Consider the following 89,676-nt stretch of genomic DNA (forward strand, 5'->3'; position numbering starts at 1 on the left):
TCCACGGGCGGCTGGAGCGTGCCCTGGGCCACCCGGTGTCGGACATCACCATCCTGGAGGGCTTCCTGGAGGACGGCGACACCCCGATCAGCGCGCTCGCGATGAGCGACCACGTGGGGCTGTCCTTCGAACCCGGCACCGAGGAGTTCGGGCTGCGGTCGCTGGCGGCCGGGACCGTGCTCGCCGACGGCGCGAACATCCCGTGGACCGGGGCGCTCGGCCACGTCGACAAGACCTTCGTGCCCCGGGTCTACAACACCTTCCTCACCCCGGCCTTCCAGCTCGCCCGGGCCAACGCGCTGATCGGCGCGGCCCGGGGCTCGCTGGACGCCGCCGCCCGGCACGCCCGCGAGCAGTGGTCGCAGGCGCCGCTGACCGAGGCAGCCGCCGCGGACGCGGCCCGGCACTTCGGCGCCCTGGCCTCCGCGCTGTGGGCGGTGGAGGCGTTCGCCGACGCCGTCGGCGCCGAGGCGGACGCCCTGCACGCCCGGCGCCGCACGGTGACCGAGGAGGAGCGCGGCCGGCACGCCGTCCGGGTCGCGGCGCTGGCCGCGCAGGCCGGCTCGGCCGCCGACGCGGTCACCGCCGGCGCGCTCGGGGCGGCCGGCCCCGGCGGCGCCGGGGCCGCGGCCGGGCCGGACCGCTACTGGCGGGACACCAGGGCGCGGCGGGTGCACGAGGACGACCCGGGGCGCGCCCGGGTGGTGGGGCGCCACCTCCTGCACGGCGAAGTCCCCCGCCCCACCTGGTACGCGTGACACCCCGAGTAAGGAGCACCCCCGCATGACCAGCAGTTCCCCGACCGTCCCGCTGTCCGTCCTCGACATATCGTCCATCGACTCCGCCGGCCGCGCCGCCGACACCCTGGTCGGCACCCGCCGGCTGGTGGCGGCCGCCGACGAACTGGGCTACACCCGGTTCTGGGTGGCCGAGCACCACAACTCGCGCGGGATCGCCGGCTCCGTCCCGGCCGTCCTGCTGGCCGCGCTCGGCGAGCGGACCAGCCGGATCCGGATCGGCGCGGGCGGGGTGATCCTGCCCAACCACCCGCCGTACGCCGTCGCGGAGTCCTTCCGGACGCTGGCCGCGCTGTTCCCCGGCCGGGTGGACCTGGGCATCGGCCGCTCGGGCGCGGACCCGCTGCTCTCCCACGCGCTGCGCCGGGCGCCCGACGAGGACTTCCCGGCGGCGCTGGAGGAACTGCTCGCCTTCGTCGACGGCGGCTTCCCGGACGGGCACGTCTACCAGCGGCTGGAGGCCCTGCCGGAGCCGCCGCGGCCGCCCCGGCCGTGGCTGCTGGGCGCCAGTGTGCGCAGCGCCGTGGACGCGGGCCGGCGCGGGCTGCCGTACGCGTTCGCCCACCACTTCTTCAACTCCCGCGGCACCGAGGAGGCGCTGCGGGCGTACCGGGAGAGCTTCCGGCCCTCGGCCCGGGCCGAACGGCCGCACACGATCGTCACCGCCTACACGGTGTGCGGGGAGACCTCGGAGCAGGCGCGCCGGCTGGCGGCGCCGGCGCTGTTCCCGGTGCTGCGGCTGAACGGCGCCTCGCCGCTCGCGCCGCTGCCCACCGTCGAGGAGGCGGCGGCGTACCCGTGGACGGAGGCCGAGCGGGCCGCCGCCGACGCACTGCTCAGCACCCAGGCGGTCGGTGACGCCAAGGAGGTCCGCCGGGCGCTGGCGGACCTGCTGGAGCGCACCGGCGCGGACGAGCTGATGGTGACCAGCAACGTCACCGACGTCGAGGAGAAGATCCGCTCGCTGGAACGCGTGCGGGAACTCGCCCCGGCGCTGCCCGTCCCCGCCGGGGTCAGCCCGTAACGGCCGGGCGGCGACGATGGGCGCGGGTGCCGAGGCTGTCGCGGATGCGGAGGCGGTGGGTGACCAGCCAGACCCGCTCGGGCTCCCCGGGCGGGCAGCGGTCCAGGGCGTGGTCGAGGCAGCTGACCGCGAGCGCGTCGTCGCCCGCGGCGAGCACTACCTGACGACCCGGCACGGCCACGCGGCACTCGCCGACTTCCTGTCCTGCGGCGAACCCCGCCTACCGCCCCAAGTCTTGGGAGCCCGACGTCACGACAGGCCCCGAAGTCACCAACCGTGTCCGGTGGCGGGCCGGGCGGGGCCCTTTGCGCTTTCTTGACTTGACGATCCGTCACCCAGCCGCTTATCTCTTTACCTATGGAACTAGATAAAGGTGCTGACCAGCCCTCTCCCATCGAGTTCCGCCTGGACCCGGCCTCCGGCGTCCCGACCTACCTGCAACTCGTGCAGCAGGTCGAACAGGCGCTGCGGATGGGCTGGTTGACCGAGGGGGACCGGCTGCCCCGGGTGCGCGAGGTGGTCGCCGGCCTGGCGATCAACCCCAACACCGTGCTCAAGGCGTACCGAGAGCTGGAGCACCGGGGCCTGGCCGCCGGTCGGCGCGGCCAGGGCACCTTCGTGCGCGGGCTGCCCGCCGGGGTGGTGCCACTGCGCGAACGGGCCGCGCTGCGGCGGGCGTTGCTGGACTGGATGCGCTCGGCGCAGGCCGCCGGGCTGGACGGAGGGGGGATGGTCGCGGTGTTCGAGGACGCGCTGCGCGACCTGCGCGAGGGCCGCAACGGGGTGGTGGCCTGATGGCGAGGGACACGGTGATCGACTGCGGCGGGATCGGCAAGCGCTACCGTCGCTCCTGGGCCCTGAAGGACTGCAACCTGGCGATCCCCGCCGGGCACGTGGTGGCGCTGGTCGGCCCCAACGGCGCAGGCAAGACCACCCTGCTCGGCCTCTTGGCCGGGCTCTCCCTGCCCACCGAGGGCGCGATGAACGTCCTCGGTGGCCAACTCCCCGGCTCCCCGCAGGCGTTGGACCGGATCGCCTTCGTCGCCCAGAACGCCGCACTCTACCCGGGCCTTCGCGTGGGCGACCTGCTCGCGATGGGCCGCCACCTCAACCGCCGCTGGGACGACGCCCGGGCGCGCACCCACATGGCGGACCTCGGCATCCCGATCGAGCGCAAGTACGGGCGCCTCTCCGGCGGCCAGCAGGCCCAGGTCTCGCTGGCCCTGGCCTTGGCCAAGCGCCCCGAACTCCTCCTGATGGACGAGCCGTTGGCTGCACTCGACCCGCTCGCCCGGCACGACTTCATGGCCGCGCTGCTCACGGCCGTCGCCGAGGACGGCCTCTCGGTGGTGTTCTCCTCGCACGCCGTCAGCGAGCTCGAACAGGCCTGTGACTACCTCGTCGTGCTCGGCGGCGGCCGGGTGCAGGTCGCGGGGGAGGTCGACGACCTGCTCGTCGGCCACCGGCTGCTCACCGGCCCGACCGCCGAGGCCGAGGAGGTGGCCGCCCGACTGCCCGTCGTGCGCGACCGCCGCGCCGGAGCGCAGTCCCACCTGCTGGTGCGCACCGGCGGCGCGGACGCCCCGGTCTCCGGATCATGGAGCCAACAGCGCGTCGGCCTGGAGGAGTTGGTGCTCGCCTACCTGCGCGAGCCCACTGCCTCCGCCCTCCCCGGCCCACGTGGGGCCGTCCCTACCGCCGAAGGAGCACTGCGCGCGTGAGCACGCTGACCGCGACTCCGGGCGTCTCCGCGCTCGGGGTGACCAAGGCCGCCGCCCTGCGGCATCGCACCGCCCTGCTGACCCTGTTCGGCGTCCTCTCCGCCCTCGGCGCCCTGCTGTGGGCGCACGGCTGGTACGTGCACGACGGCCTGGCGGCCACCGGGGCAGACACCTGCGACCCTGCGTCCGACGAGTGCGTCGCCATGTGGAAGGACTTCCTCCGGAAGTACGGCGCCGCGCTCCAGGTCGGCGACAGCATGCTCTACGTACTCGGCGGCGCGTTCGGCGCCTTCCTCGGGGGCCCGCTGCTGGCCAGGGAGTTCGAGCACGGCACCTTCCGCTTCGCCTGGACGCAGGGCGCCGGCCGCTTCCGCTGGACGGCCGGCGTGACGGCCGTCGCGGGCGCCGCGCTGGCGGCGGGGTCGCTGCTGCTCGCACTGGTGCTGACCTGGTGGAACGCGCCGCTCGCCAAGGAGAGCAGCCGCTTCGGGCGCGACCTCTTCGTCCAGGGGGCGCCGGTCATGGTGGCCCGCTCGCTGCTCGCCTTCGCCGTGGCCGTCCTCGCGGGCGCGGTGCTGCGCCGCACCGTCGTCGCGATCGGCATCGCCCTGGCGGTGTCGGTGGCGGTGCCGTTCGTGGCGGAGGCGGTGCGGTTCGACTACCTGCCGCCGATGGAACGCACCGTCCAGACTCTCAACCAGGTCACTACGGACCAGAGTTGGGTCTCCTCCGTCTGGTTCTCGGACGTGGCGGGCAACCGGTACACCTCGGACGAGTTCTATCGCAAGGTCGACACCTACGCCCAGGGTCGGGCGCTGTTGCGCGACGGCGCGTTCACCGCGCACGAGGTCTACCAACCGGCCGACCGCTACTGGCCGTTCCAGTACATCGAAGCCGGCTGGATGCTCCTGCTGGCCCTCCTCCTGGCCGCAGCGGCCCTGTGGTGGGTGCACCGCCGGGCGGTCTGACCCGGGGGGTTCGGAGCTCGCCTGGGGATCAGCCGTCAAACCCCCGGCATCCGTACAGCCGGACACTCCCGGCCTCCGTTCCGACCCTGCCGTCACCCTGGAGCGACTGACCGCCACCACCCGACGGGACGTCGCCCACCCCACGCCCGCGACGGATTGACACCCGAATCAAACCGCTACTAGCGTGGTTGCAGTTGGATGGGCGAGGCGGCCGTCGCAAAGGGGTCATCACCATGAGCATCAGCAGCAGGAGCGCCGTGGCGGTCCACGCGCTCACCATGCTGGGGCGCTGGGACCACTCACTGACCTCCGCGGAGATCGCGGAGAGCCTGGCCAGCAATCCGGTTCTGGTGCGGCGGCTCCTCGGCAGCCTGCGGGACGCCGGCCTGGTCTCGTCGACCGAGGGGCGCAACGGCGGCTGGTCGCTTGCCCGGCCCGCCCGCGAGATCACGCTCTACGACGCGTACGCGGCGGTGGAGACGGGGCCGATCCTGTCACGGCACCCGCATCCACCGAGCGCCGAGTGCGAGGTGGGGCGGAACATGCAGAAGCTGCTCGAGGCGGAATTCCAGGACGCGGAGCGGGCCATGAAGGAACGGCTCGGGCGGACGACGATCGCCCACCTCGTCCGGCAAGTACTGGCCAGTGAGCGCGAGCCGGCGCAACGCGCCACCAGCTGACCGATGGCGGAGGCACTGCCTCCGCCGTCCTTTTACCCTAACTGCAACCATCATGGTGGCAGAAAGTCACCCGGAGGGCGGCCTCGCATGACTTCCACGTCGACACCGACCGAACGGACCGGCTCGGGGAGGGGCTTACTCGCCGTCCTGATGCCGGCGATCCTCGCCACGGTCACCGCCAGCGACATGGTCAACCTGATGCTTCCGACGATCGGGTCCGAGTTCGGCGCCTCCGAGGCGGAACTCGCCTGGGTCGTCACCGGCTTCCTGCTGATGTTCTCCGTCGGGATCCCCCTGTACGGCCGCATCTCGGACCGGGTGGGCCTGCGCCGGCTCTTCGCGTTCGCGCTCCTCACCTACGCCCTCGGAAGCCTGATCTGCGCGCTCTCCCCGAACCTGGCCGCGCTCGTGGCCGGGCGGATCGTGACGGGCATCGGCGCGGCCGCGATCCCGGTGCTGTCGATCATCGCCGTCACGACGCTGCTGCCGCCGGAGCGGCGCGGTGTCGGGATCGGCGTCGTCTCGGCCGGTGCGGGCGTCGGCACCGCCGCCGGGCCGGCGCTGGGCGGCGGCATCGGGGAGGCACTCGGCTGGCCCGCGCTGTTCTGGAGCATGCTCGTGGTCTCGCTGCTGCTGCTGATCCCGGCCCTGCGGGTACTCCCGGACGAGGCTCCCCGGGGCTCGGGCCGGCTCGACCTCCCGGGCGGCGTCCTCCTCGGCCTCGGAGCCGGTCTCGTCCTGTTCGGCATGACCCGGGCGCAGGTCTCCGGCTTCACCGACCCGCTGTCCTGGGGCAGCCTGCTGGTCGCCGTCGCGGCGCTCGTGGTCTTCGGGGTACGCACCGTTCGGGTCGACCAGCCGTTCGTTCCGCCGTCGCTGTTCACCAACCGCGTCTACCGGACCGGCGTCCTCGTCGCGTTCCTGGCGATGGTCGTCAACCTCGGCGGTCTGGTGTTCGTCCCGCTGCTGCTCGTGGAGGTCGACGAACTCACCCCGGGCGAGGGCGCGTTGGTCATGATCCCGGCCGGCGTCGTGACCGCGCTCCTCTCGCCGTGGATCGGACGCCTCGCCGGCCGCGTCGACGCGCGGGTCCTGGTGCTCGTCGGGCTCGGCGTCATCGGGCTGTTCTCGCTGTTCCTCTCGTCCTTCGCCGGCGGCTCCTCGGTGGTCTTCGCCGGTGTCGGGATCCTTGGGCTGAGCATCGGCTTCATGCTCGTGATGACCACCGTCATCGGCTCCGCGGCGAGCGAACTGCCCCCCGAGCAGGTCGGGGTCGGCCTGGGGATCCTCCAGGGAGCCCAGTTCCTCGGGGCCGGTACCGGCCCGGCCGTGTTCGGTGTGCTGGTGTCCGCGAGGCGGCAGAGCGGCAGCGACGCCATCAACCCGCTCTTCTCCGGCCACCACGGCGCGGCCCACTCCGACGTCTTCCTGGCCATGGCCGCGGTCACCGTCCTCACGCTCGTCGTCGCGTCCCGGATGCGTCCCACCGCAGCGGCCGAGGCGGCTCCGGCGGTCGCGCCGGCGCGGGAAATGGACAGCCTCCGGTAGGAGCGCGACCCGCCCCGTCCAGGGCGCGCCGGATCCACCGCGTGCTGCTGGACGGGCTTGCGGGCCTCGCCGGTGCCGCGGTGTCCGCGCTCGTCACGGCCGGAGGTCGTCCGGGTGTCGCCGCCCGCCCGGGCGGGACGGTCGCGCCGGCCGGCGAATGCCGGAGGCGTTGCGGCGCGGGCGCTCGAAGGCGGGTTCGGCGATCACGACGGGTACGCCGGTGGGGACGCGGGCACCGGTGATGCGGGCGAGTTCCTCACCGCCGGCGAGGACCCTGGTGGTGACGGGGACGATGCCGGCCGAGGTCATCAGGCGGGCCGCCGCGCGGCGCTGGCTGGGCAGCACCAGCGTGACGACGGTGCCCGACGCGCCGGCGCGGGCGGTGCGTCCGCCGCGGTGCAGGTAGTCCTTGTGGTCGGTCGGCGGATCGAGGTTGACGACCAGGTCGAGGCCGTCGACGTGGATACCGCGCGCGGCGACGTTGGTGGCGATCAGCGCGGTCACCCCGCCGGTGCGGAACTGCTCCAGGGTGTGGGTGCGCTCCGGCTGGGACTTGCCCCCGTGCAGGGCGGCGGCCTTGACCCCCTGCGCGAGGAGAGCGTCGACCAGGCGGTCCGCTCCGTCCTTGGTGTCGATGAACATGATCACCCGGCCGTCGCGGGCGGCGATGTGGGCGATCGTGGCGCTCTTGTCGGCGTTGTGCACCTGCAGCACGTGGTGCTCCATGGTGCTGACCGCCGCCGCGGACGGGTCCACCGAGTGCGTGACCGGGTCCTTCAGGAAGCACCGCACCAGGCGGTCGACGTTGCGGTCCAGGGTGGCGGAGAACAGCATCGTCTGTCCACCGTCGGCGACCTGGTCGAGGATCTCGGTGACCTGCGGAAGGAAGCCCATGTCGGCCATCTGGTCGGCCTCGTCCAGGACGGTGACGCCGACCCGGTCCAGCCGGCAGTCACCGCGCTGGATCAGATCCTTGAGCCGGCCCGGGGTGGCCACCACGACCTCGGCGCCGCGGTTCAGCATCCACGCCTGGCGGCTGATCGACGTCCCGCCCACCACGGTGGCCGTCCGCAGGCGCACCGCATGGGCGTAGGGGGTGAGGGCTTCGGTGACCTGCTGGGCGAGTTCGCGGGTGGGAACCAGCACCAGGGCCAGCGGGCGACCCGGCTCGGCACGCCGGCCGGCGGTGCGGGCCAGCACGGCGAGGCCGAACGCGAGGGTCTTGCCGGAGCCGGTCCGGCCCCGGCCCAGCACGTCGCGGCCGGCCAGCGAGTTGGGCAGAGTCGCGGCCTGGATCGGGAACGGAGCGGTGACGCCCTTGCGGGCCAGCAGCGACAGGAGTGCCTTCGGCAGGTCCAGTTCGTCGAAGGCCTCGACGGGCGGCAGCGCGGGGGTCGTACTCACCGGCATCGCGAACTCGTCCGGGACGGAGGGGACCCGGGAAGGACCCCGGCCCTGGCCCCGGCCGCGGGACCGCCGGCCGTCGGCCGGGCCCGACGCGTGCGGGGCGGAACCGTCCCCGGAGCGGGGTTCGGTTCTCCGGTACGAGGAGCGACTGGAGCGGTTCATGCGGGAAGACCTTCCTTCGGGCGGCGCGTCACGAGGAAGGCTCTGCGGCACGGGGCCGGAGGAGACCGCAAGGGAACGGGCCGGAGACGCGGCGGGCGGAACGTGGACGGCGGACCCGTGGGACGCCTCGCCCGTGGGCGGAGCCTGCCGCGGAGGGCGGGCGTGGAGGGCCTTGGACCGCGAACCCTCACCGCGGGCGGTCGGACGTCGGCCCGAACGCGGCGGCGCGCGTCCCGCCCATCCGGTGACGGCCACCGACGGTCGGGGCCGGCGGCCCGACCGGGGGCGCTTCGACGGCGCCCGAAAACGCCGAGGGCCCGCACCGGGCAACATGTCTCGGTGCGGGCCCCTCGCTGCCGGGCGGGTGCCGGAGCAGCAGGAACTACAGCGGGCGGATGTTCTCGGCCTGCGGGCCCTTCTGGCCCTGCGTGACGTCGAACTCGACCTTCTGGCCCTCGAGCAGCTCACGGAAGCCGTTGGCGTTGATGTTCGAGTAGTGGGCGAAGACGTCCGGGCCGCCACCCTCCTGCTCGATGAAGCCGAAGCCCTTCTCCGAGTTGAACCACTTCACGGTGCCATTAGCCATTTAAAATCTCCTTCATGGGCTGTCCGAAACCCGCAGGGCGCGGACTTCGAGTCGCCGCGATGAGCACCCACCCGGGGAAAGAGCCGGGAAACAAAAATGCGCCTGCGAAACATCAGCAGGCGCACACAAAGTTCATGGGAACCACTACTGCAACTGATACCGACTGTAGCAGGCCGGGGCCCACAACGGGCGAACATTTCACCCCGGGTTTCGGAGGAGCCGACTCCGGGGCCGCCACGCCCCGCTGCCGATCCCGCCAACCCTCCAACGTCCCAGCTCACTTGAGGTGCCGATCGCGCGCCGCACGCCACCGGGCCCTCCCGGCAGGACGGGACATCCCACCGGAAATCTCCCCCGCGGACCCGGCCACGAGCGACACCGCGCGCCGTGGGGCGCACGGAGCGTGCCGTGGGCCACACGGATTTCGACGTCAACGACTTCCGGCGCTCCGGATGGTTCCGCCGCCGTGTTTTCCGACGACCGGCCGGAAAGCACGAAACGCGCAGCAGCCCGCCGCCCTCCGCCCACCAGCCCCTTCCAAGCGCGGCCTGAAGCACGGCCTGAAGCACGGCCTGAAGCACGGCGCAAGCGTCTCGCCCCTGGTGAGCGCGTCAACCACGACGGCCACGGCCGGGTCATCGGAACGGCTCCGACGGCGCCGCCTCACCAGGGCCGGCGGTGCAGGGCCATGTGGACGGTGTCCATGGCCTGGATCAGCGCGGCCCGGCTGGTCCCGGTGGGATGGAGCGCGCCGACCAGCAGGAAGCCGTGCATCACCCCCTGGTAGCGGGTCGATACCACCGGGACGCCGGCCGCGCGGAGCCGGGCGGCGTAGGCCTCGCCCTCGTCCCGCAGCACGTCGGCCTCCGCGGTGACCACGAGGGCCGGAGGAAGCCCCGCCAGCTGTTCCAGGGTGGCCCGCAGGGGCGCCGCGGTGGCCTCGGTCCGGCGGGACGCGTCGGGCAGGTAGTCGTCCCAGAAACGGCGCATGTGCGCGCGGTGCAGGAAGTACCCGGTCGCGAACCGGTGGTAGGAGGCGGTGTCGAAGTCCGCGTCCGTCACCGGGCAGAGCAGCACCTGGTGCAGCAGCCGCACGTCGCCGCGGTGGCGCGCGAGCAGCGTCACGGCCGCCACCAGGTTGGCGCCCGCGGAGTCGCCGACGGCGGCGATCCGGTCCCCCGCCAGCCCGATCGCGCGGCCGTGCTCGTGGATCCAGCGGGCCACCGCGTAGCACTGCTCGACGGCCACCGGATAGCGCGCCGCGGGCGCCCGGTCGTAGTCCACGTACACGACGGCGGCGTCCGCTCCGAGGGCGAAGTCCCGCACCATCCGGGCGTAGCAGGCGGCGTCGCCGAGCGACCAGCCCAGGCCCGGCAGGAGGAGTACCACCGGTGCCGGCTCGGAGGTGCCGGTGGGCCTGGTCACCTGGACGCGCACCCGACCGGTCGGTCCGCAGGGCAGGACGAGCCACTCCGTCTCGGTGCCGTACGGATCGTCCGGTTCCCGGTCGGCGTCCGGCTCGACGCTCGCGAGGCTGTCGAGGGCGAGGAAGGAGAGGTCCGGCAGTTCCGTCGCCGCCGCTCCGGCGCGGGCGTCCAGAAACTCCTGGAGCTCCCGGTCGAGCACCAGTCTTCGGGCCCGGTGGGGCGTGGGGTCGGACAACTCTTCTCTCCTGGCGTGATCGGAAAGGCGCTGCACGCGGCACGTGCCCCGGGTGTCCGCCCGGTCCACACCGAACGGAAGGTCACCCTCGGACGCCCCGAGCACGCGGCCCGACGCTACTGCCGGGAGTCGGCCCCAGTGGCCTGATCGTGCACGGATTCTATGCCGGGGCGAGCGGCCCGTCATCCGACGCCGGCCCGCAGCGCACCCCGGGGTCCGGGTTCCTCCTGCTCGGCGGACCGGACCGGGCCGCCCGTCCCGTGGCGCGATCGTGCACGATGGGGCAAGCCCCGGTGCACGGGGAGCACACGCGCGGGTCACGCGCGCGGGGTCAGCAGGGCCGACGGCCGTCGGCCGGTGCGGCGTAGGCCTGCCACTCCCGGGGCGAGATCCCGTAGGCGTCGCGGAAGGCCCGGCTGAAGTGGGAGTGGCTGACGAACCCCCACCGGTGCGCGACGGCGGCCACGCTGGTCGGCCGGCGGGACGGCCGCTCCAGTTCCCGGCGGCAGGCGTCCAGCCGGCGCTGCCGTACCCACTGGCCCACGGTCGTGCCGTCCTGCTGGAACAGCTTGTGCAGGTAGCGCACCGAGATGTGCTGCGACCGGGCGATCGACTCCGGCGCCAGGCCGGGATCGGCGAGGTTCTCCTCGATGTGGGCGCGGATCCGCGCCAGCAGGTGCGCCGAGCCGCTCGGATCCTCCGGGGCTTCCCGCTCCAGCAGCTCGGTGACCAGGACCGCGAGGATGTCGGAGGTGCTGCGCGCGAGGCAGTCGCCCGGCCGGGCCCGGTGCGCCGGCGCCCGGGTGGCGAGGGTCCGCAGGAGCTGCGAGGCGAGCGACCCGACCCCCTCGCTCCCCCGCGCCACCAGCCCGCCCGCCCGCCGGACGTCGTCGCGGCACACGCCCAGGTAGAAGCACGGGACGCGGTACCGGACCATCCGGCACCCGGCGTCCCACCGCAGGCCCGCCGGGTGCGGGGAGGTGCCGATCAACAGGTCCCCGGGGGCCAGCACGGTGCTGCTGCCGTGGCGCCGGACGAGGGCCGGACCGTCGACGTGCAGGACGACGTAGAGGCAGTCCTCGGGGTCGATGCCGGGAGGCGCGGAGAGGATGTCGATGCAGCCTTCGGCGTCCCGAGCGAGCCGCAGGTGCTCGTTCTCGGGGACGGGAGAGGGTCCCGACGGGATCACAGGGGGCTCCGATCGGTTCGTGGGGTGCGGGGTCGGGGGACGGCCGCTCACCGAACACCGTGATCAAGGTCGTCCCGGCGCCATTCATACAAGGACCGAAACAGGTCGACAAACGTTCAACAATCGCCGCTTCCGCAGCGCGAACCGGTCCGGACACGTCACCGCCAAGGGCGGCGCCCGCCCGTCGGACACGTCCGGGAACGCATGAAAGCGCGTACGGCGCAAGGGTCTTCGGCCCAGGGCGGCACGGCGACGGCAGCCGGGGCGGCCCGCCGGACCGGACAGGATCGACGGCAGGGCGCCCCCGTTCCGTCCCCTTCGGCCGCCGATCGGTGCGCGGACCGGCAGGTCGCGGTGCACCGCCGGAACATCGACCGCCGACGCACTTCCCGTGGCGCCCCGCAGGGGCCCGCGTCACCCTGGGGAATCGGCGGGTCGGCCCTGATCCAGGGCGACCTCCGCTTCGCCCCCGCCCTGACCACCACCGCCACCGACGGCGCCCCCGAGTGAGGGGCGGCTCGGACCGGCCCGGTCCGTTCCCGCACCTGGTAGGTTCACGCGGTGCGCGAGCCTTCGGTTCGTGCGGCAACACCGCGAAGGCACCCGCCGTACTGGTGCCCGCCGCAGGAGATCACCGGGCGGGAGATGCAGGCCGTCACCGGGGGTTCGCCCGGCGGCGGGGGTGGTGGCTGAAGCGGGCCGGCCCGGGTGAGCCCGGGGTCGCGCTACCTCAGGGTCGTGCCGGCGGGGAGGTCGAGCAGTGCGAGGTCGGCGCGCGAGGGCAGGCCCTCCCAGTCGCCGCGCGTAGCGACGGCGAACGCCCCGGTGGTGGCTGCCCGGGAGAGGCGGGCCTCGGCGTCGAGGCCGTCGAGCCGGCCGGAGAGGTAGCCGGCGACGAACGCGTCACCGGCTCCGACGACGTCCACCACGGGCACCCGGCGGGCGGGCACGCTGACCCGGCCGGCTGCCGTGGTGACGGTCGCGCCGTCGCCGCCCCTGGTGATCACGACGTCGCGGCGGCCCTCGGCGAGCAGCGCGGCAACGGCCTCCTCCTCGGGGAGCGAGGGGTCGTCGCAGACCAGGTGCAGTTCGTCGGCCGAGGCGACGAGTACGTCGGCGGACCGGGCGAGCGGCAGGAGGACCGAGCGGGCCCGGTCGGCGTCCCAGAGCCGAGCCCGGTAGTTGACGTCGAGGCAGATCGTCACGCCGAGTGCGCGGGCGTGGTGGGCGACGGCGGCGACGGTGTCGGCGGCGGTGGCGCTCAGCGCCGGGGTGATGCCGGTGAGGTGCAGCAGTCGCAGGCCGGGGGTGAGAGCGGGCAGGACGTCCTCGGCCCGGAGTGCGGACCCGGCCGAGTCACGGCGGTGGTAGGAGACCTGGACGAGGTCTCCGACGCGTTCCTCCCGCGCCATCAGTCCCGTGGGCCGGCCGTCCGGGTCGGTGCGGGCATGGCTGATGTCGACGTTCTCGGCGCGCAGGGTCCGCAGCACCAGGGCACCGAACTCGTCGTCGCCGACGCGGCCGACCCAGCCCACGCGGTGCCCGAGCCGGGTCAGGCCGATCGCCACATTGGACTCGGCGCCGGCCACGGAGAGCCGCATCGGGGCGCCGAGGCGGATCGGGCCGGTGGCGCGCAGGGCGGCCATGGTCTCGCCGAGGGTGACGACCTCGGGAAGCGTGGGGGTCATGCGGCCGCCGCCGTCCCGGCCAGGCGCTCGCGCCAGCGGGCGGCGCGGGCCCGCAGCGCGGTGAGGTCGCCGCCGTGTGCCGCGTCGCCGATCAGCGGTGAGCCGACGCCGACCGCGACCGCGCCGGCGGCGAGGAAGGCGCGGGCGAGGTCGGCGTCGATGCCGCCGACGGGGACGAAGGGCACCGTCGGGAACGGGGCGCGCAGCGCCTTCAGATAGCCCGGGCCGCCGAGCGAGGCGGGGAAGAGCTTGACCGCGAGGGCGCCGTGCTGCCGGGCGGTGATCACCTCGGACGGGGTCAGGGCGCCGATCAGCAGCGGGAGTTCACCGAGGTCGCCGGGGCGCAGGGCGCCACCGAGCCCGGGGGTGACGAGGAAGCCGGCGCCCGCGGCGGCGGCGCGGGCCGCGTCCTCGGCGGTGACGACGGTCCCGGCACCGAGTACGGCGTCGGCACCGAGCTCGTTCCGGGCCCGCTCGATCACCCACGCGGCGTCGTGCGTGGTCAGGGACACCTCGACGGCCGTGATGCCCTCCTGTGCGAGGGTGAGGACGGTGCGCAGCGCCGCTTCGCGGTCGGTGCCGCGCACGATGGCGAGGGTGCGGTGCGGTAAGGCGTCGAGATCCATGAGGTGAGGGCCTTCTCGGCTCGCGCGGGCGGTGGCGGTGATCCGCAGCTCCCGGCGCAGTGGGCCTGCACGGGTTCGACACCGATGCTGCGGTAGGGGGCGGGGAACCCGGCCGGGGTTGCGCCGGGCGGGGTGGGCCGGTGCCGGGTCGTCGGTCACCATTCCGCGAATGCTCCGTCCTCGTGGTGCCAGACGGGGTTGCGCCAGCGGTGACCGGTCTCGGCGGCGCGTCGTACCGCGTGCTCGTCGATGTCGATGCCCAGGCCCGGGCCGGTGGGGCGGGCGGCGTGGCCGTCGACGAAGCGGAACGGGGTGGGGTCGAGGAGGTGGTCGAGCAGGTCGTTGCCGCGGTTGTAGTGGATGCCGAGGCTCTGTTCCTGGATGAGGAAGTTCGGTGTGGCGAAGGCGATCTGGAGGCTGGCGGCGAGCGCGATCGGCCCGAGCGGGCAGTGCGGGGCCATCGCGACGTCGTACGTCTCGGCGAGGGCGGCGATGCGCCGCACCTCGGAGATCCCGCCGGCGTGTGAGAGGTCGGGCTGGGCGACGGCTATGCCGGAGGCCAGGACGTCGCGGAAGTCCCAGCGGGAGAAGAGCCGTTCGCCCACCGCGATCGGCACCGAGCTGGACTCGACCACGCGGCGCAGGTCGCGGGAGTGCTCCGGGAGGACGGGCTCCTCGACGAACAGCGGCTGGAGCGGTTCCAGCAGCGGGAGCAGTCTGCGGGACATGGCGGTGGACATCCGGCCGTGGAAGTCGACCGCCACGTCACGGTCGTCGCCGAGGACTTCGCGGACGGCGGCCACCCGGTCGACGACCTCCCGGGTGCGGGCCCGGGTGTCGATGTGCCGGAGCCGGCCGGACCCGTTCATCTTGACGGCCGTGAACCCGGCTTCGGCCTGGGCGCGGGCCTGCTCCGCGACATCGGCGGGGCTGTCGCCGCCGATCCAGGCGTAGACCCGCACGCGGTCGCGCACCGGGCCGCCGAGCAGCTGGTGGACGGGGACGCCGTGGACCTTTCCGGCGATGTCCCACAGCGCCTGGTCGATGCCGGCCACCGCACTGGAGAGCACCGGCCCGCCCCGGTAGAAGCCTCCCTTGGTGAGGACCTGCCAGTGGTGCTCGATCCGCAGCGGGTCCTGGCCGATCAGGTGGTCGGAGAGTTCGTGCACGGCGGCGCGGACGGTCCCGGCGCGCCCTTCGACCACGGGCTCCCCCCAGCCGGTGACGCCCTCGTCCGTCGCGACGCGCAGGAAGAGCCAGCGCGGCGGGACGAGGAACGTCTCCAGTGCCACGATCTTCATCCCGGGTCTCCCTGGCAGGTCGTGCGGAGGAGGTTGTGCAGGTCGTCCGTGGCCTGGGTCAGCAGCGCGGCCATGGCCCCGGCCGCGGCGCCGGGGTCCTGGGCGCGAACGGCCTCCAGGACCGCGCGGTGCGCGGGAAGGGGGTCGGCCCAGGTCTCGGCACCGTGCACGATCCGGTCGCGGACGCGCAGGCCCGCTTCGATGACCACGTCCATCCGGGTCAGCAACTCGTTGTGGGCGGCGGCCAGGAGGGTGCGGTGGAAGAGCAGGTCGGCCTCCACCAGGGCGTCGGCGTCACCGCCGGCCGCGGCCATCAGGTGCAGCGCTTCGGTGAGCCGGGCCAGGTCGTCGTCGTCGCGGCGCCGGGCGGCCAGTCGGGCAGCGGCCGGTTCGACGATGGAGCGGACCTCGGCCAGGTTGTCGAGGAAGCCCTCGTGCGGAACGCTCCGGCCCTGCCACCGCAGCAGGTCGCTGTCCAGCAGGCTCCAGTCGGAGCGCGGACGCACATAGGTGCCGCGCTTCTGCCGTGACTCGATCAGCCCTTTGGCGGCGAGGACGCGCAGGGCCTCGCGGACGACGGTCTTGCTGACGCCGAGTTCGTGCTCGATCCGCTCCGGGTACAACGAGGTCCCCTGCGGGTAGGTGCCGCGGACGATCCGCTCGCCGAGGATCTCGACGGCCTGTCCGTGCAGTCCGCGTGGCGGTCGGTTCACGTGCTCGCTCCCGTTCGCCGGTGTGCGGCCGCTCGGCCGAAGCCGGTCCTCCCCTTCATGCGGACGCCTTGACGACGGACCAGCCACCGTCCACCACGAGGGTCGTGCCGGTGATGTACGAGGCGTCGGAGGAGGCCAGGAAGGCCACGGCCGCGGCGACCTCCTCGGGTCGGCCGAAGCGCTTGGCGGCGGTCCCGGCGACGCTGGCAGCCCGGGCCCGCTCGTCGACGCGGTCCCAGGCCGCCGTCATGATCGGGCCGGGGAGCACGGTGTTCACCCGCACCTGCGGCCCGTACTCGACGGCGAGTTGACGTCCCATGGCACACAGGGCGCCCTTGGCCGCGGCGTACGCGGGGTGGCCCGGGATGCCGACGAGCGCGTGCACCGACGAGGTGAGCACCAGCGCGCCCTCGCTCGTGCGCAGCTGCCGCGCGAAGGCGCGCACGGCGAGCCAGGAGGCCTTGAGCGTGACGGAGAGCTGCCGGTCCCACTCCGCTTCGGTGAGCTCGTGAGCCGGCTTGACGGTCACGGTGAAGGCATTGCTGACCAGCACGTCCAGTCGCCCGTAGCGGTCCTGGACGTGTGCAGCCAGTGCGTCCCACACGGCGGCGGCGGACACGTCACCGTGCCGGTACTCGGCCCGGCCGCCCTCCCGGGCGATGGACTCGACCAGCGCCCGGCCGGCGTCGTCGTCGAGGTCGACGGCGACCACCGCGGCGCCCTCGGCGGCCAGCCGCCGGGCCGTCGCGGCGCCGATGCCGTTGGCGGCGCCGGTGACCAGGGCGACCCGGTCCTGGAATCTGCGGCCTGTCTGCTCGGGCATGGCCTCACCGTAGCCCTTGGCATTAATGATGGAAATATCTCGCGCAGGGCTCGGTGGCCGTGGGCTTCGACGACAGGATCCGACTCGGTCGGGCGGCACCCGCAACAAGCCGCGCATACTCCTGACGCACCCTCATGGAATCGAATATCATCGGACATCCGAGTCGCGGACGGGTGGGGAGCGGATCATGACCCAGATCGGATTGACCCAGGCCATCGAGCAGTTGAAGCTCGAACTCCAGCAGGCCATCGCGGCCAATAGGCCCGGGTCCCTCCAGTTCCCGGTGAAGGGCGTGGAGATCGAGCTGCAGGTCGGCATCACCAAGGAGGGCGGCGCGAACGGCGGCATCAAGCTTCACGTGCTGTCGCTCGGCGCCTCCGGCAAGTACGCGAAGGAGTCCGTCCAGACGATCAAGCTGTCGCTCGGCGCGCCGGTCACGGCGACCGGGGAACCCGTCAAGGTGTCCGAGCAGGCCAAGACGCTGCCCAAGTGAGCAGACGGCACACGTGAGCTCTCCGAGCTTTCAGCCGCTCTACGTCGAGACCGCGCAGTACGACGGCGAGTTCTGGATCCTGGGGTCCGGCTATCTGATCGGCGGCCCCTGGGTCCTGACGTGCAGCCACAACCTGACGTCCGGGGACGTCATGGTCCGCGGCTACGAGGCTTCCGACGAGTCCGGCTGGTCTCCTGACGCGGCGCCGAAGTACACCTGGCAGGCGTCCGTGGAGCTGTCCTGCGATCCGGACGTCATCGACCTGGCCCTGCTGAAGCTCAAGGACGGGCCGGCCGGGATCCCGCGCGCCCGCTTCGCGCGGCTACCGCGCAACCAGGTCGTCCGCAATGCCCGGAGCATAGGCTTCCCGCACTACGGGCAGACGCAGAACGACCAGGGCGAGCAGGTCAGGACCCGGGTGCACCTGTACGGGGACATTCCGACCGAGGACTCCAGGGACAGCGGTCTGCTGACGTTCAACGTGGAGAAGCCGCCGAGGTACCTCCCGGAGGGCTCGCGCTACAGCGGCATGTCCGGTGCCGCGGTCACCGTGGGCGGGCAGGTGGTCGGCGTGGTCCGCCAGGACGCCAAGCGTGATGCCTGGGCCCTCTCGATCGTGCCGCTCACCAGCCTGGGCGCGCTGGACTCGGAGACGCTGGGTCGTTGGCAGGAGATTCTGGGCGAGGAACTCGGCACCCTCACCACAACGGAGAGTCCGCCCGAGGACAGACCGGTGCCCGAATCCCGGGTCCCGCCGAACCGAGTGCCCCTCGCTCCGCCCGGCACGTCCGCGACAGTGCTCGTGGTGCCGGACTTCGCGGTCCTCACCCGTCCCGACAACGCCGAGGTCTTCGAGAGCATGCTCGCCGACCTGCTCAGGCTGCGGGACACCTACGGCTACCTCAAGCCCCAGGTGGTGCTGATACCCGGGGGGCTGGTGCACGAGCCGTCGACCGAGGCGTACCGCACGGGGAGCCTGGCGCTGAGCCGACTCCTGACGGCCCTCGAACTGACGCCGGACCAGCTCGTGGTGGCGCCGGGACCCAACGACGCCTGGTTCATGCCGGACGGGGAGAAACGCTGGGACGATCTGATCGGCATGCTCAACGGCCTCGGCGCCGTGCCCGCGCCCGACCGGCTCACCCGGGAGCGCCCGTGGGCCTGGCGGGAGTTCGCCGCGCAACGGATGGCCATTGCCGTGCTCAACTCCGGCATGTCCCAACGGGGTGAGCACCGGGCGCGGCTCGGCCGGCTCCAGCTCGACGACCTGGCCGCGCTCGCCCAGCGCCGGCGGGCGGAGGGCTGGCTCTGCGTGGGCCTGGTCCACGGCTCGCCCGCGCACCCCGAGACCGAACGCATCGCCGACTCGGACCTGTTCGGCGAGCTCCTCGGCCCCCACCTCCATCTGGTCGTGCACGGCAGCCCACGGCCCTATCCGCACCGCTTCGACCATCTGGGTTCCCTGCCGGTGATCGGCGCCAGCGGCTACTCCACCGGCGGCTACCAGATCCTGGACCTCGGGCCCAACCCCACCCTCTGGGCGAGGATGTACAACCCCAACCGCGAGGAGTGGACCGGCGACACCGATGTCGGCGTCGAACCGCACCAGTGGTCACGCCGGATCTGGTGAACCGGGTGTCGCCGGTCGCAGGTCTACTCCTCGTCGGGTTCCCGTGCGGCCGAGTACAGTCGGTTGAGGGCCCGTAGCCGGAAGTTGATCCCCAGGGTCCGGTCGGCGCTGACCTCGGCCAGCTCCTCCTGAACCGCGGCGGCCAGGCTGGGTTCCAGGGCCACCAGACGCAGGGCGATGTCGACCTGGGCCTCGCTGCGGGACGCGAACAGCCGGCTGACGGTCGCCGCCCCCGTCTTGTCGTTGCGCAGCTGGTCCCTCAGCAGGCCGAAGTTCTTCCGGTAGAGCAGATCGACCCGGTTCAGCAGTGCCGTGCGAAGACGTCCCCACCCGCTCTCCGGCCCGTCCTCGGGCTCCAGTGCCGCGGTCATGTCGATGAACTGCTGCCAGCGCAGCAGTTCATTGATCTTCTCGGTCGAGGAGGAGCTCCTTCCGCCGATCCCCCCGAAGGATTCGGTTTCGACGTCCTTGATCCGGGTGAGCGTACCGTCGGCGTAATAGCGCTCGATGCTGGAGAGCCGGTCCCGCGCGGCCTCGCCCAGTGGGACGGGGATGCGGGTATCCGGCCCGAACCGGTTCTGGAGGATCACGTCGACCGACAGCTCGCCGCGTGCGAGCCGGTCCCAGTCGAGGTTGACGGTCGGCTTGAGCGTCGTGCCGGTGAAGTCGGCGACGAGTGTGAGCGAGGCGCCCAGCTCCGACTCGATGCCCTGCTCCAGCTCCGCACCCACCTCCTCCTCGGTCACCGGCGCCGACGGCTCCGCCTCCGGCTGTCCCGCCGGTCGTTCGGGGACGGGAAACCGGTCTGCGCTCCGGTCATTCATCACCGTCCTCCTGGTTCTCCGGCGGCTGAACGGGCGGGCGGGGCCTGATCTTCATCGCGAAGTCCGTCTCGCGCAACTTCGGGACGATGACGAAGTCCTCGTCGTCGTGCCCGATCCGCCCGATTCCGGTCGCCGCTTCGAGGTACCTGTCGACCACGTTGTTCCACGTGTCGTCCAACTCCGTCGCCGAGACCTCCCGGCGCTCCGAGCGTGGGTGCGCCGACTGCACGATGTCAAGCACCAGTGTCTCAAGCGCCTCCTCCTCGAAGCCGGGGGGAACCGCGTGCCCCGACGCCGCCGGTTCCGCGATGTCTCTCGCGAACCTGTCGAGGGAGGCGCTGTCGGCCGACAGGTCGTTCTGGTCGAGGCTGTCACCGAGCCACAGCTTGACGTTCTGGTAGCGGCGGAAGTGGGATTGCGCGAACACGCCCTCACCACGCCACTGTTCACTCGCCCACTGCGACATCCAGGTCGGGCAGAACAGCGTCAGACGGCAGCTGCTCCTGCGTCGGCACTCCTCCACCCAGAGCTCGGCCGCATTCTCCAGCAGCGTTCGCCAGGAATCGTCGCCCTCGGCCGGCAACTCGCCGGTGTAGCAACCGATCACATGCTGCTCGACGGGTCCGGCGAGCTGAGCCGTCAGGGCGATCAGCAGTTCTCGGAGATGTCCGCCCTCCTTCCGCACGGTCATCCCGCCGCCCACGGCCAGCTCGCGATCCAGCCACTCCGCGGCGCTCCGACGCACCTGCTCGCTCTCCACACCCACGATCCTGATCTCGCGCTGTTCCTGGTGCCTGGCGAGATCGTCCAGCTCGGCCCGGGCCAGCATCGGCTGAACCGGGGAGCTGCGCGGGCGCCACAGGGCACCCGCGCCGCGGCCGTGGGTGGCGGCCACGGAGCCGAGCAGCGGCATCGAGGCCTGGTTGAAGGCGTCGGCGACCCTCTCGAACCAACCCCCGTTCGCCATGACGCGAACTTCCTCGTCTCCCTCGGCCTCCTCGTACTCGAAGAGCGGATTGGCCTGGAAGTCGTCGAAGACCGTGTGCCGTCCGATGCGGTGAACGGTGAGATCGTGCGTATCGGGGACCATCCAGTGCAGCGGCGCGTTCTTGCTGCACCATCCCCAGCAGTAGACGTCCCGGTAGTCCTTCAGGTACTCCTTGAGCTCCGTCTCCATGTCCGTGATCCGCGTCTTCAGCCTGCGAAGGTCCTCCGACTGCGATTTCTTCAGACTGTTCCAGTAGTCGGTGAGCAGCGCCGCGCCGATGTCGACGAAGAGCGGCCTCGACCTGCCGCCGCGACGGAAGGCCGAGCGGATGGACTCCCGCGAGTGGGTCTCCAACGAGATCTGCTCGAGGTCGTCCACACCGTTCTGCAGGGTACTGAACAGCCTCAGGCCGGGGTCACCCGCGATCACACAGCTCAGCCGGCCGGAATTGAGCAGGCCGGCGACAACTTCGATCGCCCTGAGATCGATGTTGCCGACGGGCGCGGTGATGCTCCTGGCGAAGTCCAGGGCATCGCTCACCAGGGCATTCCGGTTGGTCAAGCCGGCCACGGGGCCTGCGATATTGGCGTAGCTGTTGCCCGCCAGGGTCTCCGTCAACCCGAGGTGGTCGGGATGTCCGAGCAGCCGGGCGGTGCCGTCGAAACCCAGGACGAGCACACCACGGTGCGTCCTGTCGGTCAGCAGGTAGGCGATCAGCTCACTGATTCCGTCCACCGGTTCACCCGCCCAGCTGCCGGAGGAACGAGAGGTCCAGCGAGGGCTCCTCCGTCCAGGCGTCCAGGGGCACCACACCGTTCTGCCGCTCGGCGGACAGCGGATCGAGGTACGGCCCGTACCTGCGGTCCAGATCGGTGGCCATCGTGTCCTGGCCGATCCTCGTGAGCGCGGCCCGCGACTCCCGGACCCACTGCTGCAGGTGCATCCGGCCCTGCCCCTTCTTCTCCTCGTCGAGGGCGCGCATCAGCGCCTCCTGGCCGAGTACGGCGTCCGCGCCACCGTCCGAACCCACGAGCAGGTTGTCGACGGCCCGGGAGACGGACTTCTGGATATCGCCCGGCGTCAGGCCGTGCGAGTGCCGGGCCAGGGCCGCGACGTCGATGTCGGGCGAGCACAGCCGTTGGGCGACCCGGGCGAGGTGGATCCGGAAGATCTCCACCCGTGTGGACTCGTTCGGCAGTTCCACCGGGATCACCCGGTCGAAGCGGCGCAGCAGCGCGAGGTCCACCGACCACAGGCGGTTGGTGCAGCCGAAGAAGAGCAGCGCGGCGTTCTGCTCCTTGAGCCGGTCCACCTGCTGCAGGAAGTGGCCGGCGAACTCCTGGCGGAAGTCCTGGCTGATGGACTCCCGGTTCATGCCGAGCCCGTCGATCTCGTCGCAGAACAGCAGGGAGGGCTGCGCGTTCAGGGCCCGGTCGAACGCCTCGGCCAGTCTGGACTCGCTCTCGCCGACGTACTTGCCGTAGATCTCCTCCATGCGCAGGCGGAACAGCGGCAGCTCCCGTCCGTGCCGACGGCGGTACTCCCCGGCGAACGCGCGCACGACGTAGGTCTTGCCACAGCCGGAGGGACCGAAGAGCAGCAGGGAGCGGGTGGCCGGCTGGCCGAACTCGGCGAGCCGGCGTCGCGTCTCCCCCACATCGGGGTCGCCGAGGTAGACGTCGAAGATCTTGCGCAGCTCGGAGCTGAAGGAATCCGCTCCGTCGATGCCGCCCACGGTGTCGAAGGCCGGCTCCTGCGAGGCCGGGCCGACCGCGCCCGTGTCACGCGGTCGCGCGGCGGGGAGCGTGGCCGGGAGGCGGGGGTGGTCGGGTACGAGGCCGGCGAGCAGCTGGAGATCGGCCAGCGAGCGGGCCGAGTCGCCGGCGAGCTGCCACCGGTGGGACCTGGCCGCGAGGACCTCGGCGCGCAGGCCGTCGCGGACGACGGCGGGCAGCGTGGAGACCTCCAGCATCCGGTCGAGACGGTCGCAGAGGCCGGTGTCGGCCTCTTCCGTTCCCCGGCCCGACTCGACGTCACCGAGCAGGCCGTGCAGGGTTTCCGCCAACCGCCGGCGGACCTCCGTCTGCTGGGTGCTGCGGCCGAAGGCCATGAGGAGGTAACGGACCGCTTCCTCGGGCTCGCCCTGTCTGAGGGCGACCTCCGCGCGCAGCGCCGCGGCGTCGGAGGCGGCGCCGTTGATCTCCAGTGCCCGGTCCAGGTCCGCGGCCACCAGCTCCAGGACCTCCTCGTCCAGGTCCTCCGCGTCCTGCATGAACACGTAGGCCCGGGCGTAGTAGGGCTCCCACGCCGAACCGTCCTCGATGATCGCCTCGGTGAAGGACTGCATGGCCAGGACCGGGTCGCCCGAGTCGAGGGCCTCCAGACCTTCCTCGTACGCTTCGCTCGACTCGCTCATGCCGCTCCCCAACCCGCCGGCTCCGTGGGCCAGACGACGAACCTCGGGCCCTGTTCCCTGCCTTCGGACATCCTGAAGTGTGCTGCGCCGCCGAGTCCGGGCGGATCGGCGGACAGGCTGTGAAGTCGGGCTCCTGCCGCGATCTCCAGGAGCCCGACACGCTCGCGGGGAAGCGCGCCGACCAGCAGCTCGTCGAAGCCCCGGACCGCACCGAGCGCGGCGGCGGTCGGCTCGACGGCCGAGGCGACCAGAGCGTGCCGCCCCGGCCCGACCAGCGCTGCCGGCAGGTCCGCCTCCACCGCCGCGTCGATCAGCACGCAGACGCCGGGCGGGCTGCCGAACCGCCGTGCGTCGCCGCGCCTCCACAGCCGGGACGGCCGAGGGCGGTCGCCGCCGCTGGCGCTCCCCGCCGGGGACGACGGTTCGGGAGAGGGCGTGCGCTCCTCCGCGGCCTTGGCCGCTTCGATGATCTCCCTGTCCAGTGCTTCCTCGCGGCGCTTGAAGGCGAGCGGAGTGGACATGAAGTCCTCGTCCGCGCTGCTCGGGGACGGCGGGTCCGCGGGCCGGTCGGCGTCCGCCAGCAGGGTCTCGACGCAGAGGGCGAGCTGGAGCGTCGCGGTGAGCCGATCGCCCACCGGGACCTCCAGGCACGCCGCCATGCCCGCCCCCGGGAGCGGCCGGGGCGGAGTCGCCCAGGCCAAGGACAGGGCCCGGGCCACGGCGCGCACCGCGAGCTCCACCCGGTCGACCAGGAACACGGCGCGGCGCAGGTCCAGCGCCCTGTCGTAGCGCAGGCCGGCGGCCCTGTCGACGGCGGCGCACGCGAACTCGCGGACCTTCTCCGCCGAGTCCCTCCACACCGACCGGGTGCTGTCCTCCAGTGCCTCGACGACCGGCTCCAGGCAGGCCGCGGCGGCCGGATCCGGGCACGGCGGCAGACCGTCGGCCAGCACCGACCGGACTGTCGCACGCATCGCGGCGGACCGTGCGATCTCCCCGGCCCACGGCCGGTCGGCGCCGCGCCTGCCGGTCGTGTCCAGCCGGTGCCACCTGTCGTTGACGCCCGCTTCGACCGAGCGCTCGGGCCGCACCAGCAGGACCGTCCAGCCGGCCGCGGCCAGATGGGCTCCGACCCGGGCCAGTACCCGCCCCTCGAAGGGCGGCCCGAGGAGCAGGACCCTGCTGCCCTCCCCGACCCGCAGCACGGCCTGTCCACCGCCGTCGGTCATCCCGATCGGGATGTCGACCCGGGGCGCGGTCGACGAGGGCCGGGGCGTGCCGCCGCGGGCCGGTGGCCGGGCCGGTCGGAGGGGGCGGCCTCCGATCCGGTCCACGGTGCCGATCGCCACGCGCCGCGGGCGTCCGCCCAGGACCGGAGCTCGGGGATTCGGCGGGACGGGCATCCTGGGCGCCCGGAACCAGCCGCTCTCCCGGGCGGCCCAGGCCACCTGCCGCCGCAGGGCGTTGTGGTGCGTGCCCAGCGGGCCGCCGCCGAGATTCCCGAGGAAGTCGGGCACGAATCCGGCGGAGTCGTTCTCCAGGAGCCAGGCCACCAGCCGGAGCCCGCCGTCGAACACGGCGAACTCGCCGTCGGCGGACCGCGGGTCCAGGGTGATGTCCTTGAGGAATCCGAGCTCCCGCGCGCCCTCCGCGAGCACCTCCTCGTCCCGGCTCAGCTCCCGCTCGCTCCGCTCCGGGACCCGGTCGGTTCCCACGGCGAGGCGGAAGCACGCGTAGGCTCCCGGCCGGTCCCCCGCGCGCTGCAGACTGAGGCCGGCCAGGACGAGCAACTCCCGTCGGTGGGTGCTCCGTACCGCGATCCCGCGGGCGGCGATGTCCAGCAGCACCTGCTCGACCACGATCCGGGGCTCGCCGAGGTAGTGGAAGGCATGGGCCAGCCAGGTGGTGAACTCCCCCTCGGCCCGGGGCAGTCCCCAGGCGATCCGGGACAGCGGCAAGGTCCGGTTCTGCCAGGGCTCCAGCGGTGCGTCACCGAGGATCGCGTTCAGGCGCCTGAGGCCCGCATCGGCGTCCCGGGGGCCGATCGGCCAGGGCGGGGCCTGCCGCGGGGGCGGTTCGCCCTCCGCGCAGATGCGTGCCTCGAGCCGGACCAGCGCGGCGATGTCCTCCCACGCCACCGCTCCGTCCGTCCTGAGCTCACGGGCGTGCCGGGCGCACCTCAGTGCGAGCCCCGGCGACCCGCACGCGTACCAGGCGTCCGCGAGCGACCGCCACCACGCCAGATCCGTCCGGCGGTCGTCCGCCAACGCCCGCTCCAGCGTGGACAGGTGCGCGTCGAGGTCGGGGTGCGACGACGCCTCGCCCTGCGCGGACACGGCCGGCGCAGGCGGACCGGCCCAGCCCATGGTGCCGGCGAACGCCTCCGCGAGCCGGCCGAGGCGGGCCCCGGCCGGTTCCCCGGTGCGCGGGTCAGCCACGGTGGAGGACCCCTTCGGTCTGCAGGTAGACCTTTCCGGAGCCGTCCCCGCTGATCCCGGTGATGCGGTCGTCCTCGTCCTCGCACACGACGTGGTGGACCAGTTCGAGGGTGTGGAGATCGAAGAGGCACAGTTCGCGCCCTCCCCCGTCGTCGAACAGCACGTGCCACCCCAGACCGCTGACAGCGGCCTGGACGACCGGCTTCCCGTTCCAGGGCCGCGGGAGCTCGGCGGCGGCCGAGGGGGCCCAGCCGTCCTCCACCGCCTTCCAGGTCCGCAGCGTCCCCTCCTCGTTCGCGAGGAGCACGGGCGGCGCGAGCGGGCCTCCGAAGCCGTTGTCGCCGACGAAGACGCTCCCGGGGCCGGGCAGCGGCCCGGACGCGCGGGCGGCAAGGACGATCTTCCCCTCGGGCCCGGCGGTGCACTCGTACCGGTACCAGGTCGAGGCGGAGCGCAGCCAGAGCCCGTCCTCGACCGGCACGATCTGCTCCGGGGCGCCATCCGTGTCGGGCAGGTCGGCACCGTTCACCTCGAAGGTGAGGTCGCCCTTCCGCAGGGCGGCGGTGTCGATGACGGGGAACCGGATCAGGCCCGACCCGGTCAGCACCCAGACGTGGCCGTCCGGCGCGTGGGCGACACAGACCGGGGGCGCCTCGGCGCGCACCGAGAAGGTGTACAGCGAGGTCAGGTCCAGGCGTTGCAGCCTCTGCTTGTCCAGGGAGTAGGCGCAGTAGTCCGTGCCGCCGATCGAGATCAGGCCGCGCAGCCCGGACGCCCTGGCGAGCGGTGTCAGGACGTCCGACGGCCGCCTGAACCGGGCCAGTCGGCGCTCGAACTCCTCCAGGTCCGTGACGGCCCGCGGATCGGCGGACACCGCCTTCGCCGCGCGGACCAGGAACCGCACCGTCGCCAGGCCGGATTGCTCCGCCCGGTCCTCGGCGAGCTCGTGGAACAGGCGGGCGACCGCGCCGTCCGTCGGCATGCCGAGCAGGGGCAGCAGTTCCGCGAGCGCGGGCGGGCCGTCCTGCTGCTCCCGCAGTCCGCAGGAGGCCAGGTACCTCTTCTGCGCCGACGCCGGATCGCCTCCCGTGGCCACCGCGAGCTCGTAGTCGTTGATCTCGACGAGCTCTGCGCCGCGCATCCGCCAGAACCCGGCCGACCGGCCCCGCGAACCGATCGAGGCCACGCAGGAGACGTACCACGGTTCGGGGAAGTGGTCCTGGTGCAGACGGTGGTCCAGGTCCGACATGAAGGGGTCGCCGAAGGTGTGCGAGTGGTACCAGCCGACCACGTACTGGTCCGGCCGCTTCTCCAGCCGTTCGAAGATCGCCCGGATGGACCGCTGGTCGAACTCGAAGTGCGAGGCGCTGCTGTCCCGGCTCGGCATCGCGACGTAGTCGTCGACCTCGACCAGGTAGCGGTCGCCGGTGCGGTAATGACGCCCCACCAGGACGCCCCCGATCTCCTTGGTCGGGCTGGCACCGGCCTGCATGCGGATGCCGTTGAGCATCCGCTCGCGCACCACCAGGCGCAGGCCCGGGCCGGCCTCCAGGAACCGGTCCAGCGGCGGTGGACGGTCCTGCGGCAGCTCCCGCCGCACCGGTGAGATCGTGAAGCCCGTCTCGTCGACGCTCATCGGGCATCGGCCGCCTGGCCGGCCCGGGCCTGCCGGGTCATGACGAGCGTGTCGTGCGGCTGCACCCCGGCGCCGGCCAGCGTCTCGGTCTCGTTGAGGAAGCGGTCGCCCTCCCGCCACATCAGCCGGTAGGGCACTCGCCTGCCGTTGTCGTCCTGCTCCCGGAAGGGCATGCCGGGGGTGGCGATCAGCTTGACGATGATCGACTGGACGAGCACGGTGTCGGGCAGTTCGAGGTCCCACTGTTCGGTGACCATCGTGGTGGCGAGGACGACGGGGATCGGGTTCTGCGCGGTCATGGCTGGTACCTCACGGGGTGTCCGGTGAGTCCGGGAATCGGTTGGGGGTGATGTCGAAATCGAGGTCCGCATCGGCCAGGGACAGGGGCTGGGCCCAGGCCGGAGGCCGGTTCTCCCCGATCACCTCGTCGAGCTTCTTGCGCAGCGAGGGGTTGGTCGCGACCGCGGCGATCTCCGTCCCGGCCAACGTGCTGTAGCGGCAGACGGCGGTGAGGCAGAGCAGGAACTCCTCCAGGGACAGGCTTCCCGCCGGGATCTCGGCCTGCACCACGACGCAGTCGCCGATCAGCACGAACCGGGCGCGGTAGCTCAGCACGTTCCACTGCGAGACGAGTTGGAGGACGGACTCGCGTTGCGCGTGGTCGAGGCTCCGCTGGAGCAGCGCGCGCACGACGATCCAGTGCCGGCCGAGGACGACCTCGATGCCGACGGCGTAGAAGTAGGCCGGAACCGGGCAGCGGTAGGAGGTGACCACCTGGTTCGGGCCGGTCACCTTGTACGACCACTCGATGGCGTCGAAGTACCCGGAGATGGTGTCAGTCGTCGTCACGGTCCCCCGCCGCGTCCGGCCCGGCGCTGGCCCGGGCTGTGATCTCGAAGTCCAGGTCCCTGAGCGGCCGGGTGTCCACCGGGATGCCGGGATTCTCCTCGTCGAGCCTGACCACGAGCCAGAGGCTCGCCTCCACGTCCAGCGGATCGTAGATGTTGAAGGACTTGTACTGGATCAGATTGCAGATCTCCACGCAGAACTCGGCGACCGAGATCCCCGGGTACCAGATGTCCCCGGTGCAGATGTGCGGAGGTTTGAAGTTCGGGTGGAAGATCGGCGTGCGCCACACCACCGTCGGGGGGAACTTGGGAAAGCCCGCACCCAGGGTGATGTCGAACTCGTGCCGGTCGGTCTCGCCCACCCGGTCGTTCCACCGCATCAACCCGCGGCAGGTCAGGGTGACGCTGTACTGGGTCGGCGGCACACCCGTGCTGGTGAAGCTCAGCATCGAGCTGGAGGCGGCGAGGCTCTTCATCTCCTCGAACTCGCTCTGCAGCCGCCGGTCGCGCGGGCTCATCACCACGGCGAGCCTCCTTCCGGTGTGTCGGATCCCGCGGCTTCGGATCCCGCGGCGTCGGATCCCGCGGCGTCGGGCAGCGGTCCGCGGTCTCCCGACAGCTCGAACGTCACCACGGCACCCTCGGCCCGCAGTTCGATCCACGTCCACGGCGGAACGCCCATCTCCGCCGGCGACAGGTCGATCCACGGCTCGCCCCCCTCCACGTGCGCGGCGAACCGCGGGATCACATCCGCGTCGCAGTGCGGACAGACCGGCGGGCCGTCCGCCGCGTGGGCCCGCATCACCTGCTCGGAGCGCCCGCAGACCGGACACTCCCAGCCCAGCAGCAGCCGGGCCGGGAGCTGGAGCACGCCCTCCGGCAGCCGGGCGGACGCGCGGCAGTGTTCGAGCACCTTCCGCCAGCTGTCCCCGGCGCCGGGCCCGGCGGCCGCGTCCGGCGCGGCCGGCTCCCGGTGCAGGACGCAGTCGGGATCGATCGGCAGCGCATGGTTCCAGAACCGGCAGTTGGCCATGTCGAGCCGGAGCTCGCGGCCCAGCGCCAGTTGCTGGTCGTGCCGGTCCCGGTGCAGGTGCTTCAGCGCCTCCTGCACCATCAGCGCCGCGACGGCCGAGGTGAGCGTCGGCGTGGTCGGGACCCCGCCCTCGGCGAGCGCGCGCCGCTCGTACGCCAGGCAGGACTGACGGAGCGCCAGCTCCTCGACGTCGGCCGAGCTGAGGCCGCAGGCGAAGCAGGGCTGCGGTGCGTCGGCCGTGTCGGGGCCGAAGAGCTGGACCGTGCCCTCCCAGGTGGTGAGCCCGCCGTCGATCATGAGTCGGCCGGCCTGCCGGGCGAGCTGGCTCAGCGCGACCCGCCCGCCCAGGTTGTCCAGGCAGCCGAAGACCACGTCCGACCGCTGGACGAGCCCGGCCCCGAGCAGCAGCCGCAGGTCCCCGTCGAGCCCCAGGACCCGGCAGTCCGGATTGAGCCGCCGCGCGGCCGCGGCGAGGGCCGGAGCCTTGGGCCTGCCCACGTCGGCCTGCCCGAAGAACACCGATCGGCTCAGGTTGCTCTCCTCGACGGTGTCGAAGTCGACGACCACGACCTCCCCCCACCCGAGCATCACGAGGTTCTTGACCACCTCGTTGCCCAGGGCGCCCGCGCCGGCGACGACACAGCGCGCTCCGCGGACCCGGGCGGCGTCCCACCACTCGATCTGTTCCAACCGCTCATACCGGCCGGGCGCCACGCTCGGTCACCCCCTTGTCCGGCTCCGACGGGCTGTATGAACAACCGCGGGAATAGCAGCGGTCCCGATCAAGGAATTTCCAGCAGTCGTCGCAATACGCACCACCGCAGAGCGGGCACTGCACGACACCGCCTCCCGCGGTCAGCCGCGTCCGGCACTGCTGGCATTTCGAACCGACCAACCGTGAGCCCGCGGCGAGAACGACGCGCTGAACCTCGTGGAATGCGACGGTGTGACCCGCGAAATAGAGTTCGTCGCCGTGGTGCAGAATCGCGAGGAAGACCGGCTTCACGGATCCCCGGACGACCTCCAGCCGCACCGGGAGAACGACCGAGGCGCCGGACTCGGTCCGCCCCAGCCAGACCCCGGATTCCTGGGCCGTCGGCGGCTCGTTCTGCGTTTGCCGGAGCGAGTCGCTCCGAAGAAAAACATAATGCCCTCGATCGGGAAAAGGCACGACCCACTCACCGAAATCCAGACGTGGAATCGGAAGGGAGTCCCTGTCCATGCCGCCCCCTCACCCTCGGTGCCGGACGGGACCCGGTCAGGCTAGCACCCTGCCCCATGAAAATGACCAGGCACGGAGAAAATACGATCGCCTCGACAGGCATACCGGGACCCGTGCAACACCGCTGCCCCGGTGCGGGAATCGTTCTCCCGCACCGGGGCAGCGGTGTGCCCGCGGGCACGGTCAGGCGCGAGCGGCGCCGGCACCGGCTCTCTCGTCGAGGGGGATGATGCGGCTCTCGGCCGTACCGATGAGCGGGCTCTCGGAGTACACGTCAAGTTGCCCGGTCATGGGCCCGATCCCGATCCGGTGCACGGTGGTGATGCCGATGGTGCTCACCGTCGCGGTGTGCCCGTTCAGGTTGACCGACGGCACCAGCAGGGAGAACGACGTCGATCCGCGGTCGACACTCGTCTCGATCGTCACGCTCACCACCCGGCCGAGCGCGCTTTCGACCACGCTCACTTCGTCGCCCCGGAAGACGCGGGACCTCGTCGGGTCGGCGTACTCGAAGGAACTCAGGCCGCCCGCTCCGAGCGGCATCCAGACGATGTGGAGCGGGGCATGGTGCCCGTGGGAGGAGTGGAACTGGTAGTAGTCCGGCTCGGTCACGGCTTCTCCGTCTCGGTTGGCGATCCCCCCACCTGACGCCCCAGCCTCCGCCGGGTCCGCCGAAGGCCCCCCGAGGGCGCGCGCGCTTGGACCGAACGTGCGACACGGGCTCCTCCGAAGGCAGGCAGCGGGCCCCGTCCGCCGCTTGGGTTCCAGCGGCCGGTGCCTCAGGGCTGAGCGGTGTCGACAAGGGTGTCGAAGACCAGCCCGCTGGAGCCCTCGCCGCGGCCGACGCCGCGTCGGGCGCCGAGCCAGACGGAGACGCTGCCGTCGTACCAGCGGGTGCGGTGGTAGGCGAGGGCGAGCGTGGTTCCGGTCGGGGGCACCTCCTCCTCGTTGACGTAGTAGGGGTTTCCCGCGTCGATGCCCTCCCTGAGCAGACTCGTGTGCGGCCGGACCGGTTTGCCGTCGATCACGCTGGGCATGGCGGCGCGCTGCAAGCGGATGGCCCGGTCGCCGCCGGGGACGTGCACCGCGAGGAAGGGCACCCAGTTCTCGGGGACGACGCTCGTCGCCTGGTAGCCGATCGGCGCACGGGGCGCGTCGGCCGCCGGGGCGGGAACGAAGCGCCGGCGGTGCTGGAGGATCTGCGCCACGACCTCGCTGCCCCGGCGGCCCTCACCGGTGGGCAGCGGGACGGTCTTCTCCACGCCCCAGACCATGTTGGCGTTCTCGTCGCGGATCAGCGCGATCTCCTCCAGCGGCGCTCCCTCGGCCACCTTGGGCACGGTCGGGGGGAGGAAGAGGCTCAGGTCGGCGGGAACGTCGGCGGTGCCGATCGTGTCCAGGGTGTACATCGACCAGCGCTGCCAGTCCTCGTCCTGGCCCGCCCCCGCCGGGCTGATCCACTGCCGCTGCCCGAACACGTCGGTGACCGCCAGGCCCTGGATCGACGCGAGCACTCCGGCCGGGAGGTCGCAGGGCAGCTGGTACCAGTCGTTGCTGTAGACGAGCGCGAACTCGAGGAAGACGAGCTTCGCCAGGTCGGTGCTGTCCGGTTGGACGCCGGCGAAGTTGGTCCGGCCGTCCTCCACCGCCCACCAGCGGGGCAGCGGCATGCCCGAGTACCGGACCGGCGCCGGGAACACGGTTCGGTTGAGGGGCGCCGGCGGCGGAGTCGTCCCGCCGAGCGGCGCACCCGGGTCGACGGAGAACGCGTGCCAGTCCAGGTGGCCACCGGGGAACTCCTGCGCGGTCAGGACCTTCTCGGTGCCGGTCGGCGCGGCGGAGACCGAGAACCGGTGTTCGAGTCTGGTGGCGTCCCAGGTCGCGTCGCCGCCGGGCTGGTCGAACAGGTCGTCGAACCAGGCGACGAGACGGACACCCAGGCCGTCCAGTTGCGCACGCGCCGGCCCCGAGGCGGAGATGCCGTCCGAGGCCTTGCCGTTGTCCACCTTGATGTGCCGGTAGAGCGCGTACCCGTCCATCCGGCGGCCGGCGACCGCCTGCAGGGTGGACCAGACCTGAAGGTCGGACGTGCGCGGGGTGTCGGCGTCCACTCCCGGATCGGGCAGGGCGATCGGGTACTTGGCGATGTAGGTCGTGCGCAGCTGCTTCAGGCCGAGCTGCGGGCCGAGGAGCTTCATCCAGCGCCGTCCGATGGCCAGGCGCAGGTCGAAGGAGATCGGATCCGGGCCGAACGCGAACGGCAGGGCCCGGCGCTCGGCCACCACCTCCAGCGGCCGGTCGGTGGGCAGCGCCTCGGCCGCACCGGATCCCGGCCGGAACCTGGAGGGCACCGAGGTGGCGACGGAGTAGGTCGCGGTGACGGGCGACCCGGCGTCGGTGCCCCGGAACTCGCCGAGCTGCCATTGGCGCGTCAGCATCCAGAGCGGGTCGCGGACCTCCGCGCGCAGCGCACGCTCGAACGACGTGGTGCGCGGGCGGCCCTCCAGGCGGTTCCAGAGTCCGACGGTGGGGAACAGCCGCTGGTCGAGCGCGGCACGGAGGTCCTCGATACGGGTGGGCTCAGGCATCGGCTTTTCCTCGCAGGTTGGCGGTTGCGAGATCGGTGCTGATCGTGATCGGCCGCCGGGTCGCCGACATCACCGTCGCGGGCAGGAGTTGTGCGTAGGGGGTGGTGTCCAGGTGCGCGGGCTCGACGGCGCGGGTCTTCGCCAGGTCGAGGGTCTCGCCGACGGCACCGAGCAGGTCGTCGGCGCTCCAGTTGCCCGTCCGCTGCGGTGGGGTGACGAGGAGCATGGCCTGCGGCGGCTCCGCGTCCGGGCCGTTGTAGTGGAACGCGATCCCGGTGGTCTCCTGCTGGGCCGGGACGACCTCCGTCCATTCGTCGAGCAGCAGCCCGCAGTGCCGGTTGACGCCCAACAGCGGCTCGGGAGCGTAGTGCGCGGTGAAGAGCACCCGGTCCTCGGTGATCCGGGTGCCCGCCGCGAACTCCATGCCCAGCCAGTGGTCGTTCGGGCGGTAGGGCAGCTGCACGGGCACCAGCTCGGGTTCCTGCCATCCGAGGAGGTCACCGAGCAGCCCGCCCGGACCGCGCAGGGCGTCGGCGACGAGGACGGCCTGTTCCCACAACCGCGGCTTCTCGCGCACCCGGGCGATGCCGTGCACCCAGTCGTCGACCGGAAAGTCCCGCCGGAAGTTCTGGACCAGATGGCTCAGCAGCTGGTCCTTGTCGATCCGGGCCTTCTTCCAGTCCGTCTGGAGCTGGTCCGGCGCGGTGAACTCGGGCACCGCGAGGAAGTCGCTGCCGAGCACCGCCTGCAGCGCGTCGGTCGCGGCCTGCACCCGGTCGGGGGCGGTCAGGGCCTGGTCGTACGCGGCCAGGGCCTTGTCCGCGGCGGCGAGCCTGCCGGTCACCTCGGTGAGCAGGGAGCCGGCCCGGTCCAGCAGGTCCCGGGCGAAGCCGACGATCCGGTCCTGGAAGGGCGTCAGGTCGAGCCCCGCCGGGTCGAACGCGCTCAGCGGCAGGAGGGCGGCCACGTCCGCGAGCAGCGAACTGAGCGTGCTGTCCGTCGTCCGACCGACGGCGCGCAGAGCCAGGAGGCGCGCGTTGAAGGCGGCACGCTCCCCGCCGACGATCGCGCGCAGCTGCCCGGGCTGGGCGGGGCTAGGGGTGGTGGGCTTGGTGGTGAGCCGCCATTCCGCCTGCTGGAGCAGCCCGAACCGCGTGTCGGCCGTGGCCGAGGAGGGGAGCCGGTCGTACGCGGCGATCAGGGCGTCGGCAGCCGCGAGCGAGGCGGCCATGCGGTCCGCGGTCGCCGCGACGGCCGTCAGCACGTCGCCGAACACGGCTCCGCGCCACAGGACCGCCTCGCCCCAGCCGCTGCGCGGCATGCCGAAGCCGCCCGCCGTAAGGGCCAGGTTCGCGTAGCCGGTCAGGAAGGTGTCGATGCCCGCGACGAGGGCGGCCCGGTCGGGCTGGGCGGGCGCGTCGGGGAAGCGGGGAGCCAGCGAGGCGGCGTAGGCGGTGGTGTCCTTGCGCAGTTGGTCGAGGACGGTGCGAACTGCCGCCGGCCGGCCGCGGTCCAGGGTGACGGCGTCGTCCATGGTCCGGTCGACCGGCTGTCCGCCCGCGCCCGGGACCAGGTCCGTCGGCCGCAGCGGGCGGGACCGGGTCAGCAGCGAGCGCAGCGCGGCGACGAGGGGCGATACCTCGAAGAAGGTCAGTTTGCCGGTGATCCGCTCGGTGTGGCGGATCGCCAGCTTCGCATCGGGCCGTGGTCGCTCCTGGGCCACGACCACGGCGACGATCCGGTCGTCCAGGTCGGTGAGGGCCGCGTCGTCCGACGGCTGTACGCCCCACAGCATGTCGAGGGGCTGGAGCCCGAGATCGGCCTGGGTGACCACCCGGAGGCGGTGGGCCCCGGTGACCGGGTCCTGCCATTCCACGGTGGTGGCCACGTCCGTCGGGGACGGCAGCATCGTGGGCAGCCAGGCGTTGACCGCCGGCTCTCCCAGCGCCCGTGGAACGGTGCCGGGGAACAGCGCCGGACCGGGTCCGGGGCCCAGGCCGGGAGTGAACATCAGGCCCAGCCGGTGGGTGAGGGTGACGCCGCTGCGCGGGGTGCGGACCACAGCCGGATCGGGTGGGAAGCCCTCCTTGGCGTACGCGTCGAGGGTCGCCGACGCCCGTTCGGGGTTTCCCCGGAGCGTCTGGTGGGTGGCCTCGGCGACGGCGAGGTCGGACAACGCGTCATGGAGGTCGAGGAGGTGTTGCACTTCGGCGTTCATCGCCTGCTGCTCGGGGTCGGTCGCGGTGGGCAGGTTCGCGACGCCGAAGGGGTATTCGGGGTGGGCGGGTTCCCGGGTCGCGGCGCGGACGAGCGCCAGTCCGTCGACGACGTTCCGTGCCTCGACCAGTTCGACCGGGGTGCCCGGTGCGGTGGTCGAGAGCTTTCCGGAGCGCAGCGGGAACGCCCCGCGCAGCGCCGGCAGGAACTTGTCCAGTTCGACCTCGGGGTGCCCCTCGTGCAGGCCCCGTTCGAACCGGTAGCCCAGCATCGCGCCCAGCGACTGGCCCTGCCGGAGCCCGTCCAGCAGGGTGAGCGCGACCCGGACCCGGTCGGAGCTGAGGTTGACGGCGAAGCAGCCGGGGTTCCCGGGCGAGCCGTTGGCGAGGTATCCGGCCCTCAGGACGGCCGCGGTGGTCGCCTGGGCGGGCGACGGGGCGTGCACGTACCCGCCGTTCCCGGGATCCTGCAGCAGCGGCGTGGAACCGCTCGGGGTGAACAGCGCGCCGAGGCCGCCCGTCAGGTGGACGGGGGTGAGGGCCGCGGTGGCGGGCCTGACGTCCTCCAGCCATCCGTAGGCTCCGAGGTGCAGCCCGGGACGGGCCGGGGAGGTGCCGTCGGCTCCGTACCGCAGTTCGGCCAGGCGTTCGTTGACCAGGCCGAGCCGCCAGGCGTCCAGCCGGTAGGTCGCGCAGTCCAGGTGCTCGGCCAGCACGCGTTCCAGCCGGGCGGTGGGCACGTCGGCGAGCAGCCGGAGGGCGGCGGTCTGCTCGGCCAGCTGCCGGGCCGCGGGATGGGTGGACAGCACATCCGGAATGAAGTCGACGACGAGCTTCGACGGGTCATCGGTGATGGCCGGGTCGGGAGCGTACAGCTTCCGGTACCGGCTCTCGCTGGGCTGGGGCGGCTGGGTGTCGCGGATGTGGATGAACAGCGGGTCCGCGGCCGACAGCGTCTCCCCCGCCGCGGCGGCCAGCCCGCGCGCGGTCTGCTCCCAGCCGAGCAGCACCGCGTGCCGCAGCAGCAGGTAGAGCACGGCCGCCGGGGGCCGGTCGTCGGTGAAGCCCTTCTCCAGACGGACCGCCTCCAGGTCGCGCGCCGCGTTGTCGGCGAGCCACTGCAGGTAGTTGCGCCCGTCGGGGACGTAGGACCGGACCGTTCTGCTCTCGGACAGCGGCTGGTCGTCGACGAGGGGGCCGAGCAGCGGGTACTGCTCCTCGGTGAACAGGCGGCGGACGATGGCCGGGTCGACGGCGGGCTGTCCGGGCGGGGCCAGCCGGTGCAGGAGGGCGAGGATCGGCTGCGGCATGCCGAGCCGGTCCAGCGCCGGCAGCACCTGCGGGCCGTTGCTGCCGAGGTTCTCGCGGTTGTAGATGTCCTCGACGCTCTGCGCGTAGCGCTGGTGGTACTCGGCCGAGGTGGGGTGCAGGGCGAGGATGTCCAGCAGCAGCTGGTGCGGATCGGCCGCCGGTGCCCCGGGCCGGGTGTGCTTGCCCAGGTACGACACCTGGGCGGTGGCGTTCCTCCAGTCGTCGGCGGCCGCGGACAGCAGGGCGCCCAGCGCCCGGCGGTGGGTGGCGGCCTGGGGCCAGGTCAGCCGGGAGAAGACGGTCGTCGGCAGGATGCCGTACGGCTGGCGTCCGATCCTGACCGCGGGAATCGGGCCGCGGCCGGAGACGTGGCGGACGAAGAAGTCCCGGGTGTCGCTCACCGTCGGGTCCGGAACCGCCGGGTACAGCATGGTCTGCAGATAGGAGCCCCAGGTAGCGGGCCACAGCGCGAGGTTCGCGGCCCTGGCCTCGCGCTGGTCCGTGCCGTCCGCACCCGCCACCCCGGTCATCACGGCGGGGTCGATGCCGAGGAGTTCGGCGAACCACCGGCCGTCCGTCCTGGTCGTCCAGTCGTCGGCCGCCGCCGCGGCCACGGGAGCGGACGCGGAACGCAGCACCGCGGCGGACACCGCGCGCGGGTCCTGTCCCGCGGGTGTCTCCTCGCTGTTGTTGGTCGGGGTGCCCTGCGGCAGCAGACTGAAGCCGGCCTGGCTGCGCAACTGGCGCGTCAGCAGGTCGGCGAGGTCGCCGGCGGTCTGGTCGGCGCTGCTGTTCACCCGCAGACCGAGGACGACGAGCCGTTCGACGCCGCCCCGGAAGCTGTCCTGCAGCGGCACCCGCACCGCCATGCCGACGCCGACCGCCGCGTCGAAGTCGGTCAGCCAGCGCAGCGCGGTGGGGACGAACAGTTCCCCGGTCTGCTCGTTGACCTTCGGCTTCTCGGCGGAGCCGGGGTCGGGTCCGACGTCCAGCGTGGCCGGCACCGGCGCACCGGTGACGGAGAACACCTGGGCGGCGCCGACGTACCCGGTCACGGTGAACCGGTCGGGCAGCAGCCGGGCCTGGGGAGCCCGGGTCCAGGAACGCGACGACACGTCCGTGGCAGCGGGAGGCGGCAGGACGAGGAACGCCACCAGGACGCCGTCCCCGGTCGCCGTCGGCGCGCCGTCGATCCCGACCGGCCGGCTGCCGCGGATAGCGTCCGCGCGGGCGGCTCCCACCGCCGCCAGCAGGGCTGCGTCGGCCGCGGCGGTTTTGGCCCGGTCCCCGTGGGCCTGCCACACGGCGGTCCAGTACGTGGTCGTGGGCTGCCGGTCGGCCGCCGCCACGGGCTGCGGGGTGACGATCACGAGGACGGCGGTGCCGGGGTCCACGCCGGTGGGCTGTTCCGCCGGGTTGGCGGGGCGCCGGTTCTGCAGCAGCCAGCTCGCCCGCCCCGCCGGCACCCTGGCCGTCAGCTCCTGCCACGCGGCCTGCTCGGCGGGCGCGTTGCCGCCGGCCCGCCACAGCGCGGTCCAGTAGGCGTCGGCCGCGCCGATCTCCGCCGGGGTGGGAAGGGGCTCGAAGGACTCCACCGACCATTCGTCGGGGAAGATCCGGACGAGCAGCTCGGCGGCGGTGAAGCGGGTCTCGATGCGGACCGGTCCGAGCAGGACCGGGAAGTCGTCGCTGAGCGGCAGGGCCGCGGTCGGGTGGAGGGTGGTCACGGCAGCATCTCCTGTGCGTGCACGGCCATCAGGACCGGTGCCCGGAAGAGGACGTAGGCGATGTCGGCGGAGCTCAGTCCCGCGTGCCACAGCGGCAGGGACAGGTCCTCGGTGTGCTGGTCGTGCTTCTCGGGGTCGTCCTCCGGGTGGGCGAACTCGCGCAGGACGACGGGCACGGTGTTCTCGTCGAGCCGGACGAACCCGGTGGACGCGGGATCGATGTCCGGCCAGGAGAGGTCGTTCCAGACCTCGACCCGGGGCGGGGTCGCGTCGGGTTCGACGTCCGCGCCGAACCGGGGCTCCCCCGGTCGTTCCTTGATGACGAAGAACCAGCCCGCGCTGCCGGGTGGTTCGGCTCCCTTGGCCTCCGTGGAGGTGAGGTCGAAGCCGAGCAGGTAGATGTCCGGCTCGATCTTCGCCTCGTACAGCGGAAGCCGGATCTCGTCGTGCGAGGGGTTCGCCTCGTCGACCAGGTCGACGGGCAGGCGTTCCTTCGCTGGGTCGGGCTGTCCGTCGGTGAGTTCCCAGCGGGCGCGGTGGGCGTAGATCGCCGCGTTGGGGTACTTCTTCAGCAGCTCGCCGCGGATGACCAGCACCAGCTCGTTCGCCTGGACGCCCGTCTCGCGGTTGTTGTGCCCGCCGAGCTTGGACTCCTGCGTCCAGGTGGCGATCGGCGGGATGTCGTACAGCCGTTCGTGCCGTTCGCCGGCGCTCTCGCCCGGCAGGGCGGGCACCGCGCGGACGTCCCAGAACTGGCGGAAGGGCGTGCCCCGCTGGTCGGTGGGGTATTCGCGCCAGAGCAGCTCGTTGGCCATCTCGTGGTTGAGCCCGACCAGGTAGGCCTCGATGAACTCCTGGTCCGTCTCCAGCAGGGTGATCGAGTTGGGCGGAACCAGGTTGATGTTCGGCATGAACAGGTCCACCGACATGTCGAGCAGCGCCCGGTACATCGGCATGTCCAGGACCGGGTACGCCATGGCTTCGAGGAACTGCTCGGCGAAGGGTGCCAGTCGCCCGGGCAGCCGGACGGAGCTGAGCAGGCTCCGCGGTACGGTGTCGTCCGGCCGCAGTCCGGCCAGTGTCGCCGCCGTGGTGCCGAGGACGTTCAGCGGGCGGCGTCCGCCGGCCTGGCCGCCCAGCTGGGCGTCCGAGTAGCCCTGGTAGATCTCGTGCAGCGCCTGCTTGAAGGACTGGGCCTCGGGGCTGTCCGCACCGCCCGGAGAGGGGATGAAGGTGTCCCCGGGGAGCGTCAGGACGAAGTCGTGGCTCGTCGGCAGCTGGTCCACCGGGTCGGTCGCGGCCGCGGTCCCGGTCGCGACCGCGGCGACGGCCGGGGTGGGGTGGAGCACCTGGTCGAGCCGGGTGGGCGTGATCACGGCGGCCGGCCGCACCTTGGGGGGCGCGGCCGTGACGCCTCCGGTGTCCGCGTCCATCCTGACGATCAGGTCCTGCGGCGGCTGGTCCGCGGTGAACGGCAGCCCGCGCACGAGCCGTGATCCGGGCCGGGTGATGCGGCGCATCGGCGCGGACACCGGGGCGGTGGAGACCCGGCTCTCCGAGACGTGGAAGCCGACGGCGACCTGTTCGGCCGGGCCCGCCGACCGTCCGCTCGCCGTCGCCGCCTCCTCCTGGGTGGTCGTGACGACCCTGGAATGGGCCGGCGCGGACAGGGTGAGCGCCCTCCCCGACGCGGGGACCGCGGCGAGGGCCGCGGCCGGCGGGTCCAGGTGCTTGTTCTGCAGCACCGTGCTCACTTCGCGGGCCAACTGCGCCGCCCGGATGCGCGCGTTGGCGGCCAGGACGTCGCCGACCTGGGCCCAGGCGGCCTGCATGAACTCCTCCTGCCGCTTCTGCACCACCTGGGCACCGAGGCCGGCCGCCACCCGGAACCTGGGGTCGAGGTTGAGCCGGTGCACCCAGTTGCGCTGGTTGGCGGCCGGGCTGCCGTCGCGTTCGGTCAGCAGCCGGGAGGCCGGCGCGTGCCAGCGTCCGTACAGCGGCGGGGTGACCACCGGATCGGCGGCGCCCACGGCCGGCGCGGCGAGCGTGGTCGCCAGAGCGCTGTGGGCGGCGGCCGGGGTCTGCGTGAGGTAGTCGTCGGCCAGGTTGATCAGACCGGCCAGAGCCTGCTGGAACGGGTGCGGATAGTGGAATCCGAGCCGCTGGAGATCGTCCCAGTTGTCGTAGTCGTCGCTCGGACGGTCCGGCTGCCGCAACGCGCCGCCGAGCTTGAGCACGCCGCCGAGCACCGTCGGCGCGGTGATGCCGGGCAGTCCGGGCCCCGCCGACCGGTGCACGTCGAGGTCCCGGCGGCCGACCCGGGGGTCCAGGTCGGGAACGGGGTTCAGCAGACGGACCAGGTACTCGAAGTCGCCCGCACTGCCGGTGGAGAAGAACCAGCGGTGGTAGTACGGCAGCTGCCCCGGAGCCTGCTGGCCGTTGTAGCTCTTCCCCCAGCTGGGGTGGAGCGCGCCCGGCGCCGCGGCCGGGTCAAGCCCGAGGCCGGCCAGGCGTCCGGTCTCGAAGGCGGGTACGAGGAAGGCGTGATAGGCGGTGTCCGGAGTCAGCCGACGTGGACACAGCAGCCGGGCGCACGCGTGGTCGGCGTTGGTGCGCAGCACCTGGGCGAGCGCGGGCAGCACCGTGCCCATGTCCTCGGAGACCACGGGTGAGTCGAGCGATCCGTCGACGTGGACGTGTCCCCAGGCGCCCAGCTGGTCGGACGGCGGCAGAGCGCTCGGGTTGCTCACGGCGATGTACGGCAGTGGCCGGCCGGGGGCCCTGCCGTCGGTGAACTCGGCGCCGTCGGTGGAGCGGGAGTCCGGCCCCGCGGCGAGCACGACCAGGGCCAGCCAGGGCAGCAGCCGGCGTGTGGTGGCATCGGGGGCGGCGGGGCTGTAGCGCCAGGGGAAGTCCTCGTCCTGGAACTCGATGTGCGCCAGGTAGTTGGGTTCCATGTTGGTGATCCAGGACCGCGGCTCGGTGCGCGAGACGGCGCGCGGATCGATCCCGATGACGTCGCCGGGACCGTAGATCTGCACGGTGCGCTGCACGTCACGGCTGAGCGGCCCCGCGCCGGTGCCGTCCTCCGCGGTGACCCGCAGCGCGACCGGAACGCTCGCCCGGGCTGCGGTCCCCGGATCGGTGGTGATCCTGGTGGCGATGCCGGCCCGGAGCCAGGGCAGGAACGTGTAGGCGTTGGCCGTCACGGGGTGACCGCCGCGGCCACGTCGAAGAACTCCGCCTTGACGGTCAGCTCCTGGACGCCGGGGTCGGCCGCGGCCTGTCCGGAGCGCACGACGCCCCCGGCGACCAGCACCAGGGTGTCCGACAGGGGTGCGGCGGCGAACGCGAACCGGCCCGTGCTCAGCCCTGCCGCGGCGCTCCAGCTGCGGGTCGCGGAGTCGAAGAGGGCGGCGCTCGCATAGCCGACGTCGTCACCCGCGCCGTCGCCGCCTCCCACCACCAGGACCTGCGTCCCCCCGAGCGGAACGGCGCGGTGCAGGGCACGGCCGCCGGGCATGTCCGGTACCGCGGTCCACGTTCCGGTGTCCTGGCTGTAGAGCTCCGCCCCGGCCCGGCTGAACGGGTCGAAGGTGCCGTCGCCGGGACCGCCCGGCGCCCGTCCGCCGGTGACGAGCACCGCGGCTCCCGCCGCGAGCGCGGTGGCCTGGTGCTCGGCGCGGGGGGCGAGAAGGGCGCCGGTCGGGCTCCAGGTGGCGGTGCCGGGGTCGAAGAGTTCGCAGTACGCCAGTGCGGTGTCCTCGTCACGGGCCGTGGGAAGGGTGCCGCCGGTGACCAGCACCCGGCCGTTGGCCAGTACGACCGCCGGGTGCCCGCTGCGGGCGTCGGTCATCGGCGCCGTCTCCGTCCACGTCCCGGTGGCCGGGTCGAACAGCTCGGCGGAGGCCAGGGCCTTGACCGACTGGGCGGACCGGATCGTCGTACCGCCCGCGACGAGCACCTTGTCGCCCACGAGGGCGGCGCTGTGTCCCCAGCGCGCGGTGTGCATGCTCCCGGTACTGGTCCAGGTGCCGGCGACGGGGTCGTAGATCTCCGCCGCGGCCAGGCCCGGCGCCGGGAACTGGGCGGTTCCGCTGATGCCTCCGGCGACCAGCACCTTGCCGTCGGACAACCGGGTCGCGGTGTGCAGCCGACGGGGTGTCTGCAGAGCTCCGGTGGCGGTCCACGCCTTGGTGGTGTGGTCGTAGACGGCGGCGCGGGCGAGGGCCGCGGCCGATCCGTCGGAGCCGCCCACGACGAGGACCTTCGTGCCGGTCAGCACGATCGCGTGGTCATGCCGGCCGTACCAGCCTGCGGCTGCGGGCAGGTCGCCGGTGGCCGTCCACTTCCCGGTCGCCGCCGCGAGGGTACTGGTCATGGGCGCGAACCCCTTCGTCGTCGATGCGTGCCTGTTGATGCGTTCCGGTCGATGCGTTCCGGTCGATGCGTTCACGGGGTGAAGATCTCGGCGGTGTCCGTGAGGACATCCGTGCCTCCGGGAGCCGCCGGGCCGGCGAGGACACGGCCACCGGTGGTGAGGACCCGTCCGTCGGAGAGCGCCAGGGCGGTGAAGTCCCAGCGCCCGGTGGCCAGTCCGCCGGTCGGGGACCAGGTGTCCGCGGCGGGGTCGTAGGTGACGGTGCCGCGGAATCCCGCGTGGTCGCCCGGTGCGCCGGTCCCGCCGAGGACGAGGACCTTGCCGGTGGACAGCAGCACGGCCCGGTGCCGGCTGCGCCCGCCGGGCATGGGAGAGACGGGGGTCCACTGGCCGGTGGTGGGGTCGTAGAGCTCGGCGGTGGCCACGCTGCCGGCGCGGTATCCGCCGCGGGGACGGCCGGTGGGGGTGTCACCGCCGGTGACGAGGACCCGGCCGTCGGGCAGGAGGGTCGCCTGGTGGCCGACGCGTGCGGTGGTGAGGCCGCCCGTGGGCTTCCAGGTGCCGGCGCCGGGATCGTACAGCTCGCAGTAGGCGAGGGGCGCGGGGCCGCGGCCGGTGGACACCGTGCCCCCGACGACCAGGACGGAGCCGTTCCTCAGTGCCACCGCCCGGTGCCCGGTGCGGGCGTCCGTCATCGGCCCGGCGGCGCTCCAGGTGCCGGTGGTGGGGTCGAACAGCTCGGCGGAGGCCAGGGCGACGGGCTCCGCTCCACGGGCACCGGTGCCGCCCGCGGCCAGGACGTGCCCGGAGGCGAGGGCCGTGACGGAGTGCCCGTACCGAGCGGTGTTCATGGCCCCGGGGAGCGTCGACCAGGTCCCGGCGACGGGGTCGTAGCCCTCGGCGGACTTCAATGCCGCGCCGTCCGTGCCGAGCCCGCCGACGGCCAGGACGCCGCCGCTGCCCAGCCTGACCAGGCCGTGCCCGCGGCGGCCGGTGCGCAGCCGGTCCGCCTGGGTCCAGGTGCCGCCGACCGGGTCGAACAGGAGGCTGTCGGTCCGTGCTCCCCCGGTCTCGTCCGTGCCGCCGGCCAGCAGGACCCGGCCCGTCGCCAGCAGGACGGCGGTGTCCGTGCCCGTGTCGGCCGCGAGGGCCGTCGGGATGTTCGCCGCGCCGGTCCATCCGCCCGGGGTGGCCGGAGTGCCCACCGTCTCCGACTGGGGGATGACGTGCAGGGTGCCCTGCCGGCGCGGGTCGGCGTCCTCCATCGCGGCGAGCGCGTCGGTCGCGGCGGCCTGGCTGAGGAATCCGGCCGGGGCGGCGGCGAAGGCAGGCGCGCCGGGCGAGAACGCCGTCCGGTTGTTGCGCCGGTACGCGACGGCGTAGCGCTGCCCGGTCACCCGGAGGACGTCGTCGGCGAACGGCTGGCGCAGCGTGGCCTCGTGCTGGGAGAGCGCGGAGCGGCCGGTGCTGCTGCCGCCGAGGAGCTGCTGGAACACGGCCGGGCTGACCGCGTACAGCCGCTTGGCCGCCGCCGGCGCGGGCGGGTCCGGGATGCGTGTCCTGCCCTCGGCCCGGAGGGTCGCGGGGCGGCGCCTGCGGTCGATCACGATCATCTCGTAGCGGGCGCTGCGTCGTGCGGCGCGGGCGGAGGCGAGCGTCCCCTGGAGGGGAGTCAGCTCCAGCCCGGCGTCCTGGTCCTCGTAGGCGGGGCGGCTCAGCTTCGCCGCGTCGTCCATGTCCTGGAACTGGGCCATGGCGAAACGGTCGGTGGTGGTCGAGGCCTGTGTCAGACCGCTGTCCGGGGCCGGTGCGACGCCGAAGCGGTGTCCGGCGAGCGGCCGCTGGGCTCCGACCCGGTCCACGCGCACGTGCAGCGGGATCACGCGCTGCCGGATGAACAGCGTGCCGAGCGGGTGCAGGACCAGGCCGTCCGTGGCGGGCAGGGTGCGCAGGTTGACCAGTGCCTGGCTTCCGCCGGTGGGCAGCTCGGTCCGCCAGCCCTCCACCTTGCCGATCTCGTCGCCGAGCAGGGCGAGGGCGTCGACCGGAGGGAGCGTGGGGTTGTGGCTGTCGCCCCAGGTCAGGTCGAAGTTCGCGGAGATCTCGAAGAAGAGCAGCGAGATCGATCCACGGCCGTGGGCCCGCCAGGGCGCCGGGCCCTCCAGCTGGAACCGGAGGTGGACGCCGAAGACGCCGACGCCGAAGGCCTTCAGCGTGAGGTCGGCCGCGATGTCGATGGTGAAGGCGAACGGGGAGAACCGGAACAGGGCGTCGAAGGCGAGGTGCCCTTGGAGGCCGAAGTCGTCGAAGCCCAGGACGAGTTCCGCCTGGGCGCCGAACTGCACGCTGTTGCTGGTGACCGCGAAGTAGCCGCTGACCCGGATGAGGGCGGTGGGTGTGTGGATGATGTCGACCGCGATGCGCGGCGGGACCGGGAAGGGCAGCGGGGGCGGCCGGAACGACGGGTGGAAGCCGCCGACGGACAGGACGAAGTCTCCCCCGCCCCAGCCGATGAGCAGGCCCATCCCGCCCTCGATGGTCATGATCAGGACGCGCGATTCGAACAGCTGGGCGTAGAACCACAGCCGTTGCTTGTCGAACTCGATCGCTCCGACGAAGTTGACCTGGAGGACCATGAGGGGCAGGTCCTCGGCGGGCAGGCTGCAGCGCAGGACGCCGACGATGGCGATGTTCCCGGGGATCTCGACGATGACGCCGACGGAGACGCTGATCAGGGTGGGGGTGCCCCAGCCGATCTTCGCCATCGGCCCGACCAGGAACGTCCCCTCCCGAGGGGGGAAGAAGGCCCGCAGGTCGCTGAGGATGCGCGGCGCGTTGGCCACCACGTCCTTGGGGAACATCACCGACTCGATGGCGCCGGTGCGGACGCCTTCCGTCAGCGCGGTCAGGTTCATCGCCCGGTTCAGGCCGAGCAGCCCGCCGACCGCGAGCAGGGTGAACCCGTACCCCAGTTGCAGGCCGATGCCGCCGAACTCGGCCGTCAGCACCAGCAGCAGGGAGAAGCCCGGAGTTCCGTCGGGCATCCGGGTCGAGAGGAGTCCGATCGCCTTGACGTCGATGAACCCGGCCAGGCGCAGGGCCAGCGTCCCGGCGTACTCGTGGCGGTCCGCGTCGTAGCCCAGGAAGCCGCCGCCGCTGACGAACTGGAGGTCGAGAGCGAGGCCGACGCCCGTCGGGGGCCGGAAGTCCGGGCGGATGTCGACCGGCCCCAGATTGCCCTTGCCGAGCGGGGCGAGGACCACCGGGATGTCGGTGCCCAGGCCCTGGACGACGGCCGAGACGGGACCGAGGCTCCCCTTCACGTCGGCGGACAGGCCGAGGGCGAAGGTGCCGTCCTTGATGCCCACGGTCAGCGTGAGCGCGCTGAGGTCGAGGGCGCCCAGCCCGACGTGGGAGGCCAGTTGCACCTCCAGGCCGCCGCTGCCCTCGAAGCGCAGGCCGTCGGCCACCGTGAACCGGGCGCCCAGCTCGAAGGTGCTCTCGATGCGCACGTCCTTCAGCAGGGTCGCGAGGAACCCGTCGCTGTCGTCGCCGAGGGTGATGAGGACCTTGCCCCGCTGGAGCTGGAGGCCGAGGCCGATGTCGAGGCTGCCGTCCGGCCGGGCCCGCAGCCGCACGGTGGAGTCGACCTGTTCGACCGACACCCTGCTGCCGCCGGGGAGCGACAGCAGCAGCAGCGGGTCGTCCGGGTCGCGGCGGTAGCTGTGGACGACCTCCGCCGTCGCCGCGACGGTCGCACCCGGTGGGGGCTCGACCGCGGAGGCGCCGGGCCGCAGGACGAGGGTGGTTCCCGCCGGCACGTCCGCGTCCAGGCTCACGGTGAGCGTCCAGGCCCCGCCGGACTGCTCCAGCGTGCCCTTGGCCAGGCCCGCCGGCAGTGCGAGGGCGATGCCGTGCGGCTGGACGTCGGTGCGCGGCACGAGGACCGCGAACACCAGGTCGAGGGCCGGCGGCGTGGTGGTGGTGTCCAGGAGCGAGGGCAGCCCGGCATGAGCGGCCAGCCGGTCGAGCACGGTGAGGATCTTCAGACCGTCGAAGCCCGGCGTGCCCCAGTCGTACAGCGCGCCCAGCTGCGCCAGGGGGTTCTGCAGCCAGCCCCCGAGACGTTCCAGGTGCAGGGTGTTCTCGGTGAAGAACGGCTTCTGCGGATCGAACAGACCGGTGTTGTGATCCGTGCGTACCAGGACACCGGAGAATTCGAGGAGGTCGTTGACACCCTGGCCGCCCTCCAAGTGCTTGACGAGCAGCAGGTTGAACAGCCGCTCCGGCAGGTTCGGGAGGATCTGGTCGGCGCCCGGCAGGTTCAGCGCGGCCAGCGCGGACTTGAGCCCGTCGAATCCGGAGACGATCGTGTTGATCTGCCCGCCGATCTGGACGAGCTGCTGCAGGACGTCGCCCCACTTCTCCGCGGCGATGGCGCCTTGCAGGGTGTCGAGCAGCTCGCCCAGGAATCCGACGGCGCCGGTGGTGGTGCCCAGGGTCGGCGCGAGGGCGGCCGCCTGCGCGTCGGTCAGCGGCAGGCCGACGTCGGCGAAGAACTCCTGGGCGCCCTGCTGGCTCAGGCCGGTCAGCGGGGACAGCAGCGTGCCGAGCTGGCCGACCAGGATCTCCAGCGTGCCGCGCCGGCCGGTCATGACCGGCCTCCCGGTCGGGCGAGCGCCGCGGGCACGTCGTGCAGGGTGTCCACCGACAGCAGCGCCCCGATCACCGGCCGCCCGTAGCGTTCCAGGTCCCGGCGGAGCGGCGGGGTGGCGTACTGGATGAGCAACGGCAGCATGCCGTCGACCAGTTGGGCACGGCTGACGCCGTTGATGCGGTCGGGGACGGGGTGTCCGGGATGCTCGGCGCCCCGCACGCAGTGGTGGTAGAAGGCGGGTCCCTGCAGGGCGTGCCAGACCGCGGCCACCTGGCGTACCGAGGTCAGCAGCCGTCGCACCTCCTTCTGGTGCTGCGGGATCTTGCCCAGCAGGAGCCGGCCGAGCACGCTGGTGCGCAGTTGCCCGCGCAGCTCCTCCGCGGTGCGTCGCCGGGCCAGTTCGGCGGCGGTCGCGGGCCCCCGCAGCAGGAGGGGTGACGGACTTCCGGCGCTGGCGACCGTGTCCGACCAGCCCTTGTCGACCGCGGGGATCGACACCTGGAGGAAGTTGAGAACCTTGGCGATGGGGGTGGCGATCGCGATGTTGCCGATGCTGGAGAACTCGATGGCGCTGCGGTCGAGTTTGAAGAACTCGTCGATCGGGCCGGCGCGGATGATCATCGCGATGATCATGTTGTCCTGGTTGATCACCATGCTGCCCGAGTCGCCGCCTTCGAAGGTCAGCTCCTCGCCATTGTGATAGCCGTCGTTCAACGACTGGCCAGGAACGGGGCTCGGCCTGGGCAGGATCAGGAACTGGTTCACGTTCGCCTTCGAGCCCGCCCCGTGGTCCCTGGCGTCGGAGATCCCGACCGTGAAGACGAGCGGGTCGGGGTCGTCCTGCGTGGCCGGGTGGCTGAGCATCGTGCCGAACTTCAGCCGGCCGTTGACGGCGTTGTAGATCCGCACGTACTGCTGGTCGCTCGGCAACGTACCTGTTAGCGGCCCCGGGACGATGCCGTGCCCGTCGGTGACAGCGCCCCTGAGAGGAATGGTGGTCGTCGAGCCGCCGAGGTTGACCTGCCAGGCGTTGTGGAACTTCACGCCGGGGTCAAGCCTCGCCGTCGCACAGTCGAACTCGCTGGCATGGCCGTTCACCGCGGTTCCCATGACCCGGACCTTCGCCGGAATCCAGTTGAAGCCGCCGGTCCACGTGCCATCGTGGTAGCCGCCCACCCATTCGTTGCCCTCCGCGGGCTGGGCCTTGACGCTCCGGTCGTAGACGGGTGTGCCGATCCGCACACCGTTGGAACAGCACTTGCTGTACTTGGGCGTGTAGACGGCGAGGTCGTCGATGATCCTGAAGCCCGGGAACAGGACGTGGGAGCAGGTCAGCAGGACGGCCTTGCCGCTGCTGTCCCGCGCGAAGCAGCCGAGGGTGCCCTCGCCCTCGTTGTGATTGGTCTCGATGCTCGCGCCAGCCGTGACGAAGGGCGAGTCGGCGGTCCGGACACTCGCGCGGGCGGTCACGACGTGCACGGGCAGACCGAGCAACGTCGTCGGCACTCCGTCGCGGGCTGCGTCCTGGTCGTCTCGCACGTAGACGCGCCAGACGAGCGCGGTGCTGTCGGTATCCGCCACGCCGAGACCCACGCCCTCCACCTCGGGGAACGTGCTCAGGGCCTCTCTGACCTCGGGCAGCAGCTGTCGCCAGTCGGTCGCGGTGGCGGATGTCATACCGGCTCCTCCCGTCGTGGTGCGTCCTGGGCGGCACCGCCGGGTGGCAGCGCCCCCACGGGATCGACGCCGAGTCGGTTCAGCAAGGGCTCCGCCGGGCAGGCGACGCCGTCACCGGCGGCCGTGGCGCCCCACAGCAGGCCGAGGACGCGCCCCCGGTCGTCCAGGAGCGGGGCGCCCGAGTCGCCCGGTGCCGAGAAGGCCCGGCTCGGATCACGGGAGGCGACCAGCAGCTGTCCCGGCGCGGTCCATTCCCGCCCGTCGATGAAGGGGCGGTCCGGGTAGGCGACATCGAGCACCGTGCCCTGTGTGAGGCCCGTGGCCGCGCCCCTCTTGTGCACCGCGGCGCCGGGTTCGGCCCGCCCGGCCGCGGTGGGCCACGCGCCCGCGAGAGCGTCGCGCAGCCACGCGGGCCGGTTCGGCGCGTCGTCCAGTTCGATGAGCGCACCGTCCACGTAGCAGGCCTCTCCGGCGAACTCCACCAGCCCCAGGTGCCCGCGCCGGGCGCGCCCGAGCGGGGCCGGCTCGACGGGATCGGCCGCGAGCGGCAGGGCCCACACGATGTCGCCCTCCTCCGCTCCGGCCCCGAAGACGACGTGATGGCTCGCCAGGAGGTACGTGACGCCCCGGCTGTCGCGGACCAGGACACCCGCGACGCCCGGCACCCCGCGGGAGTTCACGATCCGTACCGCCGCCGGAGGCGTGGAGTCCGCGAGCTCCAGGAGGTCGAGGAGGGACGTGGTACGTCCGGCGAGGTCGAGCACCCGGTCCTGGTGTGCGGCGATGTCGGCACGCAGGGACGCGCTGCCCTCGGCCACGAGCACGTCCCTCATCGCGAGCAGCGCCTGTAGCGGACTGACGCCGTCGATGGCCGTGGGCAACGGCCACCGCGGCCGGTCGGCGGTGTTCAGCGCGTGGTTGACGAAGGCGGGCCCCTTGCAGCGGTGCCAGGTCACCATCACCCGGCGGTTGTGGTGCACCAGGTGACGCACCTCGTGCATGTGCCGGCGGACCAGCGCTCCCAGCCGGGCCCCGAGTTCGCTGCCCTCCACCACCGCCCAGGCGCTGCGGACGGCCGACCAGTCCACCGGCCGTGCGCGGGTGATGGCCGTGCCGGGTGCGGCGACCGGGCGGCCCGCGGAGCTCAGCGCGGCCGGGAGCAGTTCCACCTGCCGGAGCCTGAACACCGGGTCGATGAAGAGGCCGTGGGACTGGCCGGTCAGGATGTCCACCGGCTGGGACTGCCCCACCACATAGATCTGCTTGGTGACTCCGCTGGTGAGAAGGCCGACGACCTTGCCGTCGCTGTCGACGATCGGCGCGCCCGAGTCGCCCGGCTCGGAGAACTGTGCGCTCTTGACGACAACCGTGGGCGTGTCGGTGGACCCCCCGGGCTTGACGTCCACTCCCGGACCGCTGAGATCCGCCGCGATGGAGGACGGGGTACTGGTGGGGTCGTCGGTCTTGTACCGATTCATGTCCAGCTTGTACTCATGGACCGACTGAGCCGCGGACGCCGCCACCTGGACCTCGAACAGCCAGGCCTGTCCGTCGACCACGGTATCGCCGACCTTCTCCTTGATCGGCACCTTCCGCAGAGCGGCGATCGTGCCCGCGGTGAGGCCGGTCTTCGCGCCGTACTTCCGCACCGCGATCTGGCGTGCCGCCGGCAGGGGTCCGTCGGTCGGTTGGGCGGCGGAGAGCGACCACTCGGAGACGAGGTCACGGACACCGGAGATCTTCCCGATCTTCGGCACGTCGTTCGACGCCGCGGCGTCGCTGCCCAGCTCGACCAGCGCGGCGTCCACCGCGAAGTCGACCTGGCCGATCGTGATCTTGTTCGGGATCGCCTTGGACACGAACTGCAGCAGCGTGCCGCCCACGACGTTCCCGATCGGGTTGCTGCATTCGAAGCCGCAGCAGGTGCTCAACTCGGGCGAGTACACCACCTTGACATCCGGCGGCGCCGCATCGGCCGGAGCCAGGCCGAGTACGTGGCCGCAGGTGAGGACATAGCGGCCCGCTCCCCCGGTCCTGCGGACGATCAGTCCGGCGGAACCGGTGTCGAACGCGCCGGACTTCCCTCGCGTCACCGCATCACCCGCGTGAACGCTGGGCGAGCTGGAGTGCGGCACCGTGCGTTCGCACAGCCGGCCACCCGGACGCCCGCACCTGCACGGGGGCGTGCATGGGTTCATCGACGCCCTCGCAGAGTGCTGGACCGATCACATGTGGTGACCACCATTGCACCGGCGGCCCGCCGTGCCGCACAAGCGCCTGTCCGGGTGAAGCCGTCGGAGGCCGGCCGGCCGCGGTGAGGCACCGGCCCGTTCAGCGGCGGGTCCGCGCGGTCAGGGCGCGGCGGCGCGGCGGGCGGCCAGGTCGTCGAGGATGGCGGCCGTGGCGGTGGCGCCGAAGCGCGAGGCTCCGGCCTCGACCATCTCCAGCAGCAGGTCGAGGGTGCGCACGCCGCCGGCGGCCTTGACCTTCATCCGGGGTGGCACGTTGGCCCGCATGAGCCGGATGTCCTCCACCGTCGCGCCGGACGGGGCGAAGCCGGTGGACGTCTTCACGTAGTCGGCGCCGGCCTGGCCGCTCAGCCGGCAGGCCCGGATCTTCTCGTCGGTGGTGAGATAGGCGTTCTCGAAGATCACCTTCACCAGGGCCCGGGCCTCCCGGGCAGCCTGGACGACGGCGTGGATGTCCTCGGCCACGGTGTCGTCCTCGCCACCGCGCAGGCGCCCGATGCAGAGCACCATGTCGAGTTCATGGGCGCCGTCCGCCAGTGCCGCCCGGGCTTCGGCCACCTTGACGGCGGTGAGCGAGGCGCCGTGCGGGAAGCCGACGACGGTGCCGACGAGCACTCCGGTGTCGGAGAGCTCCTTGGCGGCCCTGGCCACGTCGACCGGCTTCACACAGACCGAGGCCACGTCGTAGCGGGCGGCGAGTGCGCAGCCTTCGAGCAGATCTCGGGTGGTCAGCTCGGGCCGCAGCAGCGAGTGATCGATCATCTTCGCGACGTCGTGAACGTCGACATCGGTGTGGTCCACAGGACTGTCCCGGATGTGTGCGCAGCGGATATTCATCGGGCATCGGCGCGCGGCTCGATCATGTGGCCGGTCGGGCCTCACGGGGCACCTCGTTTCCAACGTAACAAGTGCCGACGGCCGCCACCAGCGGAAACGACCCCGCCTCGACTCAAACCGCTTCGTTCGGAATTCACCCGTTCGGACAGTCCGGCGCGCCCTTCGCCGACCCGGCTGGAAGCATCGGCAGCGATTCCCGATTCCGCCGAAGTCACCGCACCCGGTTTCCGGCACCCGGGAAACCCGCGTCCGCGCCGAGGCCCGCCCCGGTCCTGACGTCGCCGCTCACGAACCCACCCACCATTTGGAGGGCTGCCGTGTTCGCCTATCTGATGAACGCCCCCGGCGAACTCTCCCGCACGGCCGTGCCCGACCCGGTCTGCGGGCCCGACGAGATCGTGCTGCACACCGAGGCCGTCTCGATCTGCTCCACCGACGTCTCGTACTTCCGCGGCCACATCACCCCGGAATCGTGGCCCATCGTTCCGGGCCACGAGTACGTCGGCCGGGTCGTCGACGTGGGGCGCCGGCTCGCGGGCGACGTGCGGACCGGTGACCGCATCGCCTACTGGGGACAGACCGACTTCGACGGGATGGCCGAGTACCGGCTGCTCCGGCCGCTCTTCGCGGGCCGGCCCGAGCTGGAGACCGCCTGGTACACCCAGCGCAACTTCTACGACGCCGCCCAGGCCGCGGTCGTCGCCATACCGGCCGACGTCCCCACCGACCTGGCCTCCGTGGTCGAGCCCCTGACCTCCGTGCTCCGCTCCATCCTGCTCAATCCCTGCCGTCCCGGTGACGTCTGCGTGGTCCTGGGCTGCGGCCCGAGCGCGCTGCTGGCCGTCCAGGTCCTGAACGCGTACCTGGGGGCCGGCTCGGTGACGGTGCTGGACCGCAGCGACCCGCGGCTGGCCACCGCGCTGGTGCACGGCGCGTCGTCCGCCTTCAACACCGACACCCAGGCGGCCGAGCTCGACGCGTTCGTCCATGAGCACCACGACCAGTACGCGGACTACGTCTTCGACGCGTTGCCGCACATCGACTCCTCGGCGACGACGACCGGCAAGGACATCCGCGAACTGGCCATGGGACTGCTCCGCCCGGGCGGGACGTACGTCATCTTCGGCGCGACCTCCGTCCCGCAGCGCATCAGCACCTGGCTGATCCTCGCCAAGGGTCTGCACCTGCGCTCCACCCCGTTCGACGTCCGCCTGTTCTCCATGTCCCGGTCCGCCAACGTCATGAACGTCGCGTTGCGCATGCTCAGGACCGGTCTCGTGGACGCCCGGCCGTTGATCACCGACCGGGTCGCCCTGAGCGACGCGGGCGATGTGCGGCGGGTGTTCCTGGAGTACGGCGCAGGCCCGTCGATGAAGACGTCCATGCTCGCCCCCGAACTCCTGCGGCAGTGCCGGGAACGGCAGTTGGACACCCTCGGACTGCCGACCACGGTCCCCGGACGGCCGCGGACGAAGGAGTCGACATGACCAACTGGGGTTTCCTCGGCGCGGGTTCGATCGCCCACTCCAGCCTCGCACCGGCGGTGCACGCCGACCCCGGCGCCACCCTGCACTCCGTGGCGTCCAGCAGCTCCGAACGGGCCCGCGCGCTGGCCCCGCGCAAGGCCTACTCCTCCTACGAGGCGCTGCTCCGGGACTCCGAGGTGGACGTCGTCTACATCGCCCTCCACAACAGCGCCCACTGCCACTGGACGGAGGCGGCCCTGCGCGCCGGCAAACACGTCATCTGCGAGAAGCCCCTGGGGCTGTCCGCCACCGAGGTCGACACCATGATCCGCGCCGCCGCCGACACCGGCCGGCTGCTCGTGGAGGCGGCCTGGAACCGCTGGCACCCGCGGACCCGCGACCTGGAGTCCATGATCGCGAACGGCGCGATCGGCACCGTCACCGGCGTCACGGCGCGGTTCGACGGTCTGGCGCCGCCCCCGGGGAACTACCGTCGCGACCCCGCCCTGGGCGGCGGCGCCCTCCTGGACGTCGGCTACTACGCCGTGTCCGCCGCCCTGGCCGCCTTCGGCTGGCTGGCTCCCAAGGTGGTGTGGGCGAAGCAGGACCGCTGGGACATCGGCTCGGCGGACCGCGAGTCGTCATGCCTGCTGGAGTTCCCCGGCGGCGGTGTCGCCGAGATCCACTGCTCGCTGAACGGTTCCCACGCCGAGGAGTTCACCGTCACCGGAGCGACCGGCGAACTCGGGCTGTCGGCACCGGCCTTCTGTGCGGCCACGGCCCCCGCCGTGCTGACCGGCGCCGGCCGGACGTCCCGTACCTACCCGGCCCTCGACCCGTACCGCTTCATGGTCCAGGCCGTGGAGAAGGCCGTCACGGGACGCCCGGGCTACCTCGTCCCCCTCGCCCAGTCCCGGCTCATCGCCTCCACCATCGACGCCGTCAGGAGCCACTGCCTCGCGGGGTCCGACCAGGCGGACGGCTGACGGGTTGTCGCCGGGCCCGTGGGCGGGCGTCGGGCGGGCGCTCGTTCAGGAGTCCGCCGGCTGGTGCAGGGCGGAGTCGGCAGGCCCCTGGGTGAACCGGGTGAAGCGGACGCGCAGGCCGTCCCGCTCGGGTGAGCAGCAGAAGGGGCCTGCCGTCGCGGGGGCGTCCGGGGCCAGCGGTGCCAACCGGACCAGGTGCCAGGGGCCGCTCCCGGAGCGGGCGCGGATCGTCACCGCGTCCCCGCTGCGGCTGGCGCGCACGGTCACCTCCTGCCCCTGCCAGTCGGGAACCGGGGCCAGCGACCAGTCCGAGACACCCCGGGTGACGACCGCCCCCACGTGCGGGACGCCGTCGTTCATCTCGACCCCGGCCTTGATCCACGTCCCGGCGTCGACGCGGATCATCAGACCGGCCTGGTCGTACAGCGTGTCGAAGTCCGCGACGAAGGTCACCTCGGTCGCGCCGCCCTGCGGAAATCCGCTGAGCAGGGCGTGCCCGTCGTCGCGGACGAACCCGTAGCCGGTGGTGCGCCAGAAGTCGCTGCGTCGGCGCGCGGTGACGACAAGACCGCTGCCGTCGGCCTCCGCGTGCTCGGGCTCGTTGAGCCAGGTGGCCTCGTGCCAGCCGACCGCGCGTTGTGGCTGCTGCATGGGCTGCCCTTCCGTTCCCCGCCCCCGGCCGTCTCCGGCCCTCCGACCTGCGGCGGAGCCGATGAGTCGGCAGAGAATGGCTGAAATTGTGTCCTTATGGTGTGAATATGCCACTGGCACGTTCAATGCGGCGAATCCGACATTACCCTTCCGTGTCGGACATGCCACCAGTCGCGGCATTCCGGCCGGCACGCGGTGGCCCCGCCCCGCCGTGCCGTTTCCTCCCCGAACCCTCCGAAGGAGCCCCAGTGCCGGGTATCGACGAGTGCCTGACCCAGGCGATGGAGATCGCCGGGGCGCGCGCCGCGAGTCTGATCGACTGGAGCAGCGGGCTCGCCCTGGGCAGTGCCGGAGTCAGTCCGACCGGCGACCACGACACCACGGCGGCCGAGGCAACCGACTTGGTACGGGCGGCCGTTGAGGCCGCGACCTTCACCGCGGGGGAGGACCGCGAGACGCCGGTGCAGGACATCATCCTGACCACCGACCACAGCTACCACCTGCTCTGCTTCATCGACACCGTCTTCGACAGCCGGCTCGTCCTGCACCTCTGGCTCGACCGCGCCGAGGGCAACCTCGCCGGTGCCCGCTTCCGTCTCCAGGCGCTCACCAAGGACCTGGTGCTCGGATGACGAACACCGTCGCGAGCGACCTTCGGGCCGGTGCGGCGGTCGAACGGCTCGCCGGGGAACGCGCCACCGGCGCGCTGCGCGGCCCGGGCGGCGCCGTCTACCTCGTCGACGGCCTGGTCGCCCACGCCGAATCCGACCGTGCCCCCGACCTGGCCACCCTGCTCACCGCCTCCGGCCGGCTCAGCCGTGCGGCCTGGCTGAAGGCGGTCCACCGGTTCGGCCCGCACGCCCGGGTCGGCGAGGGCCTGGTCGAACAGGGCCGGCTGACCCGCGGTGAGCTCGAACTCTGCCACCTCGTCGCGCTCTACGACGCCGCCTGCTTCCTGCTCGACTCCCCTGCGCCGCCGGCCTCCTGGACCTTCGCACCGGGGGTGCGGCACTGGCTCGGCCCGGTGGCCGCGGTCGGCGCCCACCGGCTGCGCCGGGAGGCCGAACGCCGACGGCACCTGCTGGACCGGATCCTGCCCTCGGCCCTGTTCGACACCGCGCCGCTGTGCCGGGCACCCGCGAGCGCCGTGCGGGCGGTGCAGGCCGCCCCCGCCGCCCTCGGGCGCCACGCCCGCCGGGTCCGCCCGCCGACCCGGCGCCAGTGCGAGCTGCTCGACCACGCGGACGGCCGGAGGACCCCGGCGGAGCTGGCCCGGCTGCTCGGCCGCTCCGGGTTCGTGACCACGGCGGACGTCCGTCGGCTCGCCGCGGCCGGCCTGTTGACCTGGGCCGGTCCGGGCCCGGGCCCGGCGGGTACGGGGTCGGCGGGTACGGAGTCGGCCGGCGAGGTTCCGGACGGCGCGGCCGACGGAGTGCCGACGCCGAGGACCCCCGGCGGCCTGCTCCACCGCTCGCCGGGTGCGGCGCTCGCCGCCCTCGGCGGCGACGCGACCGGCCCGCCCCCGATCCCACTCCCGTCCACCGTCCCGGACATCACCCTGCTGATCCGGGTCCGCACCCTTCTGGAGGCCCGACTTTGAACCACGCTCCGCCCGCGACCCCGCCCTCACGGCCATGAGGCGGACGCTCAAGCAGCGTGCCGGAAGGAGACAACTGATCGCCTTGGAGACCGAACTGCTGACCGAACTCCGCGCCCTCAGGCAACGGGTGCCGCATCTCGCGGGCGGCCTGGTCGCCAGTGCGGACGGCCTGCTGATCGCCCACGACACCCACGGGGCCGAGCCCTCGGGCCTGGCGGCGATGAGCGCCGCCTCGCTCGGTCTGGCCCACCGGCTCGCCGACAGCACCGGCCAGGGCGAGTTCCGGGAGTCACTGGTCCGCGGCGAGCACGGCTACGTCGCCATCTACGCGGCCGGCGGCAGCTGTGTGCTCACCGTCCTCGCCCACCCGGACGCGAACGTCGGCCGCCTGCACCTGGAGGCCCGCCGCTCCGCCCGGCGCATCGCCGAGCTGCTGAACGACACGACCGCTTCCGACTGATCCCTTCCGATTCACGAGCAGTCACTTCCGACCGCTACCAACCGCTACCGATCCGTGACCGAATCCCCCCGATTCTCGTCCGACCAACTGGAGACACCACCATGACCGACGCCGCAGGCGCGCTGAAGCAGGCCATGACCACGATCGAGGGCGCCATCGGCGCGGCCCTGGTCGACTACAACAGCGGCATGGCGCTGGCCACCCTCGACGGCCCCGGCGGCCTCGACCTCAACGTGGCCGCCGCCGGGAACACCGACGTGGTCCGGGCCAAGATGCGCACCATGGACATGCTGGGCCTCACCGACGGGATCGAGGACATCCTCATCACCCTCAGCAGCCAGTACCACCTGATCCGCCCGCTCACCAACCACAGCGGCAAGGGCCTCTTCCTCTACCTGGCGCTGGACAAGAGCCGGGCCAACCTGGCGATGGCCCGCCACCAGCTCACCAGGATCGAGGCGGACCTGGAGGTCTGACCCCCTTCGGTCGGACGGGCCCTCGTCCCGGTCGCCGTCGGCGACCGGGACGAGGGCCGCTCCCCCGGCGTCAGCCGCGCAGGTCGGCCAGCCAGGCCTCGACCTCGTCGGAGCGGCGGGGGAGGCCGATCGAGAGGTTCTCGCTGCCGTCCTCGGTGACCAGGAGGTCGTCCTCGATCCGCACGCCGATGCCGCGGTACTCCCGCGGCACCGTCAGGTCGTTCTCCTGGAAGTAGAGGCCCGGCTCCACCGTGAGGACCATGCCCGGCTTCAGCAGGCCGTCGACGTGCTCCTCGGTGCGGGAGTGGGCGCAGTCGTGCACGTCGAGGCCCAGCATGTGGCCGGTGCCGGCCAGGGTGAAGCGGCGGTGCAGGCCCAGCTCGTAGACCTTGTCGGCGGCGAGGTCGCCGAACAGGCCCCAGGAGGCGAGGTGTTCGGCGAGCTCGCGCTGGGCGGCGTGGTGGAAGTCGCGGAAGTTCGCGCCGGGCTTCACCGCCGCGATGCCCGCCTCCTGCGCCGCGTACACGGCGTCGTAGACCTTCCGCTGGATGTCGGTGAAGCGGCCGGAGACCGGCAGGGTGCGGGTCACGTCGGCGGTGTACAGCTCGTTGGTCTCCACGCCGGCGTCCAGCAGCAGCAGGTCGCCCGGGCGGGCCCGGCCGGTGTTGCGGACCCAGTGCAGGGTGGTGGCGTGCGGACCGGCCGCGGCGATGGTGCTGTAGCCGACGTCGTTGCCCTCGATCCGGGCCCGGAGGAAGAAGGTGCCCTCGATCAGCCGCTCGGCCGTCTCGGCGTCGGCGGCGAGCACGCGCACCACGTCCTCGAAGCCGCGGGCGGTCGCCGCGCAGGCGAAGCGCATCTCGGCGATCTCCCACGCGTCCTTGACCAGGCGCAGCCCGGACAGGAAGACCTCGAACTCCGCGTCCCGCTCGGCCGTGACCCTGTCCCGCAGGGCCTTCTCCACGCCCGCGTCGTGGCCGCGCAGCACCCGGACCTGACCGGTGGCCGCGCCCAGGTCGGCGTGGACGGTGCGCACGTCCCGGCAGGGCAGGCCGAGCAGTTGCTCGCTCTCGGTCAGGCTGTCGCGGCGGCCGTCCCACAGCTCGCCGTGGCCGTCCAGCCAGAACTCGCCGTTGTCGATCCGGGACCGGCCGCGCAGGTAGACCACGGCGCGGTGGCCGCTCTCCCCGGTGGGCTCCAGCACCAGCACGCCGTCCTGGCTGTGGTCACCGGTCAGGTAGGCGTAGTCGGAGGACGGACGGAACGGGTAGTCGGCGTCGTTGGACCGCACCTTGGGGTTGCCGGAGGGGACCACCAGCAGCTCGCCCGGAAAGGCGGCGGACAGCGCGGCGCGCCGGCGCTCCGTGTACGGGGCCTGCGCTATCGGCTCCAGACCGTGGCGCTCGGTATCGGCCCAGCCCTGCTTCATGTTCTCGGCGAGTTCCTCGCTCACCCCGCGGGTGAGGCCGTTCTTCCGGTACTTGATGGGCTCGGTGGGCTCGGTCACTGCGGACTCTCCAGGGAGGGTGGGGCGACACGGCGCGCCGTCGCGCCGATCCGCCGGGTACGTAACAAGCGTTTTGTACCGTATATCGAACACGGGCCGAGGAGAAGGGGGTCGGGCATGCCCGAGGCGCCAGGGGCGAACCCTGGCGCCTCGTCGTGCCTCGGAACACCGCGCCGTGTCAGGCGTTCGTCAGCGATCCCGCGCGCTCCCCGGCGTCGGGCGCTTCGGGGCCGACGTCACCGGTCACGGGTCACCAGGTGACGGGTAGGGCGTGGAGGCCGTAGACCTCGTTGTTGACCCGGTAGGGCACCTCCTCGACCGGGCACGCGAGCGCGAGAGCGGGCAGCCGCCGCAGGAGCGCGGGCAGCGCGATCCGCAGTTCGGCGCGGGCCAGGGTCGAGCCGAGGCAGCGGTGCGGACCGTGCCCGAAGGTCACGTGCGACACGGGTTTGCGTTCGATGTCCAGGAGGTCCATTCCGGCGCCGAGCACCGGGTCGCGGTTGGCCACCGGCAGCTGACAGACCACCTGGTCACCGGCCTTGATCGGCACACCGCCGATCTCGGTGTCCCGCCGTGCCGTCCGGGCCAGCGCGGTACTGGACACCGACAGGTACCGCAGCAGTTCCTCCACGGCGCCGTCGATCACCGGATCGCCCTCGGCGGCGTTGCGCAGCCGGTCGGCCTGTTCCGGGTGCGACAGCAGGGCGAGCACGCCCAGGCCGATCGTATTGGACACGGTGACGTGGCCGGCCAGCAGCAACAGCTCGCAGACACCGACCAGTTCGGAGTCCGACACCGCGTCACCGTGCTCCCGGACGAGCATGCCGATCATCCCGTCGTCCGGGCTGCGCCGCTTCTCCGCCACCAGGGAGGCCGTGTACGCGCGCGACTCCCGGCCGGCCGCGAGCCGCTCCTCGATGGGGAGTCCGAGGTCCAGCGTGGTGCGGGACCAGCGGTGGAACGCCCCCTGGTCGGGGTCGGGGACGCCGAGCATCCCGCAGATCACCCCGAGCGGCAGCGGCAGCGCGAAGTCGTCCATCAGGTCCGCCGCGGAACCCCGCGACTCCATGGCGTCGATCAGCTCGCCGGCCAGGGTGCGGATCATCGGCTCCAGTGCGCGGATCCGCCTCCCGGTGAACTCCGGCGTCAGGACGTGGCGCAGCCGGGTGTGCTCCGGCGGGTCCATGTTGAGCAGCTCGTCCGGCAGGACCGGACTGCGCTCGGGGTCGTACATCGCGAACGTCTCCTGGTCGGCCAGCACTCGCCGCACATCGGTGTGCCGGGTGACCAGCCAGTACTCACCGACCCGGTGCAGCCAGAAGTCCCGGACCCGCCGGACCGCGTCGCCGCGTTGGACCTCCCCCAGCGCCGGGCCCGGGTCGAGCCCGTCGCGACGGTAGAAGATCGAGATCGGCGGCACTTCCAGCTCGCTCATGGGACCTCCCGTGATCACCCGGTGTCCCCTCCCGATACCCAGGTACCCGCACCGCCGCGCGTTCCGGACCCGATCCCGTGGCAGCGCGCAGGAGCGCGGCGCCCTCGCACGCGCCTCCTCCCGCGAGCCGGAGCCGCCCCCTGCCCCCGGCCCCCGCCGGTGGCGCGAATTCGGTAGCCCCGCCCCTGCCGTCCACCAGCCGGTGGACGGCAGGGGTCGGGCCCGGAGCTACAGCCGCTCGGGCGTCCCGATGCCGAGGAGGTCCATGCCCTGGCGGAGGGTCCGGCCGGTGAGTTCGCAGAGCAGCAGCCGGGTCTCCATGACCTCGCGACCGGGGGCCTTGAGGACGGGGCAGTGCTCGTAGAAGGTGGTGTACGCCGCCGCGAGGCCGTGCAGGTAGGCGCAGAGGCGGTGGGGCTCGAAGGTCTCGGTGACGAGGTCGACGGTGGCGCCGAATTCGTCGAGGAGCAGGCCGAGGGCGCGTTCGGCGGGCTCCAGGGCCACGTCCCGGTGGGCGGTCGGGGTGACGGCCTCGGGGGCCTTGCGCAGGATGGACCGGATGCGGGCGTAGGCGTACTGGAGGTAGGTGCCGGTGTCGCCGTTGAGGGAGACCATGCGGTCGGCGTCGAAGATGTAGTCGCGGGTGCGGGAGGTCGAGAGGTCGGCGTACTTGACCGCGCCGATGCCGACCTGCTTCGCGCGGTCCTCGTGTTCCTCGGCGGCGAGCCGGGGGCTCTTCTCGGCGACGACGGTGCGGGCCCGGTCGACGGCCTCGTCGAGGAGGTCCATGAGGCGGACGGTCTCGCCGGAGCGGGTCTTGAAGGGCTTGCCGTCCTTGCCGAGGACGGTGCCGAAGCCGAGGTGCCGGGCGCGGACGCCGTCGGGGAGCCAGCCGGCGCGGCGGGCGGTCTCGAAGACCATCCGGAAGTGCAGGGCCTGGCGGCTGTCGACGACGTAGAGGAGCTGGTCGGCGCCGAGCGCGCCGACGCGGTCGCGGATCGCGGCGAGGTCGGTGGTGGCGTAGCCGTAGCCGCCGTCGCTCTTCTGGACGATGAGCGGGGTCGGTTCGCCGTCGGGACCCTTGATCTCGTCGAAGAAGACGCAGAGGGCTCCGTCCGAGCGGACGGCGACGCCGGAGGCTTCGAGGTCGGCGCACACCTCGGCGAGCATCGGGTTGTAGTGGCTCTCGCCGACGGCGTCGGCGTCCTCGAGGAGGACGCCGAGGCGGGCGTAGACGGCCTCGAAGTAGACCTTCGACTCGTCGACCATGCCCTGCCAGGACGCGACGGTGTCGGCGTCGCCGGCCTGGAGCTCGACGACGCGCCGACGGGCCCGGTCGGCGAAGTCGGCGTCGCCGTCGAAGTCGGCGCGCGACGCCTTGTAGAGGCGGTTGAGCCGGGACATCGACGGGCCGGAGCCGTCCGGCTCGGTGCCCTCGTCGAGTTCGGCGGGGTGCTCGACGAGGTACTGGATGAGCATGCCGAACTGGGTGCCCCAGTCGCCGAGGTGGTTGCGTCGGACGACCTTCTCGCCGCTGAACTCCAGGGCGCGCACGAGCGCGTCCCCGATGATCGTGGAGCGCAGGTGGCCGACGTGCATCTCCTTGGCGATGTTCGGCTGGCTGTAGTCGATCACCGTGACGCCGGCCGCGGCGTTGCCGCCGACACCGAGCCGGGCATCGGCCGCGCGGGCGGCCAGCCGGTCGAGGATGGCGGCGTCGGTGACGGTGACGTTGACGAAGCCGGGCCCGGAGACCTCCAGCTTCGCGATCACCTGGTCGGCGTCGAGCTTCTCCAGCACGCGGGCGGCGACCTCGCGGGGGTTGGCCCGCAGCGGCTTGGCCAGGCCGAGTATGCCGTTCGCCTGGAAGTCGGCGCGGTCGCTTCGTCGCAGCTGGGGGTCACTGTCCGTGGCGTCGGGGAACGCGGTGGAGATCGCCTGTGCGAAGCACCGGTGCAGCGTGTCGGCGATGGAGAGGACCGTAGGCATGGAGAGGGGGACCACTTCCGTAGGAGGCGGATCTGCGGAGGAGCCGCAGGCGTCGCACAGCGCCGCACCGTCGGACCGTCGAGCCGGTGGACGCCGTGTTGCCGATCATTCCATGTCCGCTGCGGGGAAGAGCTCGAATTATCTCCGCCGCGACGCCGCGCGACCGGGGCACGCGAACGGCGGCGCGAAGCGGACCGGCCGTGGGTGGCCGGTCCGCTTCGGCAGGGCCCGGGGTCGGGCGCCGGGCCCGGTCAGCCCAGGCCGTTGACCCGCTTGTACTCCAGCGCGTAGGCGAGCTTGCCGGGCTTGGCCTCGGAGTACGGCTTGCTCAGCTTGTCGAACTCGCCCTTGGTGGCCGGCTTGCCGGCGTTCCACTGGTCGAGCGCGCCGAGGTCCGCGGCGGTGAAGCCGCTGTTGACGACGGTGGCCCTGGGCAGCGCGGTCATCGTCTGGGTCAGGCTCTTGACGGTGGCCAGGTAGCTGCCGAGGTCGTTGCGGTCCCAGCCGGACAGGTCGACCGGCTTGGCGTCCCGGACCCAGCTGCCCCAGTAGAACTCCTGGAACGGCAGCGAGTTCTGGGTGTAGCCGATGTCGCGGCCGAAGTAGAGCAGGCTGCGGTACTTGTCGTCGCTGAAGTTGGCCAGGCCGACACCGGTCGGCAGCTTGTTGACCTTGACCTGGTCGCCCTCGGGGCCGCGCAGGTAGACCCACTTGTTGGCCTGCATCCGGTCCCAGAAGGCCTGGCGGGTGAGGTTGCTGTAGTTGGCCAGCACCCGCAGCCGGACGTGCAGGTCCGCGCCGCCGTCCGGGGTCTCGTAGAAGGAGGTGAGGGTGTGGTGCCCGTCGGTGAGGAACGGCTCGCCGTGCGGGCCGATGACGACCGTCTTCATGGCCGCGACGCTGTCGGCCGTCTCGGCGCCGACGGGGAGCTTGCAGGTGAAGGAGGACGGGTCGTCCAGGCGGGCGCCGGGCTGGGCCGTCGCCACGTCGACGCGGCCGTCGGCCTCGCACCAGTCGCCGAACTTCTTGTTGATCGCGTCCTTGCCGAGGGTGTAGCGGCCGAGCTTGTAGTACACCTCGTCATAGCCCAGCGCGGGCTGGGTGGGGTGCACGTCGCCGATGCGGACGTCGAGCAGCTCACCGGGCTCGGCGCACAGGTACGGCGCGAACGGCGTGGAGCGGTTGTCGTGCCCGCACAGCGGGGGCCGGGTGCCCGGCGCGCCGGGAGCGGCGTACGCGGTCGGCGCCGATACGACCACCGCGACGACGACGGCTCCGAGGGCCGCGGTACGGCGGGACGGGGGGATGGAACGCATGGCACTCCTCGCATCAGGGGCGGACAGGCCCGTGAGCGTGGCAGCGCCCGGCCAACACCGGGTCTCCTGACCGCGACGTCCAGGAGAACCCCGGTCAACGATCGCGCTGCCGCCGGCGCGCGCGTGTCACGGGCTGCTCTCGGCCGCGACGAAGGTGTACGCGCCGAGTTCGAGGAACAGGGCGTCCTGGAGCCCGGGCACGCCGGTGAGGGGGACGGCGAGTCGCCGTTCGAGCGGTCCGGCGTTGGTGGTCACCGGGTTGTAGGCCCGCAGCACGATCCGGGCGTCGCACGGGAGCGGCTGGTCGAACCGGAGCACGACCGTGACCGTGCCGGAGTAGTTGGCGGGCAGCAGGACGGAGCGCGTGTACCCCTCGTCGGTTCCGGGCGAGTAGATCTGCGCCGTCAGGCTGAACGGGGCCTGCTGGTCGGTGTTGGAGAAGGTCGCGGTACCGCCGGGCAGGTCGGTGCCGGAAACCCCGAAGACGAATCGCGTCGGGGTGTTGTTCAGGTTGCAGACGGCCAGCTCGGAGAGGACGTAACTGGTCTGCTGACACGGGATGACGTCGATGTTGCGCCAGCCGACGTTGGGGTTGTACCTGACCCAGTTCAGGTAGTCGACGAGCGAGCCGAACGTGGGCAGGGTGGCGGACATCGGGTGGGCGGGCGTGTCCACGGTGGTGATCGTGCAGTAGTGACCCGGCGGATTCCGGCTCGGCCAGACGAAGGCGGACCTGCTGACGCAGATCTGTCCGGGAGGGATCTCCCGGGAGCCGCCGCGGACGGTGAACGGCACGGTGGTGCCGCCGCCCTCGGCGTTGATCGGGGTCCACGCCCGCGGGTCCAGCAGCAGTCCCCCGGGGGCGTAGTAGAGCCTGACGTTGCCGGAGGTCGGGCAGCCGGTCCTCAGGTTCTTCCCCCGGACGTAGATGCGGTTGAGCCTCCCGTACACGATGGGGTGGCTGATCCCGAGGTCGGGGCCGTTGTAACTCGACGCCAGCAGGGGGAAGTCGAGGATGTCGCTGCCGAAGGGGATGATGTCCGGGGACTCCCAGACGGGGTCGGCGGTGGGGGTCTGTCCCACGTCCTGGAAGTTGTCCCGGACCAGGATGTCGTTCCAGTTGGCGGCGGCGTTCACGGTTCCTCCCGAGTGGACGGTGCGTGCCGGGCGTGTGCTGGGCGAACGGGGCGTACGGGGCGTGCCGTACGGCGGACGGGCCCGGGTGCGTCGGTGCGGTGTTCCGGTCTTCCCGGGAAGGGCGCCCCTTCGGACCGCCGCAAGAGGCGGCAGGTCCTCATCGGCGGCCTCGTTGACGGCCGCCGGACAGGTCGGTGAGTCGGTCCTGTGGTACCGGGAGGGCGAATGCGCCTGTTCCGAACGTCCCGGTACGGAAAAATGTATCGGGCCCGAACCATCAGCCCAATAGGCCGGACGAGTGAATGCCCGGCATGTTCCTTTACTGCCGGGTGTGTTGGGGTTGTGCGCCCGCCATGCGCGCGCCGGTCCGACGAACCGTCGGACCGGCGCTCGGGGTGCCCTTCCCTACGGTTCAGCCGTCGAGGAGCTCGGCGAGGGCCTCGGCCGGGTCGCGCTGCGGGACGGCGGTCGGCCACCACTGACCGTCCCGCTGCCGGTAGGGGTACCAGCGGCCGTCCCGGCCGTAGCGGAGCTGGCGCCCGCTGCCGACCAAGGTCCAGCGGTTCTCCGTCACTTCGAGCTCGGGCAGTTCGCCCTGCTCCCAGCCCGCGGTGAGCGCGGTGCTCGCCCGGGCGGTGTCCTGCGAGGGCGGCGTCCAGGCCTCCTCCAGCGCGGCCAGCCCGGCTCTCCCGCCCAGCCGCCACGCCTCGGCCGCCCGGTCCAGTCGCTCCGGACGGCCGCAGGCCTCCCGCACCCGGGCCAGCACCCGCGGCTCGGGGCGGGTGGCCGCGATCCGTACGCTGTCCCGCCAGAGGTCGAGCGGCGCGGGCGGCTCGGCGGTGAAGCCGTGGGTGAAGGCCAGCAGCTCACGGGCGCGCACGGCCGCGTCCGCGACCAGCTGCTCCAGTGGGTCGGCCCCGACGCCGCCCGGGGAGGCGTCCTGCCGGACGGGCGGCCCGGGCAGCGGCGGCAGCTCGGGCAGCGCCGCCGGCTCGCGGCCGAACACCTCCTCGGCGGGCGTGCCGTCCGGCAGTTGCGCCGCGTCGGCCCGCGCTTCCTCCGTCACGTCGTCGGCGTTCGCCGCACCGGCCTCCGTCACGTCGGCGTCCTCGTTCCCGACACCGCCGACGATCGCCTGCACCAGCAGGGCGGCCCGGGCTTCCTCCCGCGCCTCCCGCACGCCGCGCCCCCGCAGCAGGAGCAGCAGCGCGGCGTCCTCGTCCAACAGCCAGGACACCTGGTAGCCGAGCGCCGCCGCATGCTCGCAGGGGTGGGCGAACGCGTCGCAGTCGCACTCCGCCTCCAGGTCGCCGTAGCCGGGCAGCAGCCGGATCCGGGCGTCCTCGGCGGCCTCCAGCAGGTCGGGCGGCAGTTCACCGGCGAGCAGTTCCTCGATGACACCCGGCCGTTCGGCGGCCTTCTCCCAGAGCGAGTCCCAGGTGTCCTCGTCGAGTTCCTCCAGGGTGAGCACCGTCCTGAACGGGGCGCCGTCCTCGTGGCCGGTGGTCGAGACGCGCCCGGGACTGACCGTGATGGGCCCGAGCCGGCCGGTCCGCGCGTGGGCCCGGCCCTTCTTCAGCGTCTCCTCGTCCAGGGCGGTGTCCTCCAGCGCGTCCGCCCAGGCCCTGCCCCACCAGGACCGGCCGCGTGACCGGCTGCCCCGGCGTGCGGCGAAGGCCGGAAAGCCCCGCGCGCCCGTCCCGTCCCCGAGCGTCCCGTTCCCGCCCGTCCCGTCCCCGCTCATCCCGCGCTCCTCAGTTCGACCAGGTTGGCCAGCTCGTCGTTGCTCAGCTGCGTCAGCGCCTGCTCCCCGGCGCCCAGGACGGCGTCCGCCAGCCCCTTCTTCGCTTCGAGCAGCGCGGCGATGCGGTCCTCGACGGTGCCCTCGGCGATCATCCGGTGCACCTGGACGGGGCGCGTCTGCCCGATGCGGTGGGCGCGGTCGGTGGCCTGGGCCTCCACCGCCGGGTTCCACCAGCGGTCGTAGTGCACGACGTGGTCGGCGCGGGTGAGGTTGAGCCCGGTCCCGGCGGCCTTGAGGGACAGCAGGAAGACGGGCACCTCGCCGTCCTGGAACCGGCGGACCATCTCCTCCCGGCGCGGCACCGGGGTGCCGCCGTGCAGCAGCAGGGTGGGGACGCCGCGTTCGCGCAGGTGTGCCTCCAACAGCCGCGCCATGGTGACGTACTGGGTGAACACCAGGACCGCTCCGCCCTCGGAGACGATGGTGTCGAGCAGTTCGTCCAGCAGTTCCAGCTTGCCGGACCGGCCGGCCAGCCGGGTGCCGTCCGCCTCCTTGAGGAACTGCGCGGGGTGGTTGCAGATCTGCTTCAGACCGGTGAGCAGCTTGAGCACCAGTCCGCTCCGGGCGATGCCCTCGGTGGCCCCGATCCGCGCCATGGCCTCGCGGACCTGGGTCTCGTACAGGGTCCGCTGCTCGGGGGTGAGGGGGACCGGGCGGTCCGTCTCGGTCTTCGGCGGGAGTTCGGGGGCGATGCCCGGGTCCGACTTCCTGCGGCGGAGCAGGAACGGCCGGACCAGTTCGGCCAGTCGCCGCGCGGTGGGGCCGTACTCCCCCTCCTCCCCCGGCGGCGGTCCGAACTCCGCGCGTTCGGCGCGTTCGGCCTCCACGGCGGCGATCCAGCGGCTGCGGAAGCGGCCGTGGCCGCCGAGGAGTCCGGGGGTGGTCCAGTCGAGGACGGCCCAGAGCTCGGAGAGGTTGTTCTCGACCGGGGTGCCCGTCAGGGCGATCCTGGCGCCGGCGGGGATCAGCCGCAGCGCCTTCGCGGTGCCGGAGTGCGGGTTCTTGACGTGCTGGGCCTCATCGGCGACGACCGTGCTCCAGCGGTGCGCACCGAGCCGCCCGGCGTCCAGGCGCATGGTGCCGTAGGTGGTCAGGACGAAGCCCGAGTCGGCGCCCTCCAGGGTGCGGTCGGGGCCGTGGTAGCGGCGCACGGGCGTGCCGGGGGCGAACCTGGCGACCTCGCGCTGCCAGTTGCCCAGCAGCGAGGCGGGGCAGACGACGAGGGTGGGGCCGGCGCTGTCCGGGTGCTCCTGGCGCAGCAGGTGCAGTGCGATCAGCTGGACGGTCTTGCCCAGGCCCATGTCGTCGGCGAGGCAGCCGCCCAGACCGAGCGAGGTGAGGCGGTCCAGCCAGCGCAGGCCGCGCAGCTGGTAGTCGCGCAGGGTGGCCGCGAGCGCGTCCGGCTGGTCGACGGCTTCGGTGCCGCCGTCGGGTTCGGCCAGGCGTCGGCGCAGGGCGAGCAGCCAGGCGCTGGACGCGACCCGCACCTGCGTGCCGCCGATCTCGGCGTGCCCGGTGAGGGCGACGGCGAGCGCCTCGACGGCGGTGAGCGGTCGGAGGTCGCGTTCGCGGGCCTTGCGGGCGGTGTCGGCGTCGATGAGCACCCACTGCCCGCGCAGCCGGGCCACCGGCCGGTCGGCGACGGCGGCGGCGGCGACCTCGGCCGTCTCCTGCTCGGTGAGAGCCTCCCCGTCGAGTTCGAGCCGCCAGCGCAGGTCGACCCTGCCGTCACCGCCGAAGAAGGACCGCAGGTCGGTGGGCGGGGTCCGCTCGCCGCCGAGGACGGCGCGGGTGGTGAGGGGGCGGACGGCGCCCTCGGGCCGGAGCAGCTCGACACCGTGGGCGGCGAGCCGGTCGGCGGTGTCGCCCAGCAGGTCCTGGACCTCGCGGTCGGTGAGGTCCAGGGCGGAGGGCACCGGCAGCAGGCGGGTGAGGGGCTGCCAGACATCGGCGGCCCGCCGTACGGCGAGCACGGTGTCGGCCCGGGCGCGAGGTCCGAACCCGGCCGTCTCGACCGCGGCGAACAGCTCGTCGGCATCGACGGCGAGGGTGGGGTCGGCCAGGCTGGACACCCGGGGCACCAGGCGCGGGGCGGGCCGCTCGCCCTCGCCGGCGGGCACCAGGTCCAGGCGCAGCGCCAGCCGTACGCCCGAGTCGAGGCCGGCCGAGATCTGCTCGGCCCAGGCGCGCAGCTGGGGGACGTGCTGGGGTTCGACGGCGGCGAAGGCCGGGCGGCCGGCCGCGGCGGGTGCGGCGGCGGTGCGCGGCAGGGTGTCGGCGACCGCGTCGACGAAGGAGCGGAGCAGGGTGGTGGTGTCGGGCAGCAGCAGCGGGCCGCCGGGCGGGACGGGCAGGGGCAGCGCGAGTGCCTCGGGCGGCGCCGCCGCGGCCAGTTCGCGGATGCGCCGGACGTCCTCCGGGGCGAGCGGGCCGACGCGCCAGGTGTCGTGGCCGGCGGCGGAGACGCCGGGGAGCAGCCGTTCGCGGGCGGCGAGGTGCAGGCCGAGGGCGGTGGCGGCGCCCCAGTAGGCGGCGGACGGGCTGGGGGTGGCGGCCGTGGATCCGTCCACGGCCGCCTCGGTGTGGAGGCGGCGGGCCAGGGTGAGGGCGGGCAGTGCCTCGGCGACGGTCAGGCGCAGGACCGGGCAGCGGCGTACCGCGAGGGTGCCGCCGTCGGCGGTGACCAGCTCGGCTTCGCCGGGTTCGCCGAGGAGCGGCCGCGCGGCGGGGCCGGGGAGGGCCGGGTCGTCGGGGTACCGGTAGACGAGCCTTCCGGTGCGCCCCGGATCGCCCGGCTCGAAGGCCACCGCGCACTGCGCCAGCAGCTCGGCCTGCTCACGCGACATCCACGCCATCTGTTCCGCCCCTGGTTCGTCGTAGAGTCAACTTCCGCCGCCCGCGCGTGGACACCCCTAGTGAGGGTCCTCGGGATGCGGCCCGGTGGCGTACGGGTTCGGCTCGCCCTCCGCGAGCACCCCCACGAACGGTTCGCCCTCCCCCGCGAAGGTGTGGGCGCCGCCCTCGATCCGCCCGATCAGGCTGTGGGTCCACTCCGCCTCGCTGTCGGCCGAGTGCATCCACATGTTCATGATTTCGCCGATGTGTCCGAACTGTTCGGGACCGTCCTGCGGCACGTAGTACTCGGTGACCTGGGCCCGCCACCGTTCGAGTCCGGCGATCCGCTCCTTGAGGAGCGCGACGGCCTCGGCCCGCGGCAGGTCGACGATGAACCCAAGGGCGGCCGAGAGCACGTCCCGCTTCTGGTCGTACGAGGTCAGGGCCTCGCGCAGCAGAGCGAGGTACTCCGCGGTGCCCTTGTCGGTGATCTCGTACTCGACCCGGGGCGGGCCGCCGACGGCGCTCGGGGCGACCTCGTGCGCGACGAGGAGTCCCTGCTTCGCCATCTGCTTGAGCGCGTGGTAGATCGAGCCCGGTTTGGCGGTGGACCACTCGTGGGCTCCCCAGTACTCCAGGTCGTTGCGCACCTGGTAACCGTGCGCGCGCCCGTGCTGACGGACCGCGCCGAGAACCAGTAGCCGGATCGCGGACATGAGCGGCTCCTTCCTCATCCTGCTCGTGGGAGCCCAGACTAATCAAATTTGACCAGCCATGCGGAACAGGCTACCTTCCCCGAGCTAGTCAAGTTTGATTACTGGCGGAGGGGAACGCTTTGACCGACCACTTGGCCGACCACGATCCGGCGATCGTCGTCGAGGGACTGCGGAAGAGGTACGGCGACAAGCAGGCGCTCGACGGTCTCGATCTCACCGTCCGCGGCGGAACCGTCCAGGGGATCCTCGGCCCGAACGGCGCCGGCAAGACCACGGCCGTCCGCATCATGTCCACACTGCTGCGCCCCGACGAGGGCCGGGTGCGGGTGGCGGGGATCGACGCCGTGACCCGCGCCGACGAGGTGCGCGCGCGGATCGGACTGCTGAGCCAGTACGCCGCCGTCGACGAGGAGCTGAGCGGCCGGCAGAACCTGGAGATGTTCGGCCGACTCCACCACCTGGGCGCGCGCCGCGCGAACGCCCGGGCCGAGGAGCTGCTCACCCGCTTCGGGCTGGCCGACACCGGAACGAAGGCCGTCAAGCAGTACAGCGGCGGGATGCGGCGGCGCCTCGACCTGGCGGCCTCCCTCATCTCCGAGCCGCAGGTGCTCTTCCTGGACGAGCCCACCACCGGGCTCGACCCGCGCGGCCGCACGGAGGTGTGGAACGCGGTGCGCTCACTGGTCGACGGCGGTACGACCGTGCTGCTGACCACCCAGTACCTGGAGGAGGCCGATCAGCTGGCCGACCGGATCGCGGTGATCGACCACGGGAAGGTCATCGCCCAGGGCACGGCGGACGAACTGAAGACCAGGACGGGCGGCGACCGGATCGACGTCGTCCTGCACGACGCCGGCCAACTGGCCCGGGCGGCCTCGCTGTTGCCCGGGGAGGCAGCCGTGGACGAGGACCGCCGGCTGGTCAGCGCCCCGGTCGGCGACCGGATGGCGGCGCTGACGGAGACCGTGCGGGCCCTGGAGGCGGCCGGAATCGTGGCGGAGGACATCGCGGTGCGGCGGCCGACGCTCGACGAGGTCTTCCTGCACCTGACGAACCCGGCGGAGCTGTCGAAGGCGGAGGTGGAGGCGGAATGAGCACGGTCCGGACCATGGAGGCGCCGCACGGTACGGCGGCCACCGGCGGCACGGGCGCGAGCCTGCGCCGGGCCGCCGCCGACTCCTGGACGATGACCAGGCGCGAGCTGGCCCACTGGGCACGGCAGCCCGTGCAGGTGGTCGTCGGGCTGGTCTTCCCGGTGATGATGCTGCTGATGTTCCGCTACCTGATCGGCGGCGGCCGGGGCGTCGAGGGGGACTTCAAGGACTACCTGGTGCCCGGCATGCTCACCATGACGATGGCCTTCGGCCTGGAGGCCACGATGCTCTCCGTCACCCAGGACCTGGGCAAGGGGATCATCGACCGGTTCCGCTCGATGCCGATGGCGTCCGGAGCGGTCCTGGTCGGCCGCAGCGTCGCGGACATGCTGCAGTCGACGGTCGGGCTGATCGTGATGATCGCGGTGGGCTACGCGATCGGCTGGCGCTGGCACGGCGGTTTCGCCTCCTTCCTGGGGGCGGCGGGACTGCTGGTGCTGCTGCGGTTCGCGATGGTGTGGATCGGCATCCACCTGGCCATGGTCGCGGGCCGGCCGGAGCTGGTGCAGGCGGTGCAGATCCTGGTGTGGCCGGTCGGCTTCCTCTCGAACGCCATCGCCTCCCCGGAGTCGATGCCGTCCTGGCTGGGCGCGGTCGTGGAGTGGAACCCGATGTCGGCGACGGCCACGGCGGTGCGCGGCCTGTTCGGCAACCCGGGCGCGACCGGCGACTCCTGGGCCGCGACGCACGCGGACCTGCTCGCGGTGGCGTGGCCAACAGCCCTGGTCGCGGCCTTCCTCCCACTCGCGGTGAGCCGCTTCAGGGGCCTGAGCCGCTAGCGGGAGCGGGCGCGGCACCCGGGCGTGACCGACACCGGACGGCAGTCGGTCACGCCCGGCACACCCAATCCTCACCAACCGACGATCCTTCAAACAGCAGGAGAACAACCCGTCGCGGCTGGGAATTGGCGAGCGATGTTCAAAGGTTGATGTAGAATCATAGGCGTAAGGAGGCCTTGGGGCCGACGTTGAAGGCGTCGGCGGCCTCCCACCGGCAGGGGGAAAGACCGTCATGACGTACCACCTCGACACCGCGCGGGCCATCATCAACGAGCGGATGCGGGAGGCCGAGCAGCACCGCCTCGCCCATGCGCTCTACCTGAAGAACCGCGCCGAGGCCAAGTCCCGTCGGGCGCGTCTGCTCCTCGCCCGCCTCGGCGGCTGAGCACCGCGACCGCAGGCCGTCGACCCGGAAGCCGCACCGCCGCGACCACCGCTCTCCCCCGGGGAGTACCGGCAGGTCAGCCGGGGTAGCCGTCGATCCGGTCGACGTGGGAGAGCACAGCACCGGCACCGTCCTCGGCCGCCATCAGCGCACCGACGGCGGCCGCGCGGCGGCGGACCGGTTCCGCCAGCGCCGCCGTGATCGCGGCGGCGAGGCGCTCGGCGGTGAGATCGGCGAACGGCACGGGCTCCGGGGCGACTCCCAACCGGTGCAGCCGTTCCGCCCAGAACGGCTGGTCGACCATGACCGGCACCGGCACGGCGGGAACGCCGGCCCGCAGCGCGGCGCCCGTGGTACCCGCTCCGGCGTGGTGCACGACGGCGGCCGTACGCGGGAACAGCCAGTCATGCGGCAGGTCCCCGACGGACAGCACGTCGTCGCCCGCCGCCTTCAGTCCGGCCCACCCGGCCTGGACCACCGCGCGCACGCCCGCCCGACGCACCGCCTCCGTCACCAGCTCACCGAGCCGCTCACCCTCCCCCGGCGCCATGCTGCCGAAACCGATGAACACCGGTGCCGGACCGGCCTGGAGGAAGTCGACCAGCTCGGCGGGAGGCTGCCAGTCCAGCGGCCGGGCGGGCCACCAGAAGCCCGCCACCTCGACCGGGGCCGGCCAGTCCGCCGGACGCGGCAGCAGCTGCGGACTGTAACCGTGGACGACCGGACGGGTGTGTCCGAGCGGTTCCGGCGGCGTCGTACCGGGCAGGCCGAGGCGCTCGCGCAGCCGGGCCACCGCGCCCGAGAACAGCCCTTCCGCACTCCGGAGCCGCTCCCGGCCGACCGCCAGGTTCTCCTCCGGCCCGAGGTCCCCGGCGACGCCGGGGCCGGGCAGCGGGAACGCGGTGGTGGCGAAGGCCGGCGTGAGGTACGTGCCGAGGACGGGCACGCCGTGGGCCTCCCCCGCCGTCCGGCTGAACGACGACGGGGCGAAGGCGGTGAGCAGCAGGTCCGCCCCGCCCTCCACGGCATCCGCCACACCGTCGGCGAGCCCGTCCACGAAGGCGGCCATCAGCGCGCGGGTCTCCTCCCGGGACGTCGCGCGGGCCCTGGCGCGGATCAGCTCCTCCGGGTCCCCCGGCAGCCGCCGGTACTCCAGCCCGCAGCCCTCGATCAGCGTCTCGAAGGTCGGATGGGCGACGACGGCGACCCGGTGCCCGGCGTCCACCAGGCACCGGCCCAGGCCCGTGAACGGCGCGACGTCCCCGCGGGAACCGGTGGTGACGATCAGGATCCGCATGGGGGTGATTCTCCATGCCGCACCGGTGCGTCGGGAACCCGGGTCCCCGCCGGGGAACTGGCGCCTGTCCCTCGACCGCGGCGACGAACACCCGACGGCCGTCGGCACCCACCCCGACCACCGCCGGCGCGGCCTGGCCCGGGCCGTCCGCACGGCCGGACTGCACGCCTTCGTGCTGCACGCCTTCGCCCGGGCCGGCGGCCGGCGCGCCGTCGTCCGCTCACGGGGCGACGCCGCCCACCCCGTCCCCACGCGGCTCTACGAATCCGTCGGGTTCACCCCGTACACCCGCACCCACACCTTCGTCGGCGGGCCGACGGGCTGAGGGATCCGGCCCTCGGGGCTGTCCTCGCCCCAGGACAACGGAGCCGCCCCACGGGACGATGGAAGCACCCCGGGCTCCGGCGGGGACGGCCGGGGGCACGGATCCGACGACGGACCCCGGTGGGCGCGGGAGCGGCCGAGCGGGGACGACGGGAGTGAGTGCGATGTCCGATGGCGCAGACGCCGGCCGCCGCGCGCTGGTCGACGAGCTCGCCGCGCTGGTGGGACTGGCGCACACCGCGCTGGGCGGTGTGACGGCCGTCCTCATGGAGCCGGACGACGGCGAGGACGGGATCGCGATCGCGGAGAAGGCCCTGGGCGAGCTGCTGGCCCGGGTCGAGGAGGACGCCGCCGCGACGCCCGGCGGGCGGGCCGGGGTCGTCGTGGGCGTCCACGTGGGCTGCGAGCTGGAGGCGCTCGCGCAGCTGACCCGGCGGCTGCTGGAGGCGGCGTGGGCCCGCCAGGAGCGGGGGGCCTTCGACGAGCGGCTGCGGGACCCGCTGCACGGGCTCGCCGGTGCGGCGCTGGACCTGGTCGCGCGGTCCGCCGACGTCCTGCGGTCCGGGGTGGCCGAGGACGTCGCGGACGTGCTGAGCGAGTTGCACGAGGTCGGACAGCGGCAGCGCCTGCTGTACGGGCTGCTGCTGCGCGCGGACTCCAGCGAGGACGCCCGCGAGAAGGCGGCGGACCCGGTCGACGTCACCGACCTCGTCCTGCTGGCCTGCTGCTACCAGCAGTGCGCCGACCGTGCCGGGGCGATCGCCCGCCATGCCGTGCTGTTCGCGCAGGCCGGGGCCTGAGGCCCGGGTCCGGCCCGCGGCGGGTTCCGGTTGCCCCGGCCGTTCGCCCGGCCGGATACTCGTGCGCGGGGCCACTCGCGCACGGAATGCCACACGGCAGGGCGGAGGGAACCGGTCATGGCGGCCAGGGGCTGGCAGTTCTGGGTGGACCGGGGCGGGACCTTCACCGACGTGGTCGCACTGGCGCCGGACGGCCGTCTGCTCACCCACAAGCTGCTCTCGCACGACCCGGCGCTCGACCGCGACCCCGCGGTGGCGGGGATCCGGGCCCTCCTGCCGGCCGGGGCGGACATCGACTCGGTCCGGATGGGCACCACGGTGGCCACCAACGCCCTGCTGGAGCGCACCGGCGAGCCGACCGTCCTGGTCGTCACGCGCGGCTTCGCGGACGCGCTGCGGATCGGCTACCAGAACCGGCCGCTGATCTTCGCCCGTGAGATCGTCCTGCCCGAGCCGCTGTACAGCCGCGTGGTCGAGGTGGACGAGCGGATCGCCGCCGACGGCCGGGTCCTGCGCCCGCCCGACCTCGACCGGCTCGCGGACGAACTGCGCGACTGCCGACGCGAGGGCCTGCGCTCCGTCGCCGTGGTCTGCCTGCACAGCTGTCTGCACCCCGCCCACGAGCGCGCGATCGGCCGGCTCGCCGAGCGGCTCGGCTTCGACCAGGTGTCACTGTCCAGCGAGGCGAGCCCGCTGATGAAGCTGGTGCCGCGCGGGGACACCGCGGTGATCGACGCCTACCTCGACCCGGGGCTGCGCCGCTACGTCCGCCAGGTGGCGGACCAACTGGCCGGTGTCCGGCTGATGTTCATGCAGTCCAACGGCGGGCTCGCCGAGGCCGGCCACTTCCGGGGCAAGGACGCCATCCTGTCCGGCCCGGCCGGCGGCATCATCGGCATGGTGCGGATGTCGGAACTCGCCGGCCACGGCCGGGTGATCGGCTTCGACATGGGCGGCACCTCCACCGACGTCTCGCACTTCGCGGGCGAGTACGAGCGGGTGGTGACCACCCAGGTCGCCGGGGTGCGGCTGCGGGCGCCGATGCTGGCGATCCACACCGTCGCGGCGGGCGGCGGCTCGGTGCTCCGCTTCGACGGTGAACGCCTGCGGGTCGGCCCGGACTCGGCCGGGGCCTTCCCCGGCCCCGCCTGCTACCGCAACGGCGGGCCGCTCACCGTCACCGACGCCAACCTGCTGCTCGGCCGGATCCAGGCCGAGCACTTCCCCCGGGTCTTCGGACCGGACGGCGACCAGCCGCTCGACCGCGGACCGACCGAACGCCGGTTCGCCGAACTGGCCGGGGAGATCGGCGACCGTACGGCCGAGGAGGTGGCCGACGGGTTCCTGCGGATCGCGGTCGGCAACATCGCCAATGCGATCAAGCGCATCTCCGTCCAGCAGGGCCACGACGTCACCCGCTACACGCTCACCACCTTCGGCGGCGCGGGCGGCCAGGTCGCCTGTCCGGTGGCCGAGGCACTGGGCGTGCGCACCGTGCTGGTCCCGCCGATGGCCGGGGTGCTGTCCGCCCTCGGCATCGGCCTGGCCGACACCACCGTCCTGCGCGAGCGGGCCGTCGAACGGCCCCTGGCCGAGGAGGAGATGGGCGCCGTGCGGGCCCTCGCCGACGAGCTGGCGCACGCGGCCCTCGGCGAACTGCTCGACCAGGGCGTGCCCCGGGAACGGGTCCGGCTGACCCACCGGGTCCGGCTGCGCTACCAGGGCACCGACAGCACCATCGGCGTCCCGCTGGGCGAACCGGCCGACATGCGAGCCGAGTTCGAGGAGCGGCACCGGGCCACCTACTCCTTCCTGATGGACCGCCCGCTCACCGTCGAGGCCCTCGCCGTCGAAGGCACCGGCCTGACCGAGCGGCCCGCGCTCGACACCCTCTCCCCCGCGCCGGCCCCGGCCGGACCCGTCACCGTCCGCCTGTACACCGGCGGCCGTTGGCACCGGGTCCCGCTGCTGGAGCGCGAGTCGATGCGGGCGCAGGACACCGTCACCGGCCCGGCGGTGATCACCGAGGCCAACGCCACCACCGTGGTGGACGCCGGGTGGCGGGCGACCGTGACCGCGGCCGGGCACCTGCTGGTCGAACAGGTCGGGGCCACCGCCGAGGAGAGCGTCCCGACCCGCGCCGACCCGGTCCTGCTGGAGGTCTTCAACAACCTCTTCATGGCCATCGCCCAGCAGATGGGCGCCCGGCTGGAGTCCACCGCGCAGTCGGTCAACATCAAGGAGCGGCTGGACTTCTCCTGCGCGCTCTTCGACCCGGACGGCAACCTCGTCGCCAACGCCCCGCACATCCCGGTCCACCTCGGCTCGATGGGCACCACCGTCAAGGAGGTCCTCCGCCGGCAGGGTCCGCGGATGCGCCCGGGCGACGCCTACGCCGTCAACGACCCGTACCACGGGGGCACCCACCTGCCCGACGTCACCGTCGTGACCCCGGTCTTCGACCCGGACGGCCGCGACATCCTGTTCCTCGTCGCCTCCCGCGGCCACCACGCCGAGATCGGCGGCATCTCCCCCGGCTCGATGCCCGCCGACAGCCGTGAGATCCACGAGGAGGGCGTGCTCTTCGACAACTGGCCACTGGTGGTGGACGGACGGCTGCGCGAGCAGGAGACCCGGCGGCTGCTCACCGACCCGCCGCACCCCTCCCGCGACCCGGACACCAACCTCGCCGACCTGCGCGCCCAGATCGCCGCCAACCGCAAGGGCGTCGACGAGGTCAACGCGATGATCGAGCACTTCGGCCTCGGCGTCGTCCAGGCCTACATGCGGCACGTCCAGGACAACGCCGAGCAGGCGGTGCGGCGCGCCGTCGACGGCCTCGGCGACGGCAGCCACCGCTACGAGACCGACTCCGGCGCCGTGATCGCCGTCTCGGTGCGCGTCGACCGCCGGGAGCGCGGCGCCACCATCGACTTCGCCGGGACGTCCCCCCAGCTCGCGGGCAACCTCAACGCGCCCTCCGCCGTCGTCACTGCCGCCGTGCTATACGTCTTCCGCACCCTCGTCGCCGACGACATCCCGCTCAACGACGGCTGCCTGCGCCCGCTGCGGATCCTCGTCCCGCCCGGCTCGATGCTCGCCCCCGAGTACCCCGCCGCCGTCGCCGCCGGCAACGTCGAGACCTCGCAGGCCATCGTCGGCGCGCTCTACGGTGCGCTCGGCATCCAGGCCGAGGGCTCCGGCACGATGAACAACCTGACCTTCGGCAACGCGGAGCACCAGTACTACGAGACCATCGCCTCCGGCTCCGGCGCCGGGCCGACCTTCGACGGGGCGGACGCCGTCCAGACCCACATGACCAACTCCCGCCTCACCGACCCGGAGGTCCTGGAGTGGCGGTACCCCGTTCTCGTCGAGGAGTTCGCCGTGCGCCCCGGCAGCGGCGGGGGCGGACGCCGGCACGGCGGCAACGGCGTGCTCCGGCGGCTGAGGTTCCGCGAGGCGATGACGATCAGCGTCCTCTCCGGCCACCGCCGCGTCCCGCCGTACGGCCTCGCCGGCGGCCTTCCCGGCGCGCTCGGCGCCAACCGCGTGCTGCGCCACGACGGAACCGTGGAGGAGGTGCCCGGCTGCGGCAGCGCCGAGCTCGCGGCCGGTGACGCCGTGGAGATCCTCACCCCCGGCGGCGGCGGGTTCGGGCCGCCCCCCGGACCGCACGACGGACCGCACGACGGACCGCAGGCCGGGGACCGGACCACGGCGACCGGTGAGGCCGCGCCCCGGGGAACCGACGAAGGCGACCGGAGGCGGCGATGAACACGGCAGGCGCGGAACCGGCGGACACTGCGCGCAGGGCCCGGTGGTGGTGCCATGGAAGTGCGGACACGATCGGGGACCCGCGACGCCGCGCCCGCGCCCGGGGCGCCGCCCTCCTCCAGGGATGACCGTACGCGAAAGGACGGAACCGTGATGAGCACACACACCACCACGACACCGCTGCGCACCAAGCGCTGGACCCTGCGGCTCGACCTCTTCGAGGAGGGCGACGTCACCAACGTCCATGCCGTTCTCGACACCGGCGACAACACCCTGCACAGCCGCACCACTGCCCACCGCAACCCGCACGACCCGCCGGTTCCGGAGATCGGCGACGAGTACGCGGCCGGCCGGGCCCTGATCGACCTCGGGCAGCAGCTGCTGCGCGCCGGCCGGACAGACGCCGCGGCCAACGGGCACGACGCCGGCTGAGCCCGCGCCCGCCGGCACCCGCCGGGGCCGTCCGGGCGGCCCGGGACCACCGGCCCTACGGCGGGGGCCCATCGGTTCTTCCCGGCACAGCGCGGCAGTTGGTTGACTCCGGTACGACACGGCACCGCGCCGACCGGAGGACCGGTCGCGTGCCCGGGGCCGCGAGACGACGGGACTCCCAGGAGGTTGTGGTGGGCGCGACGGCACCAGCGGTCGGGCACGGCGTGGTCCGATCGGTCACCCGCGATCCGCGGGCCCGCACCACGGTGGTGCGGCTGAGCGGCGAACTGGACATGCTCACCGCGTCCGGCCTCGTCCCGGAGCTCCTGGGACTCGCGGACGAGGGCGACCGGGAGCTCGTGCTGGACCTGTCCGGCGTCAGCTTCTGCGACAGCTCGGGCGCGGACGCCTTCCTGCAGCTGAACCGGCGCCTGTCGAAGGGCACCCGGCTGTTCCTGCGCGGCGTCTCCCGGCAGCCCGCCAAGGTGCTGCGGCTGCTCGGCCTGTACCGGTCCGTGCCGTGCGAGTTCGCCCAGCCCGCCCACCCCTGATCCCGTCCGCCCCGGCCCTCCGCGACCGGCTGTTCATCCGCCCGACACCGGCCGGCCCCGCGCCGGACGCACCGACGGCAGGCGGTGTCCCGGGAGCGTCACGGTCGGGCCACACCCCGGCCGCCGAGGTCGTCCGGCGCCCCCGCACGGGCAGGATCGGGGCGACAGTGCCCGTCCAACAGGAAGGCCTGGACGTGGAATTCACGATACGGCGGACGATCCGCCGACGCGCCCGTCTCCGCATCCTCTGTTCGCTGGCGGTGGTGACCGGCACGGCCGCCTGGACGCTCGTCACCGGCTCCCCGCCGGGGACGGCGCCACTGCTCGCCCTGGCGCTCCTGGCGTCCGCCGGTCTGATCGGGCTCCGCGACCTGGCCCGCCTGAGGAAGCCGTTCCGGCTGCGGATCGACGACGGCGGGATCACCCTGCACGACGCCCGCCTGCCCTGGCACCACGTCGAGTCGGCCGTGCTGTTCCACCCGCCGATCACCGACCGCACGCCCCGCGACCAGGACGACGCCCCGGCGGCCCCGCCCAAGCCCCGGCTGGTGCTCACCCTGGTGCCCGGGGTGGCCCTGCCGCGCAGGCCCGACACGCTCGGCTCCGGCGGGCGGTCCTACACCGTGCTGAACTGCGAGGACCTCGACCAGCCGATCCCCGACCTCGCCGACGCGCTGCGCCGCCACGCCGGGCCCCGGCTGGAGAGCGCCCCTCCCGGCGTCCTCCCGGCCGGCCCGGCGGACGTGGTGGATCCCCGTCGCGGCGGACCGGAACGGGTGTTCACCGCGGGCCGGAACGCCTGGCGCCGCTCGCTCGTGCCGCTGACCGCCGCCACCGCCGTCGCCGTTCCCGTGGCGGTCGTCCTCGGCCCCCCGCTCTGGCCGATCCTCATCCTCGTCGAGACCTACCTGGTGTTCCGGACCGTCCTGCACTGGCGCCGGCCGCTGCGGCTCCGGGTGGGTCCGGCCGGCATCGGGGTCCGTGAGGCGACCGGGCAGGAGGTGTTCCTGCGCTGGGAGCAGCTCTCCGCCGTGACCTGCGGACGGGTGCCGGGGCGCGACGATCGGCTCCCGTGGCTCGCGGTGTACTCGGCGCCGGGCGCCGAACTCGGCATCGATCGGTCCCACACCGTGGACGGCCACCAGATCTACGTGCTGCTGCGTCTGGACCACCTGCCGGACCGGGGCCGGGGCGTCCCCGACGCGATCCGCGCCTTCGCCGCCGACCGCTACGCCGACACCGCCCCGGACTGACCGGGCGGCCGCCGCGGGGAGAACGCCCACCCGGTGCGCGGAACGACCCGGCGCACGCGACAGCGCGGCGGACGGAACAGCCGAGTGCCTTCGGCAGCCCCTGCCCGCCGCCCGTCAGCCGCACGGGGTCGATGACGTGCCCGCCCCACTGGTGGTTCTCGTCCGAGTTGATGGAAGCGGTGGCCTCCGACCCGGGACTCCTTGCCTTTGTCGAGGAGATTCCAGGGTCGCGACCACGTATCAGTGACGCTCCGAGCTCGGGTGCCGACTGCTGGATGAGGGGGCATCGGTTCTCCGGCCGGCGCACCGCCGCTCAGGACGACTCGCGGGCGATCAGCTGCACGGTCATCAGGTCCCGGTCGACCGGTGCCGACTCCGGGTCGGCCACCACGCGGTCGACCAGGTCGGCCAGTTCCTCACCCGAGGTCAGCCGCATCCGGACCGAGCTCAGCCGCGGGCGGAGCAGCCGGGCGAGCAGCAGGTCGTCGGCGCCGACCACGGCCACCGACCGGGGGACGTCCAGGCCGGCGTCCTGAAGGGCGCGCTGAGCGAGCATGGCGTACTCGTCGTTGTAGCCGAACAGGCCGTCCAGGGTGAGTTCGCGGCAGCGGGTGGCGAGTTCGGCGGCGGACTCCTCGGTGTAGTCCAGCGGCAGCGGCTCGACGACGGCGCCGGCGCCGGCCGACTCGGCCACCGCCCGGACGCCCGCCAGCCGGGGTGCGCTGAACAGCGAGAGCGCCGGATCCGCCGGCATCACGACGCCGATCCGGCGACGGCCGCGTTCCAGCAGGTGCGCGGCGGCACTTGCGCCGACCTCGCTCTGGTCCATGATCAGCGCGTGCGCGCCGGCCACCGGCGGCGTGCCGAGGGTGAGCACCGCCCGGGTGCCGGAGCGCAGCAGGATCCGCACGCCGCCGGGGGTGAGCCCGGGGGTGAGGCAGAGCACGGCGGTGGGCCGCAGTTCGGCCCAGGCGCGTGCGGCGGCCTCCCCGCTGCCCGCGGTCGGGCCCAGCAGCACGGGCGTGTAGCCGTGGCGGTGCAGGGCGTCCTGGAGGTCCCGGTAGAAGCCGCTGAACAGCGGGCCGATCGGCACGGCCGAGCCGACCAGCAGCACCAGTCCGGTGCGGCCGGCCCGCAGCGAGCGGGCGGCGGCGTGCGGGACGTAGCCGAGCTGGTCGGCGGCGGCCAGGACCTTGGCCCGGGTCCGTTCGCCGACCCGTCCGCCGGCGGTGTTGTTGAGCACGAAGGAGACCGTGGCCCGGGAGACGCCGGCCAGCCGGGCGACGTCGGCGCTGGTGGGCGGCGGTACGGCGGGGTCGGCGTGGTGTGCGCGATCACTGTCCATAACGGTTCGCATCTTTTCACGTCCGGCTCTGGCCGATGGCGGAAAGCCCTGATAGACATCTGGTTACACGAGTAACCGTTACACGTGTAACCTCGTTCTTGATCCGCCGCCCGGCACCCCCTCCCACCCGTCGGGCACTCCCCCTGGAGGGCAATGTGGCCCTTTCCCCCACCCACGACGTGCCGCAGGACGTCCCGAGATCCGACGGGGAGACCCCGGCACCCGCCTCCCGCGGTCTGCTGCCCCTGCTCTTCACCGGCAACACCGCGATGTACGCGCTCTACCTCGGCGTCGGCAGCGTGCTGCTCCCCCTGCAGATCGAGCACCTCGACCCGGCCCACAAGGTGGCCAACCTCGGCCTCGTCGGCGGGGTGTCCGCGATCTTCGCCACCCTGTTCAACCCGCTCGCGGGCGCCCTGTCCGACCGTTCGGGCCGTCGCAACCCGTGGATCCTGGGCGGCGGCCTGGCCGCGGTGGCCGCGATGGCCCTGCTCGGCAGCGTGAACTCGGTGCTGCTGGTCTGCATCGCCTGGTGCCTCGGCCAGGCGGCGATGAACTTCTACCAGGCCGCGCTCACCTCGGTGGTGCCCGACCGCGTGCCCGTGGAGCGCCGTGGCACCGCCTCCGCCGCCGTCGGCCTCGGCCTGCCGGTCGGCTCCACCCTCGGTGTGCTGGCGGCCTCCGCGCTCTCCGACCACCTCCGCACCGGCTACCTGGTGCTCGGCCTGCTGGTCGCCCTGGCCGCCGTGCTCTTCAGCGGCCTGGCCCGCGAGCGGCGCATGCCCGCCAAGCAGCCCGCGCCGCTGCACGAACAGGCCGCCGCCTTCCTGGGCGTGCTGCGCGAGCCCGACTTCCGCTGGGCGTTCATCGGCCGCGCACTGCTGGTACTGGGCTACTTCGCGGTGGTCGGCTACCAGCTCTACATCCTGCAGGACCACATCCGCCTGCCGGACGGGCTCACCCCGGAGAAGGCCATCGCGATCCTGACCCCGGTCTCGGCGGTCACGATGGCCCTCTCCACGGTGGCCGGCGGTGTGCTCTCCGACCGGCTGGACCGGCGCAAGCTCTTCGTCGGCCTGTCCGCCGCGCTCTCCGCGCTCGCGCTGCTGATCCCGGTGATCAGCCCCTCGTGGCCCGGCATGCTGGTCTTCTCCGCGGTCAACGGCCTCGCGTTCGGCTGCTTCATGGCCGTCGACACCGCGCTGGTCACCATGGTGCTGCCCAAGGCCGAGGACGCCGCCCGCGACATGGGCGTCCTGAACATCGCCAACGCCGGACCGCAGATCGTCGCGCCGTTCGTCGCCTCCGCCGTGGTCGGCCTCGGCGGATACACCCCGCTGTTCCTGCTCGGCGCCGCGCTCGCGGTGGCCGGGGCGCTCGCCGTCCGCCCGATCCGCGGGGTCCGCTGACCCCGCGTCCGCGGAGCCGACGCGCGCGGACCCGACGTCCGCCGACATCACTGTTCGCCCATCGCCAGAAAGGCTGCTCACCCATGAAGTTGCACACCCGGGAATGGGGTACCGGAGACCGCGTCGCGCTCCTGGTGCACGGCATCATGTCCGACCACCGCACCTGGCGGCGGGTCGGCCCGGCACTGGCCGAGCGCGGCTACCGCGTCATCGCCGTCGACCAGCGCGGCCACGGGCAGAGCCCGCGCGGCACCGGAGCGACCCCGCAGGAACGCTACCCCCTGGACGGCTACGCCGACGACCTGGCCGAGACCCTGCCCGCCGGGGCCGAGCTGGCCATCGGTCACTCGCTCGGCGGCATCACCCTGCTGCGCGCGATCGAGCGGCTGAAGCCGGCCCGCGCCGTGTACGTCGACCCGGCCTGGCAGTTCGCGGCGGCCGACGGGGTGGACCCGGAGATGTTCGTGGCCTTCCGGCACGCCACCCGGGAGCAGATCACCTCGATGAACCCGCGCTGGGAGAGCGCCGACGTCGACGTCGAGCTCGCCACCCTCGCCGCCTGGGACCCGGACTCGGCCCTGGCCATGCCCGGCCAGGAGGCCGGTCTGCCGACCGCCCCCGCCGTGCCCTCCCTGGTGGTCCTGGCCGACCGGAGCTTCCTGGTGAGCCCGTCGGACGCCGCGCTGCTGCGCGAGCGCGGCTTCGAGGTGCGCACCGTGCCCGGCGCCGGGCACACCGTCCACCGGGACGACCACACCGGCTTCATGGCCGCGCTGGAAGGGTGGATCTGAGCCGTGAACCACGGGAAGAAGAACCTCAGGGAGACCGCCGTGACCGCCGACGCCCGCCGTGAGGCCGCCGTCGAGGCCGCCCTCGCACGGCTGGACCTGCCCGCCAAGGTCGCCCTGCTGGCCGGGGCCGACATGTGGTCGCTGCCGGCCAACGAGGAGATCGGCCTCGGCCGGCTGGTGATGTCCGACGGCCCCGCGGGCGTGCGCGGCGAGCAGTGGACCCCCGACGACCCGTCCGTCGCACTGCCCTCGCCGACCGCGCTGGCCGCCACCTGGGACCTCGACCTGGTCCGCCGGGCCGGCCGCCTGCTCGCCCAGGAGGCCCGGCGCAAGGGCGCCCACGTGGTGCTCGCGCCGACCGTCAACCTGCACCGCGGCCCCCGCGGCGGACGCCACTTCGAGTGCTACTCGGAGGACCCGCTGCTCACCGGCGAGCTCGGCGCCGCCCTGGTCCGCGGTGTCCAGGAGGGCGGGGTCGGCACCACGCCCAAGCACTTCGTCGCCAACGACTCGGAGACCGACCGCTACACCGTCGACGTCCGGGTGGACGAGCGCACCCTGCGCGAGCTGTACCTGGCGCCGTTCGAGACGATCGTGAAGAAGGCCCACCCGTGGGGTCTGATGGCCGCCTACAACGCGGTCAACGGCCCGACCATGAGCGAGCACACCGAGCTCAACAACACGGTGCTGCGGGAGGAATGGGGCTTCGACGGCATCCTGGTCTCGGACTGGACCGGGGCCCGCGACACCGTACGGGCGGCCCTCGGCGGCCTGGACGTCGCGATGCCCGGCCCGGCCACCGTCTACGGCGAGCACCTCGTCGAGGCGGTCCGCACCGGACTGGTGCCCGAGGAGGTCGTCGACGAACTGGCCCGCCGCGTCCTGCGCCTGGCCGCCCGGGTCGGCCTGCTGGCCGGGGCGCCGGCCGCCGTGGCCGCGGAGGACCTGCCGGCGCCGATCGACGGCGAGGCGCTGGTGCGCGAGCTGGCGGCGCGCTCCTTCGTCCTGCTGCGCAACGAGGGCGGCGTGCTGCCGCTGGACCCGGCGCCCGCGTCGCTGGCGCTGATCGGAGCGGCGGCGGCCGAGGCCCGGATCGGCGGGGGCGGCAGCGCACAGGTCTTCCCGACCAGGGTGGTCAGCCCGCTGGAGGGCCTGCGCGCCGCGCTGGGAGAGGGCACCGAGCTGGTCCACGCGATCGGCTCCGACCCCCGGACCTTCCTGCCCCCGGCCGCCTTCCCCCGCACCGCCGAACTGCTGGGCGCCGCAGGGTCGCTGGGCACGGCGCCGCTGGCGGACGGCAGCGTCCGCTGGCTGGGCGCGCTGCCCGGCGGCGTCGAGTTCGCCGACCTCCGCGAGGTCCGGATCACCGGCGTCCTGACCGCCGGCACCGCCGGTACGCACCAGCTGGCCGTGCGCGGCGTCGGCCGGTTCAGGCTGGAGGCGGACGGCGAGCCGCTCTTCGACGGACTTCTGCTGCCCGAGGGCGAGGACCCCGCCGCGGCCTTCCTCAACCCCCCGGAGCACCGCGTCGAACTGACCCTCGCCGAGGGCCGGCCGGTCACGGTCACGCTGACGTACACGATGCCGGAGGCGGGCGGCTTCGCCGGCTTCGGCCTGGTCTCCTTCGCACTCGGCCACGCCGCGCCGTCCGCCTCCCCGGAGGAGCTGATCGAGCAGGCCGTCGCGGCCGCCCGGGCGGCCGAGGTCGCGGTCGTCGTGGTCGGCACCACCGAGGAGGTGGAGAGCGAGGGCGTCGACCGGGCCGGTCTGCGGCTGCCCGGCCGCCAGGACGAGCTGGTCGCCCGGGTCGCGGCGGCCAATCCGCGCACCGTGGTCGTGGTCAACGCAGGCGCGCCGGTGCTGATGCCGTGGCGCGACTCGGTGGCGGCCGTCCTGCTCGGCTGGTTCCCCGGCCAGCAGGCCGGCGAGGCCCTGGCCGACGTGCTGCTCGGCACGGTCGAACCGGGCGGCCGACTGCCCACCACCTGGCCCGCCGAGGAGGCCGACTGCCCGGTCTGGGAGGTCGTGCCCACCGAGGGCCGGCTGGACTACTCCGAGGGCCTGTTCATCGGCTACCGGGCCTGGCAGCGCCGGGCCGGCGCCGCACCCGCGTACTGGTTCGGGGCCGGCCGCGGCTACACCGGCTGGGCCTACGAGAGCCTGGAGGCGCGGCCGGTGAACGGCTCCGCCGAGACCCTGGCCGAGGTCGTCGTCCGGGTGCGCAACACGGGCGGACGGACCGGCCGCGAGGTGGTGCAGGTCTACCTCGCCACCGACGGCTCGGACCGCACCCGCCCCGACCGCCAACTGGCCGGTTTCGCGGTGGTCGAGGCCGAACCGGGCGGCGTCGCCACCGCGCGGATCACCCTCCCGCGCCGGGCGGTGCAGAGCTGGGACAGCACGGCGCGCGCCTGGCGCGACAACCCGGGCGTGCACACCGTCGAGGCCGGCCCCTCGGCGGGAGACCGGCCGCTCGCCCTCGCCCTGACCGTCCCGCACAGCTGACACCGCGGCGGACGCAACTCCCCCGGTCCCGACCGGGTCCGGCGAACGCGCAGGCGCCACCCCGCTTCCCGCGGGGTGGCGCCTGTGTCGTCGCCGTGTCGGCGCCGCGTCGTGCGCGGTCACCGGCTCCGGTGGTTACAGGATGACGTCGAAGACCGACGTCCAGCCGGTGCCGACCAGTGTGCGGCCGCTCGGTAGGAAGTCGTACATCTCACCGTTCCGGGTGATGCCGACCGCCTCCGCCGCGCCGTCGTTGTTGAAGTCGCTGACGAACGGGTTCCACTCCCCGGGCCAGAAGCCGTTGCCCCAGAAGTAGCGGGGGCCGAAGCTGGTGCTCTGGGCGTCGCTGGTGTTCGGGAAGATGTAGAGGTCGCCGCCGTCGGTGCGGCCGATGATGTCGGGCTTGAAGTCGCCGTTGACGTCCGCGATCCGGATGGTGATCCAGTTGGCGGGCCACCAGCCGTTGCCGATGAAGAAGCGGTTGCCGAGGGTGGAGGTACCGGTGCCTCCGGTGCCCGGGTAGACCCAGAGCTCGCCGCCGCTGTCGCGGGCGACGACGTCGGTCTTCCCGTCTCCGGTGACGTCGCCGAACGCCAGCGTGGTGTAACCGCCCCAGCCGGTGCCGATCAGCGTCCGGGCACCGACCGTGCTGGTGCCGGAGTTGCCGGTCCCGGAGTAGAGCCACATCTCGCCCTCGCGGGTGAGGCCGATGATGTCGGTGTGCCCGTCGTTGTTGAGGTCGGTGACGTAGACGTTGGTCCAGTACTCGCGCCACCAGCCGTTGCCGGCGAAGTACCGGCCGCCGAAGGTGGAGGCGCCGGAGCCGCCGCTGCCGGGGTAGACCCAGACGTCGCCGCTGGCGTCGCGGGTGAGGATGTCGGTCCTGCCGTCCGCGTTGAAGTCGGGCCGGCCCTGGGTACCGCTGGTCCACTGGCCCTGGCCGACGGCGTTGTAGATCACCAGGACGCCGTGTTCGAGCAGCATCGCGTAGGAGTTGGGCTTGCCGTGGGTACGGGAGCTCCAGAGCGCCTTGGAGCCGTCGGCGCTGTAGACGACCAGGTTGCCGTCGGCCTGCATCCGGGCGAACGCGTTCGGGTTGCCACCGGTGTTGGAGGCCCAGAAGGGCTTGCCGGCCTTGGTCAGCACGAGGTTGCCGTCGGCCTGCATGGTGAGCTTGGCGGTTCCGGTGGCGTACTCCTGGCCGGAGGTCAGATTGGTACCGGAGGGGATCCGGGCGCCGACCACGCCGTCGATGGACCAGCCTCCGGAGAACGTCCAGACGACCCCGGCCGAGGCCTGGCCCCACCAGGCGAACAGGGTGTTGTCGGCCTTGCGCGCCCACAGGTCGGGGACGCCGTCGCCGCTGATGTCGCCGACCGAGCCGACGGTGGGCCAGAGCTCCTTGGTGACGCCGTAGCCGACCTTGACGCGGTCCTTGGTGCCCCAGGTGGCCAGGTCGATGACGCCGTTGGCGTCCTTGCTGCCGAAGGTGCGCAGGATGTCGCCGTTGGTCTCGTCGCGCAGCCAGAGGTCCGGGACACCGTCCCCGTTGAGGTCGCCGGGGGCGATCACGGTGAACTTGTCCCAGTCGTCACCGCCGACCAGGACCGGGTCGGCGTTGTCCAGGTAGCCGTCGCGCGCACCGTAGTAGGCCCAGAGCAGCTTGCCGTCGCGCACCAGCAGGTCGGGGATCTTGTCGCCGTTGAGGTCCCCGGGCGACAGGATCTGGGCATTGGCGTTCTGCCAGTGGTCGTTGCCGGACGGGCAGGTGCCCTCGGGATCGGCGACCGGGCAGTAGACCTTGAGTTCCTGCTTCCTCTTGCCGAAGTTGACGGTCGCGGTGCCGAGGCCGTTGTTGGGGTAGGTCCACAGCTTGCGGCGCTTGTCGACGTTGTCGTACTCCAGGGTGACGAGGTCGTTGTAGCCGTCCTCGCCCCAGTCGCCGGAGTAGGTGATCCGGGGGTCGGTGAAGGTCAGGCCGCCGTTGGTGGCGGAGGAGAACTGGCCGTTGCCCTGGCCCGCGTAGGTGAGCAGGGTGCCGTTGGAGTCGACGCTCCAGATGTCCTTGTGGCCGTCGCCGTTCAGGTCGTACGGCTCGTCGCGGTCCTGCGAGCGGCCGGCGTAGAACAGGTAGGTCGCGGTGTCGGAGCGGTTGCCGGCGGCGTCCTGGCTGAAGGCGTGCACGAAGTGCGGGCCCACGCCGGAGGGCTTGAGCGAGATCTTCGCAGTGCCGCCGGCGGCGGGGGCGTCCACCGTCTTCACGGACTGGTCCCAGTCGGTGTAGTAGCCGTAGCGCACGACGTCGTCGACGCCGTTGGAGGCGATGGTGAAGTCACCGGGGTTGCGGGCTTTGCCGGTGCCGGCGGGCCAGCCGTTGTCGCCGTTGGGGAAGGCCGAGGAGTCGATCTTCGGGGCCCTGGCGGGGCGGGT

The 89,676-nt window shown here is 73.0% G+C and carries 68 protein-coding genes (1 of these 68 cut by a window edge); 27 read left to right on the forward strand and 41 right to left on the reverse strand.

Annotation, left to right across the window (positions count from 1 at the left end; all coding sequences use genetic code 11):
* Together ABZW10_RS18035 and ABZW10_RS18040 are read left to right on the forward strand one after the other, a co-directional pair.
* Positions 1 to 758, forward strand: partial view of an acyl-CoA dehydrogenase family protein gene (locus ABZW10_RS18035; RefSeq protein WP_355366177.1) — the 3' portion only. The gene continues 433 nt to the left of window position 1, outside the view; the window shows 758 of its 1,191 coding nt (coding positions 434-1,191); its start codon lies off the left edge, out of view; the stop codon is at positions 756 to 758.
* Between the two features lie 25 nt (positions 759 to 783).
* Positions 784 to 1,821, forward strand: coding sequence for an LLM class flavin-dependent oxidoreductase (locus ABZW10_RS18040; protein ID WP_355366180.1), 1,038 nt, complete (start codon positions 784 to 786; stop codon positions 1,819 to 1,821).
* Here the strand turns inward: ABZW10_RS18040 and ABZW10_RS18045 are convergent.
* Complete coding sequence (locus ABZW10_RS18045; protein ID WP_355366183.1) at positions 1,811 to 1,978, reverse strand: hypothetical protein; 168 nt, start codon at positions 1,976 to 1,978, stop codon at positions 1,811 to 1,813. The genes ABZW10_RS18040 and ABZW10_RS18045 overlap by 11 nt on opposite strands.
* A 200-nt stretch (positions 1,979 to 2,178) precedes the next feature.
* Between ABZW10_RS18045 and ABZW10_RS18050 the strand changes: the two genes are divergently transcribed.
* The 5 genes from ABZW10_RS18050 to ABZW10_RS18070 all read left to right on the forward strand — a co-directional run bounded on the left by ABZW10_RS18050 (position 2,179) and on the right by ABZW10_RS18070 (position 6,738).
* Positions 2,179 to 2,616, forward strand: coding sequence for a GntR family transcriptional regulator (locus tag ABZW10_RS18050; RefSeq protein ID WP_355366186.1), 438 nt, complete (start codon positions 2,179 to 2,181; stop codon positions 2,614 to 2,616).
* The gene (locus tag ABZW10_RS18055) at positions 2,616 to 3,542 is read left to right on the forward strand and encodes an ABC transporter ATP-binding protein (protein ID WP_355366189.1); all 927 of its coding nucleotides are present in this window, start codon (positions 2,616 to 2,618) and stop codon (positions 3,540 to 3,542) included. The genes ABZW10_RS18050 and ABZW10_RS18055 overlap by 1 nt, the downstream gene beginning before the upstream one ends.
* Positions 3,539 to 4,510 carry a hypothetical protein gene (locus ABZW10_RS18060; RefSeq protein WP_355366192.1) on the forward strand — a complete coding sequence of 324 codons (972 nt, stop codon included), beginning with the start codon at positions 3,539 to 3,541 and terminating at the stop codon, positions 4,508 to 4,510. Before ABZW10_RS18055 ends, ABZW10_RS18060 begins: the two co-directional genes overlap by 4 nt.
* A gap of 233 nt (positions 4,511 to 4,743) precedes the next feature.
* Positions 4,744 to 5,190, forward strand: coding sequence for an Rrf2 family transcriptional regulator (locus ABZW10_RS18065; RefSeq protein WP_355366195.1), 447 nt, complete (start codon positions 4,744 to 4,746; stop codon positions 5,188 to 5,190).
* A gap of 87 nt (positions 5,191 to 5,277) precedes the next feature.
* On the forward strand, positions 5,278 to 6,738 hold the full coding sequence (locus ABZW10_RS18070; protein WP_355366198.1) for an MFS transporter: 1,461 nt from the start codon (positions 5,278 to 5,280) through the stop codon (positions 6,736 to 6,738).
* A gap of 93 nt (positions 6,739 to 6,831) precedes the next feature.
* Here ABZW10_RS18070 and ABZW10_RS18075 read toward each other — a convergent pair whose 3' ends face one another.
* From ABZW10_RS18075 to ABZW10_RS18115, 9 genes are all read right to left on the reverse strand, one after another.
* Entirely contained in the window at positions 6,832 to 8,307 is a 1,476-nt protein-coding gene (locus tag ABZW10_RS18075) for a DEAD/DEAH box helicase (protein WP_355366201.1), read from the reverse strand.
* A 382-nt stretch (positions 8,308 to 8,689) separates the two neighbouring features.
* Positions 8,690 to 8,893 (reverse strand): cold-shock protein, encoded by a 204-nt coding sequence (locus ABZW10_RS18080; RefSeq protein WP_045694210.1) that lies wholly within the window; start codon positions 8,891 to 8,893, stop codon positions 8,690 to 8,692.
* Positions 8,894 to 9,556: 663 nt separating this feature from the next.
* On the reverse strand, positions 9,557 to 10,555 hold the full coding sequence (locus ABZW10_RS18085) for an alpha/beta hydrolase (protein WP_355366204.1): 999 nt from the start codon (positions 10,553 to 10,555) through the stop codon (positions 9,557 to 9,559).
* 331 nt (positions 10,556 to 10,886) lie between these two features.
* Entirely contained in the window at positions 10,887 to 11,744 is an 858-nt protein-coding gene (locus ABZW10_RS18090; protein WP_355366207.1) for a helix-turn-helix domain-containing protein, read from the reverse strand.
* A gap of 725 nt (positions 11,745 to 12,469) precedes the next feature.
* Positions 12,470 to 13,432: a sugar kinase gene (locus tag ABZW10_RS18095; protein WP_355366210.1), complete on the reverse strand. Its 963-nt coding sequence runs from the start codon at positions 13,430 to 13,432 to the stop codon at positions 12,470 to 12,472.
* A complete protein-coding gene (locus ABZW10_RS18100) occupies positions 13,429 to 14,058 on the reverse strand; it encodes a bifunctional 4-hydroxy-2-oxoglutarate aldolase/2-dehydro-3-deoxy-phosphogluconate aldolase (protein ID WP_355366213.1) in 630 nt (209 codons plus the stop codon). Before ABZW10_RS18100 ends, ABZW10_RS18095 begins: the two co-directional genes overlap by 4 nt.
* 155 nt (positions 14,059 to 14,213) lie before the next feature.
* Positions 14,214 to 15,359, reverse strand: a complete 1,146-nt coding sequence (gene dgoD / locus ABZW10_RS18105; RefSeq protein ID WP_355366216.1) for a galactonate dehydratase — start codon at positions 15,357 to 15,359, stop codon at positions 14,214 to 14,216.
* Entirely contained in the window at positions 15,356 to 16,072 is a 717-nt protein-coding gene (locus tag ABZW10_RS18110; RefSeq protein ID WP_355366219.1) for an FCD domain-containing protein, read from the reverse strand. The genes dgoD and ABZW10_RS18110 overlap by 4 nt, the downstream gene beginning before the upstream one ends.
* Positions 16,073 to 16,127: 55 nt before the next feature.
* Positions 16,128 to 16,895 (reverse strand): SDR family NAD(P)-dependent oxidoreductase, encoded by a 768-nt coding sequence (locus ABZW10_RS18115; protein ID WP_355366222.1) that lies wholly within the window; start codon positions 16,893 to 16,895, stop codon positions 16,128 to 16,130.
* A gap of 187 nt (positions 16,896 to 17,082) precedes the next feature.
* Here ABZW10_RS18115 and ABZW10_RS18120 point away from each other — a divergent pair, with 187 nt between their 5' ends.
* Positions 17,083 to 17,388, forward strand: coding sequence for a trypco2 family protein (locus ABZW10_RS18120; protein ID WP_355366225.1), 306 nt, complete (start codon positions 17,083 to 17,085; stop codon positions 17,386 to 17,388).
* Positions 17,389 to 17,401: 13 nt separating this feature from the next.
* Positions 17,402 to 19,018 (forward strand): trypsin-like peptidase domain-containing protein, encoded by a 1,617-nt coding sequence (locus ABZW10_RS18125; protein WP_355366228.1) that lies wholly within the window; start codon positions 17,402 to 17,404, stop codon positions 19,016 to 19,018.
* A 23-nt stretch (positions 19,019 to 19,041) separates the two neighbouring features.
* Here ABZW10_RS18125 and ABZW10_RS18130 read toward each other — a convergent pair whose 3' ends face one another.
* From ABZW10_RS18130 to deoC, 19 genes are all read right to left on the reverse strand, one after another.
* Complete coding sequence (locus ABZW10_RS18130; RefSeq protein WP_355366231.1) at positions 19,042 to 19,764, reverse strand: hypothetical protein; 723 nt, start codon at positions 19,762 to 19,764, stop codon at positions 19,042 to 19,044.
* Between the two features lie 70 nt (positions 19,765 to 19,834).
* On the reverse strand, positions 19,835 to 21,565 hold the full coding sequence (locus ABZW10_RS18135) for a hypothetical protein (protein ID WP_355366234.1): 1,731 nt from the start codon (positions 21,563 to 21,565) through the stop codon (positions 19,835 to 19,837).
* A 4-nt stretch (positions 21,566 to 21,569) separates the two neighbouring features.
* Positions 21,570 to 23,246, reverse strand: a complete 1,677-nt coding sequence (locus ABZW10_RS18140) for an ATP-binding protein (RefSeq protein WP_355366237.1) — start codon at positions 23,244 to 23,246, stop codon at positions 21,570 to 21,572.
* Positions 23,243 to 25,684, reverse strand: coding sequence for a hypothetical protein (locus ABZW10_RS18145; RefSeq protein ID WP_355366240.1), 2,442 nt, complete (start codon positions 25,682 to 25,684; stop codon positions 23,243 to 23,245). Before ABZW10_RS18145 ends, ABZW10_RS18140 begins: the two co-directional genes overlap by 4 nt.
* Positions 25,677 to 27,320: a Mov34/MPN/PAD-1 family protein gene (locus ABZW10_RS18150; protein WP_355366243.1), complete on the reverse strand. Its 1,644-nt coding sequence runs from the start codon at positions 27,318 to 27,320 to the stop codon at positions 25,677 to 25,679. The genes ABZW10_RS18145 and ABZW10_RS18150 overlap by 8 nt, the downstream gene beginning before the upstream one ends.
* Positions 27,317 to 27,619 (reverse strand): hypothetical protein, encoded by a 303-nt coding sequence (locus ABZW10_RS18155; RefSeq protein WP_355366245.1) that lies wholly within the window; start codon positions 27,617 to 27,619, stop codon positions 27,317 to 27,319. The genes ABZW10_RS18150 and ABZW10_RS18155 overlap by 4 nt, the downstream gene beginning before the upstream one ends.
* Before the next feature lie 10 nt (positions 27,620 to 27,629).
* Positions 27,630 to 28,169: a hypothetical protein gene (locus ABZW10_RS18160; RefSeq protein ID WP_355366247.1), complete on the reverse strand. Its 540-nt coding sequence runs from the start codon at positions 28,167 to 28,169 to the stop codon at positions 27,630 to 27,632.
* The gene (locus ABZW10_RS18165; RefSeq protein WP_355366250.1) at positions 28,156 to 28,692 is read right to left on the reverse strand and encodes a ubiquitin-conjugating enzyme E2; all 537 of its coding nucleotides are present in this window, start codon (positions 28,690 to 28,692) and stop codon (positions 28,156 to 28,158) included. Before ABZW10_RS18165 ends, ABZW10_RS18160 begins: the two co-directional genes overlap by 14 nt.
* Positions 28,686 to 29,891 carry a ThiF family adenylyltransferase gene (locus tag ABZW10_RS18170; protein ID WP_355366253.1) on the reverse strand — a complete coding sequence of 402 codons (1,206 nt, stop codon included), beginning with the start codon at positions 29,889 to 29,891 and terminating at the stop codon, positions 28,686 to 28,688. Before ABZW10_RS18170 ends, ABZW10_RS18165 begins: the two co-directional genes overlap by 7 nt.
* Before the next feature lie 4 nt (positions 29,892 to 29,895).
* Entirely contained in the window at positions 29,896 to 30,423 is a 528-nt protein-coding gene (locus ABZW10_RS18175) for a hypothetical protein (RefSeq protein WP_355366256.1), read from the reverse strand.
* Between the two features lie 183 nt (positions 30,424 to 30,606).
* Complete coding sequence (locus ABZW10_RS18180) at positions 30,607 to 31,035, reverse strand: hypothetical protein (protein ID WP_355366259.1); 429 nt, start codon at positions 31,033 to 31,035, stop codon at positions 30,607 to 30,609.
* 167 nt (positions 31,036 to 31,202) lie between these two features.
* Positions 31,203 to 33,011 (reverse strand): hypothetical protein, encoded by a 1,809-nt coding sequence (locus ABZW10_RS18185; protein WP_355366262.1) that lies wholly within the window; start codon positions 33,009 to 33,011, stop codon positions 31,203 to 31,205.
* Positions 33,004 to 38,265 carry a hypothetical protein gene (locus tag ABZW10_RS18190; protein WP_355366265.1) on the reverse strand — a complete coding sequence of 1,754 codons (5,262 nt, stop codon included), beginning with the start codon at positions 38,263 to 38,265 and terminating at the stop codon, positions 33,004 to 33,006. The genes ABZW10_RS18185 and ABZW10_RS18190 overlap by 8 nt, the downstream gene beginning before the upstream one ends.
* A complete protein-coding gene (locus ABZW10_RS18195) occupies positions 38,262 to 41,474 on the reverse strand; it encodes a hypothetical protein (protein ID WP_355366267.1) in 3,213 nt (1,070 codons plus the stop codon). Before ABZW10_RS18195 ends, ABZW10_RS18190 begins: the two co-directional genes overlap by 4 nt.
* A complete protein-coding gene (locus ABZW10_RS18200; RefSeq protein ID WP_355366270.1) occupies positions 41,471 to 42,646 on the reverse strand; it encodes a kelch repeat-containing protein in 1,176 nt (391 codons plus the stop codon). The genes ABZW10_RS18195 and ABZW10_RS18200 overlap by 4 nt, the downstream gene beginning before the upstream one ends.
* Before the next feature lie 71 nt (positions 42,647 to 42,717).
* Positions 42,718 to 47,301, reverse strand: coding sequence for a DUF6603 domain-containing protein (locus ABZW10_RS18205; protein WP_355366273.1), 4,584 nt, complete (start codon positions 47,299 to 47,301; stop codon positions 42,718 to 42,720).
* Entirely contained in the window at positions 47,298 to 48,980 is a 1,683-nt protein-coding gene (locus ABZW10_RS18210; protein ID WP_355366276.1) for a hypothetical protein, read from the reverse strand. The genes ABZW10_RS18205 and ABZW10_RS18210 overlap by 4 nt, the downstream gene beginning before the upstream one ends.
* On the reverse strand, positions 48,977 to 51,073 hold the full coding sequence (locus ABZW10_RS18215; RefSeq protein WP_355366279.1) for a hypothetical protein: 2,097 nt from the start codon (positions 51,071 to 51,073) through the stop codon (positions 48,977 to 48,979). The genes ABZW10_RS18210 and ABZW10_RS18215 overlap by 4 nt, the downstream gene beginning before the upstream one ends.
* 258 nt (positions 51,074 to 51,331) lie before the next feature.
* Entirely contained in the window at positions 51,332 to 52,030 is a 699-nt protein-coding gene (gene deoC / locus ABZW10_RS18220) for a deoxyribose-phosphate aldolase (RefSeq protein WP_355366282.1), read from the reverse strand.
* A gap of 353 nt (positions 52,031 to 52,383) precedes the next feature.
* On the opposite strand from deoC, the gene ABZW10_RS18225 reads away from it, so the two are divergent.
* Both ABZW10_RS18225 and ABZW10_RS18230 read left to right on the forward strand, forming a co-directional pair.
* Entirely contained in the window at positions 52,384 to 53,553 is a 1,170-nt protein-coding gene (locus tag ABZW10_RS18225) for an alcohol dehydrogenase catalytic domain-containing protein (protein WP_355366285.1), read from the forward strand.
* Positions 53,550 to 54,518 carry a Gfo/Idh/MocA family oxidoreductase gene (locus tag ABZW10_RS18230; protein ID WP_355366288.1) on the forward strand — a complete coding sequence of 323 codons (969 nt, stop codon included), beginning with the start codon at positions 53,550 to 53,552 and terminating at the stop codon, positions 54,516 to 54,518. The genes ABZW10_RS18225 and ABZW10_RS18230 overlap by 4 nt, the downstream gene beginning before the upstream one ends.
* Before the next feature lie 45 nt (positions 54,519 to 54,563).
* Here the strand turns inward: ABZW10_RS18230 and ABZW10_RS18235 are convergent, their stop codons facing one another.
* Positions 54,564 to 55,169: a DUF1349 domain-containing protein gene (locus tag ABZW10_RS18235; RefSeq protein WP_355366291.1), complete on the reverse strand. Its 606-nt coding sequence runs from the start codon at positions 55,167 to 55,169 to the stop codon at positions 54,564 to 54,566.
* Positions 55,170 to 55,417: 248 nt separating this feature from the next.
* Here ABZW10_RS18235 and ABZW10_RS18240 point away from each other — a divergent pair, with 248 nt between their 5' ends.
* From ABZW10_RS18240 to ABZW10_RS18255, 4 genes are all read left to right on the forward strand, one after another.
* Positions 55,418 to 55,801 carry a hypothetical protein gene (locus ABZW10_RS18240; RefSeq protein WP_355366294.1) on the forward strand — a complete coding sequence of 128 codons (384 nt, stop codon included), beginning with the start codon at positions 55,418 to 55,420 and terminating at the stop codon, positions 55,799 to 55,801.
* Positions 55,798 to 56,769, forward strand: coding sequence for a hypothetical protein (locus ABZW10_RS18245; protein ID WP_355366296.1), 972 nt, complete (start codon positions 55,798 to 55,800; stop codon positions 56,767 to 56,769). The genes ABZW10_RS18240 and ABZW10_RS18245 overlap by 4 nt, the downstream gene beginning before the upstream one ends.
* Before the next feature lie 82 nt (positions 56,770 to 56,851).
* Entirely contained in the window at positions 56,852 to 57,229 is a 378-nt protein-coding gene (locus tag ABZW10_RS18250) for a roadblock/LC7 domain-containing protein (protein ID WP_355366299.1), read from the forward strand.
* A gap of 101 nt (positions 57,230 to 57,330) precedes the next feature.
* Complete coding sequence (locus ABZW10_RS18255) at positions 57,331 to 57,705, forward strand: hypothetical protein (protein ID WP_355366302.1); 375 nt, start codon at positions 57,331 to 57,333, stop codon at positions 57,703 to 57,705.
* A 70-nt stretch (positions 57,706 to 57,775) separates the two neighbouring features.
* On the opposite strand, the gene ABZW10_RS18260 is transcribed toward ABZW10_RS18255, so the two are convergent.
* From ABZW10_RS18260 to ABZW10_RS18295, 8 genes are all read right to left on the reverse strand, one after another.
* A complete protein-coding gene (locus tag ABZW10_RS18260) occupies positions 57,776 to 59,212 on the reverse strand; it encodes an aminopeptidase P family protein (protein ID WP_355366305.1) in 1,437 nt (478 codons plus the stop codon).
* Positions 59,213 to 59,462: 250 nt separating this feature from the next.
* Positions 59,463 to 60,647, reverse strand: a complete 1,185-nt coding sequence (locus tag ABZW10_RS18265; protein ID WP_355366308.1) for a cytochrome P450 — start codon at positions 60,645 to 60,647, stop codon at positions 59,463 to 59,465.
* A gap of 228 nt (positions 60,648 to 60,875) precedes the next feature.
* Positions 60,876 to 62,636 (reverse strand): arginine--tRNA ligase, encoded by a 1,761-nt coding sequence (gene argS / locus ABZW10_RS18270; RefSeq protein WP_355366311.1) that lies wholly within the window; start codon positions 62,634 to 62,636, stop codon positions 60,876 to 60,878.
* Positions 62,637 to 62,887: 251 nt separating this feature from the next.
* A complete protein-coding gene (locus ABZW10_RS18275) occupies positions 62,888 to 63,952 on the reverse strand; it encodes a ParB/Srx family N-terminal domain-containing protein (protein WP_355366314.1) in 1,065 nt (354 codons plus the stop codon).
* Positions 63,953 to 64,078: 126 nt separating this feature from the next.
* Positions 64,079 to 65,089, reverse strand: coding sequence for a hypothetical protein (locus tag ABZW10_RS18280; protein WP_355366317.1), 1,011 nt, complete (start codon positions 65,087 to 65,089; stop codon positions 64,079 to 64,081).
* A 412-nt stretch (positions 65,090 to 65,501) separates the two neighbouring features.
* Entirely contained in the window at positions 65,502 to 66,833 is a 1,332-nt protein-coding gene (locus ABZW10_RS18285) for a hypothetical protein (RefSeq protein ID WP_355366320.1), read from the reverse strand.
* On the reverse strand, positions 66,830 to 69,748 hold the full coding sequence (locus tag ABZW10_RS18290) for an SNF2-related protein (RefSeq protein ID WP_355366323.1): 2,919 nt from the start codon (positions 69,746 to 69,748) through the stop codon (positions 66,830 to 66,832). Before ABZW10_RS18290 ends, ABZW10_RS18285 begins: the two co-directional genes overlap by 4 nt.
* A gap of 57 nt (positions 69,749 to 69,805) precedes the next feature.
* Entirely contained in the window at positions 69,806 to 70,444 is a 639-nt protein-coding gene (locus tag ABZW10_RS18295) for a PadR family transcriptional regulator (protein ID WP_355366326.1), read from the reverse strand.
* 131 nt (positions 70,445 to 70,575) lie between these two features.
* On the opposite strand from ABZW10_RS18295, the gene ABZW10_RS18300 reads away from it, so the two are divergent.
* The 3 genes from ABZW10_RS18300 to ABZW10_RS18310 all read left to right on the forward strand — a co-directional run bounded on the left by ABZW10_RS18300 (position 70,576) and on the right by ABZW10_RS18310 (position 72,762).
* Positions 70,576 to 71,538, forward strand: a complete 963-nt coding sequence (locus tag ABZW10_RS18300; protein WP_355366376.1) for an ATP-binding cassette domain-containing protein — start codon at positions 70,576 to 70,578, stop codon at positions 71,536 to 71,538.
* A 92-nt stretch (positions 71,539 to 71,630) separates the two neighbouring features.
* Positions 71,631 to 72,377, forward strand: a complete 747-nt coding sequence (locus tag ABZW10_RS18305; RefSeq protein WP_355366379.1) for an ABC transporter permease — start codon at positions 71,631 to 71,633, stop codon at positions 72,375 to 72,377.
* 232 nt (positions 72,378 to 72,609) lie between these two features.
* Positions 72,610 to 72,762: a hypothetical protein gene (locus tag ABZW10_RS18310; RefSeq protein ID WP_355366329.1), complete on the forward strand. Its 153-nt coding sequence runs from the start codon at positions 72,610 to 72,612 to the stop codon at positions 72,760 to 72,762.
* A gap of 76 nt (positions 72,763 to 72,838) precedes the next feature.
* Here the strand turns inward: ABZW10_RS18310 and ABZW10_RS18315 are convergent, their stop codons facing one another.
* Entirely contained in the window at positions 72,839 to 74,059 is a 1,221-nt protein-coding gene (locus ABZW10_RS18315) for a glycosyltransferase (protein ID WP_355366333.1), read from the reverse strand.
* Between the two features lie 25 nt (positions 74,060 to 74,084).
* Between ABZW10_RS18315 and ABZW10_RS18320 the strand changes: the two genes are divergently transcribed.
* The 6 genes from ABZW10_RS18320 to ABZW10_RS18345 all read left to right on the forward strand — a co-directional run bounded on the left by ABZW10_RS18320 (position 74,085) and on the right by ABZW10_RS18345 (position 81,196).
* Positions 74,085 to 74,384, forward strand: a complete 300-nt coding sequence (locus ABZW10_RS18320; protein WP_355366336.1) for a hypothetical protein — start codon at positions 74,085 to 74,087, stop codon at positions 74,382 to 74,384.
* Between the two features lie 163 nt (positions 74,385 to 74,547).
* Entirely contained in the window at positions 74,548 to 75,183 is a 636-nt protein-coding gene (locus ABZW10_RS18325) for a hypothetical protein (RefSeq protein ID WP_355366339.1), read from the forward strand.
* Positions 75,184 to 75,300: 117 nt separating this feature from the next.
* On the forward strand, positions 75,301 to 78,960 hold the full coding sequence (locus ABZW10_RS18330; RefSeq protein WP_355366342.1) for a hydantoinase B/oxoprolinase family protein: 3,660 nt from the start codon (positions 75,301 to 75,303) through the stop codon (positions 78,958 to 78,960).
* A gap of 153 nt (positions 78,961 to 79,113) precedes the next feature.
* Positions 79,114 to 79,392 carry a dsRBD fold-containing protein gene (locus ABZW10_RS18335; protein WP_355366345.1) on the forward strand — a complete coding sequence of 93 codons (279 nt, stop codon included), beginning with the start codon at positions 79,114 to 79,116 and terminating at the stop codon, positions 79,390 to 79,392.
* Between the two features lie 191 nt (positions 79,393 to 79,583).
* On the forward strand, positions 79,584 to 79,943 hold the full coding sequence (locus ABZW10_RS18340; protein ID WP_355366348.1) for an STAS domain-containing protein: 360 nt from the start codon (positions 79,584 to 79,586) through the stop codon (positions 79,941 to 79,943).
* Positions 79,944 to 80,137: 194 nt separating this feature from the next.
* Complete coding sequence (locus ABZW10_RS18345; RefSeq protein WP_355366351.1) at positions 80,138 to 81,196, forward strand: hypothetical protein; 1,059 nt, start codon at positions 80,138 to 80,140, stop codon at positions 81,194 to 81,196.
* 313 nt (positions 81,197 to 81,509) lie between these two features.
* On the opposite strand, the gene ABZW10_RS18350 is transcribed toward ABZW10_RS18345, so the two are convergent.
* Complete coding sequence (locus ABZW10_RS18350; RefSeq protein ID WP_355366354.1) at positions 81,510 to 82,541, reverse strand: LacI family DNA-binding transcriptional regulator; 1,032 nt, start codon at positions 82,539 to 82,541, stop codon at positions 81,510 to 81,512.
* 155 nt (positions 82,542 to 82,696) lie between these two features.
* Here ABZW10_RS18350 and ABZW10_RS18355 point away from each other — a divergent pair, with 155 nt between their 5' ends.
* The 3 genes from ABZW10_RS18355 to ABZW10_RS18365 all read left to right on the forward strand — a co-directional run bounded on the left by ABZW10_RS18355 (position 82,697) and on the right by ABZW10_RS18365 (position 87,246).
* The gene (locus tag ABZW10_RS18355; protein WP_355366357.1) at positions 82,697 to 83,950 is read left to right on the forward strand and encodes an MFS transporter; all 1,254 of its coding nucleotides are present in this window, start codon (positions 82,697 to 82,699) and stop codon (positions 83,948 to 83,950) included.
* 83 nt (positions 83,951 to 84,033) lie between these two features.
* Complete coding sequence (locus tag ABZW10_RS18360) at positions 84,034 to 84,741, forward strand: alpha/beta fold hydrolase (protein ID WP_355366360.1); 708 nt, start codon at positions 84,034 to 84,036, stop codon at positions 84,739 to 84,741.
* A gap of 3 nt (positions 84,742 to 84,744) precedes the next feature.
* Complete coding sequence (locus ABZW10_RS18365) at positions 84,745 to 87,246, forward strand: glycoside hydrolase family 3 C-terminal domain-containing protein (RefSeq protein ID WP_355366364.1); 2,502 nt, start codon at positions 84,745 to 84,747, stop codon at positions 87,244 to 87,246.
* Between the two features lie 135 nt (positions 87,247 to 87,381).
* On the opposite strand, the gene ABZW10_RS18370 is transcribed toward ABZW10_RS18365, so the two are convergent.
* Positions 87,382 to 89,676 (reverse strand): FG-GAP-like repeat-containing protein (locus ABZW10_RS18370; RefSeq protein ID WP_355366367.1); only part of this gene is annotated, 2,295 nt, incomplete at its 5' end.

This window comes from Kitasatospora sp. NPDC004723 (assembly GCF_040609255.1).
In the GTDB taxonomy this organism is placed as follows: Bacteria; Actinomycetota; Actinomycetes; order Streptomycetales; family Streptomycetaceae; genus Kitasatospora.

Coding starts and splice junctions, on each gene's coding strand:
- ABZW10_RS18040 (WP_355366180.1), top strand. CDS start 784: ATGACCAGCAGTTCCCCGACCGTCCCGCTGTCCGTCCTCGACATATCG.
- ABZW10_RS18050 (WP_355366186.1), top strand. CDS start 2,179: ATGGAACTAGATAAAGGTGCTGACCAGCCCTCTCCCATCGAGTTCCGC.
- ABZW10_RS18055 (WP_355366189.1), top strand. CDS start 2,616: ATGGCGAGGGACACGGTGATCGACTGCGGCGGGATCGGCAAGCGCTAC.
- ABZW10_RS18065 (WP_355366195.1), top strand. CDS start 4,744: ATGAGCATCAGCAGCAGGAGCGCCGTGGCGGTCCACGCGCTCACCATG.
- ABZW10_RS18070 (WP_355366198.1), top strand. CDS start 5,278: ATGACTTCCACGTCGACACCGACCGAACGGACCGGCTCGGGGAGGGGC.
- ABZW10_RS18075 (WP_355366201.1), bottom strand. CDS start 8,307: ATGAACCGCTCCAGTCGCTCCTCGTACCGGAGAACCGAACCCCGCTCC.
- ABZW10_RS18080 (WP_045694210.1), bottom strand. CDS start 8,893: ATGGCTAATGGCACCGTGAAGTGGTTCAACTCGGAGAAGGGCTTCGGC.
- ABZW10_RS18095 (WP_355366210.1), bottom strand. CDS start 13,432: ATGACCCCCACGCTTCCCGAGGTCGTCACCCTCGGCGAGACCATGGCC.
- ABZW10_RS18100 (WP_355366213.1), bottom strand. CDS start 14,058: ATGGATCTCGACGCCTTACCGCACCGCACCCTCGCCATCGTGCGCGGC.
- dgoD (WP_355366216.1), bottom strand. CDS start 15,359: ATGAAGATCGTGGCACTGGAGACGTTCCTCGTCCCGCCGCGCTGGCTC.
- ABZW10_RS18115 (WP_355366222.1), bottom strand. CDS start 16,895: ATGCCCGAGCAGACAGGCCGCAGATTCCAGGACCGGGTCGCCCTGGTC.
- ABZW10_RS18120 (WP_355366225.1), top strand. CDS start 17,083: ATGACCCAGATCGGATTGACCCAGGCCATCGAGCAGTTGAAGCTCGAA.
- ABZW10_RS18140 (WP_355366237.1), bottom strand. CDS start 23,246: ATGAGCGAGTCGAGCGAAGCGTACGAGGAAGGTCTGGAGGCCCTCGAC.
- ABZW10_RS18150 (WP_355366243.1), bottom strand. CDS start 27,320: ATGAGCGTCGACGAGACGGGCTTCACGATCTCACCGGTGCGGCGGGAG.
- ABZW10_RS18155 (WP_355366245.1), bottom strand. CDS start 27,619: ATGACCGCGCAGAACCCGATCCCCGTCGTCCTCGCCACCACGATGGTC.
- ABZW10_RS18175 (WP_355366256.1), bottom strand. CDS start 30,423: ATGGACAGGGACTCCCTTCCGATTCCACGTCTGGATTTCGGTGAGTGG.
- ABZW10_RS18185 (WP_355366262.1), bottom strand. CDS start 33,011: ATGCCTGAGCCCACCCGTATCGAGGACCTCCGTGCCGCGCTCGACCAG.
- ABZW10_RS18200 (WP_355366270.1), bottom strand. CDS start 42,646: ATGACCAGTACCCTCGCGGCGGCGACCGGGAAGTGGACGGCCACCGGC.
- ABZW10_RS18205 (WP_355366273.1), bottom strand. CDS start 47,301: ATGACCGGCCGGCGCGGCACGCTGGAGATCCTGGTCGGCCAGCTCGGC.
- ABZW10_RS18210 (WP_355366276.1), bottom strand. CDS start 48,980: ATGACATCCGCCACCGCGACCGACTGGCGACAGCTGCTGCCCGAGGTC.
- ABZW10_RS18230 (WP_355366288.1), top strand. CDS start 53,550: ATGACCAACTGGGGTTTCCTCGGCGCGGGTTCGATCGCCCACTCCAGC.
- ABZW10_RS18235 (WP_355366291.1), bottom strand. CDS start 55,169: ATGCAGCAGCCACAACGCGCGGTCGGCTGGCACGAGGCCACCTGGCTC.
- ABZW10_RS18245 (WP_355366296.1), top strand. CDS start 55,798: ATGACGAACACCGTCGCGAGCGACCTTCGGGCCGGTGCGGCGGTCGAA.
- ABZW10_RS18255 (WP_355366302.1), top strand. CDS start 57,331: ATGACCGACGCCGCAGGCGCGCTGAAGCAGGCCATGACCACGATCGAG.
- ABZW10_RS18265 (WP_355366308.1), bottom strand. CDS start 60,647: ATGAGCGAGCTGGAAGTGCCGCCGATCTCGATCTTCTACCGTCGCGAC.
- argS (WP_355366311.1), bottom strand. CDS start 62,636: ATGCCTACGGTCCTCTCCATCGCCGACACGCTGCACCGGTGCTTCGCA.
- ABZW10_RS18275 (WP_355366314.1), bottom strand. CDS start 63,952: ATGCGTTCCATCCCCCCGTCCCGCCGTACCGCGGCCCTCGGAGCCGTC.
- ABZW10_RS18285 (WP_355366320.1), bottom strand. CDS start 66,833: ATGAGCGGGGACGGGACGGGCGGGAACGGGACGCTCGGGGACGGGACG.
- ABZW10_RS18290 (WP_355366323.1), bottom strand. CDS start 69,748: ATGGCGTGGATGTCGCGTGAGCAGGCCGAGCTGCTGGCGCAGTGCGCG.
- ABZW10_RS18295 (WP_355366326.1), bottom strand. CDS start 70,444: ATGTCCGCGATCCGGCTACTGGTTCTCGGCGCGGTCCGTCAGCACGGG.
- ABZW10_RS18305 (WP_355366379.1), top strand. CDS start 71,631: ATGACCAGGCGCGAGCTGGCCCACTGGGCACGGCAGCCCGTGCAGGTG.
- ABZW10_RS18310 (WP_355366329.1), top strand. CDS start 72,610: ATGACGTACCACCTCGACACCGCGCGGGCCATCATCAACGAGCGGATG.
- ABZW10_RS18315 (WP_355366333.1), bottom strand. CDS start 74,059: ATGCGGATCCTGATCGTCACCACCGGTTCCCGCGGGGACGTCGCGCCG.
- ABZW10_RS18325 (WP_355366339.1), top strand. CDS start 74,548: ATGTCCGATGGCGCAGACGCCGGCCGCCGCGCGCTGGTCGACGAGCTC.
- ABZW10_RS18330 (WP_355366342.1), top strand. CDS start 75,301: ATGGCGGCCAGGGGCTGGCAGTTCTGGGTGGACCGGGGCGGGACCTTC.
- ABZW10_RS18335 (WP_355366345.1), top strand. CDS start 79,114: ATGAGCACACACACCACCACGACACCGCTGCGCACCAAGCGCTGGACC.
- ABZW10_RS18350 (WP_355366354.1), bottom strand. CDS start 82,541: ATGGACAGTGATCGCGCACACCACGCCGACCCCGCCGTACCGCCGCCC.
- ABZW10_RS18360 (WP_355366360.1), top strand. CDS start 84,034: ATGAAGTTGCACACCCGGGAATGGGGTACCGGAGACCGCGTCGCGCTC.